The organism is Lentzea miocenica, from assembly GCF_033949945.1.
In the GTDB taxonomy this organism is placed as follows: domain Bacteria; phylum Actinomycetota; class Actinomycetes; order Mycobacteriales; family Pseudonocardiaceae; genus Lentzea; species Lentzea miocenica.
In genome coordinates, this window is sequence record NZ_JAXAVW010000005.1 from 114,060 (window position 1) to 229,402 (window position 115,343).

The window sequence follows — 115,343 nt, forward strand, 5'->3', positions numbered from 1 at the left end:
CCGCCACCAGTTCCGGGTCGCTGCCGTGGTGCCGGAGTCGCCCAGCGCGGTGTCGGTGTACGTGACCGGCCGCGACCTCGACCGGCTGCCCGCCATGGCCGGTCAGTTCTGCATCTGGCGGTTCCCCGGACACCGCCACTGGTGGCTCGCGAACCCGTTCTCGCTGTCCGCCGCGCCCGACGGACGCACGCTGCGGCTCACCGCCAAGGCCGTCGGCAAGGGCAGCGCGGGTCTGCGCACCCTGCAGGTCGGGTCCCGTGTGTTCGTGGAGGGCCCGTACGGGGCGTTCACGTCACTGCACCGAACCCGGCCGGGCGTGTTGCTGATCGCCGGCGGTGTCGGGGTCACGCCCATCCGCTCCCTGCTGCAGGAGCACACACCCGGCGACTTCGTCGTGCTCTACCGGGTGCGCGACGAGCGCGATGCCGTGCTGCTCAACGAGCTGCGGCAACTCGTGCAGGCCCGCCGCGGGCGACTGCACCTGCTGACCGGCAGGACCGGCCAGGGAGCCCGGCCGTTCGAACCGGGAGCGTTGCACCAGCTGGTACCGGACGTAGTGCACCGCGACGTGTACGTCTGCGGTCCGCCCGCGATGACCGCGGCCGTGCTGAGCGGCCTGCGTGCCTTGAACGTGCCGAACGGTCAGGTGCACGCCGAGAAGTTCGGCCTGGCCTGACGTACGCAATCTGACGTACGCGAGATCAGAGTGTGAGCGGATGATGCGGGCGCTCGTGGTCGCGAGAGTAAGACGCGACACCACGAGAGAAGGAGTGCACCGCGATGACTACCACCCGCAAGCTCAGCGGCCGCGCCCGCAAGGCCGTGCTGCTCGTGCACGTCCTGTCGGCGGCGGCGTGGCTCGGCATCGACCTCGCGCTGGGGATCCTCGTCGTGGTCGCACTGTCCACAACGGACGTCAACACGGCCGGCGTGGCGATCCAGGCGATCGACATGTTCGCGATCTGGCCGATGTTCGGGGCCAGCATCGTCTGCATGATCTCCGGCGTGGTGCTCGGTGTGACCAGCAAGTACGGGCTGGTGAAGTACTGGTGGGTGGCGATCAAGCTGTTCATGAACGTCGGCATGTCGCTGCTCATCGCGTTCTCGCTGCGGCCGGGCGTGGCCGAGGCGGCGCGGATCGGCGAGCGGATGCTGGCGGGCGACCCGACCGCGGTCATCCCGTCCGGGATCATGCACCCGGTCGTGGTCGCGCCGACGCTGCTGCTGTTCGCCTACATCTTGTCCGTCTTCAAGCCGTGGGGCCGGATCCGCAAGTCAGCCGAGCCAGTCAAGCGCCAGCGCCGCGACCTCGTCGGGGCGGTCTAGCTGCAGGAAGTGCCCGGCGCCCGCCACGATCTCGACCCGCGAACCAGGGGCGAGACCCGTGGCGGCGTCGGCGTACTTGTCCGGCGTGATGCACCCGTCCTCAGCGCCCGCGAGCACCAGCATCGGGATCTTCGCCGGCTTCTCGGAGATCTTCGCCAGTTCAGCGAGCTCGGGATCGTGCAGTGACCGGTCGAAGTTCGCCCGGTACAGCTTCAAAGCGTTGGCCCGCAAAGCGGAATCGGCGTACATCTCCCGGACGTACTGGGGCACGTCGAGGCCGGGCGACCAGGTCCGCCACAGGTAGCTGATCAATGTGTCGTTCAGCAGCCCCTCGGCCACACCGGGCACCTGGAACATGAACAGGTAGAAGAACCGCTGCTGCTGCGCCGGATCGTCGAAGATCGTCCGCAGCGCGGCAGGCGGCGGCACGGACATCGTGATGACCTTCCGCACCAGGTCCGGCCTGATCGCCGCCAGCCGCCCGGCCACCCCGGCTCCGATGTCGTGCCCGATCACGTCCAGCGGCTCGTCGGACAACGCCGCGTTGACAGCCGCGGCGTCGGCGGCGAGCGTGAGCCCGTCACCGAACGGCAGCTGCCCGAAGGTCGACGGGTGGTGCCCGCGCAGGAACGGCACGACCACCCTGCGGCCCGCCGCGACCAGGCGTTCGGCGAGCGGCCCGAACGATGCCGGGTGGTCGGGAAAGCCGTGCCAGCACACGACGATCGGCCCGTCACCCGCGGCCAGCGCCGGGAAGTCCAGCCGCTCGGTGCGGATGACGATCTCGCCGAAGTCCATCAGAAGTCCACCCGCATCACGAATCGCCGTTTCGTGGGGTGCGTGACCTGCACGAACCCCGCCTCCTCGAACACCTGCCGCGCACCGACGTGCATCTCACCCCAGGTGACGTTCTGGCCCGGCGCGGCGATCATCGGATACGCCTCGACCGCGCGGGCCCCGTTCTTGCGCGCGTGCTCGACGGTCGCCGCCGCCAGCTCGTAGGTGAGGCCCTGCCTGCGGAACCCCTTGCGCACCACGAAACACGTCACGGCCCACACGCCGTCATCGTCTTTGTCCTCGGCACGCCCTTTCCACGGAATGGGCATGCTGAGCAACTTCGCGTAGTCGCACCGGGGTTCGACCGCGACCCACCCGGCGGGCTGGTCGTCCACACAGGCCACCAGCCCGCTGCCCCGCGCCGACTGCTCCTCGTGCGCCGCAACGCGTTCGTCGAACGTCGAGTCGCGCCACATCCAGCCCTTGACCTTGTACCGCTGGCAGTGGCACTTGCCAGGCTCGGACCCGTCGAAGATCGCCTCGACGTCCTCCCACGGCACCTCGTCCGACGACACGATGCGGATCACGAAGACAAGACTAAAGGTCCTGGGTGAGGTTCACGGGGTTTCCGTCCGGATCGAAGACGTGCGCGACGCGTTGTCCCCACGGCATGTCGTTCGACGGCCCCTGCACGCGTCCACCCGCGGGTTCGACCAGCGGCAGCAAGGCGTCGACGTCGTCCACCCCGATGCTGAGCGTGATCCGCGGCGGCACCGAGACGTCGGCCGGTTCGGCGACGAGACCGAGCTCGGCATCGCCGATCTTCAGCGTCTTGTAGAACACCTTCCCCTGCTCCGGATACCGGAACACCTCGACCGCCCCGAGAACCTGCTCGTAGAACGCCTGCACCGGTGGTAGGTTCGGCGTCACGATGATGGGCTGGATCGCCATGGACTCCTCCTAGTCGTCCGCAGAGGTACGGGACGGCCGCGCGGAACTCATCGGTGCGCCGAAGATCGGCAGCAACTCGTCCACGTTCAGGAACGTCGTGTTGCCCGTGACCAGCCCGCCGCGCACATCGATGAACACCAGCCCGAACGGCTGCTCCATGCCGGGCCGCATCTGCCAGTAAGCGGGCGAAGCGTTGGCACGGACCGGCACCAGCCACGCGCCTTCACAGGCCGAGTTCGGATCGCTCAACGCCAGCGAGATCGGCCCACGTCCGCGCAGCCACCAGCTGAACGGCGGCATCGACATCGTCGCGTCCTCGTGCAGCAACGCCACCAGCGTCCGCACGTCGTGCCGCTCGAAAGCCTCGCAGTACCGGCTGAGCAGCGACTTCTGCACAGGATCGGCCGGATTCAGCGGCTCACCGGGATCGACCGCCCGCAAGGTCGACCGCGCCCGCTGCAACGCTGAATTGCCCGACGCGACCGAGATGTCCAGCAGCGTGGCGACCTCGGAGGCCTTCCACGCCAGCACGTCACGCAGGATCAGCACCGCGCGCTGACGAGGTGGCAGGTGCTGCAGAGCGGCCACGAACGCCAGCCGCACGGTCTCCCGGCGGATCGCCTGGTCCTCCGGCAGGACCTTGGCGTCGGGCACGGGTTGCACGAAGACGCGTTCGGACAGGGGCGCGCCGATCTCCCCGCCGGCCGGTCCCAGATCAACGGCAACGGCCCGGCGCTGGGCGGATCGCAGCATGTCGATGCAGATGTTGGTGGCGATGCGGTAGAGCCAGGTCCGCAGCGAAGCGCGTGACGAGTCGAAGCTGTCGTACGCCTTCCACGCGCGCACGAGGGTCTCCTGCACGGCGTCCTCGGCCTCGAAACCGGAGCCGAGCATGCGGTAGCAGTAGCCGTTCAGCTCGATCCGGAACGGCTCCAGCGTCTCGATCACGCAAAAGACCCTACGCGGACCGATGAGTTTTCGCGGGCTGGTCCGTACGAACGGACATGACCGAAGACATCAGACGAGCAGTAGCGGCAGAACGGCTTGACCAGGCAGAACTCCTCGCCGGGCTCAGCGAGGAGCAGTGGGACGCGCCGAGCCTGTGCGCGGGCTGGCGGGTGAGGGAGGTCATCGCGCACACGACCCTGCCGTATCGCAGCTCAACCGCGCGAGTGCTCAAGGAGATGCTGAAGTCGGCGGGCAGGTTCAACCACGCCTCCGACCGCATGGCCAGGAAGGACGCCGCGGCACTGTCCACGAATGACCTGGTCAGCACGTTGCGGGACAACGCCGAACACCCGTGGACACCACCTGGCGGCGGTCCGGCCGGCGCTCTGTCGCACGACGTCATCCACGGCCTCGACATCACCGTCGCGCTCGGTCTGGACCGCAAAGTGCCCTTGGAACGCCTCCAACTGGTGCTCGACGGAGTGAAGCCGGGTCACGTCAAGTACTTCGGCGCGGACCTCGACGGCAAACGGCTGGAGGCCACCGACCTGGACTGGACGTTCGGCGAGGGCAGCCCGGTCCGAGGGGAGGCCCAGGACCTGCTGTTGCTGATCTGCGGACGCACCCTCCCGGCGGGAAGACTCAGCTGACCTCGTCCCGCACCCGCGCCGTCGCCTCGGTCGTGGCCACCAGGAACCGGGCCACGACCTGACGATCCGCGTCGCTCATCTGGTCCCAGGCCGCGGCGAACTCACGGGCCAGCGGCTGGAAGAACGTCGAGGCCAGCGCCGTCGCCGCGGAGAGCACCCGGAGCTCGACGCGGCGGCGGTCGTCCGGATCGCGCTCGCGCACGACGTGACCGGCCTTCGTGAGCCGGTCCAGCACCGACGTGGTGGCCGAGGCGCTCAGGTTCAGCGCCTTCGCGAGCGATCCGGGCGTCATGGGGGAGCGGGCCGTCATGATCAGGTTCAGGGCTGTCATGTCGGTCGGGTGCAGCTCGTGAGCAGCGCTGAAGATCTCCAGGAACCGGTTCGACTCCATCACCAGAGCGCGCACCAGCATGCTCAGGTCGTAGTCACTTGCCTCGCTCACGTCGCCAGCTTACAGTTCGGCCATCGAATCATTCGACGATCGAAGGAATGTCTGATGCGAGTCCTGGCCGGGGTCCTGCTCGTGGTGTGGCTGGCCCTGGGCGGCTTCACCGGGCCGTACGCGGGCAAGCTCTCGGAGGTCGCGGAGAACGACAGCAGCGCGTTCCTGCCGAACTCCGCCGAGTCCACCCAGGTCGCTGAGCTGCAGAAGAAGTTCCAGCGCGCCAACGCGATCCCGGCGATCATCGTCGTCGAACGGCCCGGTGGGCTGACCGAGGACGACAGGAAGTTCCTCGCCGAGCGCGGCAAGGGCTTCCAGGCGTCACCGGTGATCCCCGCGCCGAACGATGCGGAGGCCGCCCAGCTCGTCGTGCTGCTCGACCCGGCGAAGGAGGTCCGCGACTCGGTCGTGGAGCTCCGCGACGGCGCCAAGAACGCCCCGGAAGGCCTGAAAGTGCTGGTCACGGGACCGGCCGCGCAGGTAGCCGATCTCGTGAAGGCGTTCGGCGGGATCGACGGGCTGCTGCTGATCGTCGCGGGCGCGGTGGTCGCGTTGATCCTGCTCGTCGTCTACCGAAGTCCGTTGCTGCCGGTCGTCGTGCTGGTGTCGGCGGTGTTCGCGCTCGGGCTGGCCAGCTTCGTCGTGTACCTGCTGGCCAAGAACGACGTGCTCGCGTTGAACGGCCAAAGCCAGGGCATTCTCTCGATCCTCGTGTTCGGCGCCGCGACGGACTACGCGTTGCTGCTCGTGTCGAGATTCCGCGAAGAACTGCGCGACACCCAGGACAAGTACACGGCCATCCGCACGGCCTGGCGCGGCACGATCGAACCCATCGCGGCCTCCGCCGGCACGGTCATCCTCGGCGTGCTGTGCCTGCTGTTCAGCGACCTCGACTCGAACAAGGGTCTCGGACCTGTTGCCGCCATCGGCATCGGCGCCGCGCTGCTCACCACGATGACGTTCCTGCCCGCCACCCTGGCGTTGGTCGGGCGTGGCGCGTTCTGGCCGTTCGCGCCGAAGCTCGGCTCGCCGCACCCGGAGACGAGCGGCCTGTGGGGCCGCGTGGCAGGTCTGGTGCGCAACAAGCCGCGTGCGATCTGGATCGTCACGACGCTCGTGCTGCTCGTCGGTGCCGCGTTCCTGCCGCAGCTCAAGGCGTCCGGCACCGCGCAGTCCGACGTGTTCCTGACCGAGGTCGAATCCGTTGCGGGACAGGAAGTTCTGTCGAAGCACTTCCCAGGTGGGACCGGGTCACCGACAGTCATCATCGCCGCCGAGAGCAAGACGGCGGAGGTGCTGCGGAAGTCCAAGGTGGACGGTGTCGCCGACGTCCGGCCGTCCGGCACTGCAGAAGGCCTGGTCCGCATCGAGGCCACGCTGAATTATGCTCCGGACTCGGACGCGGCGGTCGAGACCGTGCAACGGATTCGCGCGGCGGTGCACGGGATCGACGAGGCGAAGGTCGGTGGGCAGACGGCGACGTTGCTGGACACCAGGACGACGTCGGAGCACGACCGGTTGCTGATCATCCCGATCGTGCTGGTGGTGATCTTCCTGGTGCTGGCGCTGCTGCTGAGGTCGTTGCTGGCGCCCGTGTTGCTGATCGGGACCGTCGTGCTGTCGTTCGCGGCCACGATGGGCGTGTCGGCGCTGGTGTTCAACCACGTCTTCGACTTCCCCGGCTCGGACCCGGTGGTGCCGCTGTTCGGGTTCGTCTTCCTGGTGGCGCTGGGCATCGACTACAACATCTTCCTGATGACCCGCGTCCGCGAGGAGACCCAGCGCCTGGGCACGGTCGAAGGCACGTTGAGAGGCCTCAGCCTGACCGGTGGCGTGATCACGTCCGCCGGTGTGGTGCTGGCGGCGACGTTCGCCGCGCTGGCCGTGCTGCCGATCCTGTTCCTCACGCAGATCGCGTTCATCGTGGCGTTCGGCGTCCTGCTGGACACCTTGCTGGTGCGGTCGTTGCTCGTGCCGGCGCTGTCGGTGGACATCGGTGGCCGAATCTGGTGGCCGTCGAAGCTGAGGTGAGTCAGGATTCCGGCATGACCTTCACGGCACGTCAGCTGAACCGCGCCACGCTCCACCGGCAGATGCTGCTGGAGCGCGAACCGGTCGATGTGCTGACCGCCGTGGACAACGTCGTAGCGATCCAGGCGCAGGAACCCGCGTCCCCGTACATCGCGCTGTGGAACCGGATCGAGGGCTTCGATCCCGCCGATCTGGACGAGGCGTTCGCGAACGGGGTGGTCCGCAAGGCATCGCTCATGCGGATCACCTTGCACACGGTCACGGCGGCCGACCACGCGGTCTTCCACCACGCGATGCTGCCCGCCCTCAGAGCGTCCCGGCTGTACGACAAGCGGTTCAAGGGCATGAACATCACGATCGAGCAGGCCGACGCGTTGCTGGAGCACCTGCTCGAGTTCGCGCGGACACCCCGGCAGAAGGCCGAGATCGAGGAGTTGCTGCACTCGCACGTCGGGGACGTCGGTGAGCCCGGCGTCTGGTGGGCGCTGCGGACGTACGGCGGTCTCGTGCACGCCCCGACGGGCGGGCCGTGGTCGTTCGGGCTGAGGCCGTCCTATCAGGCTGTCGCGGCCGAGCCTCGGGAACGGCTGGAGTGCCTGGCCGAGATGCTCCGCCGGTACCTCACCGGGTTCGGGCCCGCGACCGTCCTCGACATGAACCAGTTCACGATGCTGCCCCGCACCGCGATCCGGGAGGCGCTGGTGCTGCTGGACCTGGTGAAGGACGGCGACTACTACGACGTTCCAAACCGGACGATCCCGGACGGGGACACCCCGGCACCGCCACGGCTGATGGCCATGTGGGACAGCACTTTGCTGGCCTACGCCGACCGCAGCCGAATCATCCCGAATGACTATCGCAAGCTCGTGATCCGCAACAACGGCGACACACTGCCGACACTCCTCGTTGACGGACACGTGGCAGGAGTGTGGCGCACGACCGAGGACGGCGGCGTCGAGGCGACCGCCTTCCACGCGCTGAGCGAGGACCAGTGGGCCGGTCTCGCCGAGGAGGCCGCGGCGCTGCGAAAGCTCCTTGACGTGCGGGAACCGCAGGTCTACCGGCGTTACTCCCGGTGGTGGAGCGGCCTGCCGGCCCATGAGGTTCGTATTGTGTGAAAACGTCAACATCCACAAAGGACCCATGCGTGAGTCACTATTCCTCCACCCTGCATGGAGGAAAGTTCAATGTCTCTCACGAGAAACCGCGTGCTGCCGGCGTTCGCCGCCGGACTGCTCGCGGCGGGCGCGATCACCCTGCTCGGCGGTGCTCCTGCCACCGCTGTCGCCGGTGCGACGCACTGCGTCGACGAGCACGACTCAGCTCGCGCGCTGCCCGGAAGCCACGGCCAGGAGCGCAACGAGGTCAGCGATGCCGAGGCAGAGCGGATGAACGCCGACCTGCGGCAGAAGATCCGGGCCAAGGCCCAGACCCGCACCGGTCTCTCCGCGGCGGCGGCGGGCGGCACGATCCCCGTCGTGTTCCACGTCGTCACCGGCACCGGCGGGGCCGGAGCGCTCTCCGAAGCCGTCATCGCCAAGCAGATCGAGGTCCTCAACCAGGGCTTCGCCGGTGCCGAACTCCCCGGCACGGCCGCGAACACCGGGTTCACGTTCGTGCTGCAGGAGACCAAGTACTGGTCGAACAACGCATGGTTTACGGGCGTGGACACCGAGTCGACCGAGCGCGAGATGAAGACCGCCACCCGCGTCGGCGGTGCCAGCACGCTCAACGTGTGGAGCACCAACACCAGTTACCTCGGCTTCGCGACGTTCCCGAACTGGTACGCGGGCGACCCGAAGATGGACGGCGTGGTCTTCAAGTACACGAGCGTGCCCGGCGGTTCGGCGACGAACTTCAACCTGGGCAAGACGCTCACGCACGAGACCGGCCACTGGATGGGCCTCTGGCACACCTTCCAGGGCGGCTGCAAGGCGACCAACGACGAGGTCGCCGACACCCCGGCGCAGAGGAGTTCCAGCACGGGGTGCCCGGAGGGCCGCGACTCCTGCCGCCTGGAGGGTCTCGACCCGATCCACAACTACATGGACTACTCGTACGACTCTTGCTACAACCAGTTCACCCCTGGCCAGAACACCCGCATGCAGAGCGCCTGGACGGCGTACCGCAGCGGCAAGTGACCTAGAGGTGTGACGAAGGGGCGCCGCTCTCGAGCGGCGTCCCTTTCGCTTGCGCCGAAAGCAAAAGGAACCGCAGACCGTCCTTTGAGGCCTCGTCCTGTGCGGTGCAGGCGATCAGCAGCTGATCCGGGTGAGTGTCCACGGTGAACTGCTGCACGTCGAGCGCCAGCCTGCCCGCCGCCGGTGGTAGGTCTTCACGAGCTGGCGCGGGCCGCACCTGATGCGCCGCCCACCACGTGCGGAAGTCCGCGTCCCGCACGCTCAACTCGCCGACCAGTGCCCAAGGACTTCCACTGGGTCGACGGGGCCACGCACGTCGATCTGCACGACAAGTTCGTGCCACAGGTCGCCGAACGGGTCGCGGAGTTCTTCGCGCCGAGCCTCCAAGCATCTGCAAGTACTACCAACGCTTGATCGAATCGCCCTCAACTACACCCAACCTGTCTGGGGCTCAGAGGGTTTGCCCAGTTGGTAGTAGGAAAGTGCTTGTTGATGTCGAGTTGGTGGTACTTGCAGACGCCATCAGGGATACGTGCTGGGTTGCTCGGGTACGCGGTTCAGATCTGGGCGGCTACCGAACGGGCGTGGTCCAGTTCGCGTTGATAGCGGCCGGGGTTGGCGGCGGCGAGTTCCTCGTGCAGGGGGAGGGACTCGGTGATCGCGGCCTCGGCCTCGGCGCGTTCGGCTCGCAGCAGGCGGATCCGCGCGTGGTCGGTGAGCGCGTCGGCCAGCAGGTAGGCGTACCCGTCCGGGTCGGCGGCGTGCCACTCGCGGTACTCGGCGACCGACTGCAGCGACGCCTCCAACGCGACGTCGTGCTGACCGGCGTGGGCCGAAGCAAGAGCGAAGGTGTTGCGCGCCATGGCTTTGCCGTGTGCCGTCTGGTACAGCTCCAATCCCTTCGCGGCGGCCTCCGCGGCCTCGGCCCAGGCACGGCGGGTGATCAGGGCGCTGGCCCGGTTGGTCAACGCCCGCGCGAGTTCCCTGCGGCCGAGCTCCTTGTCCGCGTACCTGGTGGCGAGGGCGATGGCCTCGTCACTGGCAGCGAAGGACTCGTCGAGCCTGCGGACGTCGTGCAACCGGCTGGCGAGGCCGATGAGCGCGAGGGCGGCCCGGAGCTCCGTCTTCATGACCATCGCACGGCCTTCGGCGTTCGCGGCGAGCTCGCGGTAGCGGTCTGCCGACTCCTGCGCCGCCTCGATCGCCTCCGCGTCGAGTCCCATGTCGTGCAGCCGGTTGGCGTGGTTGTTGAGCGCACCGGCGAGGTGACTCAGGAACTCCTGCTCCTTCTTGCGTTCCGCACGCTGCCGGATGACGGCCACGGCTTCGGCGTGGGACGCGCGGGCGTCCTCGAACCGGCCGAGGCGCAGCTGCAGGGTGCTCAGCTCGTCGAGGACGGTGTAAAGGCGCACGGCCTGCTCCCACGAGTGTTGCCGCCAGAACGCGGCGGCCTCCGCGGCCGAGTCGGCCGCCCGCTCGAGGTCGCCGATCGTCGCGAGCCGTTGCGCGTACTCCAGCTGGGCGTGCGCGAGGCTGTAGCCAGGTGGCGGCCCGTCCTTGACGGGCTTCTGCTCGCGCAGCTCGGCGACCGCCTCCTCGGCGTTGCGGGCGGCCTCGGCATGCCTGCCCAGCTTGCCCAGCAGGTCGGTGATCCAGTACCTGGCCTCGTTGGCGACCACGGTGTTGTACCTGCCGGGCACGGCCAGCTGGGCGGCGAGCGCGTGCCCCTCCAGCGCCACCGGCAGCGCCTCCTCGTACAACTCCTGCCGGATGAGGTTGGTGCGCAACGCGGTCAGCACCCTACGCAGGTCCTCCGAGGGACCGGCCTCCCTGCGCAGTTCCAGCATCTCGTAGTACGTGCGCCGCGCCAGGTCGGGCCAGCCGGCGTCCTCGAACGTCTCCGCCAGATAGCCCAGAGCCGTCGGCAACGCGTCAGGCTGGGGCCACGTCTCGCGCGGGGTGTCCCGCAGCTCCTCGACGACGGGGAACTGGATCCGCATGATCTTGTACGGGTCCGGATAGGCGTCCTTGGCTGTGCGGTGCCACGTTTCCTCGCGGCGCACTCGCTCGATCACGAGCGAGTAGATATCACGTGGTGCGCACCTCGGGGACGACCTTCGCCACATCCGGTTCCGATGTAACGGAAGCAAGCCGCTCGCTCATCGTGCCGCCCTCGGGAATCCCGGCGGGGGAGGGAATCTTGCCCAGCAGGTACCCGGCATGACTCACCCCGAGCAACACCAGGAACGCGTCCGAGAACGCAGGCAACCCGGCGATGCCCGCGGGGTTGTTCACGGCCCTGAGCGCCGCGACCGCCTGCGCGACGTAGAGCAGCACCAACAGCACCGTGATGACGAAGTTCTGGAACTTCGCGAGGTCGATGGACCGGCCGGCCGAGGCACCCTCCTCGACGGTCAGCATCTCCCACAGCCGCCCGCGTTCCTTGCCACGGGGGTAGGCCGCCACGGAGTCCGGCCGGCTGGTGCTCTTCGCGACCTTGACGGCCGCCGACACGACCCCGGACCCGACCGCGATGCCGAGCAACCACAGCACCTGGCTCGGGATCTGGAACCCGGCCACGTCGACCTGCCCGGCCGCGAACCGCCCGAACGCCATGCCGCTGATCAGCGACAGCAGCACGACCGTCCACACCATGACCTGGACGCGCGACAGGCTGTACCGGCCGCGGGCGTCGCGCAGGACGTTCTGCGCGCCCAGGCGGCTCGGGACCACCACCGCGAGCAGCACGATGACGAGAGCGGACACGATCCAAGCCCAGAACGTGGTCGCCATGGGGGCCTCCTCGTTACACCGTTCGGACGCTGTGGCTGATACGTCGTCGCGAGGCCACCAGGCGTTATCACGTTGGGTAACGATTCGGGGGTCGGTCTACCAGTGGCAGGCGGTGTCCGGCTCGCAGCACGGCGCCAGGAAGCGGCAGCTCGGGCAGATCCACTTGGAACCGTTGCCGTACGGGCGCAGGTCGTCGGACTCGCACTGCGGGCACTGGGGGAGTTGGACTGTCTTCTTGGCCGGCTCGGTCACGCGCGACACCGTACTTCAGGGCCGGCGAAGCCGCGGGCCGGCGAGGTCGTTGTAGTCGATCACCAGGGTCGCCCGTGCCGCCGGATCGCACTTCGCCAGGTACAGCTGTTGGCCCTCGACGTAACGCCGGTTGCGGGAATCGTCCGGATCGGACGGACTGCCGTCGCGCCCAGCCATGCGCGCCACGGAGACCGCGAAGTCCACCGCCAGGAACACCGAGAAGTCCCAGTGCTCCGGGAGTTCGTCCCGGTGCAGGAAGATCCCATCGACCAGCAGGATCGCGGACGGTGGCGCGACCTCGGCCCGTGTGTCCACGTAGGCGTCCGTCTCCAGGTCGTGGCTCGCGCGCCGGAACGGTCGCCCGTGAGCGAACGGCACGAGCAGGTCTCCGATGAACCGCGAGTAGTCGAAGCTGTCGAGGAAGAAGCCCTCCGGCGACGTCCTGCCGCGCCGCCAGCGGATCTTCCGCGGGTGGTGGAAGTCGTCGACGGACACGCGGACCACGGCGCGGCCTCGTGAGCGCAGCACCGAAGCCAGGTCGTCGCAGAACGTCGTCTTGCCCGCGCCGTCGACCCCGTCCACCGCGACCAGGCCCTCAGACGGCAGCAGGCCGGCGACCTCGTTGAGCACCTCGGTTCGCGTCACTCGGCCGACGATTTCACACATCGTGACCGCGATACGCCCTGTCGGATGAGACCCAGGTCTCCCCGGCCTCAAGAACGCGTAAAAGCCGGACCCAACCCCGTAAGGACGTTGTCAGGCACCCCCTGATCAGGCATTTCCTGATGCACGCTTCCGGTCGTCATAGGAAAGAACCTTGTCGTTGAAGGGAGCGGCGTCATGGCCGACCTGGCCTACGCGTTGCTGCTGATCGGGAGTTTCGTCGTGCTGGGCCTGACGGTGCGTGGACTGGAGAAGTTGTGAGCACGGGACTTGTCGCGAACGCCGTCGCCGGCGTGATCGCGCTCGGGCTGATCGTCTACCTGTTCGTCGCACTCATCAGGCCGGAGAAGTTCTGATGTCACCTCTCGTGGCCGGCCTCCTGCAGGTCGGCATCCTCGTCGCGGCCCTGGCGGTCGCGTACCGGCCCCTCGGCGACTACATGGCGCGCGTCTTCGAGAACAAGAGCCATTCGAAGCTCGAACGAGCGATCTACCGGTTCGCGCGGATCGACCCGGACGCCGAGCAGAAGTGGAGCACTTACGCGTACGGCGTGCTGGGCTTCTCGTTCGTCGGCATCGTGTTCCTGTACGTCGTCCAACGCGCGCAAACCCTCTTACCGTTCGACTTCGGCCGCGGCAACGTCGAGCCCGGCATGGCGTTCAACACGGCGATCAGCTTCGTGACCAACACGAACTGGCAGTCGTACGTGCCGGAAGCCGTCATGGGCCACACGGTCCAGATGGTCGGCTTGACCGTGCAGAACTTCGTGTCGGCCGCGGTCGGTCTCGCCGTGGCGGTCGCCCTGATCCGGGGCTTCGTCCGGAGCCAGACCGACCGGCTCGGCAACTTCTGGGTCGACCTCACCAGGGGCACCATCCGGATTCTGCTGCCGCTCGCGTTCATCGCGGCGATCGTGCTGATCGCGTTCGGCGTGACGATGAGCCTCAAGTCCGGTGTGGACATTGACGGCCAGACGGTGGCCAACGCGCCGGTTGCCAGTCAGGAGGCCATCAAAGAGCTCGGCACCAACGGCGGCGGCATCCTCAACGCGAACTCGGCGCACCCGTTCGAGAACCCGAACGAGTGGTCCAACCTGATCGAGATCTTCCTGATCCTGGTCATCCCGGTGGCGCTCACCCGCACGTTCGGCCGGCTGGTCGGGCAGACCAGGCAGGGTTACGTGCTGCTGGGCGTCATGGGCGTCATCTGGACCGCGATGCTCGCGGTCATCTGGGGCGCGGAAGTGAGCGGCATCAGGCCGTTGGAGGGCAAGGAGCTCCGGTTCGGCATCCCCGGCAGCACGATCTTCGCGGACGCCACCACAGGCACGTCGACCGGCGCGGTCAACTCGCTGCACGACAGCTACACCGGGCTCGGGGGCGGCGGCGCGTTGCTGAACATGCTGTTCGGCGAGATGACACCGGGCGGTGTCGGCACCGGCCTGTACAGCATCCTGGTGATGGCGATCATCGCGATGTTCCTGGCGGGACTGATGGTCGGCCGCACGCCCGAGTACCTCGGCAAGAAGCTGGGGCGCAAGGAGGTCACGGCCGCGGCGGTCTCGATCCTCGCGATGCCGACGGTGTTGCTGATCGGTGCGGGCATCGCGGCGATCCTGCCGAGCACGCAGGGAGCGCTCAACAACCCTGGTGCGCACGGGCTTTCGGAGATCCTCTACGCGTATGCGTCAGCGTCGAACAACAACGGGTCAGCTTTTGGCGGCATCACGGTGACGAGCGACTGGTTCCAGTCCTCGCTGGGGCTGTGCATGCTGTTCGGCCGGTTCATCCCGATCATCGCGGTGCTGGCGCTCGCCGGATCCCTTGCGGCGCAGAAGAAGGTGCCTGTCACGGCAGGCACGCTGCCCACCACCGGGCCGCTCTTCGCGACGTTGCTCACCGGCTCGATCGTGCTCGTCGCGGCGCTGACGTTCGTTCCCGCTCTCGCTCTTGGTCCCATCGCGGAGGCACTGCAGTGACCACCAAACCCGGTCTCACGGCCGCCGTTCCCGAGGCCTTGAGGAAGCTGCACCCGCGTCACCAGTTGCGCAGCCCCGTCATGTTCGTCGTCTGGGTCGGTTCGCTGCTGGTCACCGCGTTCACCGTGATCGACCCGAGCGTGTTCACCATCGCCGTCGCGGCGTGGCTGTGGTTCACCGTGTTGTTCGCGAACCTCGCCGAGGCCGTCGCGGAAGGGCGCGGCAAGGCGCAGGCCGACTCGCTGCGCCAGACCAAGAAGGACGCGGTCGCCAGGCTGGTCAACGGCGACGTCGTGGCCGGCACCGAGCTCAAGATCGGTGATCTGGTCGTGGTCGAGGCCGGCGAGGTCATCCCCGGCGACGGTGACGTGGTCGAGGGCATCGCGACCGTCGACGAGTCGGCGATCACCGGCGAGTCCGCGCCGGTCATCCGCGAGTCCGGCGGTGACCGGTGCTCGGTCACGGGTGGCACGACCGTGCTGTCCGACCGGATCGTCGTCAAGATCACGACCAGGCCCGGTGAGTCCTTTGTGGACCGGATGATCGCGCTCGTCGAAGGCGCCGAGAGGCAGAAGACGCCGAACGAGATCGCGCTGACGATCCTGCTGTCCACGTTGACGATCATCTTCCTGCTCGCAGTGGTGGCGCTGCAGCCGTTCGCGATCTACTCGGGCGGCGAGCAGTCGGTGGTCGTGCTGACCGCGCTGCTGGTCTGCCTGATCCCGACGACGATCGGCGCGCTCCTCAGCGCGATCGGCATCGCGGGCATGGACCGGCTGGTGCAGCGCAACGTGCTCGCCACCTCCGGCAAGGCGGTGGAGGCCGCCGGTGACGTCGACACGTTGCTGCTGGACAAGACCGGCACGATCACCTGGGGCAACCGGCGGGCGACCGAGTTCATCCCGGTCGGCCCGACGTCCGAGGAAACCCTGGTGGCGGCCGCGCGGCTGGCCAGCCTGGCCGACGACACCCCGGAAGGCCGCAGCATCCTGGACCTCGCGGGCGGGCAGCCCGCGACCGAGCACGAGAAGACCGGCGAGTTCGTGCCGTTCACCGCGCAGACCAGGATGAGCGGCATCGACCTGGGCGACCGGATCATCCGCAAGGGCGCGGCGTCCGCGTTCGAGCTGACCGACACGGCTCGCGAGATCGTGGACGAGATCAGCGCGCAGGGCGGCACCCCGCTGGTCGTCGCGGAGAACGGAAACGTCCTCGGCATCATCCGGCTGTCAGACGTGGTGAAGCCCGGCATGAAGGAACGGTTCGCCGAGCTGCGCGCGATGGGCATCCGCACGGTCATGGTCACCGGCGACAACCCGTTGACCGCCAAGGCCATCGCGGACCAAGCGGGTGTCGACGACTTCCTCGCGGAGGCCAAGCCAGAGGACAAGATGGCCCTGATCCGCCAGGAACAGGAGGGCGGCCGCCTGGTCGCGATGACCGGTGACGGCACGAACGACGCCCCGGCGCTCGCCCAGGCGGACGTCGGTGTCGCGATGAACACCGGCACGTCGGCCGCGAAGGAGGCCGGCAACATGGTCGACCTCGACTCGGACCCGACCAAGCTCATCGAGATCGTGGAGATCGGCAAGCAGCTGCTGATCACCCGCGGCGCGCTCACCACCTTCAGCGTCGCGAACGACCTGGCGAAGTACTTCGCGATCCTGCCGGCGATGTTCGCGGCGATCTACCCGGCGCTGGACAAGCTCAACATCATGCACCTGGCCACGCCGCGGTCGGCGATCCTGTCGGCGGTGATCTTCAACGCGCTGATCATCGTGGCGCTGATCCCGCTGGCTTTGAAGGGCGTCCGCTACCGGCCGTCCAGCGCGTCGGCGTTGCTGCGGCGCAACCTGCTGATCTACGGCCTCGGCGGCGTCGTGACGCCGTTCGCCGGGATCTGGCTGATCGACCTGCTCGTCCGACTCATCCCCGGGATTGGCTGACATGCGGAACTTTCTGAAGCAGTCGTGGGCGGGTCTGCGGATCCTGCTCGCACTGACCCTGCTCGTCGGGGTGCTCTACCCGATGGCGGTGTGGGGTGTCTCGCGGATCCCCGGCCTGCACGCCAACGCCGAAGCCACCGGCACGACGCTGGTCGCCGTTGCCCGCGAAGGCGACAAGTACTTCGTGCCACGGCCGTCCGCCGCGACGCTGCCCGCGTCCGGTGGCTCGAACAAGGGCGAGCTGAACGAGGACTACACCTTGGTCGTCGCCGAGCGCCGCACCGCCGTGGCGCAACGCGAGGGCGTGCCCGAGGACCAGGTGCCGCAGGACGCCGTCACCGCGTCGGCTTCCGGCCTCGACCCGCACATCAGCCCGGACTACGCGGCGTTGCAGGTGCCCCGCGTGGCGCGCGCGTCCGGGCTGTCCGTGGAGAAGGTCCGCGAGTTGGTCGCTGCCAACACTCACGGCACCTTCACCACCACCGTCAACGTGACGGCGCTGAACCGTGCCATTGACGGGAGGTCCCAAAAATGAACACAGCCGGTCGCCGGGGTGAGCTGAGGATCTACCTCGGCGCCGCTCCCGGCGTCGGCAAGACCTTCGCCATGCTCGGCGAGGCCCACCGGCGCCGGGAGCGCGGCACCGAGGTGGTCGTCGGACTCGTGGAGACCCACGGCCGCGACAAGACCGCTCAGCTGCTCCAGGACCTCGAAGTGGTGCCGCGCAAGGTGATGCGGCACCGCGGTCTCGACGTCGAGGAGATGGACGTCGACGCGATCCTGGCGCGCGGGCCCGAGGTCGCGGTGATCGACGAGCTCGCGCACACCAACGCGCCGGGCTCGCGCAACGAGAAGCGGTGGCAGGACGTCGAGGAACTGCTCGAAGCGGGCGTCGACGTCCTGTCCACGGTCAACGTCCAGCACCTCGAGTCGCTCAACGACGTCGTGGAACGGATCACCGGTGTGCGGCAACGGGAAACCGTGCCGGACGAGGTGGTCCGCCGCGCCGAACAGGTCGAGCTGATCGACATCACCCCGGAGGCGTTGAGGCGGCGTCTGGCGCACGGCAACGTGTATCCGGCGCACCGCATCGACGCCGCGCTGGGCAACTACTTCCGGCTCGGCAACCTGACGGCGTTGCGCGAGCTGGCCCTGCTGTGGGTGGCGGACCAGGTCGACGTCGCGTTGCAGCGGTACCGCAGCGAGAAGTCGATCACGGACACCTGGGAGACCAGGGAACGGGTCGTCACCGCGATCACCGGCGGCCCGGAGAGCGAGACGTTGATTCGCCGGGCGCGCCGGATCGCGACCAGGGCGGGCGCGGAACTCCTGGTGGTGCACGTGATGCGCGGCGACGGGCTGACCGGCGTCACGCCCGAGCACGTCGCCAGGTCCCGCAAGATCACCGAGGACGTCGGCGCGACGTTCCACTCGGTGGTCGGCGACGACGTGCCGACGGCGTTGCTGGAGTTCGCCCGCGGGGTGAACGCCACTCAGCTCGTGCTGGGAACCTCGCGCAGGTCACGGGTGGCGCGGGCGTTCGACGAGGGCATCGGCGCGGCGGTGGTGCAGGAGTCCGGCGCGATCGACGTGCACATGGTCACGCACGACGAATCGCGGCGCGGGCCGCGGTGGAAGATCGGCACCGACCCGTTGTCGTTGCGGCGCAGGCTGATCAGCTGGGGTCTCGCGCTCCTGCTACCGGTGGCGGTCACCGGGCTGGGCATGCTGTGGCGCGACGAGGTCGACTACTCGACGGACCTGGTGACGTTCCTGCTGGTCACCTGCGTGGTGGCGATCGCGGGAGGCCTCGGGCCGGCGTTGGTCTGCGCGTTCTTCGGCGCTGGGTTGCTCAACTTCTTCTTCACCGAGCCCTACTACAGCCTCACGGTGAACTCCCCGGAGAACGTGATCACCCTGGTGGCCATGGTGATCGTGGCGACGGCGGTGGCGCTGACCGTCGACCGGGCGGCGCGGCTGGGGGAGCAGGGCGCACGGGCCCGGACCGAGGCGGCGTTGCTGGCTTCCTACGCCCGCACGGTGCTGACCTCGCCGTACCCGTTGGCGCGGCTGCTGGAGAAGATCCGGGTGAACTTCGGCCTGGAGTCGGTGGCGTTGCTGGAACGCCGTGGTGGCGCGTGGGAACGGGTGGCGTGCGTCGGGCCACGGCCGTGCGACGAGCCGGACGAGGCCGACGCGGACGTGATGGTCACGTCCGACATCCACCTGGCGTTGCGCGGCCGCGTGTTGCCCGCCAGCGATCAGCGGGTGCTGGAGGCGGCGGCAGGGCAGGCGCTGATGGCGTTGCGCCAGCAGCGAATGGCCGACGAGGCACGGGACGCGCGACGCAAGGTCGAGACGACCGAACTGCGCACGGCCCTGCTGTCGGCGGTCGGCCACGACCTGCGCACGCCGCTGACGTCGATCAAGGCCGCGATCGGCAGTCTGCGCGACTCCAGCCTGCCACTGTCCGAAGAGGACGTGACCGAGCTGATGGCGACCGTGGAGGAGTCCGCGGACCGGTTGACCGGCCTGGTGGACAACCTGCTCGACTCGTCACGGCTGGCGACCGGCTCGGTCGAACCCGTGCTGCGGCCGGTCGGCTACTACGAGGTCGTGGCTCGGGCGCTCGCCGGCACAGCTGGACAGGTGTCGGTGCAGGTGGCCGAGGACCTGCCGCCCGTGCTCGCGGATCTGGGCCTGCTGGAACGCGTGATCGCGAACGTGGTGGACAACGCGTTGCGGCACGGCCGTCCGTCGCCGGTGGCGATCCGCGCGAGCCGTCACGGATCGTCCGTCGAGCTGCGGATCGTGGACCACGGTCGCGGCCTGCCGAAGAAGGCGGGGAACAAGGTGTTCGCGCCCTTCCAGCGACTCGGCGACCGCGACGCCACCCCCGGCGTCGGCCTCGGGCTGAGCGTCGCGAAGGGCTTCACCGCCGCCATGGGCGGGGAGATCAGCGCGGAAGACACACCGGGCGGCGGGCTCACCGTGGTGATCTCGTTGCCCGCCTACGAGGAGAGGCCATGACCTCTGTACTGGTGGTTGACGACGAACCGCAGATCGTCCGCGCGTTGAGGATCAACCTCAGCGCGCGGGGATACGACGTGATGACGGCCTATGACGGCAGATCCGCGCTCGGCGTCGCGGTCGAGGGCAAGCCGGACGTCGTGGTGCTGGACCTCGGCCTGCCCGACATCGACGGTGTGGAGGTGATCGCCGGTCTGCGCGGCTGGTCGAGCATCCCGATCATCGTGCTGTCCGCCCGCACCGACTCCAGGGCCAAGGTCGAGGCGCTGGACGCGGGCGCCGACGACTACGTGACCAAGCCGTTCGGGATGGACGAACTCCTGGCCCGGCTGCGTGCGGCCGTGCGGCGCGGCCTGGCGCGCGAGGTGGGTGACCCCGTGGTCGAGACGTCCTCGTTCGTCGTGGACCTGGCCGTGAAGAAGGTCCGGCGCGACGGCCACGAGGTGCACCTGACCCCGACCGAGTGGGGTCTGGTGGAGATCCTGGCGCGCAACCCTGGCCGGCTGGTGTCGCAGAAGCAGCTGTTGCAGGAGGTGTGGGGACCGATGCACGTCAACGAGTCCCAGTACCTGCGCGTCTACTTCGCCCAGCTGCGCCGCAAGCTGGAGGACGACCCCGCGCACCCGCGGCACCTGATCACCGAACCGGGAATGGGGTACCGGTTCGAGGTGTGAGCGGTTGACGCGGAGGGCGTGAGAGCGCTTCCATGGAGGTCCGCTGCCGTGCGATAGTGACAGAGAGGTCATCATCGTGGCTCGAAAACTTCGGTATGCGCTCCTGGCGCTGCTCCTGGTGCTCCCGCTGTCCGGCGTCGCCCGAGCAGCGGTCCCGCCGACCCCGCCCGGCTGGACACTGGCCTGGTCGGACGACTTCAACGGCGCGAACAACACCGCGCCGAACTCGAACAACTGGATCGTCGACACCGGTCACGGCTACCCCGGCGGACCCGGTAACTGGGGCACCGGCGAGATCCAGCGCTACACCAACGACCGCGCGAACCTGCGCCTCGACGGCACCGGCAACCTGCGGATCATCCCGTGGCGCGCGGCCAACGGCGAGTGGACCTCCGCCCGGATCGAGACCCGCCGGTCGAACTTCAAGGCACCGGCGGGCGGCGTGCTGCGCATCGAGGGCCGCATCCAGATGCCGAACATCACCGGCTCCGGCGCGCTCGGCTACTGGCCCGCGTTCTGGGCGCTGGGCTCGCCGTACCGCGGCAACTACTGGAACTGGCCGAGCATCGGTGAGTTCGACATCATGGAGAACGTCAACGGCATCAACAGCGTCTGGGGCGTGCTGCACTGCGGCGTGAACCCCGGCGGCCCGTGCAACGAGACGAACGGCCTCGGCGCCTCCCGTGCCTGCCCCGGCAGCCAGTGCCCCGGCAACTTCCACACCTACCGCTTCGAGTGGGACCGGTCGGTCAGCCCGAACCAGCTCCGCTGGTACGTCGACGGCCAGCAGTTCCACACCGTGCGGCAGAACCAGATGGACGCCGCGTCCTGGAACAACATGACGTCCCACCAGGGCTACTTCATCCTGCTGAACGTCGCGATGGGCGGTGCGTTCCCGAACGGCGTGGCCGGCCGCGGCACTCCCGTTCCGGAGACGACGCCCGGTCGTTCGATGGCCGTCGACTACGTGGCGGTGTGGACCCGACCGTAGTTCCTCCGGCTGGCCCTACTGCTCCACCGCCCCGAAGTCGCTAGCGTGAAAGCAGGGGACTTCGGGGGAAGGTGGAGCGGTGGGGGATCTGGCGCGCCGGGACGTGTTGTCCTGGCTGGGGAAAGGCGCACTCGGAGCGGTCGCGCTGGGTGCCGTGGGGCAACCCGCGATGGCGGCGAGCGGCGTGACCGTGCTGCGCGGGGCGACGCTCGTCGACGGCACCGGCCGTTCGCCCGTCCACGACGCGACCGTCGTGCTGGCCGGCGACCGGATCCTGGCCGCCGGTCGCCACCGCGACATCCCGCGTGGCGTGCGGGTGATCGATCTGGCCGGGAAGTACGTGATCCCCGGCCTGTGGGACCTGCACACCCACGCGACGTTCCTCGAGGACACCGTCGCGCCGCTGCACGTCGTCCAGGGCGTCACGGGCATCCGCGAGATGTGGGGCCAGCCGGAAACCCACGACACCCGCCGTCGCATCGAGTCCGGCGAGATCCTCGGCCCCCGCATGGTGATCGCCAGCGCGATCGTCGACGGCCCCGGATCGATCTGGCCCGGCTCCGACGTCGTCCGCACCCCGCAGGAGGCCCGCGCCGCCGTGCGCCGCGCGAAGGACGAGGGAGCGGACTTCGTGAAGGTCTACTCGTTCCTGTCCCCGGAGTGCTACGCGGCCATCGCCGCGGAGGCCCGCAGGCTGCGCATCCCGTTCGCCGGCCACGTACCTGCCCGCGTGCCGGTGCAGGACGCGCTCGCGCAGCACACCCACGAACACCTCTACAACCTGTTCACGTCCACTTCGGACAACGCCGATACCCTCTACGCCCAGCTCCGTGCGATGCCCGACGACCCGGCCGACCCGAACTGGTGGGGCCGCCACGGAGGCCGCATCGAACGCGCGGCCGTCGCCACCCATTCACCGGCTCGTGCCCGCCGGCTGTTCGCGGCCATGGTCGAGCGGGGCACCTGGCAGTCGCCGACGCTCTTCGTCGAACGGAACATGTCCCGCTCACCCGAGACGATCACGAACGACCCGGTGGCTCTCGAACGGATGCGCTACGTCCCGGTGGCCCTGCGCGAGCAATGGCAGACGATCATGTCCGGCCGCCCCACGCGCACGCCCGAGCAGGTCGCGGAACTGCGGATGTTCGGCGACGCCCGCATGCGCCTGCTGCGCGAAATGCACGAGGCAGGAGTCGGTGTCGTCGCGGGCACCGACGCGGGGTTCGCCTACGTGTTCCCCGGCTTCTCCCTGCACGACGAACTCGCGCTCCTGGTGCAGGCCGGACTTTCGCCCACAGCGGCGCTGCGGGCGGCTACCAGCGAAGCCGCGCGCTGCCTCGGACTGGAGCACGAGACGGGCACGGTCACGCCCGGCAAGCAGGCGGACCTGGTCGTGCTGGACGCGGACCCGTTGCGGGACATCACGAACGTCAGCCGCGTCCACGCCGTCGTCAGCCGGGGCCGCTACCTCGGTCCGGCCGACCGCGCGCGAATCCTCCAGGAGATCGAGGCCGCCGCGCGGGAACCGGTCGAGGCGCCGGTGACGGCGATGGGGTGCTGCGCGCACTGATGTGGCCCCCGCCACCGTGATCGTCAGGATCGCGTCAAGGTCGCCGTCGCCCGTGTCAGGGTCTCGTCCGGGATCTGGGCACGGACCGCCCTCAGGCGTGTGCTGGACACATGACACTCGCCGAGTTGTTGCCCAGCATCGGATGCGCCACCGAGCCGGTGCTGGAAGACGGTCTCTGGCCGGACGGCACCCGCCTCGCCGGCCAGGACCTGATCATCGGTGGACTCCCGGCCACGCAGCTGGCGGCCCGGTTCGGCACCCCGTGCCAGGTCCTGGACGAACTGACCGTCCGCACCAGGGCGAGGGCGTTCCGCACGGCGCTCCCGGAGGCGGAGGTCGTGTTCGCGGGGAAGTCGTTGCCCTGTCCCGAGGTCTACCGGTGGATGGCGCAGGAGGGCCTGTCCCTCGACGTGTCGTCCGCCGGGGAACTCGCGCTGGCCAGGGCCGCGGGCTTCCCCGCGCGGCGGATCATCATGCACGGCAACGTGAAGACCGCCGAGGACCTGAAGGCCGCGCTGGAGTACGGGGTCTCGCGGATCGTCGTCGACTCGCTCGACGAGATCGCCCAGCTGGGTGCGTTGGCGAGGCACGGCCAGGAGGTCATGATCCGGGTGACGCCCGGCATCGACGCCCACACGCACGCCAAGATCGCGACCGGCGTCGAGGACCAGAAGTTCGGCTTCTCGCTCGCGTCCGGCGCCGCCCTGGAGGCGATCCTGCGAGTCGTGGAACAGCCGTCGCTGAGGCTCGTGGGCCTGCACTGCCACATCGGATCGCAGGTCAGGCACGTTGCGAGCTATGAGGAAACCGTGCGGCGGATGGTCGGCCTGATCGCGTCCTGCGGCACCAGGATCGAGCAGCTGGACCTCGGCGGCGGTTTCTGCGCGCCGTACCTGCGGGACGAACCGGACTTCGATCTCGCGGGGTTCGCCCACCGGATCACCGGCGCCCTCAACTACGAGTGCGCACTGCACCGCGTGCCGCCACCGCGCATGCTCATCGAACCCGGACGGTCGATCGTCGCGAACGCCGGCGTCACCCTCTATCGGGTGTGCGCGGTCAAGGCCTCAGCGCGCACCTTCGTGGCCGTCGACGGCGGCATGAGCGACAACCCGCGCCCCGCCCTGTACGGCGCCAAGTACGCGGTCCGCCTCGTCGGTCGCGGTGGCGAACCCAAGCCGGTGACGGTCGTCGGCAGGCATTGCGAGGCCGGCGACGTGCTGGCCGAGGACGTGCCGCTCCCCGCCGACGTGCACGCGGGAGACCTGCTCGCCGTCCCCGCGACGGGCGCCTACCACCACGCGCTGGCCTCGAACTACAACCAGGTGTGCCGGCCGCCGGTCGTCGCCGTCAAGGACGGCGTCGCGAGGCTGATCGTGCGCAGGGAAACCGAGGAGGACCTGCTGCGCCGATACCTTTGATCAAACCGCCGCCGAGTCGAACGCATGTTCCCTAGAGTGGCGCGATGCACTCGTACGCCTACGTCGCCGACTCCCGGCTGGACGAGACGCGACGCGCCCTGGGCCTGCAGACCTCCGGCGGCAGGGCGCCGAACCCGCGTTTCTTCACCGGTTTCCTCGGCGACGCGCAGCAGTCCGCGACGGCGTTGCTCGCCATCGCCAAGATCGCGGGCACCCGCTACTTCCAGCCCACCACCGAACGCCTGCGGGACCCGGTCGTCACCTGCAACGGCGACCGGCTGCGCTTCGAGTCGTTCTCGGGCTGCTGCGGTGTTTACGCGCGCCTGGACGTCCTCGGCGACGTCCTCGACGGCGAGGTGCACGACCGCGGCACCACGAACGTCGACGTCAACGAGCCGCTGCGGCGCGCCCTCGCCCGCGTGACCAAGGGCGACCCGCTGCACCTCACGGTCGGGCCTGACCAGGTCGAGTTCGGCACGCTCGACGGCGTGGTCGTCGAGAAGAAGGTCCCGCTGCCACCGCGCTGGCTGCGGGGCTTCGCCGAAACCCAGGTCCTCACCTCGAAGTTCGACCTGAAGGCCGAACTCGCTCCGACGGACGCGCAACGGTTCCTCAAGACGCTTCCCAAGGGACGCGCGGCGGTGTGGGCGGTGCCGTCCGGGAAGTCGTTGCGGCTCAGCGGAACGGCCTCGGCCAACGCCGTGTGCCTGGCAGGCCCGAACCGCCTGGAAACCCTGATCCCGTTGCTGCGCTTCGCGAAAGCCGTCCGCCTCTACGGCCCGCCCGCCGCCGGCTTGCCCGTCGCGAGCGGCTGGGAGGTCGACCTCGGTGCGCAACGCCTGACGCTGGTCCTCTCACCCGAGGTGACCCGCGGCCTGTCCGGTGAGGGCGCCGTTCTCGACGGTCTCGCGGCAGGAGACGCCGACACCGACGCCGAACTGATCGGCGCGCTGCTCGACTTCGAACCCCGCGTGGACATCCCGGACCTGGCCGACCGCTCCGGACTCACCGCGGCCAGGGTCAAGGACGCGCTGGCACAACTGGGCACGTGCGGGCGAGTGGGCTACGACCTCGCCGAAGCGTCGTACTTCCACCGCGAACTCCCGTACGGCGGCGTCGACATCCAGGCCATGAACCCCAGGCTGCGCAACGCGAAGGCGCTCGTCGAGCAGAACGCGGTCAGCTGGGACGGCGACACCGCGCTGGTCGGCGACTACCGCGTCAACGGCGAGGCGTGCACGTGCCAGTGGTGGGCCGAGTACCGCGGTGGTCGTGGCAAGTGCAAGCACGTGCTGGCGGCGGACATGGTCAGGGGCAGAGCGTGAGCTTCGAACGGATCCAGGCCCTGATCGAGTCGGATCAGCTGCTCGCGCTCGGCGAGGTGCTGAAGAGCCTCACGCCGGAGGAACGCAAGGAACGCGCCGCCGACCTCGTCGCGTACGAGAAGGCGCGCCGGGCGTCCGGCCGGAACTGGGAACACCAGGCGGCGATGCACATCGCGGGCATCGGCCTGCTGCCGAACGCGTCCACGCTCGCGCCGTGGCTGGTGCGCTACCAGATCTGGTGGCATCGCATGAGCCAGGAGAACGGCACGATCGAGGCCCTGGACGTGTTGCGGCACCGCGACCTCGCGTGGCTGCCAGATCTGGTCGCACGGATCGCCACCAGGATGCCGACCCGCGAGCCCGGCCGGCACGACCTGCTGAGGATCGTGCTGGAGTTCTGCGGGGACAACCCTCCGGACTCCGACGGGTTCCTGCTGGCGTTCATGGACTTCGGCGGCCACACGCGCTGGAGGCCTGCCTTCGACGCGCTGATCCCGCACGTGCTGGAGGTCGTCGGAGCCGGTGCGATCTTCGCGAACACCTGGCAGTGGCCGCGGTTCCTGGCGGAGCGGGCAGACCGGCAGGTGCTCCTCGACGGCTGCCTCGCGCGGCTCCAGCAGGGCGGCAGCGTCAAGGAGATGGAGGGTTTCCTCGCGCTGCACAAGACTCTCGACGTGACGCTGGACGAAACAGCCGAGCACGCACGGGACTACGTCGCGATGCTGCCGGACTCGCGGTCAACCGTCGCCACTCTCGCGCAGGACCGGCTGAAGATGCTGGACGAAGCGCGGAAGCTCGACTTCGGCCTGCTCTGCGACGCGAGCCGCTGGGTGTTCGGCCGCACGGAGAAGAAGCTCATCCGCGCCCAGCTCACCTGGCTCGGCACCCACGCGAAGTCCACTCCGGACGAAGTGGTGCTGACTGCCGCGGAGCTGTTCGCGCACGAGTCCGACGACCTGCGCGGCCAGGCCGTCAAGCTGGTCGCCAAGCTCCTGCCGAAGATCAGCGACGCGACGAAGACCGAACTCCTGGCGTTGGCAGGACAACTGCCGGCCGACATGGCGGAGCAGCTCGGCAGCACCACGACGCAGGAAGTGGCCGCCGCGCTCGTCCCGTTCGTGCCGAAGCCGTTCCCGGGCCCGATCACCACCCTCGACGAGCTGACCGGTGAGGCGCTGTCGTTGTTCGGCCGCAACGCCCGGTACGTCGACCCGATCACCGCGGAACGGATCATCGCGGCGATCGTCCGCTTCGCCTGGCAGGACCGGGAAGCGATCGCCAAGGCGTTCCAGCCGATCTACGACAAGTATCCGTGGATCCAGAACCGCGACGCCTACAACACCTACCCGGACCACGCCAAGCGCACCGCCTGGACCGAGTTCCTGGCGGTCCTCTCGGTCGTTTCCGCGCCGCCGAACGAGGCCGAGTCGGCGCTGGACCCCGATCAGGCGTGGCTGGTGCAGCTGAATCGGGCCCGATCCGGGTCGGTGGGCCAGCAGCTCACCCTCCGGCTGCACGAGATCGAGCAGGGACTGGAGAAGTCGCCACGCCCCGCCCTGATCTCCACCCCGACCGCGATGTCCGGTCTGCTCGACCCCGCGACGCTGCTGGAACGGCTGGCCGAGGCGGAGGCGGAAGGCTGGGAACCGTGGCCGCACGACCTCAAGCAGGCGTGCCATCGGCTGCCCCTCGAGGTGGACGCCGAGGCCTTCGCGTCGTTGCGGAGCAAGGCGGGGGAGCGGCTGCGCGAGTTGATCTCGTTCCGGGCCGATCCGGTGATCGCCGTCGAGGAGCGGACCTACCGCTACCCCACCTACTACCGGGGTCAGCAGGAGGTCACCGACTTCGGCCTGCTCGTGACCGTCACCCCCGGTCTGGAGGAGCCCGAACAGCACCTGCGGGCGTACGACGAGTGGGGCCCGATGATCGAGTGGTGGCCGTCGGTGCTGCCTTCTCAACGGGAGGTCGTCGCCGCTCATCTGGTCCCGCACCTCCGATCCCGCACCGCGTCGAAGGGCAACGACGGACCGCTGCTGCCGATGCTCGCGGAAGCCGACGGCCCGGTGGGTCCCGCCCTGCATCTCGCGCTGGCCTACGGTCTCGCGGCCGAGGCGACCGTGGGCCGGGCCTGTGCGGTCGACGGCCTGCTGATCCTGGCCTCGCGTGGCCAACTCGACGGTCAGACGCTGGGCGACCTGCTCGGTCAGCTGCTCGACCGCGGCGACATCGCGCTGAACCGGGTCGTGCCGGGCCTGCGTGACGCGGCCCGTTCCGGTGCGTCCGCTCAGATCTGGGACGCCCTGAAGTCCGCGCTGCCGAAGCTGTGGTCGCACAACAGGGTCGCCGACGTCATCGAGCTGGCGGTCGAACTGGCGCAGCAGCTCAAGCCCAGTGGTGAGGTCGGCGGACTCGCGGAGGTCGCCGCGCGCAAGGGTTCCAGCAAAGCCGTCGTGCAGGCGAAGCGTCTGGTGAACGCTCTAAGCTGAACGCATGGACCTGGGACAGATCGTCGCGGAACGGCAGATCGAGGGCGTGGCGCCGGACGGATCACGGTTCGACGTGGTGGTCAGGTTCGGCGCCCCGCGCCCGGACCCGTTGAGCAGCAACGGTGACTGGGAGTGTCCACACCAGATCGTGGGCCTCGGCGACGACGCGGTTCAGGCGTCGTTCGGCGTGGACTCGCTGCAGGCGTTGCTGCTCAGCGTCTACGCGGTGCGGATCAAGCTGGCCGAGTCGGACAGCACCCTGGACTGGCTGGGCATGCCCGAACTCGGCCTCACCGTGGCGCCGCAGCTCAACTAGCGAACACGGGGTAGTGGTCGGACAGGTCGTTGTAGGTGTACTTGCGTCCCCACGACGTGATCGACCACTCAGGACTCTTCACGCGCCGGGTCTCGTTGCGCAGCAACGGTCCCTGGACCGTCAGCACGTAGTCGAGGTGCTCGGAGGCGTACTCGGGCCCGTACTGGTCGCGGCAGACGCTGTTGTCCGCGCAGTCCCACGAGAAGGGGTGCCCGACGATCTCGGGTGTCGACGCGCCCAGTTCGGTGACCATCCGCGGGAACTCGTCGCTCGCCTTGACCACGTTCATGTCGCCAGCGACGTACACGGGCTCGGTCGCCGGGATGGACCGCGCCGCCAGGAACGCCTTGATCTCCGCGCGCTGCGAGGCTCGGTATCCCGAGGGCGCGCTGGTGCAGGTGGAGTCCTCGGCCTGCATGTGCGTGCCGATCACGTGCACAGGCCCGGTGGGCGCCTCGATCCGCACGTACGCGAAACCCTTGTTGGAGAACCAGTCCGCGCCGCACCCGCCGCGGTACACGTGCTGGATCCGCGTCGTGATGGGCCATCGGCTCAGCACCGCGGCCCCGCCGTCCTCCGGCGTCGAGTCGCTGTAGGCGCCACTCGTCACGTCCCACCCGGCGCGGCTGCGGCCCAGCACCGGCGTCTGGTGCGGGTAGGTGTCGCGCAGGTTGGCCAGCAACCGGTCGGAGGCGGCGTTGTCGAACGCCTCGTTGAGCACGACCACGTCCTGGCCGCCGACCACGCCGGTGCTGTCGATCAGATCGGCCCGCGTGAGCTGGCCCCAGTTCGGGTAGAGGTTCCGCGACAGCATGAAGACGTTGTAGGTGGCGATCTTCGGGGCGGCGGGGGCTGCGACCGCGGCGGGAGCGGCGGAGATCGTCAGCGCGACGGCGGCGGCGAGCGTGATCAGGCGCATGAGGCCCGATGGTGACGGACGTGAAAGTCCTTCACAACCGCCGGGGCATGGCCCGATGGTGTCGTATCGATCAAGAGTGGATGAACCGTGCCGGTAACACCGCGTGCCGTTTCGGCGACTGACCCCTTGCCTTAGCCGTTGACTCCGCCGGGGGAGAACCGCCGTGCCGCGCGAGATCGAGTTCGTCGTCGTAGATCCGGACGGCGACGCCCTGGCCGCCAGCGAGGCGAGCGACCTGCTGCTCGAGGAACTGGACCGGCTCGACTTCGACCGGCTGGACCGGGCCACCACGACGACCGAGGAGCAGGGGACTCGTTCCGGCGCCGTCATGGTCGTCGGCACGCTGGTCGGGCTGGTCACGTCGCCTGTCGTGGTGCGCAGTGCGGTGGAGGTCGTCAAGAGCTGGCTGGTGCGGCGCGAGCGCGGATCGGTGACGATCACCTGCGGTGAGGACGCGCTGGAGCTCACCGCGGTGTCGAACGCGCAGCAGGAAGCGCTGGTCAAGGCCTTCCTGGACCGGCACGCCACGGACTGACATGGCCAGAAGATGCCTGATCATCGCGAATCAGCACTACGAGGACCCCGCGTTCGGCGAGTTGCCCGGTGCGGCGCAGGACGCCACGGCGTTGTCCGAGGTGCTGGCGCGGCCGGAAATCGGCCACTTCGAGGTCTCGGTGGTCCAGGACGCGAGCAGCACGAAGATCAAGCGTTCGATCGAGTCGTTCTTCCACGACGCTGCTAGAGATGACCTGCTGTGGTTGCACATCTCCTGCCACGGCATGAAGAACCGCGACAACCGGCTGTTCCTGGCCGGGTCGGACACCGAAAGCGGGTATCTCGCGTCGACCGGCGTCGACTGCACCTTCGTCAGCGACCAGGTGGAGGCCTGCCGGTCGAACAAGATCGTCGTCTTCCTCGACTGCTGCTACAGCGGCGCCTTCAGCCGGGGCCTGCGCACGCGCGGCGCCGAGTCGGTCGACATCGCCGAGGCGTTCGGCGGCAGGGGACGCGTGGTGATCACCGCGTCGAACGCCCTGCAGTACAGCCACGAATCGGTGCTCAGCAGCCGGGACGCCGCCGAACCGTCGATCTTCACCCAGGCGATCGTCCACGGCCTGCGCAGCGGCGACGCCGATCTCGACCTGGACGGCAGCATCAGCGTCGACGAGCTGTACGAGTACATCTACAAGGAAGTGCGCACACGTCTGCCGAACCAGACACCCACGCGCAGCGTCTCCAGCGCGGAAGGCACCTTGGTGCTCGCGCGCAACGTCCGCGACGCCTCGGCGCAGTTGCCGGCCGAACTCGTGCGGGCGAGCCGGAGTCCGTTGAGCTGGCAACGCATCGGCGTCGTGCACGAGCTGGAGAACCGGCTCGGCAGCCGCTTCGAGGTCGTCCGCACGGCCGCCGCCGACCTGCTCGCCGAACTCACGCGAGACGCCGATCCCGTGGTGGCCGCACAAGCACGGACGATGTGGCTCGTCCGCGGACTCGGTGAGCTTCCCGTTGGCGCGCAACAGAAAGACGACTGGGGAACCACTTACGGGGCCGTCGGCATCGACTTCGGCACGACCAACTCGGCGGTCGCTGCCGTGGTCGCCGGCGAGTCCAGGATTGTGCTCAACGAGTTCGGCAACCGCACCACGCCCAGTATCGCCGCCCTGACCGCGAGCGGCGAGTGGTTGGTCGGGGAACGTGCGAAGAACCAGGCGGCCGCGAACCCAGGGCGCACCTTCTCGTCGGTCAAACTGAAGCTGGGATCCGGCTGGTCCGCTGAACTCGACGGACGGCGGTACAGCGCCGAGGCCATCACCGCGATCATCCTCCGCCACCTCAAGCGCAGTGCTGAGCGCACCCTCGAAGCCAGGCTCAGTGACGTCGTGCTGACCGTCCCCGCCTACTTCACGCTGGCAGAGCGCCGGTCGCTCGTCGAGGCGGCGCAGCAGGCGGACCTGAACGTACGGCGCGTGGTGACCGAGCCCAACGCCGCGGCGCTCGCCTACGGGGTGGACGACGACATCGACCTGGGCGAGGGCATGATCAACTACGTGCTGGTGCTCGACCTGGGCGGTGGCACGTTCGACGTGTCGCTGCTCGACATCGGCTTCGTCGGGCCGGGTTCGCCGGATGCCGAGGATGGGCTGATCATGATGGACGTCCACGCGATGAGCGGAGACAGCCGGCTGGGCGGGGACAACTGGGACCAGCGGATCTGCGAGTGGTTGTGCACGCGGTTCCAGACGGCCCACGGCATCGACCTCACCACGGACGCGTCGGCGATGCGCCGGGTGCGCGAGGCGGCGGAGCGCGCGAAGATCGAACTGTCGGGCGCCCGGTCGACCACCGTCACCGTGCCGTACGTCGCGGCCGGTCTCACGCTGGAGGAGGAAATGTCCCGCGAACGCTTCGAGCAGATCAGCTCCGACCTGCTGGACCGGGTCCGCCGGCCGATCGAGCGGGTGCTGAAGGACGCGGGCGTCAAGATCACCGACATCAAACAGGTGTTGCTGGTGGGTGGGGCCGCCCGCATGCCCGCGATCGGCGCGCTCGTGACGGAGCTGACCGGAGCCAGCCCCCGGCGTGGCCTGATTCCGGACGGCGTGGCGATCGGCGCCGCGATCCAGGCGGGTGTGCTCGTGGGAGAGGTCAGGGACTCGCTCCTGGTCGACGCGATCCCGTGGTCGCTGGGCATCGAGACCGGTTACGGGGTGTTCACGAAGCTCGTCGAGCGCAACACCAATGTGCCGACCAAGCGCAGCGAGGTCTTCACCACCCCGCGCGACAACCAGGCGTCGGTGCAGATCCGGCTCTACCAAGGGGAACACGAACGGGCCGCCGACAACGTCTGTCTCGGCACGTTCACTCTCACCGGGCTGTCCGAAGGCAGTCCGCAGATCGAGATCACGATCGACATCGACCAGAACTGCACGGTGCGGGTCACCGCCCGGGATGTGCGCAGTGGTGGGGAACGGTCGATGCTCGTCGACGCGGACAGTGCCCGCGACATCGCCGCGGCGGACCCGTCCGCGAGGCTGGTCATCGTAGGCGGTTGAGGTCCGCCCCCGACTTGTCGACCAACGCCCGCATCGCCTCGTAGGCGGCCTCGGGGTCACGAGCGGCGATAGCGTCCAGCACCGCGCGGTGCGACGGCACCGGGTCGTCGTCCACGCTGCCGTGCACGAGCTTGTCCCGTTCGGCCAGCCCGATCGCGATGATCCGTTCGACTTGAGTGAGGAACGCGTTGTGCGTGCCGGCCATCAGCAGCCGGTGGAACTCCAGGTCCGCCCGGACGGTCGCCGCGAGGTCGCGCGCGGAAGCCATCCGCTCCAACGCCCCGCCCAGGGCCTCGATGTCGGCCTCCGACGCGCGTTCGGCGGCGAGGCGAGCGGCGGCGGGTTCGACGATCACCCGCATCTCGGTGAGCTCGTCGAACAGGCCGGGGTCGGTGTCGGACTGGGTCTGCCAGCGCATCACGTCGGTGTCGAGCAGGTTCCACGACGAGCGCGGCTGCACGAAGGTGCCGCGCTTCTGCCTGGCGTCGATCATGCCCTTGGCGGAGAGCACCTTCAGCGCCTCGCGCAGCGCCGTCAGCGACACGTCGAGTTCTTCGCGCAGCGCCGGGAGATCGAGGGTGTCGCCCTCGCCGATCTCGCCGGCGAGGATCCGGCCCGCCAGCGCCTCGACGGTCTGGCCGTGCACGCCACGAAGCCGCTTCTCGCTCATGAGGTCAGATCATACGGCACATCATAAATTATGAATTATTCTTGACTTGATCATGACGTGGGCGCAATCTGTCCGCCATGGACAGGCGTCACTTCCTCCGCGTCACCGCCGCCGCGGGTGCCGGACTGCTGGTCAGCGGCACGGCTTCCTGCGCCACCTCGGCGTCCTCCGGCCCGGTCACGCAACTCCCGGGCACGGCCACGATCCAGTCCAACCTCTCCGCGCCGGCCGCCAAGGCCGCGATCGAGGCACTGGTGAAGGCGTTCAACGACAAGAAGGGTTCGCAGGCCTCGGTCAACACCGTGGCGTCCGAGACCTTCCGCACCCAGCTGCCGAGCTACCTCACCTCGGCCAACCCACCCGACCTCTACACCTGGTACCCCGGCTCGCTGCTCAAGGGCTACGAGGAGAAGGGGCTGCTGCTCGACGTCAGCGACGTCTGGCAGACCATGGGCGACTACCCGCAGTCCTTCAAGACCTTGAGCGGCAAGGTGTTCGTGCCGACCACCTACTACTGGTGGGGCTTCTTCTACCGCAGGTCCAACTTCACGAAGTGGGGCGTCACCCCGCCGAAGACCTGGCAGGAGTTCGTCACCCTCTGCCAGACCCTGCAGAGCAAGGGTGTCATCCCGCTCGGCATGGGCGCGGGGGCCGACTCGCCGTGGACCGCGTCGAGCTGGTTCGACTACTTCAACATCCGCATCAACGGCGCCCCGTTCCACCGCGAGCTGCTGGCGGGCAAGCAGAAGTTCGACGACCCCAAGGTGAAGGCGATTTTCACGCCGTGGCGTGAGGTGTTGCCGTTCACCGACCCGAACGGCACCGCGATCGGCTTCCAGGAGGCCACGACCGCGTTGCTGCAGGGCCGCACCGGCATGCTGCTCACCGGCGCGTTCTTCGCTGACGCTGCCCCGAAGGACGCGCTCGACGACATCGACTTCTTCCGGTTCCCGATCATCGACCCGAAGGTGCCGCTGGCGGAGGAGGGCCCGACCGACGGGTTCTTCGCGAGCTCCAAGTCACCGCACGTCAAGGAGCTCAAGGAGTTCCTGACCTTCGCCGCGACGGCGGAGGGCCAGGAGGTCTACATCAAGAACTCGTCGGGCACGATCCTGCCGACCCATCCGAACGCCAAGGACTCCGGCACACCGCTCGTGACCAAGGGCCGCCAGCACCTCAAGGAGGCCGCGGAGATCACGCAGTTCTTCAACCGCGACTCCAGTGACGCGCTGCAGCCCACCGCGGACGCCGCGCTGATCAAGTTCCTCCAGCAGCCCGACCAGCTGGACTCGATCCTCGCGACCTGGCAGAAGGCCGCCGAGCAGGTGTGGTCGTCCTGACATGACCAGGAGCTTCGCCAGGGTCCCTCCGGTCCTGCTGCTGTTCGTGCTCATCCCGTTGCTGGTGGAGGGGTTCTGGGTCTTCTGGCCCGCGCTGCAGGGGTTCTGGCTCGCGCTGACGAACTGGGACGGCGTCTCGCCGCCCCGGTTCGTCGGGGGAGCCAACTACGCCAGGATGATCGGCGACCCGGTCTTCCGCACCGCGGTCACCAACACCGCGATCTGGCTCGTGTTGTTCGGCGGGCTGTCCGCGGTCGGCGGCCTCGGGCTGGCCGTTTTGCTGCAGAAGGAACGTCGTGGCGTCGGCGTCTACCGGGCGGCGCTGTTCGTGCCGGTGGTGTTCTCGCTGGTCGCCACCTCGTTGATCTGGCAGGTGCTCTACCAGCCGGGCGGGATCTTCGACAGCAGTCCGCTCGCCGACCCGGACACGGCGTTGTACGCGGTGCTGGTGCCGGCGCTGTGGCGGCAGGTCGGGTACGTGATGGTGCTGTACCTGGCCGGGCTCAAGGGCATCGACCCCGGCCTGTACGAAGCGGCCACTTTGGATGGTGCCACGGCCTGGCAGAAGTTCACCCACGTCACCTGGCCGCAGCTGCGGTCGGTCAACTCGGTCGTGCTGTCGGTGATCGTGATCGACTCGCTGCGGTCGTTCGACGTGGTGTGGTCGATGACGCGCGGCGGGCCCTACCACTCGTCCGAGCTGCTCAGCACGTACATGTACTCCACCGCGTTCCAGTCGCTCAAGCTCGGCTACGCCTCGGCGCTGGCGGTCGTGATCTTCGTGCTGGCGTTCGGCGTGATCGTGACGTACCTCGTCCGTGCGTTCAGGGAGAACTGAGATGTCCAGTAGCACTTCTGGCCGCGTCTTCCACGCCGTGGCGGGCACGATCTCCGTGCTCTGGCTGCTGCCGATCGTGGCGGTCCTGGTCACCGCGATCCGGTCGTTCGACGACATCGCCGCCAACGGCCTCGCGTCGCTGCCTCAGTCGTTCACCCTCGCCGGGTTCGCCGACGCGTGGACCAACGGCGGCGCGGGCGCGATGTGGAACAGCGTCCTCGTCACGGTTCCGACGGTGTTCCTGTCGCTCGCGCTGAGCTCGGCGGCGGCGTACGCGTTGAGCCGCTTCGAGATCCCCGGCCGGCGCACGATCATCCTGCTGATGCTCGCGGGCAACCTGCTGCCACCGCAGATCCTGCTGGTACCGGTGTCGAAGCTGACCGAGGTGCTCGGCATCTACGACACGCTGTTCGCGCTGATCGTGGTGCAGGTCGGGTTCGGACTGGGCTTCTACACGTTCGTGCTGCAGGGTTTCATGCGCGCGATGCCGAACGAGGTGCAGGAGGCGGCGACCATCGACGGCGCCGGTCCCGTGCAGATCTTCTGGCGGATCGTGCTGCCGATGACCAGGCCCGCGCTGGCCGCCCTGGCGGCGCTGGCGTTCACCTGGATCTTCAACGACCTGCTGTGGGCGATCACCGTGCTGAGGTCGTCGTCCGTCATGCCCGTGACCCCGGCGCTGCTGGCGTTGCAGGGTCAGTACGTGTCGAACTGGAACGTGATCGCGGCGGGTTCGGTGATCGCGGCGATTCCGACCGTGGCGGTGTTCCTGCGGTTCCAGCGGCACTTCATCTCCGGACTCGCGGTGGGAGCTGTGAAATGACCTCGACCCAGAACGACTGGACGCTGAGGATGGCCACCACCTCCTACACGGTGGCGGTCGAACCCGGCGGTCGTTGGGCCGAGCTGGTGGCGTGGGGCCCGCACGGAGTCGAGTGCGGGCCGTCGCCGCTCAAGAACCTGGGCGAGATCCACTTCATCACCGAGGCCGACGCGGCCCCGATCGAGTACGCGCCGCGCGGGCAGCGTCCGTTCACCGGCGCCGACCTGGAGCTGGACGGCGACTCGTGGTTCATCTTCGACGGCGCTACCGAGTCCGGCGGCGTGCTGCGCCTGGCGTTCGCCGACGAGGTCGCCGGGATCCGCGCGGTGCTCTGCTACCGGCCCGAAACCGCCGTTGACGTGCTCGCCCGCTGGGTCGAGGTCACCAACAGCCGCGACGAACCCGTTCGTCTCACCAAGATCGGATCGGCGGGCGTGTGCCTGCCGGTGAGCAACCCACAGCTGTCCTTTTTGCACGGTGAATGGGCACGCGAGTTCCAGCTGGACCACGTTTCCCTACCCGCGGGCGGGTTTCGAATCGGCAGCTCCTACGGCGTTCCCGGGCACAACTACGCGCCCTGGTTGTCCGTGGACGACACGTGGGGTGTGTCGCTGGCGTGGTCCGGTTCCTGGGAGATCACGGCCGAGGTCGAGCCTTCCGGACTGACCCGCCTGCGCGCCGGAATGCTCGGCCCGGTCGTGGTCGAGCCGGGGGAGACGTTCACAACGCCCGAGGTGGCGCTGGCGTACTCGACAGACGGCCTGTCGCGCGTGTGGCACGCCTACGACCGGCTGCGGTCGAGGCCCGCGAGGAAGCCCGTGCTCTACAACTCCTGGGAGGCAACCGGGTTCGAGGTCTCGCTCCCGCGGCAACTCGAACTGGCCAGGATCGCCGCCGACCTCGGCGTGGAGCTGTTCGTGGTCGACGACGGCTGGTTCGTCGGCCGCCACGACGACACCGGTGGCCTCGGCGACTGGTATCCGGAGTCACCGGACTTCGGCGCGTTCGTCGAGGACGTGCGCGCGATGGGACTGGAGTTCGGCCTGTGGGTCGAACCGGAGTGCGTGAGTCCGAAGTCCCAGCTCTACGCCGACCACCCGGACTGGGTGTACCGGCTGCCCGGCCGTGAGCCGACGCTGATCCGCAACCAGATGCTGCTCAACCTCGGCCTGCCCGAGGTCCACGAGTTCGTCGTGTCCACTTTGGACCGGCTGCTGACCGGGTACCGGATCAGCTACCTGAAGTGGGACATGAACCGGCCGGCCACCGAACGGTCCGGCGAGCTCGACGACGCGCACGTCCGCAACTACTGGCGCGTCCTGGACCATCTGCGCACGAAACACCCGCACGTGCTGGTCGAAGGCTGCGCGGGCGGTGGCGGCCGGACCGATCTCGCGACCACGGGCAAGGTGGACGTGGTGTGGCCCAGCGACAACACCGCCCCGCTGGACCGCCTCAGGATCCAGCACGGGTTCCTGCACATGCACGCCCCGCACCTGATGTCGTCGTGGGTCACCGACGCGCCCGGCATGTTCGACGCCCGTCCGCGCTCGCTGAAGTTCCGCTTCGTGCTCGCGATGGCCGGAGTGCTGGGCATCGGCGCGGACGTGCGGCACTGGTCGCGTGCCGAACGCGCGGAGGCCGCGGTGCTCATCAGGCGCTACAAGGACATCCGCGAGGTCGTGCACAGCGGTGAGGCGCACCTGCTGAACGACGCGATCCAGTACTCCGCTGAGGACCGGGTCGTGGTGCTGGCCTGGAACACGGGCTCGCTGACGGGAGTGCCGGTCGTGCCCGGCCAGTCGTCGCGGGTGAAGCTGAAGGGCCTGACCGCCCAGTCCTATGTGGACGAGTACGACCAGGTCTACTCGGCGGCGCACCTGGCCCACGTCGGGCTGCCGTTCGACTGGTCTGTCACGAACGACGCCGACGTGGTCGTGCTCAGGCCAACAGCGCCCTGATCTCGTCGAGGGGCGTGCGGGACAGGGCCGACCCGACCCCGCACGCCACCGCGCCTGCCTTGAGCCAGGCGGGAACGTCAGCCGGTGCCACCCCGCCGGTCGGCACCAAAGGCGCGTACGGCAGCACCGCGAGCACGTCCTCGACCCACTGAGGCGTCGGTGCGGGGAACACCTTGACGGCGTCCGCGCCCGCTTCCAGCGCCTGCACGATCTCGGAAACGGTCCCGGCGCCAGGAAGCACAGCCGCCCCGTACCGGTGCCCGGCCCGGATCACCGACAGGTCGAGGTTGGGCGCCACCAGGAACTGGGCGCCCGCACGGATCGCGGCCACCGCGGACGCCTCGTCCAGAACGGAGCCCGCGCCGATGGTCGCGTCCGGATAGGTCTCTCGCAGGTGCTGGATCGCCTGCGGCGCCTGGGGGTTCGTCAGCGGGAGCTCCAGCGACGTCAGGCCCGCGTCCAGCAGCGGAACGGCGGCCTTGACGGCGGAGCCGGCGTCCTGGGTGCGGACGATCGCGATGATGCCCTGCCGCACGACTGCTTGGGTGATCTCGTAGCGGTAGCTCACGCGTTCAGCCTACTACACATAAATTATGAATTATTGTAGGCTCCCCGCATGTCCGTTCGCAGAGTCGCGTTGGCCATCGCCTTGATGTCCCTGGTTGCGACACCCGCCTATGCCGGTGATGACCAGGGAGCGCCCACTTACTACGACAGTGGTGTCGCCAAAACCCCGTACATGGGGTGGAACACGTACTTCGGCCTTGGTGCGCCGAACGAGAAGGACGTCCGCGGTGTCGCGGACTACCTGGTGAGCAGCGGCCTGCGCGACGCGGGCTACAAGATCGTGTGGATCGACGGCGGCTGGAACGCGCCGACTCCCCGTGACGCCACGGGAAACCTGGTGGAGGACCCGGCGAAGTTCCCCGGCGGTTTCGACAAGCTGGTGCGGGACCTGCACGCCAAGGGCCTGAAAGCCGGCATCTACACCGACGCCGGCCCGTCCGACGGCAAGAACTGCGCCGCGGGCAGTGGCGGGGGCTACTACGAGAAGGACGCGAAACGGTTCGCCGACTGGGAGTTCGACGCGATCAAGATCGACTTCCTCTGCGGCATCTTCGCGAACCTCAAGCCCGCGCAGGCGTTCGCGGACTTCAGCAGGGCCGTGCAGAAGGCCGGTCGGCCGATGATCCTCAACCTGTGCAACCCGGTCACCGACGAGTGGGGCGTCCCGCACACACCGGACCAGGTCGCGCACATCTCCTACACCTTCGGGCCGCTGATCGCCGACTCCTGGCGCACCTCGACCGACGTCGCGTTCGGCACGCCGTACGAGGGCATCTGGCGTGACGTGCTGCGCAACATGGACCGCAACGCCTGGCACGCCGAGGCCAACGGCCCGGGGCACTACAACGACCCGGACTACCTGATCCCGATGCGCAAGACGCAGCAGGGCACCTACGAGCTCAACGAGGAGGAGTCCACCTCGCAGTTCGTGATGTGGGCGCAGATGTCCTCACCGTTGATCATCGGTTCGGACCCGCGCACGCTGCCACCGTCGATGGTCTCGACGTTGAAGAACCCGGAGATCCTCGCGGTCAACCAGGACCCGCTGGCGATCCAGGGCGTGCGGGTGGCGTCGACCGGCGACACCGACGTCTACAGCAAGGTGTTGTCGCGCAAGGGCGAGCGCTCGGTCGTGCTGCTGAACCGCCGCGATGTTCCCGCCGAGATGACGGTGAACTTCGCGCAGGCCGGTCTCAAGGGCAACGTCGCCGTCCGCGATCTGCGGGCACGGGCCGACCGCGGCACCGCTGCGGACTCGTACACGGTCACGGTTCCCGCACACGGCACCGCGATGTTCAAGCTGCGCGGCACGGACCTCGTGCCCGGCGAAGCCGTTGGTTCCGACGCCACCGCCTCACCCGCGATCGCACGCGTCGGCGACGAGGCGTTCGTGTTCTCGCGTGGGGTCGGCGGCGAGCTGAAGATGCTGCGGAGCGGCCAGTGGTCCAGCCTGGGCAGGGCGATCCAGGGCCAGCCCGCCGTCCGCACCGTCGGTTCGGACGTCGAGGTGACAGTCCGGGGCACCGACAACCGCGCCTGGCAACGGACCCTCCACAACGGACGCTGGGGCTCGTGGAAGTCGCTGGGCGGCAAGCTCACCGACGCACCGTCGGTCTCCGCGGACGGCACGCTCGTGGCTCGCGGCGCCGACGGCGAGGTCTGGCAGTACAACGGCACCTGGACGTCGCTGGGCGCGCCCGGTGACGCCCCGATCTACGGCAGGCCGAGCGTCGCCGGCGGTCAGGTGGCCGTGCGGACCGCGGACGACAGCGTGTGGGTCCGCCCGGTCTCCTCGGGTGAATGGACGTCACTCGGAGGCGTGATCTCCGGCAGCCCGACCCTGGTCGAGTACCAGGACCGGGTCTACCTGTTCGCGCGGGCGAGCGACTACACGCTCTGGCAGGTCAACCGCAGCGACGGCGCCTGGGGCGGCTGGTTCAACCGCCCCGAGTTCCCGAGCAACTCGCTCGTCGGCGCCGTCGGTGCTACTGCTGGACCCGACGGCTCCGCGTGGACAGTGGTGCGCGGACCGGACAACAAGGTCTACCGGCAGAAGCTCTAGGAGAACGTGCATGAAGTGCGCGGTGGTGTCGGGTGCGGCAGCGGGAATCGGTGCCGCCACGGCACAGCACCTGACCGGCAACGGCTATCGGGTGATCGGAGTCGACATCGCCGGTGACGTGGCGGTGAAAGGCGACGTCAGCGACCCGGAGACGTGGCAACGGGCGGTGGAGCTGAGCGACGGCGGCGTGGACGCGTTGGTGTGCAACGCCTACACGGTCACCGTCGCCCCGCTGGACCTGACCACGCCGGCCGAGTGGGAACGCCAGCTCGCGGTCAACCTCGGCGGCGCGTTCCACGGTCTGCAAGCCTGCCTGCCGTCACTGAGGCAACGCGGCGGCTCGGTCGTGCTGGTCTCGTCGGTCCACGCGCACTTCGGCATCCCCGGCCACGGCGCCTACGCGGCCACGAAGGGCGGGCTGGTCGCGCTGACCCGCCAGCTCGCGGTCGAGTACGCGCCGGACGTCCGGATCAACGCGGTGCTGCCCGGTCCCGTGCTGACGGCGGCATGGGACCGGGTGTCCGTCGAGGATCGGGAACGCAGTGCCCGAGCCACCCCGGCCGGCCGCCTCGGCGACCCGGCCGAAGTGGCGTCGGTGATCGGTTTCCTGTTGTCTCCGGGGGCGTCGTTCGTGACGGGCGCGGAGATCCTGGTCGACGGCGGCTGGTCCGCGGCAAAGGACAGTTCATGAAGGTGACGGCGGTCGAGACGTTCCTGGTCGAGCCCCGCTGGTTGTTCCTCAAGGTGAGCACGGACGAGGGGGTGAGCGGCTGGGGCGAGCCGGTGGTCGAGGGCCGTGCCGAGACGGTCCGCGCGGCAGTGCACGAGCTGTCCGAGCTGGTCGTCGGCCAGGATCCGTTGCGCGTCGAGGACCTCTGGCAGGTCCTGCGCCGCGGCGGTTTCTACCGCGGCGGCCCGGTGCTGTCGTCGGCGCTCTCCGGCTACGACCACGCGCTGTGGGACATCGCCGGCAAGGCACGCGGCCTGCCGGTGCACGAACTGCTCGGCGGCCCGGTCCGCGACCGCGTGCGCGCCTACTCGTGGGTGGGCGGCGACCGCCCCGACGGCATCTTCGACGCGGTGGCCAGGCAGGTCGAGGCAGGCTTCACGGCGGTGAAGATGAACGCGACCGCCGAAATGCGCTCGATCGCGTCGCCTGCCGAGGCTCAGGCGGTGCTGGAACGTGCGCGGGAGGCCCGTGCGGCGCTGGGACCCGACGGCGATCTGGCCATCGACTTCCACGGCCGTGTTTCCCCTGCCATGGCACGACGTCTGGTGCGCATGCTCGAAGAGGTGCAGCCGATGTTCGTCGAGGAACCGGTGCTGCCCGAACTCCCGCCCGAAGTGCTGGCATCGGTCGTCCAGGCCTCGACGGTGCCGATCGCGACGGGGGAGCGGCTGTTCTCGCGCTGGGAGTTCAAACCGGTGCTGGACGCGGGCGTCGCCGTCGTGCAGCCCGATCCGTCGCACGCGGGCGGTATCTCGGAGCTGCGCCGGATCGGTTCGCTCGCCGAGGTCTACGGCGCGTCGATCGCGCCGCACTGTCCACTCGGGCCGATCTCGCTGGCGGCGTCGCTGCAGGTGGCGTTCACGACGCCGAACTTCCTGATCCAGGAACAGAGCGCGGGCATGCACTACCACGGCACCGACCCGTCGTACCTGGTGGACATGGCGCCGGTGCGGGTCGTGGACGGCTGGATCGCCCGGCCGACCGGGCCTGGCCTGGGCGTGGAGGTCGACGAGGAGGCCGTGCGGAGGGCTGCGGAGATCGGGCACGCGTGGCGGTCGCCGGTATGGCGGCACGACGACGGCAGCTTCGCTGAGTGGTGACTGACAGCTCGTACCAGCGGGCTGTCAGGCGCGTGTGCGATCGGTGCCAGCGGCTCGGGTGAGCCTGATCTTGTCGCCAACCGGGCGGCACGATCAGAAGGAGCCCGAATGCACGTCACGATCATCGGTGCCGGCCTCGGCGGCCTCACGCTCGCCCGCGTGCTGCACGTCAACGGCATCCCGTCCACCGTCTACGAGGCGGAGGAGTCGCCGACGTCGCGCGCGCAGGGCGGAATGCTCGACATCCACGACTACAACGGCCAGCTCGCCGTCGAGGCCGCCGGCCTGATGACCGAGTTCCAGAGCCTGATCCTGGAAGGCCGTCAGGCGATCCGGGTTCTGGAGTCCGACGGCACGGTCCTGCTCGACAAGCCCGACGACGGCACCGGCGGCCGCCCCGAGGTGCAGCGCGCCGACCTGCGGCAGATGCTGCTCGACTCGCTGCCGGAAGGCACCGTCCGCTGGGCCCACAAGGTGACGTGCGTTGAAGGCAACGAGGTGACGTTCGCCAACGGCACCACCGTCACCGCGGACCTGCTGGTCGGCGCCGACGGTGCGTGGTCGAAGGTCCGGCGGCTGCTGACCGACGCGACGCCCGTCTACACCGGCACGTCGTTCGTCGAGACCTACCTGTTCAACGCCGACACCGAGCACCCGGTCGCCGCGAAGACGGTCGGCGGCGGCTCGATGTTCGTGCCGGCCCAGGGCAAAGGCATCTTCGCGCACCGGGAGAGCGGCGACACCCTGCACGCCTACGTCGAGTTCGTCCGGCCGCTGGAGTGGTTCGACTTCGACCTCACCGACGCACAACGGGTCGCGCGGCAGTTCGAGGGCTGGGCCCCGGAGCTGACCGCGTTGATCATCGAGTCCGACACCCCGCCGTTGCTGCGTCCCCACTACATGCTGCCGGACGGCACTCGCTGGGACCGCGTGCCGGGCGTGACCCTGGTCGGCGACGCCGCGCACCTTTCCGCGCCCAACGGCGAAGGCGCCAACCTGGCCATGCTGGACGGCGCCGAACTCGCCAAGGCCCTCGCCACGCACGCCGATGTGGAAACGGCGCTGCACGAGTACGAGGAGGCCATGTTCGTGCGCACCGCGGAGACCGCCGAAGACACCGACGGCATCCTCGAGAGCATCTTCGGCGAGGACGGCGCACCGCAGAAGCTGCTCGACGTGCTCATGGCCGCCGAACAGCACTGACGAGCAGCACTGACGAGCAGCGCTTGCGGCTCAGGCATACGATCGTGCGCATGACGCAAGAGGACGGCGATCTGGACAGCCTGGTGCGCAAGCGGATCCGGGCACTGCGGGTCGCGCAGGGGTGGTCTCTGGACGAACTCGCGACCCGCGCCCGGATCAGCCCGTCCTCTCTCAGCCGCATCGAGAACGGTCAGCGCCGCCTCGCCCTGGACCAGCTCGTCACCCTCTCCAGAGCCCTGGACACGTCACTCGACCGGCTCGTCGAGACCGACACCGACGACGTGATCGTCAGCCCGATGATCGACGGCGCGCACGGCACGATGCGGTGGCCGATCAAGGCGGAACCCGGCATGACCGTCATGCGCCAGCGAATGACGCCCCCGCCACCGGACACCACAGCATCCCTGCGCGCACATTCAGGCCGCGAATGGCTGGTGGTCCTCTCCGGCACCGCGATCCTGCTGCTGGGCAACCGCCGGATCCGCGTCGAGACCAACCAGGCCGCCGAATTCCCGACCATGCTGCCGCACGCGATCGGCACCGCCGGCGGCCCGTGCGAGATCCTCGGCATTTTCGACCGCGAGGCCCGCCGCGGCCACAACGCCGACAAGAAGGCCTGATCTTGCGCGAACGGCACGCCGCGAACCGACCGTCTTGCCTCATACGCAAGTGATCGTGCACCAGACGCACGGCCGACCTACCGTGAGGCTCATGAGCGATCACGGACACGGCCATGGGCACGGCCACGGCGACCAGGCAGAAGTCCTCGAACTCGACGCGGAGATCCTCGCCGAGCACACCGCGTCCATCATCGACTGGCTGCCCGTTACGAACCCACGCCACGTAGTCGACCTCGGCAGCGGCACCGGCGCCGGCACGTTCGCCCTCCTGACCCGCTTCCCCGAAGCCCGCGTCACCGCCGTGGACTCCTCGGTCGAGCACCTGAAACGCCTCCACGACAAGGCCTGCGAACAGGGCCTGACCGTCGACACGGTCCAAGCCGACCTCGACACGCAATGGCCGGACCTGGGCACCCCGGACCTGGTCTGGGCGTCCGGCTCCCTGCACCACCTGGCCAACCCCGACCAGACCCTGCGCCAAATCCACGACACGCTGGCCCCGGGCGGCGTCCTGGCGGTGATCGAAATGTCCGGCATGCCGAAGTTCCTGCCGGACAACGCCCCCGAAAGCCATGTCGAGCAACACCACCACGACGAACGCGTCCCTCACCGAGGCGCCGACTGGGGTCCGAAACTCACCGCCGCCGGCTTCACCGTGGAGGGCGAACGCACCGTCACCGTCCACATCGAACGGTCGCCCGCCGTCGAACGCTACGCACACCTCGTTCTCCGGAGGCGGCTCGACCCGGAAGGCCTCGAACGCGCCCTACGCCGCGACGACCTCAGCCTGCGCGCCGAACGCACCGTGTGGGCAGCGAGGAAAGCCTCCGCCTGAACTCATTCCAACATCACTCCGCTAGGAGTTCCTGGAGGCCTCGACGAGCGCCGTCCGCAGCCGGTCGAGCGCTTCGGCCCTCGCGCCGGTCAACGACGGTTCCGCGACCGAAGCCGCCACCACGGACACGGGGCGGGGCGCGGAACTGATCGCGTCGAGCAACGCCGGTCCCCACGGCCCGCCCACCACGACGACCGCGGGATCGGCGAGCGCCACCAACGCCGTGATAACACCACTGACCGCCCGCGCCACCACTTCCAGCGTCGGGGAGTCCGCGGCCAGCAACCGATCGACGTCGATCGCCGTGGACCCGGCCTGTCGCAACCCCAGCGCGCCGAACACCTCGATGAACGCCATCGCGCCGGACGGCCCGGCCGTGATCAGGTGCGAGATCTCGCCGGACAGCCCCGCATGACCGCGCCGCACCTCGCCGTCGGACACGACCGCGCATCCCAAGCCCTCACCCAGATACAGGTAGGCGAAGTCGGCGACCCCGAGAACGGCGTGCTCGGCCTGTGCCGCCCAGTTCACGTCGTTGTCCACGATCACGGGCCCGTTCAGGAGCGGCCTCAACACCGCGACGGGATCCAGCGAACCCACCAGGAAGGGGGAGTCGGGCAACTGGACGAGGCGGCCCGTCCGTCGGTCCACGGGGTCGGCCGCGCTCACTGTGCACAGCCGGACGTTTTGTGCCGCAACGGTTTCCGCGACGACCGCGGGCAACACCCCGGCTACTTCCGCCGGTGAGGCGATCGCGTGATGCTCCGTCGTCACGACGTCCCCGTACGCGTCGACGCACTCGGCCGTCACGCCAGCCGGCGCGATCGTCACCACCAACGCCACGCCCACGTCGGAAGCCAGGCTGTAGAACGAACCGACCCGGCCCTTGCCGCGCCCGCCAGGGGTGCGTTCGCCGGTGTCGGCGACAAGACCCTGCTCGACCAACCGCCGCACGGACTCGCCCACGGTCGGCTTGGACAACCCGGTCTCCACCGCCAGCTCGGCCCGCGTCAGCTTCCGCGCGGACATCAGCGCGCGCAGCACGTGCTCGTCCGAGAGCGAGCGCAGCAGTTCCTGGGACGGCTTGGCGGTCACTCGTCGCATTCTAGTTAGAGGCCTTGCCTACAACGGGACGACACGCCTATGGTTCTAAGTAAGGAGGCCTTACTGGAAGGAGTCAAGGTGCTGCCGAACTGGGAGACAACCCCCGCTGACCTGCCGAAAGCCGTCCGCGAGATCAAGAAGGCGATCCGGGCGAACATCGAGGCATCAGGCCGGACCGTCGAAGAGGTGTTCGCGGTCGTCGAGAAGCAGATCCAGCAGGAGGTCGACGACGTCAAGGCGGGTCAGGCCTGGCCGGTGATCGACTACGCCGACATCGAGGCCGGAACGGCGTCGGCAGAGCTGGTCCAACGCCGCGGCTGCCTGGTCGTGAGGAACCACTTCGACCGCGAACAGGCCCAGGCCTGGGACAAGTCCGTTGTGGACTACGTCGAGAGCAACAACTTCTTCGAGAACTACCGCGGTCCCGGCGACGACTTCTTCGGCAGCGTCGGCTCGAAGCCCGAGATCTACCCGATCTACTGGTCGCCGGCGCAGGTCGAGGCCAGGCGACACGAGCGCATGGCCACGGTCCAGAAGTTCCTGAACGGCCTGTGGAAGCACGAAGGCTGGTTCGACCCGGACCGCGACGTCCACTACCCGGACCGAATTCGCAGGCGCCCGCCCGGTGCGAACTCGAACGGCCTCGGCACCCACCTCGACCCCGGCACGCTCGACCTCTGGATGACCAGCGAGTACCAGCAGGCGTTCCGGCATCTGTTCGGCGGCACGGTCGAGCAGTACGACCCGTGGGACGCCGCGCATCGCACCACCGGTCCGCAGTACCCGGGAACCACGATGTGCTCCGTGTTCCGCACGTTCCAGGGCTGGACCGCGCTGTCGGACATGGACCACGACCAAGGCGTCCTGCACACCGTCCCGATCCCCGGCGCGATGGCGTACCTGATGCTGCGCCCGCTGCTCGACGACGTCCCGGACGACGACATGTGCGGTGTCACCGTCAACCAGGTCTTCCCGGTCAATGATAAGTACCACTCACTGTTGCTAGAGGCTCTAATGGGAATTCCAGATGTTCGCGCCGGTGACTCGGTCTGGTGGCACTGCGACCTGATCCACAGCGTCGCGCCAGTCCAGGACCAGCAGGGATGGGGCAACGTCATGTACATCCCCGCCGCGCCGTGGTGTGCGCGAAACGAGCGGTATGCAGCTGAAATACAGCATGCATACACCACCGGTTCCAGCCCGAGCGACTTCCCCGAAGAGCACTACGAACGCGACTGGCCCAACCGCTCACGTCCCGAATAGCACCCGGAACACCGCGCCCTCGCCCGGCGCGGTGTCCAGTTCGATCCGCCAGCCGTGCGCCGCGACCAACGCGGCCACGATCGCGAGTCCCAGCCCGGTTCCGCCGGGTCCACGCGCGGAATCCACGCGGTAGAAGCGTTCGAACACCCGCGAAGCCTGCTCGGCGGTCATGCCGGGCCCGTGATCGCGCACCTCGAACGACTTCGCGGTCAGCCGTACCTCGATCGGCGACCCCGGTGGCGTGTGGATCACGGCGTTGTCGAGCAGGTTGGTCAGAATCCGCCGCATCAGCGCCTCGTCGGCCTGCTCCAGCACCGGTTCGGCAGGCAGCTCCAACGACACGGTCCGCTCCGCCTCGCGCATGCGGGCCTCGACGACGGCATCGGTGACGAGCACGACCAGGTCCACTGTGGACAAAGTCAGCGGCTGTTCCGAGTCGAGCCGTGCCAGCTGCAACAGGTCGTCGACGAGCAGGCCCATCCGTTCGGCGTGGTCCTCGATCCGCTTCAGGACGTCCGCGGCATCCGTGGCCGCGCCCTGCCGATAAAGCTCCGCATATCCCCGAATCGACGTCAACGGCGTCCGCAACTCGTGCGACGCATCAGCGGCGAACTGCCGCATCCGGTTCTCCGACGAGACCCGGACCGCGAACGCCCGCTCGATCTGCCCGAGCATGGTGTTCAACGCCGAAGCCAGCCGGCCGACCTCGGAACCGGGCCGTCGCACCGGAACCCGTCGTGACAGATCACCGTCCGCGATCTCGCCGGCGACCTGTTCGACCTCCTCCAACGCTCGCGTGGAAGCCCGGACCAGCGCATACCCGGCCATCCCCACCAGGATCAGCGCGCCGAGGCTGATCAGCAGGAACGCCAGCCGCAGGTCGTCGACCGCCTTGTCGACCTCCGACTGGTCGGTCGCCACGATCAGCTCGGCCCCGTCGAGCCGCCGCATCACCATGCGATGCGAGCCCACGGAAACGTGCTCGCCCTCAGTCAGCTCCCCGTACCCGGGCAGGGCTTCAAACGCCGTTCCGGACAGCACCTCGGACGGCGACCGAACAATGACGTTCTCCCGCAAGGGAAACAGCCGCGGCGCCGACGCCACCCGGTCGATCCGCGCGTCGAGCTGCCCGAGCAGGTACCGCTCCATCACCTGCGAGCCGATCAGCCACGTGCCGAACAGGCCCGCGGCCACCAGGGCGACGAGCACGACCACCAGCCGCACGCGCAACGTCATGCGCGGATCATGTACCCGAGACCGCGAACCGTGTGGATGAGACGCGGCTCGGAAGCGTCCACTTTGCGCCGCAGGTACGAGATGTACGACTCGACCACCCCGAAGTCGCCGTCGAAGTCGTGCGACCACACCTGATCGAGTATCTGCGCCTTCGACAACACCCGCCCGCTGTTGCGCATCAGGTAGTGCAGCAGCCGGAACTCGGTCGGCGACAGCTCCACCACCCGCGACCCGCGCCGCACGATGTGGCTCTCCACGTCCAGCGACAGATCGCCGCAGGTCAACGCCTCGCGCTCGTGGTCAGGCCGGGTGCGGCGCAGCACCGCCGTCACCCGCGCGATGACCTCCTCCAGGCTGAACGGCTTGGTGATGTACCCGTCGCCGCCGATGGACAGGCCGGTGATGCGGTCGTCGGTGCTGTCCCGCGCGGTCAGGTACAGCACCGGCACCTGCACGCCGCCGGAACGCAGCCGCCGCACCACCTCGAACCCGTCGCGGTCCGGCAGCATCACGTCGAGCAGCACCAGGTCCGGTGCCTCGGAACGCGCTGCCTGCAAAGCCTCGCCGCCGGTCGCCGCGCTCGACACGGTGAACCCCGCGAACCGCAGGCTGGCGCACAGCAGCTCGCGGATGCTGGGTTCGTCCTCGACGACGAGCAACCGGCCACGTTCCACGCGTTGATCCCGCATCACCCGGTGGCGGGCCGTTGCGTGATGGTCTGCCCGGTCACCGTGCCGTCCGAACCCGCCTGACCCTGCACGACGACCTGCTGGCCGGCCTTCAGGTCGGCCAGCTTGCCCTCCGACGTGACCTCGACCTTCGTGGTGTCCGAAGTGGACACCTTGACGATCTGGCCGTTCTGCGTCTTGACGTAGACCGTGGTGCCTTCGACGTGGTCGATCGTGCCGATGGTGCCGCGCCCGAAGTTCCCGCCGTTGGGCCGCTGCTGGGCACCGGAGGGCGGTGTGCCGTTGAACTGACGCCCAGCCACGTTCTGGCGGGCCGGGGTTTCGCTGGCACCGAAGGACTTCTGCACGAACACCCCGCCGACGAACGCGACGATGGCGAGCACCGCGACACCCAGGACGACCGTGGTCTTGCCGAAGCCGGTCTTGCGTTCCTTCAGCTCAGCCGAGATGTCGTTCTCCAGCGGCTGATCGAGAGGACTGGTCACGTCGAACTCCTATTCGTGCCTGAGAGCTTCGATGGGACGGAGCTTCGCCGCGCGTGAAGCCGGGTAGCTGCCGAAGAACAGGCCGATCAACGCCGACACCGCGAACGCCAGCAGCACCGACGACGGCACGAGCACCGGCTGAATGCCGGCGATGGTGAACCGGCTGCCGATCACCCCGGCGGCGACGCCCAGGAAGCCACCGAACAGGCTCAGCAACGTCGCCTCGATCAGGAACTGGCCGAGGATCGACGATCGGGGCGCCCCGACGGCCTTGCGGATGCCGATCTCGCGGATCCGTTCGGTGACGGTCACCAGCATGATGTTCGTGATGCCGATTCCGCCCACCAGCAACGAGATCGCGGCCACCGACGCGAGCAGCACGGTGAACGTCTCCGTCGTCGCGGTCCGCGCGGTGAGCAGCTGGTCCTGGCTGAGGATCCGGTAGTCGGCGGTGTCGGTGACCTTGTGCCGCCCGTTGAGGATCGTGGTCACCTGGGCCTGAGCGTCCGGCAACGCGTCGGCCGACCGCGCCTGCACGACGATCTGGGTGAGGCTGCCGTAGCCGGTCAACGCGTTCTGCGTGGTCGTCAGCGGCGCCACGGCCATGTCGTCGGCGTCCTGCAACCCGCTGGAACCCTTGGCCGCCAGCACTCCCACGACGGTGAACGGGATGTTGTTGACCAGCATGGCCTTCCCGACCGGATCGGTGCCGGGGAAGAGCTGCGTGGCCACGGTCGCGCCGATCACGACGACCTTGCGCGCCTGCTGGACGTCGTTGTCGGAGAACAGGTTCCCCTGCGCGACACCGCTGTTGGTGGTCTCGAAGTAGCGTGGATCCGAGCCGATGAACTGGCTGATCGCGTAACTGGTCGTGCCGTACCCCGCGGTCGCCTGCGCACTCACCACCGGCGACGCGTACTTGACGTCGGGGGAGTCGGTACCGACCAGCGCCGCCGCGTCCGCCGTGGTCAGCGGCTTGACGGTGCTGCCGGGCTGGGCGCGCTGCGGGCTGATCGTCAGGATGTTCGTGCCGAGCCCCGCGATGCTCTGCTGCACCGCGCTGGACGCGCCGTTGCCGACCGCGATCAGCAGGATCACCGACGCGACACCGATCAGGATGCCCAGCGTCGTGAGCCCGGAACGCATCTTGTTCGCGGTCAACCCGCGCACGGCGAACGCGGCGATTTCGAAGAGCCTCACACCAGCACCCCCGCGACCCCGCCCGTTGGAACACTGCCGTCCACCACACGAACCGTGCGCATGGCGTGGGAGGCGACCTCGTCCTCGTGCGTGATCAACACAACCGTGCGGCCGCTCGCGTTCAGGCGGTCGAGGATGCCCAGGACCTCGCGGCTGGACTCGGTGTCGAGGTTTCCGGTCGGCTCGTCGGCGAGCACGATCGCGGGCGACGTGACGAGCGCACGGGCGATAGCGACGCGCTGCTGCTGGCCGCCGGACAGCTCGTTGGGACGGTGATGCGTGCGGTCCGCGAGACCGACCAGATCGAGAGCGGCAAGCGCGCGCTCACGACGTTGGGTACGTCGAACTCCCGCGTACACCAGCGGGAGTTCGACGTTCGCGAGTGCCGTGGTGCGCGGCACCAGGTTGAAGGACTGGAAGACGAACCCGATCTTCCTGTTGCGCAGCAGGGAGAGCTGTTCCTCGTCGAACTCGCCGGTGTCGATCCCGTCGAGCAGGTACTTGCCGGACGTCGGCACGTCGAGGCACCCGAGGATGTTGAGCAACGTCGACTTGCCCGACCCGGACGCGCCCATGATCGCGATGTACTCGCCCTTCTCGACGGTCAGATCGAGCCCTCGCAACGCATGCACGGCCGTGTCGCCCGAGCCGTACGTCTTGCGGAGGTTCCTGACCTCGATGACCGGGCTCATCGACCGGTCCCGGTGAAGCCGCCGCCGTTGCGCTGGCCGCCGGTGCCGGTTCCGGGGAGAGTGCCTTGCTGCTGCTGACGGTTCTGGTTGGTCGACGTGGTCACCTGCGGCAGCACGACTTCCTCACCGGCGGTCAGCCCGGACTTGATCTCCACGTACTGGTCGCCGCGCACGCCGATCTCGACGGTCTTGCGGGTCTCCGCGCCGTTCTCCATCACCTGCACGCTGCTGGCGCCGCTCACCGTCTGCACCGCCGCTGCCGGCACCGCCAGGACGTTGGTCGCCGAGCTGACGGTGACCTCGACGCTCGCCGACTGGCCGGGCCGCAGCCCCGCCGGCGGTTCGGTCAGCGTCAGCGTCACGCCGTACTGCACGACGTTGTTCGAGGTCGTGGGCGTGAGGTCGACCTGGGTGACCTTTGCCTGGATCGGCTGCGTCGACATCGCGTTGACCGTGACGGACGCCGCCTGGTCGGCCTTGAGCTTGCTGACGTCGGACTCGGAGACGTTCGCGTGCAGCACGAGGTTCTTCAGGTCCGTGACGACAACGAACCCGGACGTAGTCGCCGTGGTGGTGCTCGTGGTCGAACTGGTGCTGCTGGACGAGTTGCCCGAACCCACCTTCTGCCCCACGGACCCGGTGACCGACGTGATCGTGCCGTCGCCGGGCGCGGTCAGCGTGGTGGCCGCCAGGTTGTCCTTCGCCTGCTGGAGCGCGAGCTGCGTCTGCCGGTACGCCGTGAGCAACGCCGTCGTGCCGGTGCCCTTGTCCAGCGCCGCGTTCAGGTTGCCCTGCGCGATGTCGACCTGCAGCTGAGCCTGCGTCGGATCGAGCTTCGCGAGCTGCTGGCCCTTGGTGACGACGTCGCCGACCTTGACGTTGACCTCGGTGACCGTGCCGCTCGCGCCGAACGACGCGGCGGCGCTGAACGAGCTCTGCACCGTCCCCGACGCCGTCACCGTCTCGCTGACGTCGCGGTTCGCGGCCGCGGCCGTGCGGGCGGCGGTGGGCTGGGCACTGCCGGAGGAGCCGAAGAACACCAGGTAGCCGGCCACACCGGCGCCGAGGAGCACCACCACCAGCAGTCCGTTGATCAACAAGGATCTGCGACGTCGAGTCATGGCCAGGGATGGTCGTCCTCGAAGCTGTGGCGCGGCTGCGAGTTTCCTGGCAGTGCGCTGAAGATCAGCGCGGCCGTTTTCACCCGAACGAGCACCTTAATTGCTCGGGGAGCAAGCCCTAACGTCGAACCATGGCCACGACCACTCCATCCACCGCGTACAGCCGGGATCTGGGCGAAGAGCTGCGCAAGCTGAGGGAGAGCTGCACCGACCTGACCGGTGCCGCGCTCGCCGTCCGGCTCGGCTGGGATCCGAGCAAGCTCTCGACCCTGGAGACCGGCAAGTACCGCGCCAGCGAGGTCGACCTGGTGCAGTACCTGTCGATGTGCGGCAAGGACATCGACTTCTACGAGGACTTCAAGCGGAAGTACCGCAACGCCTTCGACGAGTACATCGTCCAGGTGCCGGACAACCTGCGCACACTCGCTATGGCCGAGTCCACCGCAAAGAAGATCATTCGATACGACGCGCAAGCCGTGCCGGGTCTTCTACAGACGCCGGAGTACGCCGACGCGGTGTACCGGGCAGCGGGATTGGTGTCTGAGGAGCGAATCCCGGCCCTCGTGCAGTTCCGAACGGAGCGCCAAGCGCTCTTGCGGCGACACGATCGGCCGACCTGCCTGTTCTACATCCATGAGCACGCGCTGCGGACCCGCATGGGTGACGACCGGATCATGGAAGATCAGCACCTCAAGCTGCTGTTCAACGCGCACATGATCCGGATCATCCCCGCTGACGCGGCTCTGATCGCGTCGAGTTGCTCGTTGTGGGAGTACGAGAGGGCAATGCCGGTGGTGTTCGTCGAGACCGATCTGGCGAAGGTCTTCGTCCAGGATCCCGGTGTGATCGTCAGGACACGATTGCTGTTCGACCGTTTGGCTGAGGTCGCCTTGGATGAGGAACAATCGCGGAGCAAGCTGGCGGCATACGTCGGCCAACCGCGAGAGGAACTCGATGACTCAGGACAGGACCTGGCGTAAGAGCAGTTACAGCGGTGGATCGGAGGACGGGGACTGCGTCGAGGTGTCATTGGCCCACGACGCACTCGTTCGTGACTCGAAGAACCCGGCCGGAGGCGTCCTGACCTTCACTTCGACCGCGTGGAAAAACTTCCTCGAAAACCGTTGAACCATCGCCCGTCTCAGCACGTGTTCCCGCCGTCGAACGGGATCGAGGGGACGGGTCATGGACGAGAAGACGGTACTGCTGGGCAAGGTCGGGCCAACGGTGATGTTGCCGCGCCAGGGCGCCCAGGTGGTCCCGCTGCGCAGGTCCACCCCGCTGCGGGTGGACGTCGCGGGCGGCGGCCCCGTCGGCCTGGCGTTCGCCTGCACCCTGAAGTCGATGCTGGGCGACCAGGTGTCCGTGCGCATCCACGACCGCCGCTGGATGCGCAAGGGCGACCGAGTCGTCTGGCGCGGCGCCGCCGAGGGCAACAACCGCCGCGAGCAGGTCGTGACGCTCCAGAGCAACGTCTGGGCGGCCCTGCCTTCCGAGGTGCGCCAACGCCTCTTCACGCCCGGCAAGTTCTCCGAGATGTGGCCGCTGGGCCCCGACTCCCCGGAGTCCAAGGGCCGCCCGCGCAACATCAAGATCCGCTGGATCGAGGACGCCCTCCTGGACATGGCCCAGGACGTCTACAACATCGAACTGGTCCCCGCCGCGTACGTGAAGCCGGACCGCTGGGACGGCCTGCACGTCCTCGCCATCGCCGACGGCGCCAAGTCCGCGACCCGCGACTCGTTGTCGTCCCACTTCGGCACCCCGAGCCGCGAACTGTTCTCGGTGGACGGTTCTCCGCTGGACGAGCGCGTCCTGGGCATCCGCGTGACCGCCAAGGTTCCCGACGAGCACACCGTTCCGCTGACCGTGGCGCAGAACAGGTTCCTCTTCAACTCGCTCGGCGGCGGCTTCATCAACATGCGCCTGACCGCCGAGGAAGCCTCCGAAATCGTGGCCCTGGGCGAAAACGGCCCGATCTCGTGCATCGGGAAGTTCGGTTGCACCATGCGGCCGTCCGGCACCCGTTTCGTCTGCGACCGCCACCGCGCCGTCTTCAAGCCGTCGGTCGACAAGCTTTCCTACCTGTGGCCCCGAATCCTGGACGGCCTGCGCTTCTTCGGCGTCGGCGCGGCGGACGTCGTGGGCATCAACTCGTTCACGCTCGGCATGCAGCAGATGTCGAAGTTCACCGCCCAGCTCGCCCCGTCGACCTTCGGGTTCCTCCTGGGCGACGCCGCCAACTCGCTGCACTTCTGGCCGGGCCGCGGCCTGAACACGGGCCTCAAGAGCGCCCTGTCGCTGGCCGTGAACCTGCAGAAGCGTTGGCGCGGCTCGGCTTTCCGCGCCGCCGACTTCGCCCAGCACGAGGGCATCATGCAGCAGCTCCAGTACCGCGAGAAGTCGCGCGCCTGGACCACCATGCTGATGCCGGACTCCGAGGGCGTGCCGCGCGGTATCGAGGACCGCATCCGCACGGGCCTTGAAGGCCCCTTCGACCGTGCGGCTTTGGTCAAGACGTTGTTCGAGCGCGTTCTGGGCATCAAGAAGCGCCTCGGCGACCGGATGGGTTCGCTGGCCACCGACGAGTGGTACTACGGCCGCATCAACGCGATGGACGTCCGCACGTTGAAGGTCATGGTGGAGTCCGGGGCGTGGATCACGCGGGAGATCGGCGGCGAGGAGGTCGTCATTCCCTCGGCCGAGCCCGCCACTGTTCAGGAACCTGTTCGCCGGGGCCTTTCGCTGGTCTCCTAGCGCAATTCGTTGCCATTTGGCTGACAATTCCAGGTCGCCATGAATCGGCTACCGGCTCGCGGGGGAGACTGCTACTTTGTGACCTCGTCGGGATCGTCTGCAGGGGCAAAGTCATGGACATCGTCTGGATCCTGGTGCTCGTTGTTGTCGCCATTTTGCTTGTTGGCGCTGTCGTCTGGCGTCGCCTCTGGCCGGCACGACGTGAAGACGACCTGTGGGATTTTCACCGCGCCGAACAGCAGTCGGTGATTGGCCCGGACGAATACGTGGAGGAATGCCCGACGCTGGAGAACCTGCAGGTTCCGGTGGACCACCTGCCCGCCGACGAGCGCCCGGATGTGGATCGGGAGTGGTTTCGGCCCAGTCGGGAGCCTGCCCCCGCGGAGACCCAGAGCGTCGAGGCCGGCCACGACTCTCCCCGTGGGCAAGCCGCGTCTGGCTTGGCGGCTCGCCGCGCAGAGTCCGGCCGAGCCTTTGGCCAGGCAGCCGGCAACTTGGGTGCTGGTCAGGCCGCGGCCGGCATGGCGTCTGGTCAGGCGGGTGCCGGCATGATGGGCGGTCAGCCGGCCAGTGGCAGGGCGGCTCCTCCGGCAGCCGGAAACGCGGCGCCTGATGGCGGGGGAGCGGTCTATGGCGGCCCGTCGGGACAGATCTGGATCATCGACGACTCGACGGCCGACCGGCAGAACGGCATCAGTCCGCCGACGATCGGTGCCGACTCGAGCGAGGACAGGGTTGTTCCCATCGACGCCCACGCCCCCGACTGGCCGTCTTTCGACCTCCGGTCAGGCGCCAGCGGTCAGGATCCACTTCCTCGCAGCGGCCTGTTCATCCGGCGCAACAACGCGTTCGGCACCAAGGCCACCCTCGGCATCGCGGACCTGATCGATCACGGGGTTCTCATCGATCAGACACAGATCCGGTTCGACGATTTCATCTCGTCGGATCCTTCGGGAATTCCCGTGCCGACAACCGGTGAGGCCATAGCCGTCAGCTATGGCACGTGCGCGACTAAGCAAAACTTCTGCGCCAACAGCAACACGACCCATTTCGTTGAACTGGCTCTGCGGACCGGTGAGATTCCCCTGGGCGCACCGTCGACCAGGGAACCTCTGCCGGCGAACTTCGTGTTCGTGGTGGACACCAGCGGTTCGATGGAGGGTTCGAAGCTCCACACCGTGAAGGCGGCGATCCGTGAGCTCCACTCCCAGCTGCGCGACACCGACATCCTGGGAATCGTCACCTTCGACACGCAGGTCCGCACGTGCCTCAAGGCCACACCGAAGAGGGAGATCTCCACGACCCAGTTCGACGTCGTCGTGGCCGGGCTGTCCGCGTACGGCGGCACGGACATCAACCTCGGCGTCCTCTACGGCATCGACGAGATCGCCAGGCACTCGCGGACGGACATGGTCAACTGCGTGTACCTGTTCTCCGACGGCGACCCGAACTCCGGCGAGCGCGACTGGATCACCATCCGCCGCAACATCGCCGATCGCATCCGCGGCAACCTCACCCTGTCCTGCTTCGGGTTCGGCAGGGAGGCCAGGATGCGTGAGCTCGAAGCGCTGGCCGGCATCACGGGCGGCTCCTGCACGCTGGTGACCAACGCCGACGACGTGCGCCTCAACCTCGCCGAAGATCTGGCCAGGCGCGAACACCTCGCCGCCATCAACGTCCAGCTGCAGATCGAATTCGACGCGAACGTCACCGCGTGGCACCTCTACGGCCACGACCTGATCACCGACCCGTCCGTCCGCGCCCGCGTCGAACGGGATGTGGCGGCCGCGAAACACCGCGCCCGTGACGAGATCGGCGTCGAGTCGTTGCCCGATCTGGTGACCGAGGACGACGGCATCCGCATCTTCGCGCCCGACCTGGCGTTCGACGAGACGTACTGGGTCGTCCTGGAAGTGCGGGCCCCGGCCGGCTGGACGGGCTTCGGCCAGGCGACGGTCCAGTACGTGGACGCCGTCGCCAGAGACAACCGCCGGCACGTCGTGGACCTCGGCCCCGACACCACGATCGCCGCCGAAACGGTGTTCGCGCACGCGGTAGGCCTCCGGACCAGCGAGATCACGTTCTGCGCGCTCGACGACCTCTACCACGACGACAGGGAGGCGGCCAGGCGTCGTCTGGCCGAGCACGTCGAGCTCCTCGGCGCCGCCCACGCGCACGTTCCGGCCCCGCAGTTCCGCGACGACCAGACGACGTTCCGGAAGCTGATCAGCCTGACGAGCAACCTCGGCCTGGTCCGGGCGTGGACCGACCGAGGAGACACCGCCTACACCATCTTCGCCATGAACAAGTTCGGCCAGAGCAGGTCCGGCTTCCTCCGCAACCGCTTCACCTAGCCAGCTCCGCCCTGTGAACGGTCTCACCGCTGGGCGAGGTACACCCAAGCGTCCGCGCCCGACCCGAGCCGCACGAGCGCCCGCCGGTAGTCGTCGACCTCGTAGACGTCGGCGGCGGCCAGCTCCTCCGTCGTCACCTCGAGTACGGTGCCCGCGGTCGTGTCGGCGGGATCGCCGGTGTGCCGGACGATCGGGTGCCGGTCCGTCCCGCTGACCGCGATCACGGCCGGGTCGGTGATCGTCACCCAGTCCTGCCGGAAGCCCGGCAGCAGGTCCTGCTCGCCTTTGAGCTCCCGGCCGAAGTGTTCTAGCTGAACCGACGGCGTCTGCAACGTCCCGTACGAGAACAGGTTCACCACCGCGCCGGCCGGGCCGCCGATCCGCCGCAACACCGGGTCCGCGAGGTCTGCGTTTCCCAGCACGATCGTCGCCCGAACGGCCGGTCCGACCTCGTCCAGGTACCGGCGGCTGGCGGCGTGATACCGCTGGTCAAAGGCACGCTTGGCCTGCTCCAGCCCTCCGAGCAACTCGGTGTCCCTGCGCGTCCCACGCTCCCGCGCGACCTCGAACGGCGTGTCGACGAAGACCACCTCGTCCCACGTGAGCTCCCGCTGCAGGAAGCTGCCGTCGACGACCAGCACCAGGTCTTCCGGAGCCTCGACCGGCGGTTCGTCGATCGGTGCGTCCGAGCGGAGGTCGATGATCCGCTGCCGGTACTTCCGATCCCCGCCGGGCCCGAGCGGCTCCAGCACCAGCCGCTCAAAGGACGCGAAGTCGTAGGCGTCGGCGTAGTACCCGTCCGCCGAGTCCCGTCCCAGCCGATGCCGGACCACCCGTGGGTTGTGGAACCCGTCCATCGACAGGTGCGCTGCCGTTCGTCCACGTTCGGCCAGAGCAGCCGTCAGCTCACGGGCGAGGGTCGTCTTGCCGGATGCCGTGATCCCGTCGACTGCCACCCGCAACGGATGTCCAGGTCGTTGTTGAGCGAGGTGGTCGGCGATCCTGCCCAGCACGCGGTTTCTGACGATCATGCGACCGAGCCTATGTCAGTCCTCCTCGACCTCACGCCGCGACAGCCGCACCTCTTCGACGTCCAGCCGCCGTTGAATGGTCCGCAACACGATGTCGTCGATCGCCGCCTCATCGCGCAGCCGCACCACCGTCGCCCGTTTGTGCGAGATCAGCTCCAGCCGCAACGCCGCGTACTCGACCTCGGACGCCGCGACCTCCTCGTCACCGGCCTCCTTGGCCCGCATGACCTCCATGTGGTGTTCGTACTCGGCCAGCACCCGCTTGTAGACGACGTCGCGCACCCCGACCTTGTCCGCCAGGCGCGGCAACGCCTCGTAGGCCTCCTCGGACGCCGTCGACTGCGCCAGCCGCAGCTCCTCGTCCAGCGCCGTGTCCTCCGGCAGCTGGGAGAACCGGATGATCGACGGCAGCATCAGCGCCTGCACGATCAACGTCAGCACGACCACACCGGACGTGATGAGGATGATCTCCTCGCGGAACGGGAAAGGCGCGCCGCCGACGACCGTCTCGGGCACCGCCAGTGCCGCCGCCAGCGACACGGCGCCGCGGAACCCGGCGGCCGACGACACCAGCCGTTGTCGCGCACCCACGCGCCGGAGTCGTTGCTGGGGGCGGCGATCGATCGCGCGGATGATGTACGGGGTCGTGTAGCTCCACAGCAGCCGGGTGCCCGCCACGGTCAGCGCCACCAGGCCGATTCCGCCGAACGCGGTGAGGATCTCGCCGCCGTCCAGCGACCGGATCGCACTGTGGGCCTGGAGTCCGATCAGGACGAACAGGGCGCCGTTCAGCAGGAACGTCGCGATGCCCCAGAAAGCGGAACTCACCTGACGGGTGTCGGCGGGCACGATCCGCGGGCCGACCCGCGCCAGCGTCAGGCCGCACGTCACCACCGCGATCACGCCGGAGCCGTGGACCGTTTCGGCCAGCAGGAAGGCGGCGAACGGGGTCAGGATGCTGACCACGGTCTCGTGCAGCGGGCTGTCCAGGCGTTTGCGCACCTGCACGGCGAGCCACGCGATCGCCAGCCCCGCCACCGCGCCGCCCGCGTAGGACAGCAGCAGCTGAAGGCCGACGCGTCCGGTGCTGAACTGCTGCTCGCCGGTCGTGATGGCGATGGCGATCGCGTAGATGACCAGCGCGGTGCCGTCGTTGATCAACGACTCCGCGCGCAGGATCGTCGTGGTCCGGCGCGGCATGCCCCGCGCGATCGCGGAGACGGCGGTCGCGTCGGTGGGCGCGAGGGCCGCGCCGAGCACCCACGCCGGGCCCCAGCCGAGGCCGAGTGCGTGGGCGACCGACGCGACCGCGGCTGCCGTCGCGAGCACGAGCAACGTGCTGAGCAGCACGATCGGGCGGAGGTTGCTGCGGATCTCCCGCAGCGAGGTGTTGAGGCTCTCCCAGTAGAGCAGCGCGGGCAGGAAGATCAGCAGCATCGCCTCCGGCGGGAGGCTGACCTCTTCCAGGGCCGGCACGAAACCGAGCAGAGCGCCGCACACGACCAGCAACACCGGGGCCGCGAGGCGCAACCGTCCTGACACGACACTGCTCGCCAGAATGCACACGCCCAGCACCACTACGAGTTCAAGACCGAGCATGCGCCCAAGATAAGCGGCTCACGCGCTCAGCGCGTCATCCAATTCGGCAAGCAACCGCGACTTGGGGCGCGCTCCCACGATCTGCCGGATCGGCACGCCGTCGCGGAACAGCAGCATCGTCGGCAGCGACATGACCTGGTAGTCGCGTGCGGTGGCGGTGTTCTCGTCGGCGTTGATCTTGAGCACGGTCAGGTCGTCGCGCTCGCGGTTGATCTCGTCGAGCACGGGCGAGAGCATGTGGCACGGCCCGCACCACTGCGCCCAGAACTCGACGAGCACGGTGCCGGTCTTCGTGCTCTCCGCGAAGGTGACGTCGGTCAGCTGCACTGGAACTCCTTGGGTTCGGCCACGAGGCACGGATCCTGAAAGGCGAGCCTGGCCAGCAGGAACTCCCGGACGGCCTGGAGCCGCTCCAGGCACTCGTCCACCTCCGCGAGCTTGCGCTGGTAGACCTCCCGCGAGTCGGGGCACGAGTCGCCCGACTCGTGCCCCGCGCGCAGGCACGCCACGAACGGCCGGGTGTCCTCGAGCGACATGCCGACCGCCTGCAGCGACTGGATCTCCCGGACCAGCCGCAGGTCGTGGTCGTCGTACTCGCGGTAGCCGTTGGACGTGCGCTGCGCTTCCAGCAGCCCCTGCGACTCGTAGAAGCGCAGCGCACGCGTGGTGGTGCCGGCTCGCTTGGCCAGTTCGCCGATCCTCATGGCAGGAACGCTAAACCTTGACGCACACGTCAAGGCAACCTGGAAACGCGACCACGAAAATATTCCCGGCCCGGCGAGTTGTCCCACCCAGTGACCGCCTCGGCAGCCACCTCCGAACCGCGCACAGAATGCGAGGACCCGACGAGAGGGGGACCGGTGGGGTCACCACTGCACCTGGCCGTCGCACTGCGCGCGACCGGCGACGAAGTGTTCACGGCGAAGCACTGGGCAGGGCTCGTGCGCGAGGCCGAGGAGGCGACGCTCGACTTCGTCACGTTCGACGACTCGCTGGGCGGCGAACCCGGCCTCGACGCGGTGCTGACCGCGGCCCGCGTCGCACCGCTCACCACGAGAATCGGCCTGGTACCAACGGCCGTCGTCACGCACACCGAGCCGTTCCACCTGTCGAAGGCGATCGCGACGCTCGACCACGTGAGCGAGGGCCGGGCGGGTGTCCAGCTGGAGATCGCGCCAGATCCGTTGCACGCCAAGCACTTCGGCCGTCGCGACAACCTGGGCGACCTGTGGGAGGAGGCCTCCGACTACGCCGAGGTGCTCCGACGGCTGTGGGACAGCTGGGAGGACGGCGCCGAGATCCGGGACGTTGCCACCGGTCGGTTCATCGACCGCGACAAGCTGCACCACATCGACTTCGAGGGCCGCTGGTTCAAGGTGCGCGGCCCGTCGATCACGCCCCGCCCGCCCCAGGGCCACCCGCCGATCGCCGCGGCCACACCGGGTTTCGCCGACATCGTGTTCGCGGACACCCCCGGCGAACGTGTCTTCCGTGATGTCGACGGCACAGCCGACCCGGACCAACTGCTGGCGTGGCAGGCGGAAGGGTTCGCCGGGTTCCGGTTCCACGCCGACCTGCGCGAGATCACGCAGGGCCTCGTGCCCGAACTGCGCAAGCGGGGCCTGTTCCGCACCGCCTACGAGCACTCAACCCTGCGCGGCCACCTCGGTCTCGCCAAGCCCGCCAACCAGTTCGCCTGAAGGAGCGCGAGATGACCAAGCAGATCCACCTCGCCGCGCACTTCCCCGGCGTGAACAACACCACGGTGTGGAGCGATCCCCAGGCCGGCAGCCACATCGAGTTCGAGTCGTTCGTCCACTTGGCACAGACGGCGGAACGTGCGAAGTTCGACTTCTTCTTCCTCGCCGAGGGACTGCGGCTGCGCGAGCAGGGCGGGCTGATCTACGACCTCGACGTGGTCGGCAGGCCGGACACGTTCACCGTGCTCGCCGCGCTGGCCGCCGTCACCGACCGCCTCGGGCTGGCCGGCACGATCAACTCCACCTTCAACGAACCCTACGAGGTGGCCAGGCAGTTCGCCTCGCTCGACCACCTCTCCGCCGGGCGCGCCGCCTGGAACGTCGTCACCTCGTGGGACGCGTTCACCGGCGAGAACTTCCGGCGCGGCGGGTTCCTCGCCCAGGAAGACCGGTACACGCGCGCGGAATCGTTCCTGCGCATGGCCTGGAAGCTCTTCGACACGGGTGTCGGCGACTTCGAGCACAAGGACCAGCACTTCGACATCAGCGGCACGTTCGGTGTCCCGAAATCGCCCCAAGGCCGTCCGGTGATCCTCCAGGCCGGCGACTCCGAGGAGGGCCGGGAGTTCGCCGCCGCCACCGCCGACGCGATCTTCTCGCGGCACGGGACGTTGGAGGCCGGCCAGAAGTTCTACCGCGACGTGAAGTGCAGGCTGGCGAAGTACGGCCGCACGTCCGACCAGCTGGTGGTGCTGCCCGCCGCCACGTTCGTGCTGGGCGGCACCGACGCGGACGCGCAGGAGAAAGCGGCCGTGGTGCGGCGTCAGCAGGTCAGTGGTGCGACCGCGATCCGGTTCCTCGAACAGGTGTGGAACCGCGATCTGAGCAGCTACGACCCGGACGGCCCGTTGCCCGACGTCGAGCCGTTGACCGGCGAGAACACCATCGCCAAGGGGCGCGCGAGCGTGCGGATGTTCAAGGACCCGGCGGCCACGGTGCGGGAGTGGCGGGAGAAGGCCGCCGCCAAGAACCTGTCGATCCGGGACCTCGTGATCGACGTGAGCGCGCGGCAGACGTTCATCGGGTCGGCGGAGAGCGTCGCCACGCAGATCAACGACCTGGTGCAGCAGGACGCGGCGGACGGGTTCATCCTCGTGCCGCACGTGACGCCGGGCGGATTGGACGAGTTCGCCGACACCGTTGTGCCGTTGTTGCAGGAACGCGGCGTGTTCCGCGCGGACTACACCGGTGAGACCCTGCGGGATCACCTCGGTATCCGATAGTTGTTCAGCACGTGGACGTCCTTGCCGAGGCAACGGGGCGCTCCTTAACGTGAGCCTCGTTCTGCAAGTGCTCTCATCGGAGCGCAGGGAAGGGAGGGCAGGAATGGTCTTCGCTCTATTTCTGTCCTCCCGCAGGCACATCGACCACGGCCGCGTGTCCAGCGCCGCCTGTACGGGCTGACTTCTCGCCCTCCCTCATCCCGCCCGGCTTCAAGGATGCGCCATGCCCTCTTCCGGCACGCTCACCATCGTGTCCTCAAAGGACAGATCAGAGGATCTGGTCTCCTCACCGGTCGTCGCCGCCCGCCACCCGTGGCGCTGGGTCGGTGTGGTCGCGGTGCTGGTGCTCGCCGCCCAGTTCGTGCACGGCCTGGTCACCAACCCGGGCTGGGACTGGCCGACGTTCGCCCGGTACTTCACCGCCCAGTCGATCCTGACCGCCGTCGGCACCACGATCTTGCTGACCGTGCTGGGTACGGTGATCGGGTTCGCGCTCGGCATCGTGGTCGCGATCCTTCGGATGTCGCGCAGCCCGTTCCTGTCGGCGGTCGGCTGGACCTACATCTGGGCGTTCCGGTCGATCCCGCTGATCGTGCAGTTGCTGTTCTGGTTCAACATCTCCTACCTCTACCAGCGGCTTTCGCTCGGCGTCCCGTTCGGCCCTGAGTTCGTGAGCTTCGAAACCGTCGAGCTGATCAGCCCGATGGGCGCCGCCGTGCTCGGCCTGGCGCTGCACCAGGCCGCCTACGCCGCCGAGATCGTGCGCTCCGGCGTGATCTCCGTCGACCCCGGCCAGCTCGAAGCCGCGGCCGCGCTGGGCATCCCGAAGGGACGGCAGTTCCGCAGAATCGTGCTGCCCCAGGCGATGCGCGCGATCCTGCCGAACGCCGCGAACGAGGTGATCAGCCTCTTCAAGGGCACGTCGGTGGTGTCGGTGATGGCGATCGGCGAGCTGTTCTACCAGGTGCAGGTGATCTACGGCCGCAACGCGCGGGTCGTCGCGCTGCTCATGGTCGCGACCGTCTGGTACATCATCCTGACCACGTTGCTCTCGGTCGGTCAGCACTACGTCGAGCGGTACTTCGCGCGAGGAGACCGCCGATGATCGAGGTTCTGGGCGTGCACAAGAGCTTCGGCACACTCGAAGTGCTGCGCGGGGTGTCGCTGGAGGTCGAGGCCGGCGAGGTCGTGGTGGTCCTCGGGCCGTCCGGCTCCGGCAAGTCGACGTTGCTGCGCACGATCAACCACCTGGAGAAGGTCGACCGCGGGTTCATCGCCGTCGACGGTGAGCTGATCGGCTACCGGCGGCGCGGGGGCAAGCTGTACGAGCTCAAGGAACGCGACGTGCTCAAACAGCGCAGAAACATCGGGTTCGTGTTCCAGAACTTCAACCTGTTTCCGCACCTCACGGCACTGGAGAACGTGGCGGAGGTAGCCGACCTGGCCGAAGCACGGCGGTTCCTGGACCGAGTTGGCCTGGCGGACAAGGAGAACGCCTACCCGCGCCAGTTGTCCGGCGGCCAGCAGCAACGCGTCGCGATCGCACGAGCCCTCGCCACGCACCCGAAAGTCGTGCTCTTCGACGAACCGACCTCCGCGCTGGACCCGGAACTGGTCGGCGAGGTGCTGGACGTGCTCCGCGACCTGGCCCGCTCCGGCACGACGATGGTCGTCGTCACGCACGAGATCGGCTTCGCCCGCGAGGTGGCCGACCGGATCGTGTTCATCGACCAGGGCGCGATCGTCGAAGAGGGAACCCCCGGCGAGGTGCTCGACCACCCGGTTCACGAACGCACCCGCGCGTTCCTTTCCAAGGTCCTCTAGAAGGAGATTGTTGTGCGCAAACCACTTCTCGCCGTTCTTGTTCTGCTCCTCGCCGCCTGCGGAACAGCCGAGAGCGAGCCCGCCTCCAGCGGTGGTGCCCTGAACGTCAACCTGAGCCCGGAGCAGAACCGCGTCACGGCCCAGAAGGACGACAACATCGCCTCGAAGGTGCCGGAGAAGTTCCGAACAAAGGGCGAGCTGACCATCGGCGGATCCGCCGGCACAGCACCACCTCTGCGGTTCTACGCCACCGACGACAAGACCGTGATCGGCGTCGAGACCGACATCGCCTCCCTGGTCGCCGACGTGCTTGGCCTCAAGCCGAAGCTGGAGGTCGCCTCCTGGGAGAACCTCTTCGTCGGCCTGGACAGCGGCGCGTTCGACCTCGGCCTGTCCAACATCACCGTCACCGAGGCGCGCAAGGAGAAGTACGACTTCGCCACCTACCGCCTGGACACGCTGGCGTTCGAAGCGAAGAAGGGCGGCAGCTGGAAGGTGAAGGAGCCCAAGGACGTGGCGGGCAAGGTGATCGCCGTGACGTCCGGCACCAACCAGGAGAAGATCCTGGTCGACTGGAGCGCCCAGAACGTGGCCGCCGGTCTGAAAGCCACTGACATCAAGTACTTCCAGAACTCCTCGGACTACTACCTCGCGCTGCAGTCCGGGCGCATCGACGCCTACCTCGGCCCGAACCCCACCTCGGCCTACCACGCGGCGACGTCCGGCCAGACCGAGGTGATCGGCAACTTCTCCGGCGGCGCGTCCGTGCAGGGCAAGATCGCGGTGACCACGAAGAAGGACAACGGCCTGGTGGCGCCCGTTCAGGAAGCGCTGAACCAGCTGATCGCGAACGGCAAGTACGCCGAGGTCCTGAAGCGCTGGGGTCTCTCGGACGAGGCCGTGCCCACCTCCGAGATCAATCCGCAGGGTCTGCCGAAGACCTGATGGGGGAGAAAGCCATGCGGTTCAGCATCACCATCGACACCGACGACGAGGAAACCGCGCTCCGGCTCCTCGGCGCGTTGAAAGACGCCGGCCTGGTGGACGCCACCGAGGCCGCGATCGAAGACGTGGACGTGCGGATCCTGCCGCACACACGGCAAGTTCTCGTTCGGGAGTCGCCCGTCGAACTCACCCGGCTGGAGTTCGAACTGTTGTTGTTCCTGTGCGAGCACCCCGACCGCGTGCACCGCCGCCGTGATCTCCTGGCGGCGGTGTGGGGAGTCAACGACAACTACAGCGGCGCCCGCACGGTCGACGTGCACGTGCGGCGGGTGCGGCAGAAGCTCGGCTCCGCGGCGGATGTGCTCCAGACGGTGCGCGGTGTCGGCTACCTGGTGGCGTCTTGCGGCCGGGTGCGGGTCGAGCGTTCACCGAACGTCGTGCAGCTGGCTGATCGACGGGCCGGATGACCGAAGCGGTCCTGTAGAAGTACCGCGTGGCTGCCGTTCGAGAAGGCCTTGCTCGTCAGGCTTTGACCGGGTGGAACGCCGCCAGCCAGTCCTCCATGACCTCGGCCGTGAGGTGCGCGTCCTCCTTCACCATCGCCATGTGGTCGGTCGCCACGAACCGGATGTAGTCGGTGGGCACGGCGACGTCCTGGTTCGTGGTCACCAGATCCGTGCCCCGGACCTCCCGGTCGCACCTGATCAGCAGCTTCGGCACCGTCGTGTGGATGCCGGTGTCGATGATGCGCGGGAACCAGTGCGCCATCGCCGACAGCCGCGCGCTGTTCATGTTGACCGCGGGCGAGTCCATCGTGTTGAAGTAGTTGGAGGTGACGGACTCGAAGTCCATGCCCTCCCGGTTGTCGTAGTTGAGGCTCAACGTGTCGAGCATGATCACGCCGTCGGCCTTGATGCCCCAGGTGTCCTCGATGACGCCCGCCGCCAGGTAGGCGAGCGTGCCGCCGGACGAGTGCCCGACCAGGACGAACGGGTCGCCGTCGCTCGCGTGCAGCACGGCCTCCGCGACCCACCGGTTGACCGCCGCGGCGTCCTTCGGCAACGGTTCCCCGGCACCGAATCCGACCAGCGGGAGTGCGCTGACCTGCCGCTTTCCTCTGAGGTGAGCGGCCAGGCGGGCGTACATGTGCACGCCGGCCGTGGCTCCCGGTGCGCTGATGCAGATCAGCTTGGGGAGCTTGGGCCCGTCGGCGAGCGTGACCGGTTCGGGCAACTCGTCGAGTTCGGCGGGGGAGGAGAACATCGGGCGCAGGTTCGCGACGCCCTTGAGCATCTGCAGGCCGGCCGCGACGTTGTTCTTGGTCACGGCGTCCATGAACAGCCCGAACACGGTGTCCTCGGCCGCGACCTCGACGCCGTTGGCCTGACTCGCTCCACTGTGGAGCGAGCCGAGTTCTCCAAGCAGGTGCTGAGCGAGGTTCGAGGGGGTCTTGTTGTCGAAGACGACGGAGCCGACGAGCTTGAGGCCGAGGAGTTCGTTGAGCTGGTTGCGGAGTTCGACGGCGATGAGGCTGTCGAAGCCGAGCTCCAGGAAGTCCTTCCGCGGGTCGACCGCGCCGGGGTCGGGGTGGCCGAGGAGCGCCGCGCTCGTGCCGGTGACGAGGTCGCGGACCATGGTCTCGCGCTCTTCCGGTCCCGCGTTGCGCAGCCGGTCGAGCACGGTGACCGCGGCCTTCTCCTGCGGGGCCTCGGTCGTGCCGCCGAGCAGTTTCGAGACCGGTCCGCGCTGCGCGGCGACGTGGATCGGGACGAGCACGGACCTGGTGTGGCCGAGTGCCGCGTCGAACAGCGCGAGCCCCTGCTCGACGGCCAGCGGTGGCATGCCGGACCGGGACATGCGGTCCATCGCGGCCTGGCTGAGCCCCGCGGTCATGCCGGAGTCCTGCGCCCACGGACCCCACGCGAGGCTGATGGTGTTGTCGTGCTTGGTCGCGAGGGCGTCGAGATAGGAGTTGGCGGCCGCGTAGTTGGCCTGCCCCGCCGCGCCCATGACACCCGAGACGGAGCTGTAGAGGACGAGTTTGACGTCCGTGGCGTGACGCAGGTGCCAGGCCGCGTCGACCTTGGGCCCGAGGACCTTGGCGAGGTGTTCCGGGGTGAGCGCGTCGATCAACGCGTCCTCCAGCACACCTGCCGTGTGCACGATGGCCTGCAACGGTCGTTGCGCAGCACTCAGCAGGGTCGTCACGTCATCCCGTTTTGACACGTCCGCCGCGGCGATCGTGACGGTCGCACCCTTGTCCTCGAGCTCCTTCCGCAGCTCCGCGGCACCGGGGGAGTCCTCGCCCCGACGGCTGGCCAGCAGCAGGTGCTTGACCTCGTACCTGGTGACGAGGTGCCGCGCGAGTTCCGCGCCGAGTCCGCCGGTGCCGCCCGTGATCAGGACCGTCCTGTCCTTGTCCCACTCGTGCTTCTGGTCGCTCTTCTGGACTTCCTGAAGCCTCGGCACCGTCGTCTGTCCATTGCGGACCCTCACCTGCGGCTCGTCCCACGCCACGAGCTTGGGCAGCAGCGCACCGGACACGTCCAGCCCGTCGGTGTCGAACAGCAGGAACCGCCCGGGGTTCTCCATCTGCGCGCTGCGAATCAGGCCCCACGCTGCTGCTGCGGTGAGGTCTTCGCTCGTGTCGTGGCTCACGAACACAATGCGCGCGGTGTACTCGCCAGCTTCTTGGAGAAGTTCGAGGATGCGCGTCGTCTGCGCGTGCGTGCTCTCCGGCGTGCCGTCACCGCTGACCGACACGACGAAGACGTCCGGCGTGGTGGTATGCGCGGCTTGCTTCAACGTCTCGCCGTAGCCGGTAACGGTCTGCCCCGCGCTGTACAGGACGTGCGCGAGGTCGAACTCATCACCGCCGATGATCGCCCACCTGGCGGCCGACACAGGATTCGCCGTGACCGTCGCGTCGATCCAGTTCAGCTCGTGCAACGCGGGCTGGCTCTGCCTGCCGGGGCCACCCGGTGCCGTGCCACCCTTCGGCCAGTACCTCTGGGTGTCGAACGGGTAGGTGGGCAGCGCGATCTTGGTGCCGTGCGGGTAGAACCTCCGCCAGTCGATCTGGGCGCCGCTGACGTACAGCTTCGCGAGCGCGGTGGCGACGGCCAGTGGTTCGGACTTGTCCTTGCGGAGCGTGGGGATGCAGCCGTCGACGAGGGCACTGAGGACGCCGGTCGGCCCGATCTCGACGCAGATGGCGTCCGTCGGGACGTTGTCGGTGAAGCGCACGGTGTCGCGGACGTGGCCGACCCAGTAGTCGATCGTCGTCACGTCGCCGCTGGTGTGGATGGGGATGCGCGGCTTGTGCAAGGTGATGTGGGTGATCGCCTCACGGAAGTCGTCGAGCATCGGTTCCATCAGCGGGGAGTGGAACGCGTGGCTGACCCGCAGCCGCTTGTGCTCCCAGTTCTCGGCGACCTTCTGGGCCTGGGCCTCGTCGCCGGCGATGACGATGTCGTTGGTGCCGTTGATGGCTGCGACGTCGACGTCGACGTCGTTCGTGAGGTGTTCGCGGACCTCTTCTTCGGTGGCCTTCACGGCGAACATCGCGCCGGTCTGCGGTAGGGCCTGCATCAGCCGTGCGCGCGCGTTGACGAGCCTGGCCGCGTCTTCGAGGCTGAGGACGCCCGCGACGTGCGCCGCGGCGATCTCGCCGATGGAGTGGCCGGCGACGTGGTCGGCCTTGAACCCGTAGCTCTCGAGGAGGCGGTAGAGGGCGACCTCGATCGCGAAGATCGCCGGCTGGGTGATGCCGGTCTGGTTGAGGGCTTCCTCGTCGTCACCCCAGATGACGTCGTCGAGGTCGGCTTCGAGGTAGCGGGTGACGTCGTCGAACGCGTTGCGGAACGTGTCGGAGGTTTCGTACAGCTCCTTGCCCATGCCCAGCCGTTGGGCGCCCTGGCCGCTGAAGAGGGCTGCGATCGGTTTGCGCTGCGTCCGGCCGCTCGCGATGGTGGTGCCGTTGAGCAGGACGGCGCGGTGGTCGAAGTTTGTGGTCCTGGTGGTGAGGAGCGAGTAGCCGACTTGTGCGGGGTTGGCGCCGTTGGCGATGAGCGTGCTGACCTGGTCGATCCGGGCTCGAAGGGCGGCGTCGGACTTCGCTGACACGATCAGCGGCAACTCGTGGTCCTGGGCGGTGCCCGCGCCGAAGCCGAACGGACACACCGCGGCCTGCGCGCTGCCTGCCGTGGTGTGCGCGCTGCCTGCGGTGGTCTGCTCGGTGCCCGCCGTGGTCTGCGCGCTGCCTGCCGTGGTCTGGCCGCCGCCTGCCGTGGTCTGCGCGCTGCCTGCGGTGGCCTGCCCGCTGCCCGCCCTGGTCTGCCCGCTGCTCACCGCGGCCTGCCTGGGGTCCGCTACGACCGCCCCACTACCTGCTGCGGTCCACCCGTCGCTCGCCGCTGCCTGCCCACCGCGCGGCTCGCCGTTCGGGATCGATTCGGACTGACCGGCCCCCTGGGGGGATCGGGTCCCCACTCCAATCGTCTCAGCCGGGTCTGACAATTCCGGGGCCTCGGCGCCGCCGTTCACTCCCGGCGAATCCGGCGCCTCCTCGACGATCACGTGCGCGTTCGTGCCGGACACGCCGAACGACGAGATGCCAGCCCGCCTCGGCCGCTCGCCGCGCGGCCACGGCGTCGCCTCGGTCAGCAGTTCGACGTTGCCCGCCGTCCAATCCACGTGCGTCGACGGCGACGCGACGTGCAAAGTCCGGGGCAGCGACCCGTGCTGTAGCGCCATCACCATCTTGATGACACCCGCCACGCCCGCCGCGGCCTGCGTGTGGCCGATGTTCGACTTCACCGCACCCAGCCGCAGAGGCGAAGTCCGCTCAGCGCCGTAGGTCGCCAGCAGCGCCTGCGCCTCGATCGGGTCGCCCAGCACGGTTCCGGTGCCGTGCGCCTCGACCGCGTCCACCTCGGACGCCGCCAGCCCGGCCGATGCCAGCGCGGACTGGATCACCCGCCGCTGCGAAGGGCCGTTCGGGGCGGACAGACCGTTCGAAGCGCCGTCTTGGTTGATCGCGCTGCCCACCACCACGGCGAGCACGGGGTGGCCATTGCGATGTGCGTCCGATAGCTTCTCCACCAACAACACGCCGATGCCTTCTGACCAGCCCGTGCCGTCGGCGTCGTCGGAGAACGCCTTGCAACGGCCAGACGCAGCCAGACCGCCCTGACGCGTGAATCCCGCGAAGTTCGACGCCGTCGCCATCACCGTGACACCACCAGCGAGAGCCAACGAGCACTCACCGTTGCGCAGCGCCTGTGCGGCTAAGTGCAGGCCGACCAAAGACGACGAACACGCCGTGTCGATGGTGACGGCCGGACCCTCGAAACCGAACGTGTAGGAGATACGGCCGGAGATGACGCTAGCGGCCGTGCCCATCCCGGCGTGCCCTTCGACGTCCTCCTCCGACGCGATCAGCACGTGCCCGTAGTCCTGACCGTTCGTGCCGACGAACACGCCCGTTTCGCTGCCACGTAACGATGCCGGGTCGATGCCCGCACGTTCGATGGCCTCCCACGTCGTCTGCAACAGCAACCGCTGCTGCGGGTCCATCGCCAGTGCCTCGCGCGGCGAGATGCCGAAGAAGCCCGGATCGAACTCGGCCGCGTCGTACAGGAACCCGCCCTGCAACGTCGCGGAGTCCCCGCCCGCCAGCGTGCCCAGGTCCCAGCCGCGATCCGTCGGGAACCCGGTGATCGCGTCTCTGCCCTCGGACACCAGCTCCCACAGGTCCTCCGCCGACCGCACGTCGCCGGGGAACCGGCAGGCGATGCCGACGATCGCGACCGGCTCGTGGCGGCCCGACTCGACCTCCTCCAGGCGTTGACGCGTTTCGTGCAGGTCAGCCGTGACCCACTTCAGGTACTCAACGAGCTTCTCTTCGTTCGGCATCGCCGGAAACCTTCCGTCGTAAGTGGGTCAGCGCTCGGTGCGTCGGCCGAGCTCGTTGTCGATGAACGCGAACACGTCGTCCGCGGAGGCCTCGTTGAGCCGCTCGCGCGCGGCCTCCTTCTTGGGCGCACCGCCGTACTGGGCGAGCAACTTGCGCAACCGCGCCGCGACACCTGGCGTCCCCGCGGCGAGCGCGATCTCCACCTGGTCGAGCTCCGCGGTGAACGCCGGCCGTTCCTCGGACGCGCCCACCAGCAACCCGTGCAGGTGCGTGGCCAGCTCCGCCGGTGTCGGGTAGTCGAAGACGAGCGTCGCCGCGAGCTTCAGCCCGGTGGCGGCCGCGATGCTGTTGCGCAGCTCGACAGCGGTCAGCGAGTCGAACCCGAGGTCGCGGAACTGCTTGTCCGTCTGGACTTCCGCAGGCGAACCGTGCCCGAGCACGCCCGCGGCATGCCCGCGGACCAGGTCGACGACGTGCTGGAGCCGGTCCTCCGCGGGCAACGCCACCAGCGTCGCCGAGTAGTCCACAGTGGACGCGCCACCGGCGGTCCTCTTGCCACCGCGCACCAACCCGCGCAACACCGCCGCGACCGGCCCGTCCGAACGCCCGGTGCTGATCCGAGCCGGCACCAGCACCGCCTCGTCGCGCGAGGTGGCGTCGTCGAACAGCCGCATGCCCTCCTCGACGCTCAACGGCGGCATCCCGCCACGTCCCATGCGATCCATCGCGCCGTCCGAGAGGTGCGCGGTCATGCCGCTCGACTGCGCCCACGGACCCCACGCCAAAGATGTCGCCGGCAGGCCCTTCGCCCGCCGGTACTCCGCCAACGCGTCGAGGAACGCGTTGGCCGCCGCATAGTTGCCCTGACCCGGCGCACCGACGATGCCCGAGACCGACGAATACAGCACAAACGCCTTGAGGTTCTTCGTCGCCACGTGCAGGTTCCACGCGCCGTCGACCTTGGGGCGCAAGACGGTGTCGAGCCGCTCTGGCGTGAGCGAACCGATGACGCCGTCGTCGAGCACTCCGGCCGTGTGGATGACAGCAGTCAGGTTGACGCCCTTCACCACCTTCTTGACCGCCTTCAGATCGGCCATGTCACACGCCGCGATCGTCACATCCGCACCGTGCGCTGTCAGTTCCGCCTGCAGCGCAACGGCATCCGGCGTATCTCCGCCACGCCTGGAGATCAGCAGGAGCTTCTTGGTGCGTCGTTCCGCAACCAGATACCGCGCCAGCTCGGCCCCCAGGCCACCGGTGCCACCTGTGATCAACACAGTGCCTTCCGGATCCCAGACAGCCGTCTCCACGGTGTCGGTGACGCGCGCCAGGCGGGCAACCTGCACCTGTCCGTCCCTGACCCGGACCTGCGTCTCGCCCGTGTCCAGCAACCCGATCGGCAACTCCGCGGAATCGTCGGTGTCGACGAGCAGGAACCGCCCCGGGTTCTCCGACTGCGCCGACCTGACCAGCCCCCACACCGTCGAAGCCGCCAGGTCGTCACCACGCTTCACGAACACGGCCCGCTCGTCCTGCTGAACGACCTGGAGCGCCTGCGCGGCAAGCGAATGCGCCTCAGCAACGTGATCACCGCCGCTGCCCCCGACCGGCACCACAACCGCCTCCGCCGGCATGAACCGCGGCGCCGGCACCCACTCCAACCGGAACAACGAGTCCTGGTGCCGCTGCGACGTGAGCGGCGCGCCCGTGACAACCTCTCGCGCCGAAAACACCGGCGCACCCTGCCCGTCAACAGCCGCAATCTCACCGTTCAGCAACCGCAGCCGCAACGTGGACGCACCAATCGCGTGCAGCGACAGATCCCGCCACTCAAGCGGCACGTCGTCGCCCAGCATCGCCTTCTGGATGAGGTCCGGGTGAACGCCGTACTGGTTGGTGTCCGCGGAATCCAGCGACACCTCGGCATAGGTGGCATCCCCGAGCTGCCAGGTGTCCGGCGCGATCTCGACGGCACCCTTCGGTGGCCACTCACCAACCCGGAAGTCGCTGGCGTACTCACCTTCCGCCAACACCCCGCCGGCCACTCGTTCCCACTCTTCACCCCGTCGCATGTGGACGGTGAGCTGCCGTTTCCCGTTGTCCGGCGCCCCGATCGACACCTGCAACACGCCTGGCTCCAACGGTCCGCTGACGTTCAGCTCCTCGATGACCCCGCACCCGACCTGGTCGGCCGCCCGGAACGCGATCTCCGCGAACGCCGCCTCCGGATGCCTCTCCGTGAGCCGGTTCGTGAACACCACGGCATCGGACCCGGCCAGCGACATCGCGGCGCCGAGCAACGGATGGTCCACCGGCCCAAGCCCGACCGCGGTGACGTCACCGGTCTGCCTGCGCGGCGTCGGCCAATAACGGTCGTGCTGGAACGGGTACGTGGGCAGCTGAACCCGGCGATTGCCCGGGAAGAACGGCGCCCAGTCAACCTCCACACCCTGCACGAACAACCTCGCCAGCGCGGTGGTCCACGCCGTGACCTCGTCCCTGTCCTTGCGCAGCGCCGGAATCGCCCCGTCGACCAGCGCTGACAGCACCCCGTCCGGCCCGATCTCGAGGAACGTGGCCTCGCCGATCGCCTTGACGTTGTCCGCGAACCGCACCGCATCCCGGACGTGCCGCACCCAGTGCTCGACCGTCGCAACGTCACCGGACGCCGTGATCGGGATCTGCGGCTGGTTGAAGGTGAGGTCGCGGATCGCGTCGCGGAAGTCGTCGAGCATCGGCTCCATCAACGGCGAGTGGAACGCATGACTGACCCGCAGCTGCTTGTGCTCCCAGTTCCGCGCGATCTCTCGCGCCCGAGCCTCGTCACCCGCGATCACCACAGCGTTCTCACCGTTGACCGCCGCGATCGACACCTCCTCGGTGAGGTGCGGCGTGACCTCCGCTTCGCTGGCCCTGAGCGCGAACATCGCCCCGGTCCGCGGCAACGCCTGCATGAGGTTCGCCCTGGCGGTGACCAGCGTCGCCGCGTCCTCAAGGCTGAGCACGCCGGCGACGTGCGCGGCCGCGATCTCGCCGACCGAATGCCCCGTAACCGCGTCAGCACTGACCCCGAAACTCTCCGCAAGCCGGTACAGCGCGACCTCGATCGCGAACAACGCGGGCTGCGTCCGACGAGTGCTGTTCAGCTCGTCCTCGTCCGCGCCCCAGACCACGTCCTTGATCCCAAGGTGCCCGTCAACCGCGTCGAACGCCGCCGCAAACGCCGGGAACCTCTCGTAGAGGTCCCGCCCCATGCCCAGCCGCTGCGACCCCTGCCCGGAGAACAACACCGCAAGCCTGGGCCTACCTGCCTGGCCCTGCGCGATCTCCACACCGTCAAGCACCACGGCCCTGTGCTCGAACCGCGACCGCCCCAGCAACGAGAACCCGACATCACCCGCACCGGCCCCAGTCCGCCCGACGAACGCCGCAACCCGCTCGATCTGCGCGCACACCGCTTCGGAGGACTTCGCCGAAAAAACGAGCGGGGCCCCCTTGGGGGGAGCCGAGGTCCCCACTCCAATCGTCGCACGCGAGGCCGACGAACCCGGCCGCGCAAGATCGACAACGCCCGAGTTGTCCACAGGCCGTGAGTTGTCCACAGATTCCGCCGCGCCGCCCTGACCAGCAGTTTCGTCCGGTACGCTGGAAATTGGGGGGATCCCCGAGCCCGGCGCCTCCAAGATCACGTGCGCGTTCGTGCCCGAGATGCCGAACGACGACACGCCCGCCCGCCACGGCCGGTCCACCGCGGGCCACGCGGTGGCCGACGTCAGCAGCGAGACCGAGCCCGCCGACCAGTCCACGTGCGAGGTCGGCGCGGTCACGTGCAGTGTGCGCGGCAGCACGCCGTGCCGCATCGCCATCACCATCTTGATCACCGACGCCACGCCCGACGCCGCCTGCGAGTGCCCGATGTTCGACTTCAGCGACCCCAGCAGCAACGGCTCCGAGCGGTCTTGGCCGTAGGTGGCCAACAGCGCCTGCGCCTCGATCGGGTCGCCCAAGGCGGTGCCGGTGCCGTGCGCCTCAACGGCGTCCACATCGGACACGGACAAGCCAGCAGCAGCAAGCGCCGCACGGATCACACGCTGTTGCGACGGACCGTTGGGCGCGGTCAGGCCGTTGGAGGCGCCATCGGAGTTGACGGCGGATCCACGCACGACGGCAAGCACCTCATGTCCGTTGGCTAGAGCGTCAGACAGACGCTCCACCACGAGCACACCGACGCCTTCTGCCCATGCGGTGCCATCAGCAGACTCGGAGAACGCCTTGCAACGCCCGTCACGCGAGAGCCCGCCCTGCTGGCTGAACTCCATGAAAGTCCCCGGCGACACCAACGTCTGCACGCCGCCGGCCAGCGCCAAAGTGCACTCGCCGTTCCGTAGTGCGGACACGGCCATGTGCAGCGCCACCAACGACGACGAGCACGCTGTGTCGACTGTGATCGACGGACCTTCCAGCCCCAGCACGTAGGAGAGGCGGCCGGACACGACGCTCGGGGACGTTCCGGTGCTGGAGAAACCCTCGCGCGCCTGCTCGGAGTTGATCACCAGCTGCCCGTATTCCAGACCGCCCGCGCCCAGGAACACACCGGTGCGCGAGCCCCGCAACGCCAAAGGGTCGAGGCCGCCGTGTTCGAGCGCCTCCCACGCGGTCTCCAGCACGAGACGCTGGTTCGGGTCCATCGCGACCGCCTCGCGCGGCGAGATGCCGAAGAACGCCGGGTCGAAGTCCGCGATTCCACTGAGGAATCCGCCATGTCCCGTCACCGACTGCCCGGCGCCGTCGCCGACCACGCCGGTGTCCCAGCCGCGGTCCGCCGGGAAGCCGCTGATCGCGTCCCGTCCCGCCGCCACCAGCTCCCACAGCTCGTCGGCGCTGGTCACGTCACCGGGGAACCGGCAGCCGATGCCCACGATCGCGATCGGCTCGTCGCTGACCGCGCCGGCGAACGACTCGACCTCGACGACCTCACCGAGCAACGAGGCCACCAGGTGCGACGCCAGCGCCTGCGGGGTCGGGTAGTCGAACACCAGCGTCGCGGGCAGCGTCAGGCCGGTCGCCGCGTCGAGCCGATTGCGCAGTTCGACGGACGTCAGCGAATCGAACCCGAGCTGGCTGAACTCCAGGGCTGGATCGATGGACGCCGCCGAACCGTGTCCGAGCACCGCCGCGGCCTCGGCTCGCACCAGTTCCACGAGTTCGTCCGCCGAACGCGAACCCTGCGAGGCGGAGCGGTTCGTCGCGGTTCGGCGTCCGCCGCGCACGAGGTCGCGCAGCAGCGGCGGCACCATGCCGTTCGTGGTTCCGCTGATCACCCGCGCGGGCACGATCTGCGCGGCGTCGACCGCGACCGCCGCGTCGAACAGCGCCAGGCCGAGTTCCAGCGAGAGCGGTGGCATCGAGGACTTCTCGAGTCGTGTGAACGCCGCCGCGTCCATCTGCCCGGTCATGCCGACGTCGGACGTCCACGCGCCCCACGCCAGCGACACCGCGTGCAGCCCCAGCGAACGCCGGTGCTGCGCCAGCGCGTCGAGGAACGCGTTGCCCGCAGCGTAGTTGCCCTGACCAGCGGTTCCGAGCACGCCGGACACCGACGAGTACAGGATGAACTGCGCCTCGGGAAGCAGCGAATGCAGGTTCCACGCGGCGTCCACCTTGGGGCGCAACACCTTCTGCAAACGCTCCGGCGTCATCGCCGCGATCACGCCGTCGTCCAGCACACCGGCCGTGTGCACGACGGTGCTCACGTCGTGTCCATTGAGGACTGCGGACAGCGCATCGTGGTCAGCGACATCGCACGCCGCGATGATGACGATGGCGCCGTGCGCGACCAGCTCCGCCTGCAGTTCCAATGCGCCAGGCGAGTTCAGTCCGCGCCGGCTCAACAGCAACAGACTCCGCACACCTGACGCGACGAGGTGCCGCGCCAGTTCCGCGCCGAGTCCACCGGTGCCGCCGGTGATCAGCACTGTGCCGGACCAGTCGACGGGCCGCGTCTCGTGCTCGCCGAGGCGCGCCAGTCGTCCGGCGTAGGCGACACCGCCCCGAACGACGAGCTGCTGTTCCTCGCTCATCACCATGCCAGGTTCGACGGTGCTGGTGTCGTCGAGGTCGATCAGCAGGAACCGTCCGGGATTCTCCGCCTGCGCGGCCCGCACGAGACCCCAGACCGCCGCCGCACCAAGATCCTCGACCGGTTCCTGAGCCCCACGCGTGACGAACACCGTGCGCTCGTCGGTGTTCTGCAGGATCTCCAGCGCCTCGGCGGTCGCACGGTGTGCTGCCTCGGCGTCGACACCGCCCCGGATCTCGACGATCCGCGCATCGATCTCGCTGGCCTCACCGAGCCGCGCTGGCACCCAGTTCACCTGGAACAGCGACTCGCGCACCCGCTGATCCTGCGAAACCTCCGGCACGTGCACGGTCAACGCCCTGATCGACAGCACCGGCCGACCCTCGGCGTCGACGGCGGCCACTTCGACGGCGTCACCGTGGCGCGTAAGGCTGACCTGCAGCCGTTCCGACCCGATGGCGTGCAACGACACGTCGCGCCATTCGAACGGAACACCTTCGCCGAGCAGTTCGGCCGTCGATGCGAGGGCGCGCTCCAACAACAACGGATGCACACCGAACGTTGCGGCGTCGTCCACACCGTCGGGCAGTTCGACCTCGAAGCCACCGTTGAATTCGGCGTGGAACGGCTCGGTGGCGAGCGTGCCTGTGGCGTGCTCGACCCACGTGTCGCCGTGCTGGGCGTGCACGCTCACCGCGCGCTTGCCGTCCTGCGGCGGTCCGACGCGCACCTGCACCGCGACGGCATCCCGTTCCGGCAGATGCAACGGCACGGCCGTGGTCAGCTGTTCGACCCGGTCGCAGCCGACGAGGTCGCCCGCGCGGATCGCGAAGTCCAGGAACCCGGTCGCCGGGAACGTCTCGCCGAGCCACGGATGCGTCGCCTTCGCGAGCCGTCCGCTGAGCACCAACTCGTCGGTGCCCGCGACGGTGACCGCCGCGCCGAGGAGTGGGTGCCCGCCCGATGCGAGGCCGTACGCCGTGAGGTCGCCCGTGCGGCCCCCGACGGACGCCTTCGGCCAGAACCGCTCGCGCTCGAAGGCGTACGTCGGGATGTTGATTTGTACACCTCCAGTCAACATCCGAATCAAGTCAACATTGATTCCGTCAACATGTACTTGACTGAGTGCAGTCGTGAAGCTGTGCAGTTCAGTACTGTCGCGCCTCAACGTCGGCACGCCATCGATCAACGTGGACAGCACGCTGTCCGGCCCGACCTCGACGAATCGCGTGACGCCCTTGTTCTTGAGCGCCTGGACGTTGTCGTGGAACCGCACGGCGTCGCGGACGTGGCTGACCCAGTAGTCGACCGTCGTGACGTCACCCGATGCGGTGATGGGAATCTGGGGCTGGTTGAAGGTGAGGTCGCGGATCGCGTCGCGGAAGTCGTCGAGCATCGGTTCCATCAACGGCGAGTGGAACGCGTGGCTGACTCGGAGCCGCTTGTGCTGCCAGTTGGACGCGATGGCGAGCGTCTCTTCTTCGTCGCCCGCGATGACGATCGAGTTGAGCGCGTTGACGGCGGCGATCGACACGTTCTCGGTGAGGTGCGGGGTGACTTCGGCTTCGGTGGCCTGAACGGCGACCATCGCGCCTTGGGCGGGGAGTGCTTGCATGAGGCGGGCGCGTTCGCTGACGAGTGTGGCCGCGTCTTCGAGGCTCAGGACGCCGGCGACGTGTGCTGCGGCGATCTCTCCGATCGAGTGGCCGGCGAGGTGAGCGTGCTTGATCCGGTACTCCTGCAACAGCCGGAACAGCGCCACCTCGATCGCGAACAGCGCGGGCTGCGCGATGCCGGTCTGGTTCAGCAGGTCCTCGTCGTCGCCCCAGATGATGTCGCGCAGTCCTGGCTCGAAATGAGCGAGCACCGCGTCGAACGCGTCCGCGAACGTGCCGAACCGCTCGTACAGCTCCTTGCCCATGCCGAGCCGCTGTGAGCCCTGTCCGGAGAACACGATTGCGAGCGTGTGTTCTCCGGCGATCCCGTTGGCGACCTCGACGCCGTCGATCAGGACGGCTCGGTGCTGGAACCGCGACCGCTTCGCCAGCGTGTAGGCGACGTCCAGCGGGTTCGCTCCGCCGTTCAGCACGGCCTTGATCCGCTCGACCTGGGTGCGCAACGAACCGGCCGACTTCGCCGACACGAGCAACGGCACGGCGCCTGGTTCGTGGTTCGGCTCGTCGTTCGGGATCGTTTCGGCGGGGGCCTCCAAGATCACGTGGGCGTTCGTGCCGGAGATGCCGAACGACGAGACGCCGGCGCGGCGGGGGCGGTCGGTGGAAGGCCAGGGGCGTGCGGAGCTCAGGAGTTCGACGGAGCCCGACGTCCAGTCGATGTGGGACGACGGCGCGGTGACGTGCAGGGTGCGGGGGAGGTGGCCGTGCTGCATGGCCAGCACCATTTTGATCACGCCGGCCGCGCCCGCTGCCGCCTGTGTGTGGCCCAGGTTGGACTTCACCGAGCCGAGGAGCAGAGGTTCGGAGCGGTTCTGGCCGTAGGTGGCCAGCAGTGCGTGCGCCTCGATCGGGTCGCCGAGGACGGTGCCGGTGCCGTGCGCTTCGACGGCGTCCACATCGGACGCCGTCAGGCCGCCTGAGGCGAGGGCTGCGCGGATCACGCGTTGTTGGGAGGGGCCGTTGGGGGCGGTCAGGCCGTTGGAGGCGCCATCGGAGTTGAAGGCGGAGCCTCGGACCACGGCTAGCACTGGGTGTCCGGCGGCTTGGGCGTCGGACAAGCGTTCCACCACCAGGACCGCGACGCCCTCGGACCAGGCGGTGCCGTCGGCGGAGTCGGAGAAGGCTTTGCAGAGGCCGTCCTGGGCGAGGCCGCCCTGGCGGGAGAAGCCGGAGAAGGACGTGGGGGTTGCCATGATCGTCACGCCGCCGGCCAGGGCCAGGGAGCATTCGCCGCCGCGCAGGGACTGGGCGGCCAGGTGCAGGGCTACCAGGGCCGAGGAGCAGGCGGTGTCGACGGTGACGGCGGGGCCTTCGAGGCCCAGGGCGTAGGAGATGCGGCCGGAGATCACCGAGGCGGCGAGGCCGGTGCCCGCGTGGCCTTCCAGGTCTTCGTTGGAGGCCATCACGACGTGCTGGTAGTCCTGCCCGTTGGTGCCGACGAAGACGCCGGTCCGGGAGGCGCGGAGCTGGGCCGGGTCGATGCCGGCGCGTTCGAAGGCCTCCCAGGACGTTTCGAGCAGGAGGCGTTGCTGCGGGTCCATGGCCAGGGCCTCGCGGGGGGAGATGCCGAAGAAGGCCGCGTCGAAGTCCGCCACGTCGGTGAGAAAGCCGCCGCGGATGGGTTCGGTGGTGTCCCAGCCCCGGTTGGCGGGGAAGGACGTGATCACGTCCTCGCCCGCGGTCAGCACCCGCCACAGGTCGTCCGGCGAGTCGATGCCGCCGGGGAAGTGGCAGGCCATGCCGACGATCGCGATGTCGTCGGCGTCCACTGTGGATCGGACGGGCTCCTCGGCGATGACGGAGGTATCGCCGAGGAGCTCGTCCAGCAGGAACTCCGCCAGGGCCAGTGGTGTCGGGTAGTCGAACACCAGGCTGGCCGGCAGCGCGAGTCCTGTGATCGAGGAGAGGTGGTTGCGCAGGTCGACGGCCGTCAGCGAGTCGAAACCGATGTCGCGGAAGGCTTTGTCCTGGGTGATGGCCTCTTTGCCCGCGTGCCCGAGCACGACGGCGGCGCGGGTGCGGACGAGGTCGAGCGCCGGTCCGACGCGTTCGTCGTCGGGCAGGGATCGCAGCGAGCGGCGGAACTCGGCTGCCGCGGAGTCGCTTTCGGCACGGGCGGCGGCGAGTTCGTCCAGCGCCTCGCGAGCACCGGGAAGTTCGGACATCACGGGCGTCGGGCGCAGGCTGAGCAACGCCATGAGGAGTTGCGGCGCGCGCAGGTCCGCGACCACGGCCGTGGGCGTGCCGTGCGCGACCAGGTGACGCAGCGCGGTGATCGCGAGCTCCGGGTCGAGCGACGCCGCGCCGACCTGTTTGATGTGCTCGGCGACGCGCGCGTCGCCCGCCATGCCGTCGCCCGCCCAGGCACCCCACGCGATCGACGTCGCGGCGCGGCCTGCCTGGCGGCGCCGCTGGGCGATCGCGTCGAGCACCGAGTTCGCGGCGGCGTAGTTGCCCTGCCCCATGTTGCCGACCGAACCCGCGACCGACGAGAACAGCACGAACGCTTCCAGGTCCATGCCGCGCGTCAGATCGTCGAGCACGAACGCCGACGTCACCTTCGACTCGAACACGGCGGTGAACGCTTCCGGCGTCAGGCTGTCGAACATCATGTCGTCGAGCACACCGGCGGCGTGCACAACGGCTTTGACGTCGGACGTGAGCAGGGCTGACACAGCATCACGGTTGGCGACATCGCATGCCACGACCGAGGTTTCCGCACCGAGCGCGCTGATCTCGGCCTGGAGTTCCGCGGCGCCGGGCGAGTCGAGGCCGCGCCTGCTGACCAGGACGATCTTCTCCGCGCCGCGCTGGGCGAAGTCGCGGGCCAGGTGCGCGCCGAGGGCGCCGGTGCCACCGGTGATCACCACGGTTCCGGACGGCGCCCACTCGTCACCGTTCGCTTGCGCGCCAACAACAACACGCCTGCCGAACACCCCGGCCGAGCGAACTGCCGCCTGGTCTTCGCCGGAGGAGAGGACGCTGGTGAAGCGTTGTGCGATGCGGTCGTCGATGTCGTCCGGCAGGTCGACGAGGCCACCCCAGCGTTGCGGGTATTCGAGCGCCGCGACGCGTCCCAGGCCCCACACGCCGGACTGCCACGGCTGCGAGAGCAGGTCGTGGCGGCTGGTCGACACGGCACCGCGAGTCACGACCCACAACGGCGCGTTGATGTCGACGTCGCCCAACGCCTGGACCAGCGCGGTCGTGCTTACGACTGGCGCCAGTTCGTCGAGATCGTCCAACGCCAGCAACGAGATCACGCCCGTGTAACGCTTCTGGTTGAACTCGACCAGCTGTCCGGTGAGGTACTCGCGGTCTGCCCAGGCCACTTCGAGCACCGTGACGTCTGTGCCCAGGGCCTTGAGGAGCGTGCGCACCCACGGGTCCTCGGACAGCGACATCGGCACCGCGACGAACCACGAGCCGTTGGCCGGTTTGAGGCCGGTGATGGGAGTCCAGGACTCCTCGTGCAGCCATGAATCCACAGTGGACTGCCTGGATCGCTTGCTCCGCCACGCGGACAGGCCCGGCAGCACGCCGGCCCAGGTGTCCGGGTCCATGTCGAGCGTGGTGGCGAGGTGGGTGGCGTCCTGCTGTTCGACGGCGGCCCAGAACTCGGCGTCGATCGGGTCGCGGTCGGTGGCCGGGGCTTGGGCGATCTCCGGCCAGTAGCGCTCGTGCTGGAACGGGTACGTGGGCAGGTCGATCGTGCGGCCGTTGAGTCGCCAGTCGACCTTGACGCCTTCGACGTGCAGGCGCGCGAGCGCGGTCAGCCAGGCGGTGGTCTCGGGCTTGTCACGGCGCTGGGCCGGGATGGCGTTCTCGACCAGGCCGCTCAGGATGCCGTCCGGGCCGATCTCCAGGAACGTGGTGGCGCCCTTGGTTTTGAGAGCCTGGACGTTGTCGTGGAAGCGGACGGTGTCGCGGACGTGGCGCACCCAGTGCTCGGGGTCGGTGACGTCGCCCTGGGTCTGGATCGGGATGCGCGGCTGGTGGAAGGTGAGGTCGCGGATCGCGTCGCGGAAGTCGTCGAGCATCGGTTCCATCAGCGGGCTGTGGAACGCGTGGCTGACCTTGAGGCGAGTGGTCTTGCGGTCTGGGAAGCGGTTCGCGATCTGCTGCGCTTCGGTTTCGTCGCCGGCGATGACGATGGAGTTCTCGGCGTTGATCGCGGCGATGGCCGTGTTCTTGGTGAGGTGTGGGGTGACCTCGGCCTCGGTGGCTTGGATGGCGATCATCGCGCCGGTTCGGGGCAGGGCCTGCATGAGGGCGGCGCGTGCTTGGACGAGCTTGACGGCGTCTTCGAGGGACAGGACGCCGGCGACGTGTGCCGCGGCGATCTCGCCGACCGAGTGGCCCGCGAGGTGCTTCGGGGTGATGCCGTGGTGTTCGGCCAGGCGGTAGAGGGCGACCTCGATGGCGAACAGGGCGGGTTGCGTGTTGCCGGTCTGGTTGAGCGCGTCGGCGTCGTCGCCCCACATGACGGACTTGACGTTCAGGTGCTCGTCGATCTCGTCGAGCGCGGCTTGGAAGACCGGGTGGGCTTCGTACAGCTCTTTGCCCATGCCTAGGCGTTGGGCGCCTTGGCCGCTGAACAGGATTGCGAGCGTTTTGGCGGATGCGACGCCTTCTGCAAGCGTCGCGTTGTCGAGCAGCACGGCGCGGTGGTCGAACGTCACGCGGTGGTGCAACAGCGAGTAGGCGACGTCTTGTGTGTTGGCGCCGCTCGCCACGAGGGTCTGGATCTGGTCGATCTGAGCGCGCAACGCCTCGGCCGATTTCGCCGACACGAGCAACGGCACGACGTCCGGCTGGGTGTTCGGCACAACGCCGAGCTCGGCGTTCGGCTCGGTGTTCGGGATCGATTCGGATTGGCCGGCCCCCTGGGGGGAAACACCCCCCATCCCAATCATCTCAGGCAGGTCTGACAATTCCTGGCCAGCGGGAACAGGCGCGGGCGGGGCGGCCTCGATGATCACGTGGGCGTTGGTGCCGGACAGGCCGAACGAGGAGATGCCCGCGCGGTTCGGGCGGTCGACGGTGGGCCAGGGCGTGTTCTCGGTGAGCAGTGAGACGGCGCCGGCGGTCCAGTCGACGTGCGAGGTCGGTTGGGTGACGTGCAGGGTTTTGGGCAGCACGCCGTGGTGCAGGGAGAGGACCAGCTTGATCACGCCGGCCACACCGGCGGCGGCCTGGGCGTGGGCGATGTTCGACTTGATGGAGCCCAGCAGGAGTGGCTCCGTGCGGTTCTGGCCGTAGGTGGCGAGCAGGGCCTGGGCCTCGATCGGGTCGCCCAGGACGGTGCCGGTGCCGTGGGCCTCGACGGCGTCCACGTCCACAGTGGTCAGACCGGCGTTCGCGAGGGCCTGGCGGATCACGCGTTGCTGGGCCGGGCCGTTCGGGGCGGTCAGGCCGTTCGAGGCGCCGTCCTGGTTGATGGCGGAGCCGCGCACCAGGGCGAGGATGCGGTGGCCGGCGCGCAGGGCGTCGGATTGGCGTTCGACCACCAGCACGCCCACGCCTTCGGCCCAGCCTGTGCCGTTGGCGTCTTCGGAGAACGAACGGCAGCGCGCGTCGCCGGCCAGACCGCCTTGGGCGTTGAAGCCGGCGAAGCTCATCGGTGTGGACATGACGGTCACGCCGCCTACCAGGGCCATCGTGGACTCGCCTGAGCGCAGCGAGTTCACGGCCAGGTGCAGGGCCACGAGAGAGGCCGAGCACGCGGTGTCGACGGTGAGCGCGGGGCCTTCGAAGCCGAAGGTGTAGGAGAGGCGGCCGGAGATCACGGCGGACGACAAGCCTGTTGAGGCGTGGCCCTCGACCTCGTTGCGCGAGCGCAGGATCAGGTTGGTGTAGTCCTGACCGTTGGTGCCGATGTAGACGCCGGTCTTGGTGCCGCGCAACGTGGTGGCGTCGATGCCCGCGCGTTCGACGGCCTCCCAGGCGACTTCCAGCAGCTGGCGTTGCTGCGGGTCCATGGCCAGGGCTTCGCGGGGTGAGATGCCGAAGAAGGCAGCGTCGAACTGCGTTGCGCCGTGCAGGAAGCCGCCCTCGACGGTTCCGCCCATCGCCTCGGCCTCCCAGCCGCGGTCGCCGGGGAACGTCGTCACGCCGTCGCCGCCGTTGACCAGCAGCTGCCACAGGTCTTCCGGCGAGTTCACGTCGCCGGGCAGGCGGCAGGCCATGCCGACGATCACGATCGGGTCGTCCGGGTCGGACTGGCCCTGGGCGACGACGGTGTCGGAGAGGCCCTCGCCGGTCAGTTCGGCGAGGAGGTGTTCGGCGACGCTCTGCGGGGTCGGGTAGTCGAAGATCAGCGTGGCTGGCAGGGACAGACCGGTGGCGAGTGCCAGCGCGTTGCGGAGTTCGATGGCGGTCAGCGAGTCGAACCCGAGCGCGCGGAACTCCCTGTCCTCCGCCACCGCGTCGGCGTGGATGACCTTGGCGGCCTCGTCCCGCACGACCTCGACGACGAACGGCAGGCGTTCGTTCGCGGCCATGCCGGTCAGCTTCAGCGCCAGGCCGCCGCTGCGGGCGTTCGAGGCGGTTCGACGGCCTGGGCGGGCGCGGTCGGGGACGAACGGCGCGAGGAACGCCTCGTCGGTTTTGACGGCGGCGTCGAACAGCGCTGGATCCCAGGTGTCCATCGCCAGTGCGAGGCCGGGCAGGCCTCGTCCGCGGCGGTGGGCCACCAGGGCGTCCAGATAGCTGTTGGCGGCGGCGTGCGCGGCCTTGCCGACCGCGCCGACCACCTCCGCGATCGAGGTGAGCACCACGAACGGCACGTCGCCGCACAATGTATGCAGTAGCCACGCCGTATCGGCTTTGGCCTGCAGTATGGCGTCGAGCCGGTCCGGGGTCAGAGCGCCGATCACGCCGTCGTCCTGGAGGTCGGCCGCGTGTACGACCGCCACCATATCGTCGACGGTATGCAGTATGGCGGGCAGTGAATCCCAGTCGGTGAGCGTGACGCCTTCGACGTCGCACGTGCCGATGGCGATGAACTTGCGCACGCCGTGTGCCGCGGCGAGGTGTTGGGCGATGGTCGTCGTGTCGCCGGTGAGGAGGACGGTGCCGTCCCAGGGGCGTTCGACGGAGTGGGCGGCGACGCGGGCGATCCGGGCCACGCGCACCTCGTTGCCGCGGACGACGGCTTGGGTCTCGCCGAGGTCGAAGAGCGAGGTCAGGCCGTCGGGGAGGGAGTCCTCGACGTCGAGCAGCAGGAAGCGGCCGGGGTGCTCGACCTGGGCCGAGCGCACCAGGCCCCACACCGCTGCGGCCCCCAGGTCGTCACCTGAGACCGCGCCACGGGTCACGAAGGCCAGGCGCGACGACGTCAGGAGCGATTCCTGGATCAAGGCCAGGGCGTGCTCGGCGAGGGCGTGCGGATCGTCACCGGTGACCGGTACGAGGACGGTGTCCGGCGTGGACTCGCCCGCCAACGAGTCCACGACCGGAACACCGAGACCGAGGAGGTCCTCGCCCAGCACGGCCCAGTCGTTCGTGCCGTGCACCTCGAGCGGGACCCAGTCGAGCCGGTGCAGCTCGGTGCGCTGGGTGGAGTGCAGATGCCGCAACGTGACCACGGCGTCCAGGACCGCGGCTCCGTCGGCGTCGGCGGCTTGGAAGATCACGTTGCCGTCTGCTGTGGACAGTCGAACGCGGAGCACTTCGGCGCCGGTGGCGTGCAGGGTGACCGAACGCCAGTCCGCGGGCTCACCTTCGATGCCGAGGAACGACGTCGCGTGCAGTGCGGCGTCCAGCAGAGCCGGGTGGATGCCGAAGCCCGCGGCCTCACCGTCGAGGGCGACTTCGGCGAAGATCTCGTCGTTGCGCTGCCAGACCGCGCGGAGGCGTTCGTCGTCGTGGGAGACGACCTTGGCGCCCTTTGGCGGCCAGACGGCGATGTTCGTAGGTTGCGTGCCCGTGCCGAGCTTGCCTTCGGCGTGCTTGACCCATTCCTGCTGCTCGAAGCGGGAGTGAAGGATGAAGCGGCCGTCGGTGTCGACGTGCAGCTGGACCTGGACGGAGTTGTTGTCCGGCAGGTGAAGCGGTTCGACCGTCGTCAGGGTCTCGACCGCGGTGTGGCCGGTGAGGTCGGCGGCTTTCAGCGCCAGCTCGACGAATCCGGCGGTGGGGAAGCGGGGCCACTGCGCGCCTGACAGCTTGCCGGTCAGGATCAGTTCGCCCGAGCCGGCGACGGTCATGGCGGCGCCGAGCAGCGGGTGACCGGCGGGGGAGAGGCCAAGGCCCGCGGCGTCGCCCGTGCTGACCGAGACCGACGGCCAGTACGGGGCGTGCTCGAAGGCGTAGGTGGGCAGGTCGACGCGTCTGCCGCCGGGGTAGCAGGGGCGCCAGTCGACGGGCGTGCCGGTGACGTGCAGGCGGGCCAGGGCTTTGAGGAACTCGCCGGCTTCGCCGCGGTCGCGGCGGATGGTCGGGATGGCGTTGTCGACGAGCGCGGCGAGGATGCCGTCCGGGCCGACTTCGAGGAAGGTCTTTCCTTGCAGTGCTTGGACGTTGTCGTGGAAGCGAACGGTGTCGCGGACGTGGTGGACCCAGTACTCGGGGTCGGTGACGTCGCCTTGGGACTGGATCGGGATCTGCGGCTGGTGGAAGGTGAGGTTGCTGATCGCCGCGCGGAAGTCCGCGAGCATCGGCTCCATCAGCGGGGAGTGGAAGGCGTGCGAGACGCGGAGCCGCTTGTGCTTCCAGCGCTGGGCGATGGCGAGGGTGGCTTCTTCTTCGCCTGCGATGACAACGGATTCCGGGCCGTTGATCGCGGCGATGGCCGTGTTCTCGGTGAGGTGCGGAGTGACGTCGGCCGCGGAGGCTTGGACCGCGACCATCGCGCCGGTGTGCGGGAGGGCCTGCATGAGGCTCGCGCGGGCGTTGACGAGGGTCTTCGCGTCTTCGAGGGTGAGGACGCCGGCGACGTGTGCGGCGGCGATCTCGCCGATGGAGTGCCCGGCGAGGTGGTCGGGCTGGACGCCGTGGCTTTCGAGGAGGCGGTACAGGGCGACTTCGAACGCGAACAGGGCCGGTTGGGCGTTGGCGGTCTGGTCGAGTTCGGTGTCGTCGTCGCCCCAGATGATCTGCCGCAGTTCCGGGGTGGTGCAGGCGTCGAAGGCTTCCGCGAACACCGGGTAGCGGGTGTGGAGTTCGCGGCCCATGCCGAGGCGCTGGGCTCCTTGGCCGGTGAAGAGCATGGCCAGTTCGGTGCGTTTGGCCTGGCCGGTGATCTCGGTGTCGCCGAGGAGGACGGCACGGTGCTCGAACAGCGCGCGGGTGGTGATGAGGGAGTGGCCGATGTCGCGCGGGTCGCCGGGGTGGGTGCGGAGGCGGTCGATCTGGGCGCGCAGCGAGGCTGGGGACTTCGCGGACAACGGCAGCGGCACTGGGCCTGCGAGGTCGGCCGCGCTGGCCAGGCCGGTAGTGCTTGCCAGGCCCGGGGCGGCCTCGATGATCACGTGCGCGTTGGTGCCTGACACGCCGAACGACGACACGGCGGCGCGCCGAGGCCGGTCGGAGGCGGGCCACTCGACAGGCGAGGTCACCAGGGACACGGCGCCCGCCGACCAGTCCACGTGGGAAGACGGCTGGGACACGTGCAGCGAAGCCGGTACGACGCCGTGTTGCATCGCGGCGACCATCTTGATGATGCCGGCGACACCGGCGGCGGCCTGTGTGTGGCCGAGGTTCGACTTCACAGAGCCGAGCAGCAGTGGCGAAGGGCGGTCGGTGCCGTAGGTGGCGAGCAGGCTGCGGGCCTCGATCGGGTCACCGAGAGGTGTGCCGGTGCCGTGTGCCTCCACAACGTCCACATCGGACGGAGACAGGCCCGCGCGGTCCAGGGCTGCCCTGATCACGCGCTGCTGGGCGCGGCCGTTGGGGGCGGTGAAGCCGTTGGAGGCGCCGTCGGAGTTGACGGCGGAGCCGCGTACGACGGCGAGCACCGGGTAGTTCGAGGCAAGGGCGTCGGACAGGCGCGCCAGGGCCAGTACGCCTACGCCTTCGGACCAGCCGGTGCCGTCGGCGTCGTCGGAGAAGGCCTTGCAGCGGCCGTCGCGGGCCAGGCCGCCCTGGCGCGAGAACTCGACCAGGGAGCCGGGGGTGCACATGACGTTCACGCCGCCGGCCAGTGCCAGGGAGCACTCGCTGCCGCGCAGGGCGTTGACTGCGAGATGTAGTGATACCAAAGAAGAAGAGCATGCTGTGTCGACGGTGAGGGTGGGGCCCTCGAAGCCGAAGGCGTAGGAGATGCGGCCGGACTCGGCGGAGGCGGCGATGCCGGTGCCCACGTCGCCGGTGGCGTCGTCGAGGCCGCGGATCAACAGGTGTTCGTAGTCCTGGCCGTTGGTGCCGATGTACACGCCGGTTCTGGAGCCGCGCAACGAAGTCGGGTCGATGCCGGCGCGTTCCAGGGCTTCCCAGGAGACTTCCAGCAGCAGGCGTTGTTGCGGGTCCATGGTCACGGCTTCGCGCGGGGAGATGCCGAAGAAGGCCGGGTCGAACTCGGCCAGGCTGTGCAGGAAGCCGCCTTGCACGGACACGCTGTTGCCGCGTGCGTCGATTCCGCTGCCCAGCAACGAGTCCACGTCCCAGCCGCGGTCGGCCGGGAAGCCGGTGATGGCGTCACGCCCGGACGACACCAGTTCCCAGAGGTCCTCCGGGGACGTGATGCCGGCGGGGAAGCGGCAGGCCATGCCGATGATCGCGACCGGTTCGCTGGCCGCGGCCACCAGTTGCCGGTTGGCGCGACGCAGGCGGTCGGCCTCCTTCATGGCCGCCCGCAGCGCCTCGACCACCTTTTCACTGGAGTTGCTCATGCTTTGCGCTCCGTCAGTCCGAATCCCGCGGTGCTCCCGAGGCGATCCCCGTTGGCACATTCGAACAGGCGCACTAGTAGTGGAAACCACAGCTTCTGCCGGTGAGAGCGGTTCCTTCCGGGGCTGATGGAAGCGTGACCACGCGGGATCGTTCGGGGAGCCCGAGTTCCCGGTACGAGCGGGCACCGGCCGCTGGGTGACCACTGATGGAAACATGAACCCAGGGTGCCGAAAAGGTATCGATGGGATGATGAATGGGATTTCACCCAGTTGGGACGATCGATTTCGCAAGCATGATCAACTACGGCTATCGTTCGCGGCCATCACCCGTTTTTCGATTTTGAGGTGGCGTGAAGATGCACCCGCAGTGGCACGTTAGTGCGTTCTTAGCTCCCGTTGACAACGTTGTCAGCAACGAGATAGTGGAGACCGTCCGGGAGTTGAGGGCGCGGGTGCTGTTCGACCGCGGTCGCCGCCCGGCGTTCCTGGCCGAGGACGGCCGGCACGTCGACGATCAGGACCTGGACCACGGTGCCTGGCACTTCGTCGCCCGCAAAGAGCCTGATGGGCCGCCTCTCGGGTACATCAGGCTGTCGACACCGGCGACGGGGGAGCTCTACCAGTCCCGCGCATTCCTCGGCGTTGCCGGTTATCTGCGGGTTCTGGGGGATGCCGGGGTGACGCCCGAGGAAACGTTTGAGCACAGCCGACTCGTGGTCGAGCATCGGGCCAGGAAACTGGGGCTCGGCGCATATTTGAACGCCGTCGCAATTGGCGCCGCGCACGCTCTGGGTGCGAAAGCGATGATTGGTACATCGGGCACCAAAGACGGGCAGCACGAGTTCCACGAGCGTTTTGGTTTCCGGTGTGTCGACGGAACACGCCGATACGTCGAGCAGTACACCGAAGACGTCGTCATCATGTTCCACGACGTGAGCAAGGGCGCCGGCGAGTACCAGGACCTGGTCACGAAGGCCCGCGACGAGCTCCCGAAGCTGGTGGCGGTCGACCACGTTCCCGCCATCGCGACCAGTCACCGCAGACCCGAGCGGCTCAACGCCGGAGCGAACACCACGTCCTGGCAGCCGCTGTTGTTCACCCCCGCGGTCGCGACGGACCGGGACGCGTTGCGGACACTGTTGAACAGCGGCCAGGTTCGCGAGATCCACGACACCATCGACGCGCAGATCGACGAGCTGATCCGCAGCCGCGAGCCGTGGCTGCCACCCGCGGAGGACCTGGCGCAGCGCAAGAACGAGCAGCTGGGCGGGCTTTCCGAGTGGGAGTACGGCACCTGGGTGTACTACCCCTGGTCGCAACGGCTCGTGCACGTGCTGCCCCGCGAGGAGTTCCGGCTCGTCCGCACCGACCGCAACCGAGGCAAGATCGAGCGCCCGCAGCAGAGGACGTTGCTGGGCAAGAGGATCGGCGTCGTCGGGCTGTCGGTCGGCAACAGCGCCGCCGTCACGTTCGCGCTGGAGGGCATCGGCGGCAGCTTCAAGCTCGCCGACTTCGACGAGTTCGGGCTGTCCAACCTCAACCGCCTCCGCGCCGGCGTGCACCAACTCGGCGTCAACAAGGCGGTGATCTCGGCCAGGCAGATGTTCGAGATCGACCCGTACCTCGACATCGAGATCTTCACCGACGGCCTGACCAAGGCGAACCTGGAGAACTTCGTCGAACACCTCGACCTTCTCGTCGAGGAGTGCGACACCCCGTACGCGAAGATCGCCGCCAGGGAGGAAGCCCGCAAGCGCGGCATCCCCGTCGTCATGGACTGCAACGACCGCGGCATGCTCGACGTCGAACGGTTCGACGAGGAACCCGACCGGCCCCTGCTGCACGGCCTGATCGGCGACATCACCGCCGACGAGCTGGAGAACCTCACCAAACCGCAGAAGGTCGACCTCATCCTCGCCATGGTCGACGCGGAACGGATCAGCCCCGAGCTGCGCGCGTCGTTCGACGAGCTCGGCAAGACGCTCAGCAGCTGGCCGCAGCTCGCGTCCGGCGTGGCGCTCGGCGGCGCGCTGACCGCGGAGGTCGCCCGCCGGATCCTGCTCGGCGGCGAGTGCGCGTCCGGCCGGTTCTACGTGGACTTCGCCGAACTGATCACGCCCGCCACCAACACCGCCAGGAGCCTCGTGTGATCCCGGTGGCGTTGCGCGGAACCGGCGTCCACCTCCCCGAACGGATCGTCACCAACGACGACCTCGCGCGGATGGTCGACACGTCCGACGAGTGGATCACCAGCCGGACCGGCATCCGCGAACGGCGCTGGCTCGCACCGGACCGCGCGGTCTCGGACATGTGCGTCGACGCGGCACGCGACGCGATGGCGGCGGCCGGCACGACGGCCCAGCAGCTCGACGTGATCATCGTCGCCACCTACACCTGGGACCAGCCGCTGCCGTCCACGGCGTTGATCGTCAAGGAGGCACTCGGAGCACACCGGGCGTTGACGCTCGACGTCACGCAGGCGGCGTGCGCGAACGGCGTGCAGGCGTTGCTGCTCGCGGCACACCTCCTGCAGTCCTCGGCCGCCCGCACGGCGCTGGTGATCGCGGCCGACTGCGCCAGCCGCGTCACCGATCCACAGGAACGCACCACGCGGATCTTCTTCGGCGACGCGGCCGGAGCGGCGGTCCTCACGGAAGGCGACGGCGGCAGCGGCCTGCTGTCGTGGGACTTCGGCTCCGAACTGTCCTACGACGTGCAGATCAAGGCGGGCGGATCGAAGCTGCCCACGTCCGAGACGACGGTCGCCCAGCGCGAACACTTCCTCGCGATGAACGGCAGGGCGGTCTGGGACACCGCGACGAGGTGGCTGCCCGACAGCATCCTCACCGCGGCGGCGAACGCGCAGGTGCCGATCGAGCGGATCGACCACTTCTTCCTGCACCAGGCCAACCTGCACATCGTCAACGCCGCGCTGGAGAAGCTCGGCGTCCCGGCGGACAAGGCGCCCGTCACGCTCGACAGACTCGGCAACACCGGGTCGGCCGGCGTGTTCACCGCCCTGCACGCGAGGTTCGGCGAGCTGCGGCGCGGCGACGTGTTCGTGATGTCCGCGATCGGCGCCGGGTTCCAGTGGGGAACCCTCTGCTTCCGGCACTAAAAGCAGTTGCTTCGCCTGTCAGGCCCGGTGTTGCATGCATGGACACCGGGCCCGGCGGGAGTGGTCGATGCACGACGGCGAGATCGCGACGGACGTGTCCCTTGTGGACGAACTCGTCCGCACGCAGTTCCCGCGCTGGCACGGCCTCCCGATCACCCAGCTCGAACACGGCGGCACGGACCACGCGATCTACCGCCTCGGCGACGAACTCGCGGTGCGGCTTCCGCGCATCGAGTGGTCCAGCGGACAGGCCGAACGGGACGCGGCGACGTTGCCGAAGCTCGCCCCGCACCTCCCGGTCGCCGTGCCGGAACCGCTGGAACTGGGCGAGCCCACCGAGAACTACCCGTACCGCTGGTCGGTCGTGCGCTGGCTCAGCGGCGACATCGCGACGATCGGCGAGGTCAGCGAGACCACCGGGATCCGGCTGGCGGAGCTGGTCCAGGCGCTGCACGGGATCGACACCGCGGTCGAGGCGTGGACCACCTACCGAGGCCGTCTCGACCACGCCAGCAGCGACGACCGGGTGCGCGAGTCCATCGCCGAACTCGGCAACGACCCGAGACTGCTCGCGCTGTGGCGGGAAGTGCTCGATGCGCCTCACTGGGACCAACCAGCGCGATGGCTGCACGCCGACCTCCACGAGGGCAACCTGCTCTTCACCGACCGCGAGCTCACCGGCGTGATCGACTGGGGTTGCGCCGCCGTCGGAGATCCCGCGGGTGACCTGATGACCGCGTGGCTGTTCCTCGACGAACGCGGCCGCAGGGCGTTCCGGCGAGAACTCGCCGAGTTCGACGACGCCACCTGGCTGCGCGCGCAGGGCTGGGCGCTGGAGCTCGCGGTCGTCGCGCTGCCGTACTACCGGGACACCAACCCGTTCCTCGTGGGCGTCGCCACCCGCACCATCGAGCAGCTACTGGCGGAACGCGCCGGGTGACCCGCCCGTCTCGCGGGTGAAGAACTTCGTGAAGTTGGTGGCCTCGCTGAACCCCAGCCGATACCCGATCGCCGCCGACGACAGATCGGTGTGCACGAGCAGGCGCTTGGCCTCCAACGCCACCCGCGCGTCGATCAACGCCTTCGCGGACTGACCGGTGGCGGCCAGGCAGATGCGGTTGAGGCTGCGCAACGAGTAACCGATCCGCGCGGCGTACTCGGCGGCGTTGCGCGTCACCGCGAACGAGCGCTCCAGCTCCTGCTGGAACCGTTCGAACCGGCCGTCCCCGTGTGAAGGATCGATGTCCGAGGGCAGGCGGGCGATGCGCAACAACAACGCGCCCAGCAACTGGCGGAGCAGGTCGACCGGCTCGTTCGTCAGCACGTTGCGGCGGTACTCCTGCTTGAGGTCCTGTACTGCACGCGTGATGACCGCTTGCTCAAGCTTGGGCACGGTTCGCCGCACCGGGCCGAACGGGCTGAGCAACGGCCGTGTGCCGTCCAGCGGCGGCGGGAACGCCGGGGTGAAAAGCACCATGAACACCTCCGCGTCGCCGTCGGGCAGGCGGAGCACCCGGCCGGGGCTGACGTGCAGCAGTGTGCCGGGCTCGCACGGGTGGTCCACGAAATCGACCATGGTGGTGGCGCTGCCCGCGGTGACCAGAAACAGCTGGTGGAAGTCGGTGCGGTGCACCTTGGTCAGCGTGTCGTCGGTGTACCTGCGCCGGAGCACGGCGAGGTCGACCACCTCGAGGCCCAGCTGGCCGCGGTCGGGGTTGCTGAAGCCGAAACTGGCGACCTGTCCACTTTTGACCATGGTGAGGCGTGATCCTACCTCGTCCGCCGCAGACCGGTGGGACATCTTTGGAGGCATGAACAACAAGGAACTCGTGCTCAAGGCCGCAGGCGAACTCTTCGGCGACAAGGATCCGTCCGCTGTGGACCGCTGGGTCGCACCGGACTACCGCCAGCACAGCGCGCTCATCGGCGACGGACCCGAGGCACTGCGCGGGCTCGTCGCGAACCTGCCGGAAGGCTTCCGCTACGAACTGGCCCGCGTGATCGGCGATGGTGATCTCGTTGCGCTGCACGGCATCTACCACGGCTTCGCGCCGGAACCGCTGGTCGCGTTCGACCTCTTCCGGGTGGTGGACGGCAAGCTCGCCGAGCACTGGGACGCGCTCACGCCCGTCGTTGCCGAAACGGCCAGCGGACGGTCCCAGACGGACGGTCCTGCCCAGCCGGCGAACGCCGACACCGAACAGTCCCGCGCGTTCGTCCGTGAGTTCGCGCAGCGCGTCTTGCAGGACGCCGACTACTCCGTGCTGACCGACTACATCTCCACCGAGACCTACCTGCAGCACAACCCCGAGGCCGCCGACGGGCTCACCGGGTTCGGCGCGGCCGCGGCGAAGTGGGCCGGCCAGGGCAAGAACCTCGTCTACAAGACGATCCACCAGGTGGTGGCGGAAGGCGATCTCGTGCTGCTGCAGTCCGAGGGCGAGTTCGGCGAGCCGGTGGCGTACTGGGACCTGTTCCGCGTGGAGAACGGCAAGATCGTCGAGCACTGGGACGTGCTCACCCCGATCCCGGCCGAGCTGCCGCACACCAACGGCCTGTTCTGACCACGATCACTTCTGGCCATGATCACCGCACTGCCGTTGCGCGACTACCGGAACGAGGTCGCGCTGGACGAGCCGTTCCACCCGCTCAGCCCGCCCGCACCTGCCCGCAGCCTCGGCGTGCTGACCGAGCAGGCGTTGCGGTTGCTCGGCGAGGACCCGTGGGTGGGCCGGTTCGCCCTCCCGCGCGGCCTCGCCGAGCAACGCCGCCACTTGCGGTCCGTGTTGACCGTGCGGGAACCGGCGCCGTTCGATCCCGAGCTGCTCGCTGTGCTCGACGCGGTGCTCGGCGGCGAACGCCAGCAACATCCGCTGGTCAACGCGCGATCACTGTCGGCGCCGATCGCGGTGTGGCGGGGCGACATCACGCGGCTGATGGCCGACGCGATCGTGAACGCCGCGAACGACGCCATGTTGGGCTGCTTCCAGCCGATGCATCCGTGCGTGGACAACGCGATCCACGCCGCGGCCGGTCCGCGGCTGCGCGAGGACTGCCACCGGATCATGGCGGCGCAGGCGGCGCCGGAACCCACCGGCATCGCGAAGATCACCCGCGGCTACCACCTGCCCGCTCCGTTCGTGCTGCACACCGTCGGGCCGATCGTGCGTGGGAAGGTGTTGCCAGCACACGAGAACGCGCTGGCCGACTCGTATCGCGCGTGCCTCGACCTGGCGGCGCAGGCCGGCCGGATCCGCACCATCGCGTTCTGCGGCATCAGCACCGGGATCTTCGGGTTTCCCAAGCGGCCCGCCGCGCGGATCGCGATCAGCACCGTCCAGGACTGGCTCGCCGCGCATCCCGGCCGGCTCGACCGGGTCGTGTTCGCGACCTTCAGCGACGAGGACGAAGACGCCTACCGGGAGTTGCTGTGACGTTCGAACGCTGGCTGGACGAGTCGGATCGGGTACTGGTGGCGGCGGGTGCGGGACTGTCGGCCGCCGCTGGTTACGACTACTCCGACACCGAACGGTTCGCGGAGCTGTTCCCGGCGCTGCACCGGAAAGGTCTGTGGGCGCGGTATCAGTTGATCGGATTGCCGCTGCCGCCAAGGCTTTTGTGGGGCTACTGGTCCGTGCACGTCGACGACATCAGGTTCGACCCCGCGCCGAACCCGCTGTACCAACGGCTGCGCGCACTCGTCGGCGAGCGTGACAACTTCGTGCTGACGTCCAACGTCGACGGGTTGTTCGCACGCAACGGTTTCGGTGACGTGTGGTCACCGCAGGGCGATTACGGGCGCTACCAGTGCGAAACGCCGTGCACCCGCGAGACGTGGGAGAGCAGGCCGATCGTCGAGGCGGCGCTGGCCACCTACGACGCGGCGAACGGTGAGGTGTCGGCCGTGCCGTCGTGCCCGCGCTGCGGCGGGCCGGTGTTCCTCAACGTCCACAAGGGACCCGAGTACGTCCCTGACCACTACGCGCCTGATGGGCGGCGGTTGCGGGAGTGGCTGGGCGGCGACGGCCGGCTGCTCGTGGTCGAGATCGGCGCCGGGTTCAGCACCCCGGCGGTGATCCGCTGGCCGGTGGAGTCGCTGGTGCGCGGCGTGCCCGGTGCGCGGCTGGTGCGGATCAACCGGGACAACGCCGAGGTGCCTTCAGACCTCGACGCTCTGGCGGTGCGGGCCGACGTGACGGAGGTGCTGGCGTGAAGATCATGGCCGCTGTGGTGAGTGAGCGGCACGGGGAGTTCGAACTCCAGGACGTGCTGCTGGCCGAGCCCCGCGAGGGCGAGGTGCTCGTGCGCGTCGTCGCGACCGGCATCTGCCACACCGACTCCATCACCCGGCACGGCGACCTGCCGTTCCCGTTGCCCGGCGTGCTGGGGCACGAGGGCGCCGGGGTGGTGGAGGCCGTCGGGCCTGGTGTGGCAGGGGTGGGGGAGGGCGACCACGTGGTGCTGGGCTGGCCGTGGTGCGGTGAGTGCCGCAACTGCCTGGACGGCCAGCCGCGCTACTGCCTGCGGCTGGGCGACCTTCTCGTCGGTGGCGGCCAGGCCTTGCGCAGGCTCGACGGATCACCGTTGGCCAGCCACTTCTTCGGTCAGTCGTCCTTCGCAACGCACGCTGTTGTGCCGTATCGCGGTCTGGTGCCGGTGGACACCTTGCTGCCGCTGGACCTATTGGGACCGTTGGCGTGTGGGCTGTCGACCGGCGCGGGTGCGGTGTTGAACGTACTGCGACCGCACGCTGGTTCGTCCATTGTCGTCTACGGCGTCGGCACGGTCGGGCTGGCCGCGGTCATGGCCGCACGCAACAGTGGCGCGACCCAGATCATCGCCGTCGACCGGCACGAGGCGCGGTTGCGGGCCGCGCTGAGGTACGGCGCGACCGAGGTGGTCAACGCGAGCGTGGACGATCCGGTGGCCGCGGTGCACGAGATCTGTGCGGGGCCCGCGGACTTCAGCCTGGAGTGCACCGGCGTGGTGGCGGTGTGCCGGCAGGCCGTGGACTCGGTGGGCATGCGCGGCGTCTGCGCTCTCATCGGCGGTGCGCCCGCGGGGGCGCGGGTGGAGCTCGACCACCTCAGCACGTTGTGGGGCAAGCGGATCGTCGGTGTCCTCGGCGGTGAGGGCCGGAGCGTTCCGTTGATCACGACGCTACTGGACCTGCACCGGCAGGGCAGGTTTCCGTTCGATGAACTGGTGACGCACTTCCCGTTCGAGCGGATCACCGAGGCGATCAAGGCGGCGGAGGCGGGCGAGGTCGTCAAACCCGTGCTGCGGATGCCATAGCAGGCAGCGCCATCCGCGAACTGGCGTAATGCGCCCCGCCATCTGGGGTCATTCGTCAGGTTACGTAAGTGAGAAAGTTTCACCACCCCTCTCGACGGCGCCCGCGGTTTGTGCGTACGGTGAGCGCGCACTAACCGTACCGGTCAGTAGTAACCTAGCTGAATTCCTTTCTCCCCACCCCTGCAGGGTGAGGAAGTGAGCGCAGTGAACATGCCGTCGGATCGAGAACGGGTGCTGTGTCTTAGTCCGTTCAGCACCCCCAACCCGGCCCTCGTGGTCGCCGCCGCACGGGCGGGCGCGCTCGGCGTGCTCGACCTCGGGCCGGACGCCGCCGCCGATCTTGCGCGTGTCGCCGCGCGTGACCCGCGCGCGTTCGCGGTGAGACTGCACGGCCCGCTGGCGGTAGCACTGCCGGACGCCGTCGACACCGTCGTAGTGGATCTCGTTCGGCATGTCCCGAACCTGGCTGAGCTGGGCGAACGCCGCGTTCTGGCGGTGGTCACCTCGGTGGCCGAGGCTGTTGCGGCGATCGAGTTCGGGGCAGGCGGCCTGATCGCGAAGGGTGCCGAGGCAGGTGGCCGAGTGGGTGGTTCGCCCGCGTTCGTGTTGCTCCAGCAGGTGCTCGCGCTGACCGATCTGCCGGTCTGGGTGGCCGGTTCGATCGGCCCCGACACAGCTGCCGCGGCGATCGCCGGTGGCGCGCGCGGAGTGGTGCTGGAAGGCCAGCTCACGCTAGTCGCAGAGGCTCGAAAACACATTTCCGGTGAAATTGTGAACGCGGTCCGGCTGATGGACGGCGCCGACACCGTTGTGAACGCCGGGTTGCGTGTGCATGTTCGTCAGAACACGCTCGAAATTGGTCAAGAAGGCGCGTTCGCCGAATTCTATCGCGTCTCGTTTGGGACCGTCGGTGGTGTCGTAGGCGCGATTCAGCGGGCGATTCGCGACAATCTCACCCTGGGGGGTGAGAGCCGCTCGATCCGGGCCGGCGGGCCGTTCTGCGACCGCGTGCCCGGCCTGCGCTACCCGATCGCGCAGGGCCCGATGACCCGCGTCAGCGACCAGCCCGCGTTCGCCGCCGCCGTCGCCGAAGGTGGCGCGCTGCCGTTCCTCGCGCTCGCGTTGATGGACGGCGCGGCGGTCCGCGAACTCCTCGAACAGACGTCGGAAAAGCTCGGCGACCGGCCGTGGGGCGTCGGCCTGCTCGGGTTCGCGCCGCCAGAGCTGCGCGCGAAGCAGATGGAAGCCGTGCTGGCGGTCCGGCCGAAGTACGCGATCGTCGCCGGCGGCACGCCCGCGCAGGCGCGTGAGCTGGAGGCCGCCGGCATCGAGGCGTTCCTGCACGTGCCGTCGCCCGCGCTGCTGCGCCGATTCCTCGACGAGGGCGCGCGCAAGTTCGTCTTCGAAGGATCGGAGTGCGGCGGGCACACCGGCCCTCGAACCAGCTTCACGTTGTGGCAGCAGCAGATCGACGTCCTGCGCGGTCGTGAGAAGGACGTTGTCGCGTTGTTCGCCGGTGGCATCCACGACGCCCGCTCGGCCGCGATGATCTCCGCGATGACCGCACCGATCGCGGCACGGGGTGCGGCGGTCGGCGTTCTCGTCGGCACGGCCTACCTGTTCACCGAGGAAGCCGTCACGCACGGCGCGATCCAGCCGGTGTTCCAGCAGGTCGCGCTGGAGTGCGAGGACACGGCACTGCTGGAGACCTCGCCCGGCCACGCGGTCCGCTGCGCCCAGACGTCCTATGTGGACACGTTCGAGCAGGCCAGGGCCGAGCTCACCGGCCTGTCGAAGCAGGAGAGCTGGGAGCGGCTCGAACAGCTCAACCTCGGCCGGCTCCGGCTCGCCAGCCGCGGTCTCGTCCGCGACGAGGAGGGCCTGAAGGCGGTCGGCGAGGACGAACAGCGCCGCGAGGGCATGTTCATGATCGGTCAGGTCGCGACGCTGCGCTCGGAGCGCACCACGATCGCCGACCTGCACGAGGACATCGTGGCCGGTCTGCTGCCCGAGACCACCGTGGACAGCGCAGAACAGGAGCCGCTGGACGTCGCCATCGTCGGCATGGCTGCGATCATGCCGGGCGCCCGGGACGTGGCCGAGTTCTGGGCGAACGTGCTGGCGGGCACCGACTCCATCACCGAGATCCCGCCGGACCGCTGGTCGCCCGAACGCTACGGCAGCCCGTTCAAGTGGGGCGGGTTCATTCCGCGCACCGCGTTCGACCCGTTGGCGTACGGCATTCCGCCCGCCTCGCTGACCTCGATCGAACCCGCGCAGCTGCTGGCGCTCGAAGTGTCGGCGCAGGCGCTGAAGGACGCGGGATACGCGACTCGCGTGTTCGACCGCGAACGCACGTCCGTGATCTTCGGGGCCGAGGCCGGTGCCGATCTCGCGAACGCCTACACGGTCCGCACCGCGTTGCCCGCCCTGGGAATCCGCGGCCTGGAGGACCACCTGCCCGCACTGACCGAGGACTCGTTCCCCGGCGTGCTCGGCAACGTGATCTCCGGCCGGGTCGCGAACCGGCTGGACCTGGGCGGCGCGAACTACACCGTCGACGCAGCCTGCGCGTCCAGCCTCGCCGCGCTCGACGTGGCGTGCAAGGAACTCGTCGGCGGCACCAGCGACATGGTCCTGTGCGGCGCGGTCGACCTGCACAACAGCGCGCACGACTACCAGATGTTCGCCTCGGTGAAGGCGTTGTCCGCCAAGGGCCGTTGCGCCACGTTCGACTCGGCGGCGGACGGCATCGCGCTCGGCGAGGGTGTGGCGTGTGTCGTGCTGAAGCGGCTGGCCGACGCCGAACGCGACGGCGACCGGGTCTACGCGGTGATCAAGGGCATCGGTGCGTCGAGTGACGGCCGGTCGATGGGCCTCACCGCGCCACGTCCGGAAGGCCAGCAACGGGCGTTGCGCCGTGCTTACGCCGCAGCGGGTCTGCCGGTGACCGAGGTCGGGCTGGTCGAGGCGCACGGCACCGGAACCGTGGTGGGCGACCGGACCGAGCTGGCCGCGCTCACCGAGATGTTCTCCAGCGTCGAACCGGGCACCTGCACGATCGGGTCGGTGAAGTCGCAGATCGGGCACACCAAGTGCGCCGCCGGCCTGGCGGGCGTGATCAAGGCTTCGCTCGCCGTGCACACCGGTCTGCGGCCCGGCACGCTGCACGTCAAGCAGCCCAACGCGTTCTGGGACGCGCGGACCAGCCCGTTCGCGTTCGGCCACCGCACGTGGGCGAGCAAGCACCGGGTCGCGGGCGTGAGCGCGTTCGGGTTCGGCGGCACGAACTTCCACACCGTGCTGGCGGGCTACACCGGCGCCGACGAACCACGCCACGGGCTGACCCGGTGGCCTGCCGAGCTGTTCCTGATCCGCGGTGATGATCAGGCTGCGGCACAACGGGAAGCGGCTCGGCTGAATGCGCTCGTCGATGCCAGGACACCGTTGCGGTCACTCGCCGCGGCGTGTGGCGAAGGCACGATTCAGGCGGCGTTCGTGGTGAGCGATCACTCGGGCCTGGTGAAGGCGCTCGCGGACGTCGAGGCCTGGCGTTCCAGCGACGTCGTCCGGTTGCGCGGGGGAGAGCGGCCGAAGATCGCGTTCCTCTACCCCGGTCAGGGCAGCCAGCGGCCGGGCATGCTGCTCGACCTGGTCACGGCATTCCCGCGGCTGCAGGACTTCGTGGACGCCCGGTACGAGCGGGTGATGTACCCGCCGGCCGCGCTGACCGCCGAGGACGTCGCCAGGCAACGCGCGGAGATCACCGACACGCGGATGGCCCAGCCGACGCTCGGCATCGCAGGACTCATGGTCACCGCGCTGCTGGACTCCGTTGGCGTGCGGCCGGATCTGGCCGGTGGCCACAGCTACGGCGAACTCGTCGCGTTGTCGGCCGCGGGTGTGTTCGGTGCGGACGAGCTGCTCGAACTGAGTGCGGCCCGCGCCGAGGCGATGCTGGAGGCCGTCGGGGAGGACCCCGGCACGATGGCCGCGGTGTCCGCGCCGCTGGCCTCGGTGGAGGCGTTGCTGCCGGCGGACGTCGTGGTGGCCAACCACAACGCGCCCGACCAGGTCGTGATCTCGGGTGCGACGGCCGCCGTGGAGAACGCCGTCGAGGTGTTGCGGACCGCCGGGCTGAGCGTGAAGAGCATCCCGGTCGCCGCCGCGTTCCACAGCCCGCTGATGGCGGGTGCCCGTGACCGGTTCGCGGATCGTCTCGCGGCCGTTTCCCTTGGGGAGACGCGTTTTCCGGTGTGGTCGAACGTGACCGCCGAACCCCACGCGGACGTGCGGGACGGACTGTCCGCGCAGCTCGCGGGCCGGGTGCGGTTCGTGGACCAGATCGAGTCGATGTACGCGGCGGGCGCGCGGATCTTCGTCGAGGCCGGGCCGGGCGGGGTGCTGACCTCGCTGGCCGGCAAGACCCTCGGCGACCGGCCGCATCAGGCGTTGCGGTGCGACGACCACGCGACGTTCCTGCGCACGCTCGCGGAACTCGCGGTCGCCGGCGTCGAGGTGGACGCCGCGCCGCTGTTCGAGGACAGGGCCGAACCCGCCACGGTCGCGCCGCCGCGGCCGGGCTGGTACGTGGATGGAGGTCTCGTGCGGGACGCGAACGGCGACGCTTTGCCCGGCGGGCTGCGGCCCGCGACGGAGTTCCCGACGCTCAGGGTGGGAGCCGGGCTGGGGCGCGACGAGATCATCGAGAAGTTCCTGGACGGCATGCGGGACGCGGTCAGCGCCCAGCGCGACGTGCTGTTGAGCTACCTCGGCACCGCGCCCGCCTCGGCTCCGGCGCCGATGCCGGTGATCGAGCACGCCGTCGCCGCCGCTGCCCCGGTTCCGGTGGCCAAGGCGCAGGAGGACGTGGGCGCGGTCGTGCTCCGGACGATCAGCAACCGCACCGGCTACCCGGTGGAGATGTTGCAGCCGGGGCTGGACCTGGAAGCCGACCTGTCGATCGACTCGATCAAGCGGACCGAGATCGTGGGCGAGCTGGTGGCCGAACTGGGCGCGTCGGGGTCGGTGGACGAGCTGGCGCAGCTCAAGACCATCGAGGGGATCGTCGGCTGGTTCGGCGCCGCGTCCACCCCCGCGGCACCTGCCAGGGACGTCAGGGCAGTGGTGTTGCGGACCATCAGCACGCGCACGGGCTACCCGGTGGAGATGCTCCAGCCGGGGCTGGACATGGAAGCCGACCTGTCGATCGACTCGATCAAGCGCGCCGAGATCGTGGGCGAGCTGGCCCAGGAGCTGGGTGCGGTGGGCGAGGTCGACGAGCTGGCCCAGCTGAAGACGATCGACGGGATCGTCGGCTGGTTCGGCGAGACCCCGGCCGTCCCGGCCGCTCCTCCCGCTCCGGCCATCACGAGCGGCACCGGGCGTCTCGTCCGGCTGGTGCCGCAGGTGGTGGCGGCGGAACCGGCGGACCCCGTCGACCTGACCGGCAAGACCGTGCTGATCATCGACGACAACGGCATCGGCCTGGAGCTCGCGGACCTCATCGAGCGGCACGCCGTGCGTCCGCGCATCGAGCCGGTGTTGCCGGACGATCTGAGCGGCATCGACGTCGTGGTCCGGCTCGGGGCACGGTTGCCCGAGGCGTTCAGCGAGGTCAAGGCGTGCGTGACCAACGGCGTGAACCTGCTCGTGGTGACCACGGGCGGCGGCACGTTCGGTTTCGATCACACGCCGGACGAACTGCCCGCGGACATCGGCCTGCACGGCCTGATCCGCACGGCCGCGCTGGAGTACCCGGACCTCGTGGTGCGCGCGGTCGACGTGAACTCCAAGGAGAGCCACCGCGACATCGCCACCGCGCTGCTCGCCGAGATCGGCCCCGGACCGGCCGTCGTTGGCTACCACGCGGGCAGGCGGCAGGTCATCGAAGCGGTTCCGACGGAACTCGCCAAGAGCACTCTCAGCCTCAACGCCGACAGCGTGGTGCTGCTGACCGGCGGCGCCCGTGGCATCACCGCCCTCGCTGCCACGGAACTCGCCGAACGCACCGGCTGCCACATCGAGCTGATCGGCCGCACCCCGATCGCGCCGGAGGACCATCGCCTCGGCCACGCCACGACCGAGCCCGAACTCGTGAAGGCGTTGTTCGAGCTGGGCGAGAAGGACAACGTGCCGGCGAAGGCGCGCAAGGTGCTCGCCGAACGTGAGGTCCGCCAGACCATGGAACGCCTGCGCGCCAAGGCATCCTCAGTGCGGTACCACGAGTGCGACGTCACCGACACCGAAGCCGTCCAGGCGGTGCTCGACGACATCAAGGCCAGGTTCGGCCGGATCGACGGTGTCATCCACGGCGCGGGCGTGCTGGACGACAAGCTGATCGAAGCCAAGACCCAGGAGTCGTTCGACCGGGTCTGGACGACGAAGGTCAACGGCGCCAAGGCGTTCACGGACGGCTTCCTGGTGCTGTTCGGCAGCGTCAGCGGGGTGTTCGGCAACCGCGGCCAGGCCGACTACTCGGCCGCGAACGACGCGCTGGACCGGATGGCCAGGTTCTGGGGCACCCAGCGGCGGGTCGTCGCCGTCGACTGGGGCCCCTGGGCCGGCGCGGGCATGGCCGTCGGGCTCGCCGACGAGTACGCGCGCCGCGGCATCCCGTTGATCGAGCCGCGGCAAGGTGTCGACGCGTTGCTGAACGAGATCTTCACCGGTGAGGACGTGCAGGTGGTCTACCGATGGGAGGCATAGCGATCGTCGGGATCGGCGCCGTCTTCCCCGGTGCCCCCGACGCGTCGGCGTTCTGGCGCAACATCGCGGCCGGTGTCGACTCCATCGGGCAGATCCCGCCCGGCCGCTGGGACCCGGCGACCTACTACGACCAGGGCAGCACCACCGGCGACAGGTTCTACTGCCGCAAGGGCGGGTTCGTCGACGACCTGGCGGAGTTCGACCCGACCAGGTTCGGCATCATGCCGTCCACTGTGGACGGCGCGGAACCGGACCAGCTGCTCGCTCTCGCCACGGCCGCCGAAGCCATCGCGGACGCGGGCGGCGAGGCGAGCCTTCCGTCGCGCGACCGGGTCGGCGTCGTCGTCGGTCGCGGTGGTTACCTCACACCCGGCTGCGCGCGCCTCGACCAGCGAGTGCGGCTCGCGGACGAGGTCGTGTCGGTCGTTCGCGATCTCTTCCCGAATCTCGCTGGCGCGGACCTCGACACGGTTCGCCAGGCCATCCGCGACAAGCTCGGACCGGAGCAGCCGGAGTCGTCGATCGGCCTGGTCCCGAACCTCGCGGCGTCACGGATCGCGAACCGGTTCGACCTCAAGGGCACGGCGTACACGGTCGACGCGGCCTGCGCGTCCGGCCTGGTCGCCGTCGAGCACGCCGTCCGCGAGCTCCAGGAGGGCCGCGCGGACGCCATGCTCGCCGGGGCCGTGCACGTCTGCCACCACCCGACGTTGTGGAGCGTCTTCACGCAGCTCAGGGCGTTGAGTCCGAGCGAGCGCATCCGGCCGTTCGACGCCGCGGCGGACGGCACGCTGCTGTCCGAAGGCGTCGGCATGGTCGTGTTGAAGCGACTGGAGGACGTCGGCGACGAGCGCGTCTACGCGGTGATCCGCGGTATCGGCACCGCCAGTGACGGCCGGGCGACGAGCATGATGACGCCCAATCCCGAGGGCCAGCTCCTTGCCGTGCAACGGGCCTGGGCCAGCGCGAACCTCGACCCGCACCGTGACGCTCCCGGCTTGATCGAGGCCCACGGCACCGCGACGCCCGCCGGTGACGCCGCCGAACTGGCCACGATGATCAACGCGTTCGGCGCGGAAGGCGACGAGATCGGCATCGGCACGGTGAAGTCGATGATCGGCCACGCCATGCCCGCCGCCGGGATGGCCGGGCTGATCAAAGCCGCACTCGCGTTGCACCACAACACGTTGCCGCCCACGCTCAACGTCGAGAACCCGCATTCGTCCCTCGCCGGGACCAGGTTCACGCCGGTCAGCGAAGCCCGCGCGTGGAGCGGACCGCACCGCGCGGTCGTCAACGCGTTCGGGTTCGGCGGGATCAACGCACACGCCGTCCTCGACGGTCACACCATTGCCAAGCCGCGCAAGCCAGTCATGACGTTCGCCGCCGACACCGCCGAAGAATTGGCCGCGGCGCTCAAAGAACGCCGCGTCTCCAACGCTGACCGCGCGTTCCGGCTGGCCATCGGCAACCCCGACGACCGCAAGCTCAAGCTCGCCGAACGCGTCCTCGCCCAGGGCAAGGCGTGGCCGGGCCGGCACGACATCTGGTTCTCCCCGCAACCGCTGCTGACCAGCACGGACCAGGTCGCCTTCCTGTTCCCGGGCTTCGAGCGGGAGTTCAGCGGCGAGGTCGTCGACCACGCCGTCCAGCTGTTGCAGGACGGCCGCCGCGAGGCCCGCGAACTGATGGCGCTCGGCATCATCCCCGGCGCGCTCGCCGGACACAGCATGGGCGAGTGGACCGCGATGGTCGTCGGTGGCATCTACCCGACGATCGACGAGTTCGTCTCCGCGCTCGGCCCCGGCGCGGTCGCCGTTGTCGACATCGCTTACGCCGCACTGGGTTGCTCCGCCGACACCGCCGAACAGCACCTCGTCGACGGCGTGACGATCAGCCACGACAACTGCCCGCACCAGTCGGTGATCTGCGGCCCGATCGACAGGCTCGAAGAGGTCATCGCGACTCTCAAGGCCAGTGGGGTCATGGCCCAGCTGATGCCGTTCCGCACCGGCTTCCACACCCCGGCGCTGGCCCCGTACCTGGGGCAGGCCAGGGAGATGCTCGACCGGCTGCCGGTCCGCGCCTCGGACATCCCGGTGTGGTCGGCGAACTCGCTCGAACCCATGGCCGCCGGCGAGGTCCGCGAACTGGTCCTGCGCCACCTGGTCGAACCGGTCAAGTTCCGGCCGCTCCTGCAACGCATGCACAGCGCGGGTTTCCGCGCGTTCGTCCAAATCGGACAGGGCAGCCTGCCGGGGTTCGTCGGCGACACGCTGTCCGACCAGCCGCACGTCGCGGTGAACGCCGACATCGCGCCGGAAGCGTTGTGGGCGTTCGGGCTCAAGCGCGGCACGGCGCACAAGGTCAAGCTCAGGCTCGGCACGCCGAGGATCAAGCTCGACCCGCTGAGCACCGAGCCGGTGCTGGTCGCCGACGACAGCCCGATGTCGGCCGCGGTCAACAAGCTCCTGGCCCACACCAACGCCGTGGCGCGCGAGGTCGTCGGCGCGCTCAGGCCGAACGAGGCCGGGTTCACCCGCGAGTTCTCGCTCAGGACCATGCCGGAACTGGTGGACCACTCGGTGTTCCCGCAGCCGCCTGGCTGGCCGGACCTCGCCGACGGGTTCCCGATCGTGCCCGCGACCGGCCTGCTGGAGGTGTTCGCGGACGCCGCGCGCAGGCTCACCGGCGGCACCGTGCACGGGTTCACGCAGGTCAAGGCCAAGCGCTGGCTGACGGCCCTGCCCGCGTCCACGGTGAAGATCTCCGCCCGCGCGGACGGCCAGGATCGCGTCGTGGTGAGGGTCGGCGACTACGCCGAGGGCGTCGTGCTGATGGCGCCGGTCGCGAAACAGCTGGTCGGCAAGGAACTCGAAGGCGTCCGCGAGGCGCCGGTCACCGCCGCCGAGCTGTACGAGGACAACTGGATGTTCCACGGCCCGGCGTTCGCGGGCGTGACGAAGATCGACTGCCTGGCGGACAACGGGATCGCCGGCGTGCTCACCCCGTTGCCCGCACCGGGTGCGTTGCTGGACAGCGCCGGACAGCTGATCGGGCACTGGATGCAGGTCATGCACACGGTCGACCAGACCGTGCTGCCGACCGGGATCGAACAGGTGTCGTACCACGGACCCGTGCCCACAGGTGATGTCCAGTGCACGGCCTGGATCCGTTCGGTGACCGCCCAGGAGATGGTCGCCGACGCCGAGCTGACCGTGCACGGCGAACTGTGGTGCCGGATCACCGGCTGGACCACCCGCCGGTTCACCACGGACGACCGGATCTGGCAGGTCAAGCTCAAGCCGGGCACCGAGATGCTGTCCACTCAGGACGACGAATGGCTGCGGGTGAGCGAGAACTGGTCCGACAGCGCGACCCGCGACCTGATCATGCGCCGCTACCTGAACTCCGCGGAGAGACGGCACTACGGCGGGCTGGACGTGCCCGCTCAACGCGACTGGCTGCTGCGCGTGATCGCGATGAAGGACGCCGTGCGCGCCTGGCTGTGGGACCGCGGCGCAGGGCCGATCTACCCGGCGGAGCTGACCGTGGACGCCGACGTCCGGGTGCGCGGTGCGTTCGCCGTCCCGCAGATCGAGGTTTTGGCTGAACCAGGGCGCGCCGCGGCCCGAGTGCGAACGGAGAAGTGATGGACGAGGTGCTGCAGCAGGTCGCCAAGATGATCACCGAGGTGGTCGGGCCCGACTTCCTGCTGGGCGTGGAGATCACCCGCGACACGACGTTCAGCGACGACCTGGGTCTGGAGTCGATCGAGTTCGTGGCGCTGGCGGACAAGCTCAACGCCCACTACGGCGTCGACCTCGTGGGGTTCCTGGCGGACATGGACATCGACGAGATCATGGCGATGTCCGTCGGCCGGCTCGTCGACCACATCACGGCTCGTGTCTGACGTTCAAGCCCGGGGGTTGCGCTTCCACGTGCAGCGGCTCGGGCCAGAACAGGCACCCACCGTGGTCTTCGTGCACGGCCTGGTGATGGACAACCTGTCCAGCTTCTACTACACGCTCGCCGCGCCGCTGGCCCAGGCCGGGTTCGGCACCGTGCTGTTCGACCTGCGCGGCCACGGCCTGTCCGAACGACCTCCCTCCGGTTACACGCCGGAGGAAGGCGCGGAAGACCTCGTCGCCGTGCTGGACGGGATCGGCGTGACCGAGCCGGTCTACCTGCTGGGCAACAGCTACGGCGGCGTGGTCGCGATGCACGCGGCCGTCCAGGCTCCCGAACGGGTCGGCGGCGTCGTGCTCGTCGAGTCGGCGGTCGGCGGCGTGGTCGGCGACGCGTGGTTCGAGGACATCACGAACACGCTGACGGTCGCGGCCCTCGGGCTGGAGTTCGACCGGACGCAGGACCAGCTGATGGCCCTGGGCCAGCGCAAGATCGCGAAGCTCGCGGTCAACGCCAACGCGTTGCTCAACGGCACGACGCTGATCGACGACCTGGGCTCCGGCGCGAAGCTCGACCTGACCCAGGTGCGGTGCCCGGTGCTCGGGGTCTACGGCGCCGAGTCCGAACTGATCGGGGCGGCGGCCGAACTCCAGGAACGGATCCCGTCCTGCCGGCTGCACGTCGTCTCCGGCCTGGGACACACCGTCCTGCGCGAAGCGACGGCCGAACTGCTCGACGTGCTGCTGGACTGGTTGCCGTCATGAGCCGGTTCCTGTTCGTGGTGCCGCCGCTGACCGGCCACGTCAACCCGACCGCCTCCGTGGGTGGCGAGCTGTTGCAGCGCGGGCACGAGGTGGCCTGGGTCGGGCATCCGGGCACGCTCGCGCCACTGTTGCCGGACAACGCGCAGGTCTTCCCGGCGATCGACGACGTGCTGGAAGCGGACATCCGGGCGAAGCGGGAACGGTGGCTCGCGTTGCGCGGGATGGCGGTGCTCAAGTTCTTCTGGGAGGAGTTCCTCATCCCGCTCGGGCACGCGATGGTGCCCGGTGTCTCCAGCGCCGTCACGAGGTTCGAGCCGGATCTGATCGTCGCCGACCAGCAGGCACTCGCCGGGCCGCTGGTGGCACAGCACGCCTACCTGCCGTGGGCGACCTCCGCCAGCACGTCCGCCGAGCTGATCAATCCGTTGAGGACGATGCCGAAGGTCGACGCCTGGGTGCGTGACCTGCTGCACGACTTCGCGGGTGGTGACATCAGGTTCTCCACCCGGCTGGTGCTGGTCTACAGCTCGAAAGCGTTGGTGGCGGGGGAGTTCGGCGGGGAAGTGGCCTTCGTCGGCCCCGCGCTGGCACACCGCGTGGAACGGGTGGACTTCCCGTGGGAGCGGCTCACCGGGCAACGGCGGGTGCTCGTGTCGCTGGGGACCCTGAACGGCCCGGCCGGCGAGCGCTTCCTCGGCCAGACCCTCGACGCGGTCGCCGGCCTGGACGTCCAGGTGATCATGGTCGCCGAACCGCGACCCGCCCCGCCGAACGTCCTGATGCTGCCGTCCGTGCCGCAGCTCGCGTTGATGCCGCACCTGGACGCGGTCGTCACGCACGGCGGCCACAACACGGTGTGTGAGGCGCTGGCGCAAGGGTTGCCGCTGGTCGTGGCACCGATCCGGGACGACCAGCCGACTGTCGCCGCCCAGGTCGTGGCGGCGGGCGCGGGCGTCCGGCTGACCTACTCGCGGGCACGGTCCGCGGACATTCGCAGCGCGCTGGAGTCCGTGCTGGACGAGCCGGAGTACGCGGCCGCCGCGGAACTGGTGCGGGAATCGTTCTTGGCGGCGGGCGGCGCGGCAGCCGCGGCCGACCGACTGGAGAAGGTGGTGGCCGGGTGATCCTTACCGTGCTGGTGGTGCTGGTCGTTCTCGTGGACGTCCTGCGCCTGCGTGCCCGCGCGTCCAAGCTGCGAGTGCTCGCCACGGGCGCGGGCGAGCACTCGCTTCTCACCGCCACGGGAGTCCATCCCGAGGGTTCGTGGGAGACCGACGCCGACCTGGTGGATCTGGTGCCGCGCGACCTGCCGACGGTCGCCGCCTTGGACCTGCTCGGCGCGTTCGACCCGGCCAAGTACCGCGAAGACCAGTGGGCGCGCGGAATCAGCGCGTCGCAGGCCGTTCTGGTGCGGGACGAGTACAAGGACGACGTCGACCCGGACGACCCGACCGAGTTCGTGGCGTTCGTGCGCGGGGTCAAGGACCACGTGAACGCGAAGGTCGACATCGCGGTCGCGCCGGGGCTCAAGGCCGGGCCGTACGACCTCGGGTACCGCGCGGCGACGTTGCGGCAGCTGGGAAAACGGCCGTCGCTGTGGATCGCGGGCTCGGTCATCGGGTACGCGACCGTCGTGGCCGCGCTGATCACGAACTGGCAGTGGGGACTCGTCGCGCTGGCCGCCTACTGGGCGCAGCCGCTCCTGGTGTTCGCCGGAACGCCGCTGCGGCCGCGTGACCTGTGGGTGCCGCGGTTCCTGCGCACGCCGTACCTGTGGTTCAAGACGGCCGGTGGCAAGAAGTCCACTGCCGAACGCCGCCAGGCCGAGCACCTCGAGCAGGCGGCGCCCTGGTACCAGCAGAACCGCGACCGCGACTTCCACGAGAACCGCCGTGACAACTGCCCGGCGTGCGGGAGCACCGACCTGCGCCTGTGGGTCACCGCGACGGACCTGGTGCAGCGCAAGCCCGGCACGTTCACGATGGACCGGTGTGTCCGATGTGGACATGTCTGGCAGAACCCGCGGCTGTCCGAAGAGGGCTTGGGCTTCTACTACCGCGACTTCTACGACGGTCTCGGCGAGACCTCGGCGGAGGCGGTGTTCTCCGGCAAGACCGAGCCCTACTACGGCCGGGCACGCATGGTCGAGCCGTTCACCAAGCCCGAACGGTGGCTGGACGTCGGTTCCGGGCACGCGCACTTCTGCCTGGGCGCCAAGGAGGTCCTGCCCCAGACGAGGTTCGACGGGCTGGACCAGGGCGCGGCCATCGAGGAGGCGGCGAAGCTCGGCCGGATCGAGCAGTCCTACCGGGGCAGCTTCAAGGAGTTCGCAGGCGAGCTCAAGGGCCGCTACGACGTGATCAGCATGCACCACTACCTGGAGCACGTGCGGGATCCGTGGGAGGAGCTCGACATCGTCGCGGACGTGCTGCCCGACGGCGGCTACCTGCTGATCGAGCTGCCGGACCCGGAATGGCGGCTCGGCCGGTTGTTCGGCAAGTACTGGATGCCGTGGTTCCAGCCGCAGCACCAGCACATGATGCCGATCGGCAACCTGGAACACGCGCTCGCCGACCGCGGACTGACCACAGTGGCCACCGAACGCGCGAAAGCCCACCTCTGCAACGACTTCACACTCGCGCTGCTGTTGTGGCTGGGCAACGTCGCGCCCCGCACGCCGGCACCGTGGCGGCCGGAGAAGGTCAGGCTCAGGCGGACCCGGAGCTTCCTGGTGTGGTCGCTGGGCATTCCGGCGTTCTTCGTCGCGATGGCGCTGGACCAGACGGTGAACCGGTTCCTGGCGAGCCGCACCGGCAACGGCAACGCCTACCGGCTGTTGGCGCGAAAGGCATGATGGACATCGCGGACAGGCCTGAGGTCGCGCCGGAGCTCAGGCTGGTGCCGCACGCGTTCCGGCGCACGTTCGGACGTGCCGCCAGCGGGGTCTGGTACGCGCCCGGCGTGCTGAACCTGCTCGGCGGCGCCGTGAAGGTGCACGCCAAGTGGGGCGCGATCGTCGCGGGCGATCGGCGTGACGACGGCAGGCTCGAACTCGTGTCGGTGAACCGGCCGACCGAACGGGCGCTGCTGCCGTCCGGCGAGATCCCGGCCTGGGCGGCTCCGGTGGCCGGCAGCGAAGGCGGCGCCACGCTGATGTGCAGCGTTGATCTCCCACGGGGGAGTGGTTTGTCGGCGGGCGAGGCGCTGCGCACGGCCGTGGGACTGGCGCTGAGGGATCTTGCGGGATCTCACTACGAGGAGCCACCGGCTGTTGAGCTGGACCTGCCCGGTCAACGGCTGCTCGTCGTCGACACGCGGGTCCGGCGTGAAGAACCGCAGGTAGAACGGCCGTACGCGGGACAAACCGAGGACCTCGGGGCGGCGTTGACGGCCTACCACCACGCCCAGAACCCGGATCCCGAACAGGACGCGGTGGTCACCGCCGCGGTCCAGGCCGGTGCACGGGGCGCCAGCATGCTGGTCGACCCGCCGGGCAGGCCCGCTGTCGTTCTCGTCGACGCGGACCTGGTCCCGGCGGTGAAGAAGGCGATCACGAAGGCGGTGGAGGTTCCTCCCCGTTACCTCACGATCGTTCCCGCTCTCTTCAGAACTGCGGCTTTACGGTGAACTCGGCCCGGCGCAGGTCCTTCGAGTTCGGGCCCACCAGGAGGACGAACTCGCCGGGCTCGACCACGCGGGTGCCGTGCTGGTCGACGATCGTGCAGTCGGCGACCGGGAGCTCGATGTCGACCTTCGCGGTCGCGCCGGGCTCCAGGTCGACCTGCCTGAAGGTCTTGAGCTCCTTGTCCGCCCAGCTCACCGACGTGACGGCGTCGCTGACGTAGACCTGCACGGTCTCGCGGGACGGCCGGGAGCCGGTGTTGGTCAGCGTGATCGACGCCTTGACCGTCTCGTCCGGCCGCAGCACCGCCGTCTCCACGTGCAGGTCGCCGTACTCGACCGTGGTGTACGACAGGCCCTCGCCGAACGCGAACGCCGGTTCCTGCGTCAGGTCGGCGTACCGCGTGCCGTGCTGGCCGCGGATCTGGTTGTAGTACGTCGGCTGCTGTCCGGCGTGCGCGGCGAACGAGATCGGCAGCCGGCCGCTGGGCTCGACCAGGCCGTGCAGCACCTCGGCGATCGCGCGACCGCCCTGCATGCCGGGGTTCGCGACCCACAGCAGCGCGGCGGCGTCGCGCGCGGACTCCGGCAGCACCAGCGGCTTCGAGGCGAGCAGCACGACGATCAGCGGCTTGCCGGTCGCGGCGAGCGCGTCCAGCAGCGCGATCTGGCCGCCGAGCAGTTCGAGCGTGGCGGTGGACCTGCCCTC

85 protein-coding genes (2 of these 85 cut by a window edge) are annotated in these 115,343 nt (G+C 68.9%); 56 read left to right on the forward strand and 29 right to left on the reverse strand.

Annotation, left to right across the window (positions count from 1 at the left end; genetic code table 11):
* Both SK803_RS08025 and SK803_RS08030 read left to right on the forward strand, forming a co-directional pair.
* Nucleotides 1-676, forward strand: partial view of a ferredoxin reductase family protein gene (locus tag SK803_RS08025; RefSeq protein WP_319965163.1) — the 3' portion only. The gene continues 656 nt to the left of window position 1, outside the view; the window shows 676 of its 1,332 coding nt (coding positions 657-1,332); the start codon falls outside the window, past its left edge; it ends in the stop codon at nt 674-676.
* 104 nt (nt 677-780) lie between these two features.
* Entirely contained in the window at nt 781-1,326 is a 546-nt protein-coding gene (locus tag SK803_RS08030) for a hypothetical protein (RefSeq protein ID WP_319965164.1), read from the forward strand.
* On the opposite strand, the gene SK803_RS08035 is transcribed toward SK803_RS08030, so the two are convergent.
* The 4 genes from SK803_RS08035 to SK803_RS08050 are packed head-to-tail and all read right to left on the reverse strand — an operon-like array spanning nt 1,276 to nt 4,002.
* Nucleotides 1,276-2,124 carry an alpha/beta fold hydrolase gene (locus tag SK803_RS08035; RefSeq protein ID WP_319965165.1) on the reverse strand — a complete coding sequence of 283 codons (849 nt, stop codon included), beginning with the start codon at nt 2,122-2,124 and terminating at the stop codon, nt 1,276-1,278. The genes SK803_RS08030 and SK803_RS08035 overlap by 51 nt on opposite strands.
* The gene (locus tag SK803_RS08040) at nt 2,124-2,690 is read right to left on the reverse strand and encodes a GNAT family N-acetyltransferase (protein WP_319965166.1); all 567 of its coding nucleotides are present in this window, start codon (nt 2,688-2,690) and stop codon (nt 2,124-2,126) included. Before SK803_RS08040 ends, SK803_RS08035 begins: the two co-directional genes overlap by 1 nt.
* A gap of 10 nt (nt 2,691-2,700) precedes the next feature.
* Nucleotides 2,701-3,054, reverse strand: a complete 354-nt coding sequence (locus SK803_RS08045; RefSeq protein ID WP_319965167.1) for a VOC family protein — start codon at nt 3,052-3,054, stop codon at nt 2,701-2,703.
* A gap of 9 nt (nt 3,055-3,063) precedes the next feature.
* Nucleotides 3,064-4,002: a sigma-70 family RNA polymerase sigma factor gene (locus tag SK803_RS08050; protein ID WP_319965168.1), complete on the reverse strand. Its 939-nt coding sequence runs from the start codon at nt 4,000-4,002 to the stop codon at nt 3,064-3,066.
* A 56-nt stretch (nt 4,003-4,058) separates the two neighbouring features.
* Between SK803_RS08050 and SK803_RS08055 the strand changes: the two genes are divergently transcribed.
* On the forward strand, nt 4,059-4,652 hold the full coding sequence (locus SK803_RS08055; protein ID WP_319965170.1) for a maleylpyruvate isomerase family mycothiol-dependent enzyme: 594 nt from the start codon (nt 4,059-4,061) through the stop codon (nt 4,650-4,652).
* Here the strand turns inward: SK803_RS08055 and SK803_RS08060 are convergent.
* On the reverse strand, nt 4,645-5,094 hold the full coding sequence (locus SK803_RS08060) for a MarR family winged helix-turn-helix transcriptional regulator (RefSeq protein WP_319965171.1): 450 nt from the start codon (nt 5,092-5,094) through the stop codon (nt 4,645-4,647). The genes SK803_RS08055 and SK803_RS08060 overlap by 8 nt on opposite strands.
* Nucleotides 5,095-5,148: 54 nt before the next feature.
* On the opposite strand from SK803_RS08060, the gene SK803_RS08065 reads away from it, so the two are divergent.
* The 3 genes from SK803_RS08065 (at nt 5,149) to SK803_RS08075 (ending at nt 9,266) form a co-directional block, all read left to right on the forward strand.
* Nucleotides 5,149-7,125, forward strand: a complete 1,977-nt coding sequence (locus SK803_RS08065; RefSeq protein WP_319965172.1) for an MMPL family transporter — start codon at nt 5,149-5,151, stop codon at nt 7,123-7,125.
* 14 nt (nt 7,126-7,139) lie between these two features.
* Nucleotides 7,140-8,243, forward strand: a complete 1,104-nt coding sequence (locus tag SK803_RS08070) for a winged helix DNA-binding domain-containing protein (protein WP_319965173.1) — start codon at nt 7,140-7,142, stop codon at nt 8,241-8,243.
* A 69-nt stretch (nt 8,244-8,312) separates the two neighbouring features.
* Complete coding sequence (locus tag SK803_RS08075; protein WP_319965174.1) at nt 8,313-9,266, forward strand: zinc metalloprotease; 954 nt, start codon at nt 8,313-8,315, stop codon at nt 9,264-9,266.
* Between the two features lies 1 nt (nt 9,267).
* On the opposite strand, the gene SK803_RS08080 is transcribed toward SK803_RS08075, so the two are convergent.
* Entirely contained in the window at nt 9,268-9,543 is a 276-nt protein-coding gene (locus SK803_RS08080; RefSeq protein ID WP_406601501.1) for an MmyB family transcriptional regulator, read from the reverse strand.
* Here SK803_RS08080 and SK803_RS08085 point away from each other — a divergent pair.
* Nucleotides 9,543-9,680 (forward strand): hypothetical protein, encoded by a 138-nt coding sequence (locus SK803_RS08085; RefSeq protein ID WP_319965176.1) that lies wholly within the window; start codon nt 9,543-9,545, stop codon nt 9,678-9,680. The genes SK803_RS08080 and SK803_RS08085 overlap by 1 nt on opposite strands.
* Nucleotides 9,681-9,823: 143 nt before the next feature.
* Here the strand turns inward: SK803_RS08085 and SK803_RS08090 are convergent, their stop codons facing one another.
* The 4 genes from SK803_RS08090 to SK803_RS08105 all read right to left on the reverse strand — a co-directional run bounded on the left by SK803_RS08090 (nt 9,824) and on the right by SK803_RS08105 (nt 12,956).
* Nucleotides 9,824-11,341: a tetratricopeptide repeat protein gene (locus tag SK803_RS08090; protein WP_319965177.1), complete on the reverse strand. Its 1,518-nt coding sequence runs from the start codon at nt 11,339-11,341 to the stop codon at nt 9,824-9,826.
* Between the two features lie 13 nt (nt 11,342-11,354).
* Entirely contained in the window at nt 11,355-12,059 is a 705-nt protein-coding gene (locus SK803_RS08095) for a hypothetical protein (RefSeq protein ID WP_319965178.1), read from the reverse strand.
* A gap of 96 nt (nt 12,060-12,155) precedes the next feature.
* Complete coding sequence (locus tag SK803_RS08100; RefSeq protein WP_156094138.1) at nt 12,156-12,311, reverse strand: hypothetical protein; 156 nt, start codon at nt 12,309-12,311, stop codon at nt 12,156-12,158.
* A gap of 15 nt (nt 12,312-12,326) precedes the next feature.
* A complete protein-coding gene (locus tag SK803_RS08105) occupies nt 12,327-12,956 on the reverse strand; it encodes a nucleoside/nucleotide kinase family protein (RefSeq protein WP_319965180.1) in 630 nt (209 codons plus the stop codon).
* A gap of 275 nt (nt 12,957-13,231) precedes the next feature.
* On the opposite strand from SK803_RS08105, the gene kdpF reads away from it, so the two are divergent.
* The 12 genes from kdpF (at nt 13,232) to SK803_RS08165 (ending at nt 28,711) form a co-directional block, all read left to right on the forward strand.
* Nucleotides 13,232-13,330 carry a K(+)-transporting ATPase subunit F gene (gene kdpF / locus SK803_RS08110; RefSeq protein WP_319965181.1) on the forward strand — a complete coding sequence of 33 codons (99 nt, stop codon included), beginning with the start codon at nt 13,232-13,234 and terminating at the stop codon, nt 13,328-13,330.
* The gene (gene kdpA, locus SK803_RS08115) at nt 13,330-14,952 is read left to right on the forward strand and encodes a potassium-transporting ATPase subunit KdpA (protein ID WP_319965182.1); all 1,623 of its coding nucleotides are present in this window, start codon (nt 13,330-13,332) and stop codon (nt 14,950-14,952) included. The genes kdpF and kdpA overlap by 1 nt, the downstream gene beginning before the upstream one ends.
* Nucleotides 14,949-16,898: a potassium-transporting ATPase subunit KdpB gene (gene kdpB, locus SK803_RS08120; RefSeq protein WP_319965183.1), complete on the forward strand. Its 1,950-nt coding sequence runs from the start codon at nt 14,949-14,951 to the stop codon at nt 16,896-16,898. Before kdpA ends, kdpB begins: the two co-directional genes overlap by 4 nt.
* A 1-nt stretch (nt 16,899) precedes the next feature.
* Nucleotides 16,900-17,433 carry a potassium-transporting ATPase subunit C gene (locus tag SK803_RS08125; RefSeq protein ID WP_319965184.1) on the forward strand — a complete coding sequence of 178 codons (534 nt, stop codon included), beginning with the start codon at nt 16,900-16,902 and terminating at the stop codon, nt 17,431-17,433.
* On the forward strand, nt 17,430-19,928 hold the full coding sequence (locus SK803_RS08130) for a sensor histidine kinase KdpD (RefSeq protein ID WP_319965185.1): 2,499 nt from the start codon (nt 17,430-17,432) through the stop codon (nt 19,926-19,928). The genes SK803_RS08125 and SK803_RS08130 overlap by 4 nt, the downstream gene beginning before the upstream one ends.
* On the forward strand, nt 19,925-20,602 hold the full coding sequence (locus SK803_RS08135) for a response regulator (RefSeq protein WP_319965186.1): 678 nt from the start codon (nt 19,925-19,927) through the stop codon (nt 20,600-20,602). Before SK803_RS08130 ends, SK803_RS08135 begins: the two co-directional genes overlap by 4 nt.
* A gap of 76 nt (nt 20,603-20,678) precedes the next feature.
* Nucleotides 20,679-21,593: a glycoside hydrolase family 16 protein gene (locus SK803_RS08140; RefSeq protein WP_319965187.1), complete on the forward strand. Its 915-nt coding sequence runs from the start codon at nt 20,679-20,681 to the stop codon at nt 21,591-21,593.
* Nucleotides 21,594-21,672: 79 nt separating this feature from the next.
* Nucleotides 21,673-23,163: an amidohydrolase family protein gene (locus SK803_RS08145; protein WP_319965188.1), complete on the forward strand. Its 1,491-nt coding sequence runs from the start codon at nt 21,673-21,675 to the stop codon at nt 23,161-23,163.
* Nucleotides 23,164-23,273: 110 nt separating this feature from the next.
* Complete coding sequence (lysA, locus tag SK803_RS08150) at nt 23,274-24,584, forward strand: diaminopimelate decarboxylase (protein WP_319965189.1); 1,311 nt, start codon at nt 23,274-23,276, stop codon at nt 24,582-24,584.
* A 44-nt stretch (nt 24,585-24,628) separates the two neighbouring features.
* A complete protein-coding gene (locus tag SK803_RS08155) occupies nt 24,629-25,909 on the forward strand; it encodes an SWIM zinc finger family protein (RefSeq protein ID WP_319965190.1) in 1,281 nt (426 codons plus the stop codon).
* The gene (locus SK803_RS08160) at nt 25,906-28,395 is read left to right on the forward strand and encodes a DUF7824 domain-containing protein (protein ID WP_319965191.1); all 2,490 of its coding nucleotides are present in this window, start codon (nt 25,906-25,908) and stop codon (nt 28,393-28,395) included. Before SK803_RS08155 ends, SK803_RS08160 begins: the two co-directional genes overlap by 4 nt.
* A gap of 4 nt (nt 28,396-28,399) precedes the next feature.
* Nucleotides 28,400-28,711 carry a DUF6968 family protein gene (locus tag SK803_RS08165; RefSeq protein WP_319965192.1) on the forward strand — a complete coding sequence of 104 codons (312 nt, stop codon included), beginning with the start codon at nt 28,400-28,402 and terminating at the stop codon, nt 28,709-28,711.
* On the opposite strand, the gene sph is transcribed toward SK803_RS08165, so the two are convergent.
* Entirely contained in the window at nt 28,704-29,630 is a 927-nt protein-coding gene (sph, locus tag SK803_RS08170; RefSeq protein WP_319965193.1) for a sphingomyelin phosphodiesterase, read from the reverse strand. The genes SK803_RS08165 and sph overlap by 8 nt on opposite strands.
* A 163-nt stretch (nt 29,631-29,793) precedes the next feature.
* On the opposite strand from sph, the gene SK803_RS08175 reads away from it, so the two are divergent.
* Both SK803_RS08175 and SK803_RS08180 read left to right on the forward strand, forming a co-directional pair.
* Nucleotides 29,794-30,165 (forward strand): hypothetical protein, encoded by a 372-nt coding sequence (locus tag SK803_RS08175; RefSeq protein WP_319965194.1) that lies wholly within the window; start codon nt 29,794-29,796, stop codon nt 30,163-30,165.
* 1 nt (nt 30,166) lies between these two features.
* Nucleotides 30,167-32,683 carry a caspase, EACC1-associated type gene (locus SK803_RS08180; RefSeq protein ID WP_319965195.1) on the forward strand — a complete coding sequence of 839 codons (2,517 nt, stop codon included), beginning with the start codon at nt 30,167-30,169 and terminating at the stop codon, nt 32,681-32,683.
* Here SK803_RS08180 and SK803_RS08185 read toward each other — a convergent pair.
* Nucleotides 32,667-33,353, reverse strand: coding sequence for a FadR/GntR family transcriptional regulator (locus tag SK803_RS08185; RefSeq protein ID WP_319965196.1), 687 nt, complete (start codon nt 33,351-33,353; stop codon nt 32,667-32,669). The genes SK803_RS08180 and SK803_RS08185 overlap by 17 nt on opposite strands.
* A gap of 77 nt (nt 33,354-33,430) precedes the next feature.
* Between SK803_RS08185 and SK803_RS08190 the strand changes: the two genes are divergently transcribed.
* The 4 genes from SK803_RS08190 to SK803_RS08205 are packed head-to-tail and all read left to right on the forward strand — an operon-like array spanning nt 33,431 to nt 38,315.
* Nucleotides 33,431-34,693 (forward strand): ABC transporter substrate-binding protein, encoded by a 1,263-nt coding sequence (locus SK803_RS08190; protein ID WP_319965197.1) that lies wholly within the window; start codon nt 33,431-33,433, stop codon nt 34,691-34,693.
* Nucleotide 34,694: 1 nt separating this feature from the next.
* Complete coding sequence (locus SK803_RS08195) at nt 34,695-35,531, forward strand: carbohydrate ABC transporter permease (protein WP_319965198.1); 837 nt, start codon at nt 34,695-34,697, stop codon at nt 35,529-35,531.
* Nucleotide 35,532: 1 nt separating this feature from the next.
* Nucleotides 35,533-36,354, forward strand: a complete 822-nt coding sequence (locus SK803_RS08200) for a carbohydrate ABC transporter permease (protein WP_319965199.1) — start codon at nt 35,533-35,535, stop codon at nt 36,352-36,354.
* Entirely contained in the window at nt 36,351-38,315 is a 1,965-nt protein-coding gene (locus tag SK803_RS08205) for an alpha-galactosidase (protein WP_319965200.1), read from the forward strand. Before SK803_RS08200 ends, SK803_RS08205 begins: the two co-directional genes overlap by 4 nt.
* Here the strand turns inward: SK803_RS08205 and SK803_RS08210 are convergent.
* Nucleotides 38,296-38,883 (reverse strand): bifunctional 4-hydroxy-2-oxoglutarate aldolase/2-dehydro-3-deoxy-phosphogluconate aldolase, encoded by a 588-nt coding sequence (locus SK803_RS08210; protein WP_319965201.1) that lies wholly within the window; start codon nt 38,881-38,883, stop codon nt 38,296-38,298. The two genes, SK803_RS08205 and SK803_RS08210, sit on opposite strands and share 20 nt — an antisense overlap.
* A 48-nt stretch (nt 38,884-38,931) precedes the next feature.
* Here SK803_RS08210 and SK803_RS08215 point away from each other — a divergent pair, with 48 nt between their 5' ends.
* The 6 genes from SK803_RS08215 to SK803_RS08240 all read left to right on the forward strand — a co-directional run bounded on the left by SK803_RS08215 (nt 38,932) and on the right by SK803_RS08240 (nt 45,432).
* Nucleotides 38,932-40,944: a hypothetical protein gene (locus tag SK803_RS08215; protein WP_319965202.1), complete on the forward strand. Its 2,013-nt coding sequence runs from the start codon at nt 38,932-38,934 to the stop codon at nt 40,942-40,944.
* A gap of 10 nt (nt 40,945-40,954) precedes the next feature.
* The gene (locus tag SK803_RS08220) at nt 40,955-41,635 is read left to right on the forward strand and encodes an SDR family NAD(P)-dependent oxidoreductase (RefSeq protein ID WP_319965203.1); all 681 of its coding nucleotides are present in this window, start codon (nt 40,955-40,957) and stop codon (nt 41,633-41,635) included.
* Nucleotides 41,632-42,774 carry a galactonate dehydratase gene (dgoD, locus tag SK803_RS08225; protein ID WP_319965204.1) on the forward strand — a complete coding sequence of 381 codons (1,143 nt, stop codon included), beginning with the start codon at nt 41,632-41,634 and terminating at the stop codon, nt 42,772-42,774. The genes SK803_RS08220 and dgoD overlap by 4 nt, the downstream gene beginning before the upstream one ends.
* A gap of 108 nt (nt 42,775-42,882) precedes the next feature.
* Nucleotides 42,883-43,977, forward strand: coding sequence for an FAD-dependent oxidoreductase (locus tag SK803_RS08230; RefSeq protein ID WP_319965205.1), 1,095 nt, complete (start codon nt 42,883-42,885; stop codon nt 43,975-43,977).
* A gap of 50 nt (nt 43,978-44,027) precedes the next feature.
* Complete coding sequence (locus SK803_RS08235; protein ID WP_319965206.1) at nt 44,028-44,597, forward strand: XRE family transcriptional regulator; 570 nt, start codon at nt 44,028-44,030, stop codon at nt 44,595-44,597.
* A gap of 91 nt (nt 44,598-44,688) precedes the next feature.
* On the forward strand, nt 44,689-45,432 hold the full coding sequence (locus tag SK803_RS08240) for a class I SAM-dependent methyltransferase (RefSeq protein ID WP_319965207.1): 744 nt from the start codon (nt 44,689-44,691) through the stop codon (nt 45,430-45,432).
* Between the two features lie 21 nt (nt 45,433-45,453).
* Here the strand turns inward: SK803_RS08240 and SK803_RS08245 are convergent, their stop codons facing one another.
* On the reverse strand, nt 45,454-46,527 hold the full coding sequence (locus SK803_RS08245) for an ROK family transcriptional regulator (protein ID WP_319965208.1): 1,074 nt from the start codon (nt 46,525-46,527) through the stop codon (nt 45,454-45,456).
* Between the two features lie 87 nt (nt 46,528-46,614).
* Between SK803_RS08245 and SK803_RS08250 the strand changes: the two genes are divergently transcribed.
* Nucleotides 46,615-47,799 carry a YbiU family protein gene (locus SK803_RS08250; RefSeq protein WP_319965209.1) on the forward strand — a complete coding sequence of 395 codons (1,185 nt, stop codon included), beginning with the start codon at nt 46,615-46,617 and terminating at the stop codon, nt 47,797-47,799.
* Here the strand turns inward: SK803_RS08250 and SK803_RS08255 are convergent.
* Genes SK803_RS08255 through SK803_RS08280 form a run of 6 tightly spaced genes read right to left on the reverse strand, consistent with a single transcriptional unit; the run spans nt 47,785 to nt 53,222 of the window.
* On the reverse strand, nt 47,785-49,035 hold the full coding sequence (locus SK803_RS08255) for a sensor histidine kinase (protein WP_319965210.1): 1,251 nt from the start codon (nt 49,033-49,035) through the stop codon (nt 47,785-47,787). The two genes, SK803_RS08250 and SK803_RS08255, sit on opposite strands and share 15 nt — an antisense overlap.
* On the reverse strand, nt 49,032-49,724 hold the full coding sequence (locus SK803_RS08260) for a response regulator transcription factor (RefSeq protein WP_406601498.1): 693 nt from the start codon (nt 49,722-49,724) through the stop codon (nt 49,032-49,034). Before SK803_RS08260 ends, SK803_RS08255 begins: the two co-directional genes overlap by 4 nt.
* The gene (locus SK803_RS08265; RefSeq protein ID WP_319965212.1) at nt 49,724-50,209 is read right to left on the reverse strand and encodes a hypothetical protein; all 486 of its coding nucleotides are present in this window, start codon (nt 50,207-50,209) and stop codon (nt 49,724-49,726) included. The genes SK803_RS08260 and SK803_RS08265 overlap by 1 nt, the downstream gene beginning before the upstream one ends.
* A gap of 9 nt (nt 50,210-50,218) precedes the next feature.
* A complete protein-coding gene (locus SK803_RS08270; RefSeq protein ID WP_319965213.1) occupies nt 50,219-51,409 on the reverse strand; it encodes an ABC transporter permease in 1,191 nt (396 codons plus the stop codon).
* Nucleotides 51,406-52,101, reverse strand: coding sequence for an ABC transporter ATP-binding protein (locus SK803_RS08275; RefSeq protein ID WP_319965214.1), 696 nt, complete (start codon nt 52,099-52,101; stop codon nt 51,406-51,408). The genes SK803_RS08270 and SK803_RS08275 overlap by 4 nt, the downstream gene beginning before the upstream one ends.
* Complete coding sequence (locus SK803_RS08280) at nt 52,098-53,222, reverse strand: efflux RND transporter periplasmic adaptor subunit (protein ID WP_319965215.1); 1,125 nt, start codon at nt 53,220-53,222, stop codon at nt 52,098-52,100. Before SK803_RS08280 ends, SK803_RS08275 begins: the two co-directional genes overlap by 4 nt.
* Before the next feature lie 131 nt (nt 53,223-53,353).
* Here SK803_RS08280 and SK803_RS08285 point away from each other — a divergent pair, with 131 nt between their 5' ends.
* The 3 genes from SK803_RS08285 to SK803_RS08295 are packed head-to-tail and all read left to right on the forward strand — an operon-like array spanning nt 53,354 to nt 55,979.
* Nucleotides 53,354-54,202: a helix-turn-helix domain-containing protein gene (locus SK803_RS08285; protein WP_319965216.1), complete on the forward strand. Its 849-nt coding sequence runs from the start codon at nt 53,354-53,356 to the stop codon at nt 54,200-54,202.
* Nucleotides 54,177-54,350: a DUF397 domain-containing protein gene (locus SK803_RS08290; protein WP_319965217.1), complete on the forward strand. Its 174-nt coding sequence runs from the start codon at nt 54,177-54,179 to the stop codon at nt 54,348-54,350. Before SK803_RS08285 ends, SK803_RS08290 begins: the two co-directional genes overlap by 26 nt.
* Nucleotides 54,351-54,407: 57 nt before the next feature.
* Entirely contained in the window at nt 54,408-55,979 is a 1,572-nt protein-coding gene (locus tag SK803_RS08295; RefSeq protein ID WP_319965218.1) for a hypothetical protein, read from the forward strand.
* 71 nt (nt 55,980-56,050) lie between these two features.
* On the opposite strand, the gene SK803_RS08300 is transcribed toward SK803_RS08295, so the two are convergent.
* Complete coding sequence (locus SK803_RS08300; RefSeq protein ID WP_319965219.1) at nt 56,051-56,389, reverse strand: hypothetical protein; 339 nt, start codon at nt 56,387-56,389, stop codon at nt 56,051-56,053.
* 84 nt (nt 56,390-56,473) lie between these two features.
* On the opposite strand from SK803_RS08300, the gene SK803_RS08305 reads away from it, so the two are divergent.
* Complete coding sequence (locus SK803_RS08305; protein ID WP_319965220.1) at nt 56,474-58,333, forward strand: VWA domain-containing protein; 1,860 nt, start codon at nt 56,474-56,476, stop codon at nt 58,331-58,333.
* A 23-nt stretch (nt 58,334-58,356) separates the two neighbouring features.
* Here the strand turns inward: SK803_RS08305 and SK803_RS08310 are convergent, their stop codons facing one another.
* Genes SK803_RS08310 through SK803_RS08325 form a run of 4 tightly spaced genes read right to left on the reverse strand, consistent with a single transcriptional unit; the run spans nt 58,357 to nt 61,667 of the window.
* Nucleotides 58,357-59,364 carry a gamma-glutamylcyclotransferase gene (locus tag SK803_RS08310; RefSeq protein ID WP_319965221.1) on the reverse strand — a complete coding sequence of 336 codons (1,008 nt, stop codon included), beginning with the start codon at nt 59,362-59,364 and terminating at the stop codon, nt 58,357-58,359.
* Nucleotides 59,365-59,379: 15 nt separating this feature from the next.
* Complete coding sequence (locus SK803_RS08315) at nt 59,380-60,963, reverse strand: Na+/H+ antiporter (RefSeq protein WP_319965222.1); 1,584 nt, start codon at nt 60,961-60,963, stop codon at nt 59,380-59,382.
* Between the two features lie 18 nt (nt 60,964-60,981).
* The gene (gene trxA / locus SK803_RS08320; RefSeq protein ID WP_319965223.1) at nt 60,982-61,290 is read right to left on the reverse strand and encodes a thioredoxin; all 309 of its coding nucleotides are present in this window, start codon (nt 61,288-61,290) and stop codon (nt 60,982-60,984) included.
* Nucleotides 61,281-61,667 (reverse strand): MerR family transcriptional regulator, encoded by a 387-nt coding sequence (locus SK803_RS08325; RefSeq protein ID WP_319965224.1) that lies wholly within the window; start codon nt 61,665-61,667, stop codon nt 61,281-61,283. Before SK803_RS08325 ends, trxA begins: the two co-directional genes overlap by 10 nt.
* 156 nt (nt 61,668-61,823) lie before the next feature.
* Here SK803_RS08325 and SK803_RS08330 point away from each other — a divergent pair, with 156 nt between their 5' ends.
* From SK803_RS08330 to SK803_RS08355, 6 genes are all read left to right on the forward strand, one after another.
* Nucleotides 61,824-62,663: an LLM class flavin-dependent oxidoreductase gene (locus SK803_RS08330; RefSeq protein ID WP_319965225.1), complete on the forward strand. Its 840-nt coding sequence runs from the start codon at nt 61,824-61,826 to the stop codon at nt 62,661-62,663.
* An 11-nt stretch (nt 62,664-62,674) separates the two neighbouring features.
* The gene (locus tag SK803_RS08335) at nt 62,675-63,946 is read left to right on the forward strand and encodes an NtaA/DmoA family FMN-dependent monooxygenase (RefSeq protein ID WP_319965226.1); all 1,272 of its coding nucleotides are present in this window, start codon (nt 62,675-62,677) and stop codon (nt 63,944-63,946) included.
* A gap of 223 nt (nt 63,947-64,169) precedes the next feature.
* Nucleotides 64,170-65,051: an amino acid ABC transporter permease gene (locus tag SK803_RS08340; protein WP_319965227.1), complete on the forward strand. Its 882-nt coding sequence runs from the start codon at nt 64,170-64,172 to the stop codon at nt 65,049-65,051.
* On the forward strand, nt 65,048-65,770 hold the full coding sequence (locus tag SK803_RS08345) for an amino acid ABC transporter ATP-binding protein (protein WP_319965228.1): 723 nt from the start codon (nt 65,048-65,050) through the stop codon (nt 65,768-65,770). The genes SK803_RS08340 and SK803_RS08345 overlap by 4 nt, the downstream gene beginning before the upstream one ends.
* A 12-nt stretch (nt 65,771-65,782) precedes the next feature.
* Nucleotides 65,783-66,715, forward strand: coding sequence for an ABC transporter substrate-binding protein (locus SK803_RS08350; RefSeq protein WP_319965229.1), 933 nt, complete (start codon nt 65,783-65,785; stop codon nt 66,713-66,715).
* Nucleotides 66,716-66,729: 14 nt separating this feature from the next.
* Nucleotides 66,730-67,182, forward strand: a complete 453-nt coding sequence (locus SK803_RS08355; protein ID WP_319965230.1) for a winged helix-turn-helix domain-containing protein — start codon at nt 66,730-66,732, stop codon at nt 67,180-67,182.
* A 55-nt stretch (nt 67,183-67,237) separates the two neighbouring features.
* Here the strand turns inward: SK803_RS08355 and SK803_RS08360 are convergent, their stop codons facing one another.
* The gene (locus SK803_RS08360) at nt 67,238-72,631 is read right to left on the reverse strand and encodes an SDR family NAD(P)-dependent oxidoreductase (RefSeq protein WP_319965231.1); all 5,394 of its coding nucleotides are present in this window, start codon (nt 72,629-72,631) and stop codon (nt 67,238-67,240) included.
* A 27-nt stretch (nt 72,632-72,658) separates the two neighbouring features.
* Complete coding sequence (locus SK803_RS08365) at nt 72,659-91,279, reverse strand: type I polyketide synthase (RefSeq protein ID WP_455032242.1); 18,621 nt, start codon at nt 91,277-91,279, stop codon at nt 72,659-72,661.
* Between the two features lie 380 nt (nt 91,280-91,659).
* On the opposite strand from SK803_RS08365, the gene SK803_RS08370 reads away from it, so the two are divergent.
* The 3 genes from SK803_RS08370 (at nt 91,660) to SK803_RS08380 (ending at nt 95,277) form a co-directional block, all read left to right on the forward strand.
* Nucleotides 91,660-93,369: a ThiF family adenylyltransferase gene (locus SK803_RS08370; RefSeq protein ID WP_319965233.1), complete on the forward strand. Its 1,710-nt coding sequence runs from the start codon at nt 91,660-91,662 to the stop codon at nt 93,367-93,369.
* On the forward strand, nt 93,366-94,337 hold the full coding sequence (locus SK803_RS08375; protein WP_319965234.1) for a 3-oxoacyl-ACP synthase III family protein: 972 nt from the start codon (nt 93,366-93,368) through the stop codon (nt 94,335-94,337). The genes SK803_RS08370 and SK803_RS08375 overlap by 4 nt, the downstream gene beginning before the upstream one ends.
* Before the next feature lie 67 nt (nt 94,338-94,404).
* Entirely contained in the window at nt 94,405-95,277 is an 873-nt protein-coding gene (locus SK803_RS08380; RefSeq protein WP_319965235.1) for an aminoglycoside phosphotransferase family protein, read from the forward strand.
* Here SK803_RS08380 and SK803_RS08385 read toward each other — a convergent pair.
* Nucleotides 95,254-96,093, reverse strand: coding sequence for a helix-turn-helix domain-containing protein (locus tag SK803_RS08385; RefSeq protein WP_319965236.1), 840 nt, complete (start codon nt 96,091-96,093; stop codon nt 95,254-95,256). The genes SK803_RS08380 and SK803_RS08385 overlap by 24 nt on opposite strands.
* A gap of 55 nt (nt 96,094-96,148) precedes the next feature.
* Here SK803_RS08385 and SK803_RS08390 point away from each other — a divergent pair, with 55 nt between their 5' ends.
* The 11 genes from SK803_RS08390 to SK803_RS08440 all read left to right on the forward strand — a co-directional run bounded on the left by SK803_RS08390 (nt 96,149) and on the right by SK803_RS08440 (nt 114,640).
* Entirely contained in the window at nt 96,149-96,901 is a 753-nt protein-coding gene (locus SK803_RS08390) for a nuclear transport factor 2 family protein (RefSeq protein ID WP_319965237.1), read from the forward strand.
* A gap of 18 nt (nt 96,902-96,919) precedes the next feature.
* Entirely contained in the window at nt 96,920-97,771 is an 852-nt protein-coding gene (locus SK803_RS08395) for a protein-ADP-ribose hydrolase (protein WP_319965238.1), read from the forward strand.
* Entirely contained in the window at nt 97,768-98,550 is a 783-nt protein-coding gene (locus tag SK803_RS08400) for an SIR2 family NAD-dependent protein deacylase (RefSeq protein WP_319965239.1), read from the forward strand. The genes SK803_RS08395 and SK803_RS08400 overlap by 4 nt, the downstream gene beginning before the upstream one ends.
* Nucleotides 98,551-98,555: 5 nt before the next feature.
* Nucleotides 98,556-99,632 (forward strand): NAD(P)-dependent alcohol dehydrogenase, encoded by a 1,077-nt coding sequence (locus SK803_RS08405; protein ID WP_319965293.1) that lies wholly within the window; start codon nt 98,556-98,558, stop codon nt 99,630-99,632.
* Between the two features lie 195 nt (nt 99,633-99,827).
* Nucleotides 99,828-106,340, forward strand: a complete 6,513-nt coding sequence (locus SK803_RS08410; RefSeq protein ID WP_319965240.1) for an SDR family NAD(P)-dependent oxidoreductase — start codon at nt 99,828-99,830, stop codon at nt 106,338-106,340.
* On the forward strand, nt 106,328-109,993 hold the full coding sequence (locus SK803_RS08415) for a beta-ketoacyl synthase N-terminal-like domain-containing protein (protein WP_319965241.1): 3,666 nt from the start codon (nt 106,328-106,330) through the stop codon (nt 109,991-109,993). The genes SK803_RS08410 and SK803_RS08415 overlap by 13 nt, the downstream gene beginning before the upstream one ends.
* Nucleotides 109,993-110,253, forward strand: coding sequence for an acyl carrier protein (locus SK803_RS08420; RefSeq protein WP_319965242.1), 261 nt, complete (start codon nt 109,993-109,995; stop codon nt 110,251-110,253). The genes SK803_RS08415 and SK803_RS08420 overlap by 1 nt, the downstream gene beginning before the upstream one ends.
* A complete protein-coding gene (locus SK803_RS08425; RefSeq protein WP_319965243.1) occupies nt 110,246-111,013 on the forward strand; it encodes an alpha/beta fold hydrolase in 768 nt (255 codons plus the stop codon). The genes SK803_RS08420 and SK803_RS08425 overlap by 8 nt, the downstream gene beginning before the upstream one ends.
* Nucleotides 111,010-112,137 (forward strand): glycosyltransferase, encoded by a 1,128-nt coding sequence (locus SK803_RS08430; protein ID WP_319965244.1) that lies wholly within the window; start codon nt 111,010-111,012, stop codon nt 112,135-112,137. The genes SK803_RS08425 and SK803_RS08430 overlap by 4 nt, the downstream gene beginning before the upstream one ends.
* Nucleotides 112,134-113,867 carry a class I SAM-dependent methyltransferase gene (locus SK803_RS08435; protein ID WP_319965245.1) on the forward strand — a complete coding sequence of 578 codons (1,734 nt, stop codon included), beginning with the start codon at nt 112,134-112,136 and terminating at the stop codon, nt 113,865-113,867. The genes SK803_RS08430 and SK803_RS08435 overlap by 4 nt, the downstream gene beginning before the upstream one ends.
* Nucleotides 113,864-114,640, forward strand: coding sequence for a hypothetical protein (locus SK803_RS08440; protein WP_319965246.1), 777 nt, complete (start codon nt 113,864-113,866; stop codon nt 114,638-114,640). The genes SK803_RS08435 and SK803_RS08440 overlap by 4 nt, the downstream gene beginning before the upstream one ends.
* Here the strand turns inward: SK803_RS08440 and SK803_RS08445 are convergent.
* On the reverse strand, nt 114,618-115,343 hold the 3' portion of the coding sequence (locus SK803_RS08445) for an exo-beta-d-1,3/1,6-glucosidase (RefSeq protein ID WP_319965247.1). 1,515 nt of this gene lie beyond the right edge of the window; 726 of the gene's 2,241 nt are visible here — the last part of the coding sequence; its start codon lies beyond the right edge, outside the window — the gene reads right to left on this strand; the stop codon is at nt 114,618-114,620. The two genes, SK803_RS08440 and SK803_RS08445, sit on opposite strands and share 23 nt — an antisense overlap.

Excerpts from the sequence above, each read along its gene's own strand:
- SK803_RS08030 (WP_319965164.1), top strand. The coding sequence starts at position 781 with ATGACTACCACCCGCAAGCTCAGCGGCCGCGCCCGCAAGGCCGTGCTG.
- SK803_RS08035 (WP_319965165.1), bottom strand. The coding sequence starts at position 2,124 with ATGGACTTCGGCGAGATCGTCATCCGCACCGAGCGGCTGGACTTCCCG.
- SK803_RS08045 (WP_319965167.1), bottom strand. The coding sequence starts at position 3,054 with ATGGCGATCCAGCCCATCATCGTGACGCCGAACCTACCACCGGTGCAG.
- SK803_RS08055 (WP_319965170.1), top strand. The coding sequence starts at position 4,059 with ATGACCGAAGACATCAGACGAGCAGTAGCGGCAGAACGGCTTGACCAG.
- SK803_RS08065 (WP_319965172.1), top strand. The coding sequence starts at position 5,149 with ATGCGAGTCCTGGCCGGGGTCCTGCTCGTGGTGTGGCTGGCCCTGGGC.
- SK803_RS08070 (WP_319965173.1), top strand. The coding sequence starts at position 7,140 with ATGACCTTCACGGCACGTCAGCTGAACCGCGCCACGCTCCACCGGCAG.
- SK803_RS08075 (WP_319965174.1), top strand. The coding sequence starts at position 8,313 with ATGTCTCTCACGAGAAACCGCGTGCTGCCGGCGTTCGCCGCCGGACTG.
- SK803_RS08095 (WP_319965178.1), bottom strand. The coding sequence starts at position 12,059 with ATGGCGACCACGTTCTGGGCTTGGATCGTGTCCGCTCTCGTCATCGTG.
- kdpA (WP_319965182.1), top strand. The coding sequence starts at position 13,330 with ATGTCACCTCTCGTGGCCGGCCTCCTGCAGGTCGGCATCCTCGTCGCG.
- SK803_RS08125 (WP_319965184.1), top strand. The coding sequence starts at position 16,900 with ATGCGGAACTTTCTGAAGCAGTCGTGGGCGGGTCTGCGGATCCTGCTC.
- SK803_RS08130 (WP_319965185.1), top strand. The coding sequence starts at position 17,430 with ATGAACACAGCCGGTCGCCGGGGTGAGCTGAGGATCTACCTCGGCGCC.
- SK803_RS08135 (WP_319965186.1), top strand. The coding sequence starts at position 19,925 with ATGACCTCTGTACTGGTGGTTGACGACGAACCGCAGATCGTCCGCGCG.
- lysA (WP_319965189.1), top strand. The coding sequence starts at position 23,274 with ATGACACTCGCCGAGTTGTTGCCCAGCATCGGATGCGCCACCGAGCCG.
- SK803_RS08155 (WP_319965190.1), top strand. The coding sequence starts at position 24,629 with ATGCACTCGTACGCCTACGTCGCCGACTCCCGGCTGGACGAGACGCGA.
- SK803_RS08165 (WP_319965192.1), top strand. The coding sequence starts at position 28,400 with ATGGACCTGGGACAGATCGTCGCGGAACGGCAGATCGAGGGCGTGGCG.
- sph (WP_319965193.1), bottom strand. The coding sequence starts at position 29,630 with ATGCGCCTGATCACGCTCGCCGCCGCCGTCGCGCTGACGATCTCCGCC.
- SK803_RS08180 (WP_319965195.1), top strand. The coding sequence starts at position 30,167 with ATGGCCAGAAGATGCCTGATCATCGCGAATCAGCACTACGAGGACCCC.
- SK803_RS08185 (WP_319965196.1), bottom strand. The coding sequence starts at position 33,353 with ATGAGCGAGAAGCGGCTTCGTGGCGTGCACGGCCAGACCGTCGAGGCG.
- SK803_RS08190 (WP_319965197.1), top strand. The coding sequence starts at position 33,431 with ATGGACAGGCGTCACTTCCTCCGCGTCACCGCCGCCGCGGGTGCCGGA.
- SK803_RS08195 (WP_319965198.1), top strand. The coding sequence starts at position 34,695 with ATGACCAGGAGCTTCGCCAGGGTCCCTCCGGTCCTGCTGCTGTTCGTG.
- SK803_RS08200 (WP_319965199.1), top strand. The coding sequence starts at position 35,533 with ATGTCCAGTAGCACTTCTGGCCGCGTCTTCCACGCCGTGGCGGGCACG.
- SK803_RS08205 (WP_319965200.1), top strand. The coding sequence starts at position 36,351 with ATGACCTCGACCCAGAACGACTGGACGCTGAGGATGGCCACCACCTCC.
- SK803_RS08215 (WP_319965202.1), top strand. The coding sequence starts at position 38,932 with ATGTCCGTTCGCAGAGTCGCGTTGGCCATCGCCTTGATGTCCCTGGTT.
- SK803_RS08220 (WP_319965203.1), top strand. The coding sequence starts at position 40,955 with ATGAAGTGCGCGGTGGTGTCGGGTGCGGCAGCGGGAATCGGTGCCGCC.
- dgoD (WP_319965204.1), top strand. The coding sequence starts at position 41,632 with ATGAAGGTGACGGCGGTCGAGACGTTCCTGGTCGAGCCCCGCTGGTTG.
- SK803_RS08230 (WP_319965205.1), top strand. The coding sequence starts at position 42,883 with ATGCACGTCACGATCATCGGTGCCGGCCTCGGCGGCCTCACGCTCGCC.
- SK803_RS08235 (WP_319965206.1), top strand. The coding sequence starts at position 44,028 with ATGACGCAAGAGGACGGCGATCTGGACAGCCTGGTGCGCAAGCGGATC.
- SK803_RS08240 (WP_319965207.1), top strand. The coding sequence starts at position 44,689 with ATGAGCGATCACGGACACGGCCATGGGCACGGCCACGGCGACCAGGCA.
- SK803_RS08255 (WP_319965210.1), bottom strand. The coding sequence starts at position 49,035 with ATGACGTTGCGCGTGCGGCTGGTGGTCGTGCTCGTCGCCCTGGTGGCC.
- SK803_RS08260 (WP_406601498.1), bottom strand. The coding sequence starts at position 49,724 with ATGCGGGATCAACGCGTGGAACGTGGCCGGTTGCTCGTCGTCGAGGAC.
- SK803_RS08275 (WP_319965214.1), bottom strand. The coding sequence starts at position 52,101 with ATGAGCCCGGTCATCGAGGTCAGGAACCTCCGCAAGACGTACGGCTCG.
- SK803_RS08280 (WP_319965215.1), bottom strand. The coding sequence starts at position 53,222 with ATGACTCGACGTCGCAGATCCTTGTTGATCAACGGACTGCTGGTGGTG.
- SK803_RS08285 (WP_319965216.1), top strand. The coding sequence starts at position 53,354 with ATGGCCACGACCACTCCATCCACCGCGTACAGCCGGGATCTGGGCGAA.
- SK803_RS08290 (WP_319965217.1), top strand. The coding sequence starts at position 54,177 with ATGACTCAGGACAGGACCTGGCGTAAGAGCAGTTACAGCGGTGGATCG.
- SK803_RS08295 (WP_319965218.1), top strand. The coding sequence starts at position 54,408 with ATGGACGAGAAGACGGTACTGCTGGGCAAGGTCGGGCCAACGGTGATG.
- SK803_RS08310 (WP_319965221.1), bottom strand. The coding sequence starts at position 59,364 with ATGATCGTCAGAAACCGCGTGCTGGGCAGGATCGCCGACCACCTCGCT.
- SK803_RS08315 (WP_319965222.1), bottom strand. The coding sequence starts at position 60,963 with ATGCTCGGTCTTGAACTCGTAGTGGTGCTGGGCGTGTGCATTCTGGCG.
- SK803_RS08325 (WP_319965224.1), bottom strand. The coding sequence starts at position 61,667 with ATGAGGATCGGCGAACTGGCCAAGCGAGCCGGCACCACCACGCGTGCG.
- SK803_RS08335 (WP_319965226.1), top strand. The coding sequence starts at position 62,675 with ATGACCAAGCAGATCCACCTCGCCGCGCACTTCCCCGGCGTGAACAAC.
- SK803_RS08340 (WP_319965227.1), top strand. The coding sequence starts at position 64,170 with ATGCCCTCTTCCGGCACGCTCACCATCGTGTCCTCAAAGGACAGATCA.
- SK803_RS08345 (WP_319965228.1), top strand. The coding sequence starts at position 65,048 with ATGATCGAGGTTCTGGGCGTGCACAAGAGCTTCGGCACACTCGAAGTG.
- SK803_RS08355 (WP_319965230.1), top strand. The coding sequence starts at position 66,730 with ATGCGGTTCAGCATCACCATCGACACCGACGACGAGGAAACCGCGCTC.
- SK803_RS08360 (WP_319965231.1), bottom strand. The coding sequence starts at position 72,631 with ATGCCGAACGAAGAGAAGCTCGTTGAGTACCTGAAGTGGGTCACGGCT.
- SK803_RS08365 (WP_455032242.1), bottom strand. The coding sequence starts at position 91,279 with ATGTGCCAACGGGGATCGCCTCGGGAGCACCGCGGGATTCGGACTGAC.
- SK803_RS08380 (WP_319965235.1), top strand. The coding sequence starts at position 94,405 with ATGCACGACGGCGAGATCGCGACGGACGTGTCCCTTGTGGACGAACTC.
- SK803_RS08385 (WP_319965236.1), bottom strand. The coding sequence starts at position 96,093 with ATGGTCAAAAGTGGACAGGTCGCCAGTTTCGGCTTCAGCAACCCCGAC.
- SK803_RS08390 (WP_319965237.1), top strand. The coding sequence starts at position 96,149 with ATGAACAACAAGGAACTCGTGCTCAAGGCCGCAGGCGAACTCTTCGGC.
- SK803_RS08395 (WP_319965238.1), top strand. The coding sequence starts at position 96,920 with ATGATCACCGCACTGCCGTTGCGCGACTACCGGAACGAGGTCGCGCTG.
- SK803_RS08405 (WP_319965293.1), top strand. The coding sequence starts at position 98,556 with ATGGCCGCTGTGGTGAGTGAGCGGCACGGGGAGTTCGAACTCCAGGAC.
- SK803_RS08415 (WP_319965241.1), top strand. The coding sequence starts at position 106,328 with ATGGGAGGCATAGCGATCGTCGGGATCGGCGCCGTCTTCCCCGGTGCC.
- SK803_RS08420 (WP_319965242.1), top strand. The coding sequence starts at position 109,993 with ATGGACGAGGTGCTGCAGCAGGTCGCCAAGATGATCACCGAGGTGGTC.
- SK803_RS08430 (WP_319965244.1), top strand. The coding sequence starts at position 111,010 with ATGAGCCGGTTCCTGTTCGTGGTGCCGCCGCTGACCGGCCACGTCAAC.
- SK803_RS08440 (WP_319965246.1), top strand. The coding sequence starts at position 113,864 with ATGATGGACATCGCGGACAGGCCTGAGGTCGCGCCGGAGCTCAGGCTG.